Origin of the sequence: Kribbella soli (assembly GCF_004331345.1) — a bacterium.
Classification (GTDB): Bacteria; Actinomycetota; Actinomycetes; order Propionibacteriales; family Kribbellaceae; genus Kribbella; species Kribbella soli.
On the sequence record NZ_SJJZ01000002.1, the window covers coordinates 794,496 to 908,423 of the forward strand.

Below are 113,928 nucleotides of genomic sequence, written 5' to 3' on the forward strand. Positions count from 1 at the left end.
TGACCGAGGATCCAGCCGCCGCCCCCGAGGCACTGGCCGTAGTGACCCTGCCGGCAGTACTCGCACCGCCCACAGGCTGTGATGCACGAGATCAGCACGCGGTCACCGATCGCGACGCCCCGGACGCCGGTGCCGACAGCCGTGATCGTGCCGACCGCCTCATGCCCGAGGATCCGCCCCGGCTGAACCGTCGGCACATCACCTTTCAGGATGTGCAGATCGGTGCCGCAGATCGTCGCCGCGTCGACGCGCACGATCGCGTCCTCGGGATCCTGGATCACCGGGTCCGGCACCTCGTGCCAGCTCCGCTGCCCGGGACCGTTGTAGACCAATGCCTTCATCACGAACCTCCCTGAACGAGACCTTCCACTCTCGACTCTCGTCCGCTTGACCGCCCGTGACAGCGGCCGAACAGCACCTGTGCACCGGGACCTTCGGTGCTCCGCTTCGGGACCTTCCGTCCTGCCCGCACCGGCTCGGGCCGACTTGACTGGAGGTGCCGGAGGAGGTGCGATGACCAACGAACTGCCCGTACTGGTAGGAATCGACGGATCCCGCGACGGTCTGATCGCGTTGACCTGGGCAACGGCGTACGCCGAACTGCACCAGGCACCGCTCCACGCCGTGTACGTCCTCGACGACGAAGGCGAAGTAGGCGGCGGCCCGCCACCCACCGAAGCCGACGACGGCAGCGAAGTCCTCGACGACGCCCTGCAAGAGCTCGGGCGGCTGGGATTCCGCGACGCGTCGCTCGAGGTCCGCCACGGCCATCCGGCACAGACCCTCCTCGAGCTCTCCGAACGGTCCTTCGCCCTGGTCGTCGGCCGGCGCGGCATGGGCGGCTTCGCCGAACTAGTACTCGGCTCCACCTCCCAGGCCTGCACGGCGCTGGCCACGAAGGTCCCCCTGATCGTCGTCCCCGACACCTGGGACCCCGCGGGACCCCCACACCAGCGGATCGTGGTCGGCATCGACGGATCGGTGGAGAGTCAGGACGGACTCCGCTTCGCCTTCGAACTCGCGGCCGCGACCGGCGCGGAGATCCTCGGCGTCCACGCGACCGAGGTTCGGCAGACCCACCCGGACCCCAACAACTGGTTCGACCCGGCCAGGCAGCCGTGGATCGAGACCTCCGACGACCTACTGACGGAGGCCCTCGAAGGCTGGATCGCGAAGTGCCCGGATGTCGCCGTCCAGCACCGCGGCGTCGCTGACCATCCGGTTCTCGTCCTGGCCCGCGAGTCCCGGGACGCCGACCTGGTGGTGGTCGGCGGCCTCGGCCGTACGGCGTTCTCCGAACTACGGATGGGCTCGGTGGCCCGCGGCCTGCTCCACCACTCGCACTGCCCGGTCGCCGTCGTACACCACCCGGAGTCCTGACCTGGACCACGTCGGCCGCCGGACCTGCCAGTACAGGTTGTTAGTAGAAGACTCCGTCCGGAGTGCGTGCTGTGAGACGGTCAGGAAGTTGCGCATCATGACTGCTCGTGCCGGCGGACGATCGCGACAGGCGAGTCCGCGTGGTGCAGAAGGCTCTGGCTGACGGACCCCATCAGCAGGCCGGCGACGCCGCCACGGCCGCGCGAGCCGACGACGACCAGCGAGGCGGTTTTCGACAGCTTGATCAATCGCGTACTGGCTCGTCCCTCGGCAACGGAAGCGCGTACGTCGACCATCGGGTACTTGTCCCGGTACGCCGCGAGACTCTCGGCGAGCCAGGTCTTCAGCAGTGCATTGGCGCCGGCCACCGACGCCGCGTGCTCCGCCTGCGGCTGCCAGCAGTACACGACCCGCAGCGGCTGTCCGCTCCGCGATGCCTCCTCGAACCCGAACAGCACTGCGTCCTCGGAGTCAGGCGAACCGTCCGTGCCGACGACGATCGGTCCGGTACGGCGTTCGCCGCGCACTACGACCACCGGACACGGAGCCTTGGCCGCGACCGCCGTCGCCACAGAGCCGAGCACCGCAGCCGACATCCTGCTCCGCGACCGTGAGCCGACTACGACCATCTCGGCCCCGTCGGCCTCCAACAGGAGCGCGTCCGACGGATCCTCGGCAGCCAGCCACCCGGACCCACCCTCGTACCCGAGCCGGTCACGGGCGAACTGCACCGCCTCGTCGAGCTCGTGCTGCAACGCACCCAGCGGCATCGCCGCCGGCACGTAGCCGGTCATGCTCACCGCGGGCCACTGCTTGAGTTCGTCCAGGTAGGCCCGCACCACCCGTACCGGCAGATCGCGCCGCTGCGCCGCGTCGACGGCCCAGCGCAGCGCGATCTGTGCCTCAGGCGTGTTGTCGACACCGACGAGGATGTACTTCGTCATCACTCCGATTCCCTTCGTACGTCGAACCTCGCGGTCACCAGTGCCGTGCCGCCGAGGGTTCGAGGACGGATTGGCCGCGCGCGGAGATCGTCACCGCAGGCGCCGCACCCGGCCGGACTTCGACCACGCAGAGCTCGCCGGATCGTCCGTCCTTCGCCCAGTCGAGCGTCGTCGGACGACGGAAGTGTTTGTCCGCCACGACCGACCACTGGGCGAGTTCCTGAAGCTCCTCGTCGGTCAGCACGAGGGCGGCGCGTTCGGCGGGCGTCGTCGGAACAGTCCGCGTACCGCGCCGCTCGGCGTACACGGTCTTGATCACTTTGGCGCCGCGGTGCCGCACGATCATCGGCCGCGCGCCCGGGTGGACCGAGTACTGGTCGGCGTCAGCTCCTTCGCCGAGACCCCACGAGGCGCGAACCCGGACGAAGGTGTTCTCGCTGCGGGCCGTGCCCGAGCCACCGAGGTCTGCCCGCACCATCCGCTGCACGGTCACCGGCATCACGACCTTCAGGTGGTCGATCCCCTCGGCCTCGCGGTTGCCAACGGCAACAGTGCTGTAGAGCGACGCGAAGCAGCGCCGGCAGGCAGCGAGTACGTCGTCTCCTGTGGTGAGATGCAGGAAGAACTCGTCCTGTACGTCGTCCGCGGACGTCACCGGACTGCAGCGGACCGCGACCTCTGTGCCGTCACCACCGAGTTCCTGGTAGGCGCCCAGGATCTCGTCGATCACCACAGCGGGCATCGACGCGTCCCGGAAGGCCGAACGGATCTCTGCCGCAGCCACGACCGGGTCGCGACCGGCGCGGAACCTGCGGATCTCCTGCGCGATCGTCGGATCGAGACCCGCGTCGTGGACGAATTCGCGGTACGCCGCAGCGGTCACCACGAACCCCTCGGGGACGCGGATGCCTTCACGCGCAAGCTCGGCCAGCCGGGCTGCCTTCACACCGATCTGCTCCGGATCAACGTCCGCCTCGAACCGCATCGGTTCACCGTCGAGTCGTACGACGTACTCGCTGTTCATCTCATCCTCCTGAACTGCTCACAGTGAGGCGGCGACGAGCTCGGTCAGGTCGACCAGGCGGCTCGTGTAGCCCCACTCGTTGTCGTACCAACCGAAGACCTTGACCAGGTGGCCCTGGACCTGGGTGAGCTGCGCGTCGAAGATGCACGACGCCGGATCACCCACGATGTCACGCGACACGATCGGATCCGTCGTGTAGCGCAGGATTCCCTTGAGCGGACCGGCCGCGGCATCGGCGAACGCCTGGTTCACCTGCTCGGCCGTGACCGGCTCCGAGAGCTCCACCGACAGGTCGGTGAGCGAGCCGTCCTCGATCGGGACCCGGACCGCGACGCCGTCGATCTTGCCGGCCAGCTCCGGGATCACCAGCCCGACCGCACGGGCCGCGCCGGTACTCGTCGGGATCAGATTGGCGGCACCGGAGCGCCCGCGCCGCAGGTCCTTGTGCGGAGAGTCCAGCAGCACCTGGTCGTTGGTGTAGCTGTGGATGGTGGTCATCAGACCGCGTTCGATGCCGAACGCCCGGTGCAACACCGACACCATCGGTGCGACGCAGTTCGTCGTACACGAGGCGTTCGAGATGACATGGTGCGTCGCCGGGTCGTAGTCGTCCTCGTTGACACCGAGAACGACGGTCGTGTCGACGTCCTTGCCCGGCACCGACAGGATCACCTTGCGGGCACCAGCCTTCAGGTGGGCACCCGCGGCTTCCTGGGTGCGGAACTTGCCGGTCGACTCGATCACGATGTCGGCGCCGACCGCGGCCCAGTCGAGCTGGGCCGGATCACGCTCGGCTGTCGCCCTCAGGGTCCGGCCACCGACCGTGATCGTGTTGTCGGTGTGACCGACCTCCTCCTTCAAGGGGCCGTACGTCGAGTCGTAGCGGAGCAGATGAGCCAGCGTCGCCGGCGCCGCGACATCGTTGATCGCCACCACCTCGACCCCACCGGATGCGCGTTCGAGCACGCAGCGCAGGTAGTCCCGCCCGATCCGCCCGAACCCGTTGATCCCAACCCGTACGCTCATGATCGACCCTTCAGTCGGTGGTATCCGTCGTACTCATTCCACCGGTGGGAGTGGCGGTCGTTGCAGGGCCGAAGGTCCCGGCTGCTGTCGCCGGACGACCGCCAGCACCACCAGGACCAGGCCCAGTACGAGCGTCACGCCCGCACTCGCGAGCACCACGATCCACGCCCACTCGAGAGCCGGCGCGGTTGCACCGACGTCCGCTCGGACGCTGACGTTCCCGCTGCCATCGGCGGCCATCACGACGAGTGTCCAGTCACCGTTCTCGACCGGCCAGGTGATCGTCTGCTCCTCCGGTCCGGACGCCTGGACACGCCAGATGTGCAGCGCGGACGGCTCCGTCGAGGGCGCGCCGCCGGCGTGATCGTCGTACGTCGTGTTGTTCGGCCCGATCGCCTGCACTGTCGTGTACCCGACGCCGGCCAGGTAAGCGTTGACATCCGCCGACCTCGCCAGACCGACGAACACCGGTCCGCCGTCGGTCGATGCCACGCGCAGCCGGGCGTCGCCGAACCAGCTCCGCGGGACCGTCGTGGCGCCGGCGTCGATCGTGAACTTCTCACTGGTCAGCGCATACCCGGACGTGGACATGGCCACCTGGCCCGACGTGACGAAGCCTGCCGAGTCCCGGCGGGCTTGGTCGAGCCAGGCCAGCGCTCCGCCGACCGTGAGGCCGACGACCGAGGCCAGCGTCACCACAACGCCGAGGACGAGGGCGACGACCCGTCCGGCCGACATCCGGGCGCTCTGTGCTCCCGGATGCGCCGTCGGTTCCGACGACGTCCGGTCAGCGCGCGGTGGGCCCGGAGGCGGTGGCTCGTGCAACTTCGTCGTACCGGGATCGTCACCGCCCATGTCCAGCCGGAACGGCGGGTACTGGTCGACCATCAGGCCGGAGTACGCCGCCACGCGCAGCGCCCAGCGGTTCATTCCCAGCACCAGGTCGAAGACCGACCGCGGGTACTGCCCGGTGAACAGCAGCACGATCGCCGCCACCAGAACGAGGAGTCCGACCAGGCCACCGCCCCAGGCCCAGGCCCGGTCGTCCGCCTGCGTCGCGAACCAGGTTCCGCTGCCCACGAAGAACGCGACCACGATGTAGTGCGGGATCGCCAGCAGCCACCACTTGATCAGCACCAGACCACGAGACAGGTGCTCCGGATACTCCACCTCGAGATGCGCCGGGTAGTCCGGCACGTCCTGCAGCGTGAACGGAGGGTACTTGTCCGTGCCCAAGGCGCCGTACGCGTAGAACTGCACCCGCCACGTCCAGCGCATCACCCCGACGTTGAAGTCGAAGATCCCGCGCGGGTAGCGGCCGGCGAACAGGATCGCGAAGAACGCCACGAAACTCAGCAGCGCGAACGCGATCCACAAGACGGCGAGCACGAACAGGTGCGGAATCACCAGCACCCACTTCACCAACCACAACCAGCGATTCAGCCGATCGTCGAGCGCCCCATCCACCCGGACCGGGTACGTCGTCGTACTCATCACGTCCTCCCGTCAGCGCCGTCCAGTCTGGATACGGGGACCGGCTCGCCGGGCGGGTCCGTCTTGACGACGGTGGGTCTCGTGGCCCGTGGCCACATCTTCCTGGTCCGCTGCCGGCGAGCCGGTAATCTCCCTGTACCTCCAGAGTCGCGCGACGAACGATCCGCCGTCAGGGTCCAAGGTCCCGACCGCCCCGGACCACCCGGCCCTCGCTCACTCGGTCACCAGGACATCCTCGACAGTGCGCCGCGGCGTCGGCGGGACGGCCGGACCGTACCCGAACCGGATCACCGCCTGCGGACGCTGCCACGGACCCAGCGGATCATTGATCTGCACCCGGAGCTCCTCGTGCTCGATCGCCTGATTCAGCAACGACGTCGACAACCCACGCGCGGTCGCGTCCAGCAGCACATGCTCCAGCGCCTGTCCCGCCCGCAACCACTCGATCGGCCCGTCGTACCGAGTCGCCAGCAGCGCCAGCTGCGGCTCCCGCTCGAACTCAGCCACCGGACGCACCGCATCGGCAACCGTCGCCGCCAGATCGCGTACGACGGGATTCCCGCCGGCGACCCGCGAGCCCAGGGCACTGGACGGCACCCCGTCACTCCCCCGGCTCCCACCAACCCAACGCCGCCGCTCCGCAGTCCGCGCCACGTCCTCGTCGTCCGCCGCCACCGCGTCATTCGTCGCGACCTGCAACCACCAACGCCGCGACGGCTTCTCGATCCACTGCAGCACAGCACCCTCCACCCGCGCACACAGATCGAGCTCCGCCCGGACCTGTGCGGACACTGGCTCATCGGTGAACGGCTCCCGGTTGGTCCGGCGCTTCGTCAGGTACGGCGCCAGTCCGGCCAACGGCTCGCCCGGCGAATCGCCCAGCTCCACAACCGCCACCAGGTCCGGCATCCGCTGGTCGACGAGGTGGCGCACTTCCGAGCCCATCCCCCGCGCCGCGGCCGCCACCCTCAGGTTGAAGATCGCCGCCCCCAGCGACACGAACAACATCCGCCGCGACGGATCCTCGGCCGGCAACTCGCGCTCCCGGACCCGGAACACCTGCACCTTCCGCCCCACGAACCGGAACCGCCACGGCTGCGTGTTGTGGATCGACGGAGCCAGCACCGCCGCACGCAGCAGAGCCTCCTGGTCGGCCGAACGAAGTTCCGATCTCGTCATGCTCTCAGTGGAGGCTGGTCGCTCCAGCATCTGTAGAGGCGAAAGACCCGTCCGCAGCACAGTGCGGGCCCAAGGTCCCGCCACAGAGGGACCGATCGGCCGGTGCGGAGAGTGACCCCGACAGTCGATGATTCAGATGAGATCGGCTCAGGAGGTCATTGTGGGCGCACAGGTCAGAGCGGTTCCGTGGGTCCGGCAGTTGGTGATCGACACCGGCCGGGCGGCACGACGCAGACACGCCATCCATGGCCTCTTCGAGGTCGACGTCACCTCCGCGCGGTCAGCCTTGCGGGCGGACGGAGCCACGCGGCTCTTCACGGCGTTCGTGATCCACTGCGTCGCCGGCGCGGTCGCCGCTGACCCCAGCATCCAGGCGTACCGAGACCTGCGGGGCCGTGAGGTCATCTTCGACCAGGTCGATGTCGGCCTGCCGGTCGAGGTCGAGGTCGACGGGGAGCCGTTCGCCTTCACGCACGTGCTCCGCGACGCAGGCCGGCGTACGGTCGAGGAGCTGCACGACGAGATCCACGCGGTCAAGACGGATCCACACCTGAGCCCGTCGGTCCGCAAGGCGCCGTGGGCGCATGCGTACCTGTTGCTGCCCGGATTCGTCCGGGTCGCGCTGCTCGGAGCGCTGCACCGGCTGCCGCGTCGTCAACAGGCTCTGGCCGGGACGGTGGGTGTGACCGCCGTCGGCATGTTCGGCGCCGGAGCGGGCTGGGGCATCGGCTTCCAGCTCCACACCCTGAGCGTGGTGGTCGGCGGCATCGCCCGGCGCCCGATTCTCTTCCATGACGTACTCGTCGAACGCGAGTTCCTCCAGCTGACCGTCAGCGTCGACCACGACATCGTCGACGGCGCCCCCGCCGCCCGCTTCGTCAGCCGCCTCCGCGAACTACTCCTCGCCGGAGACGGCATCCACCGCTCCATCGTGTGGAAGCAGCCGGTCTGAGCCCGCGGTCGCTGGTGATTCAGCGGGTTCGGTCCCAGCCGGGGCGGGGGCGGTGGGTGCCTAGTTGGGTGTCGCGGCTGCGGTAGACGATGTAGGGGCGGGTCAGGTAGCCGAGTGGGGCGCTGAAGACGTGGACCAGGCGGGTGAAGGGCCACAGGGCGAACAACAGCATCGCGGCGAGTCCGTGCAGCTGGAAGGTGATCGGCGCTTCGGCCATCAGCTCAGGATGCAACTGGAAGCGGAAGATGCCGCGGAACCAGATGGAGACGCCTTCGCGGTAGTCGTAGTGCGCGAAGATGTTCGCGAACACGGTGTTGGCCAGCCCGAGCAGGATGACCGTCGCGAGGACGGCGTACATCGTCTTGTCCATCTTGGTGGTTGCGGAGAAGACCGGGCCGACCGTACGGCGGCGGTAGATGAGGATGGCCATGCCGACGACGGTGCCGAAGCCGGCCACTGCGCCGACCGAGACGGCGAGGAAGTGGTAGAGCCCTTCGGACACGCCAACGGCTTCCGTCCACGACTTCGGTACGCCGAGACCCATCACGTGACCGAGGAACACCGCGAGCAGACCGAAGTGGAACAGTGGGCTGCCCCAACGAAGCAGCCGGTCCTCGTACAACTGGGACGACCGCGTCGTCCAGCCGAACTTGTCGTAGCGGTAGCGCCAGAAGTGTCCGACGACGAAGACGGTCAGGCAGATGTACGGGACGATGACCCACAGGAACGTGTCCATGCTCAGCGACCTCCGCGGTACGTCGGCATCGGCAGCGGGACTGGCGACGCGGGGCCGGTGTCGAACGCGGCGCCGTACGGGGTGAGGCCGACCTCCTCGTCCGGAGGTCCTTCGGCGATGAGCTTCTGCACAGCGTGACGCTCGTTTCCCCGCAGCGGTGGAAGCGTGGCGGTGACCGCCTCGACGGCTCCGGCCCAGCGAGAACTGATATCGGTCAAGGACAGGCGAAGGACCTCGAGCCCGGCCCGGTGCTCGAGCAACAGCCGCTTCCCTTGTTCGTGATCGACGGTCGCGGCGTACTCCAGGACGACGCAGAGATGGTCGGGAAGTTCGCCGGGGTCGAGGTCGAGTCCCGACGCGAGATAGGTCTGCTTGAACCGCAGCAGCGCACCGCCGCGTTTGCGCGTGTCGCCGTACAAGAAGTAGGTCAGGAACAGGTTGTGGCGGCGACGGTTGTCGAAAGTCTCGACGTAGTCGCATTCCAACTCGGTGAGCGGCGTACCGGACAGATTCGCGACCGTTGCCCGCAGCAACTCTCCGATCTTGGACGGCAGATCGTACGAGGCTCGCCGGATCAGCTCGAGCCGGCCGAGCAGTTGGCTGTCGGGATACGCGAGCAGTAGCGACGCGGACTGCCAGGCGATCGTCAGTTGATCGGCGGGAAGCTTCATCACTCGTCCGCCTTCGGTGGGAACAGGCCCTGCGGACTCCCCTTGCCGTCCCAGTTGAGGAGGTTGACCCGCGCGGCCTTGTCGTCCGGTGACGCGAGCGTGTCCGAGGTCTGACGGTCCTGCAGCATCCGGAAGTTCTCGACCGCGATCGGCGTCGTTCCGCCGGATCCCTCGCCGAACGGACCCGAGCCGCCCATCCCCGGGCCGCCCTCGTAGTCCAGTGAACACGCCACCTCTTCGAGGTCGTGCGCCTGCTCCGCGTGGGCGGGCGGGATGACGTACCGCTCGTCGTACTTGGCCAGCGCGAGCAGCCGGTACATGTCGTACATCTCCTCCTCCCCCATCCCGACCGCGGCCGGGATCGCGCCGTCCGGATCACGGCCCAGGTTGATGTCGCGCATGTACGAGCGCATCGCGGCAAGCTTCCGCAGTACCCCGTCGACCGGAGCGACATCGCCCGCCGTGAAGAGCTCGGCGAGGTACTCGATCGGGATCCGCAACACGTCGATCGCCGCGAACAGGTTCTCCCGCTTCTCGGCGTCCTCGCCGGTTTCGCGGACCACGTCGACGACCGGCGACAGCGGTGGGATGTACCAGACCATCGGCATCGTGCGGTACTCCGGATGCAGCGGCAGCGCGACCTTGTAGGTGTTGATCAACGCGTTGACCGGTGAGCGCTGAGCCGCATCGATCCAGTCGCGCGGTACGCCGTCCCGCTCGGCGGCACGCATCACCTCGGGATCGTGCGGGTCGAGCAGGATAGAACGCTGAGCTTCATAGAGAGCGCTCTCCGGCATTACCGACGCGGCCTCGAGGACCCGGTCGGCGTCGTACAGCACGAGGCCGATGTACCGCAGCCGGCCGACGCACGTCTCGGCGCAGACCGTCGGCAGACCTACCTCCACGCGCGGGAAGCAGAACGTGCACTTCTCCGCCTTGCCGGTGCGGTGGTTGAAGTAGACCTTCTTGTACGGGCAACCGGACACGCACATCCGCCAGCCGCGGCAGCGGTCCTGATCGACCAGCACGATGCCGTCCTCGGTGCGCTTGTAGATCGCACCGCTCGGGCACGACGCCGCACAGGACGGATTCAAGCAGTGCTCGCAGATCCGCGGCAGGTAGAACATGAAGGTCTGCTCGAACTCGAACTTGACCTTGTCGCCCACCTTCTTCAGCACCGGGTCGTGCTCTGCGGTCGCGGCAGACCCGCCCAGGTCGTCGTCCCAGTTGGAAGACCACGAGATCTTCATGTCCTTGCCGGAGATCAGCGACTTCGGCCGCGCGACCGGCGTGTGTTCCTGGGCCGGAGCGTCGGTCAGGGTCGCGTAGTCGTACGTCCAGGGCTCGTAGTAGTCCTGGATCGACGGCATCTTCGGGTTGGAGAAGATGGTGGCGAGCTTCTTCAGCCGGCCGCCGGCCTTGAGTTTGAGCCGGCCGCGCTTGTTGAGTTCCCAGCCGCCCTGCCACTCCTCCTGGTCCTCGTACCGCCGCGGGTACCCCTGCCCCGGCCGGGTCTCGACGTTGTTGAACCAGACGTACTCGGTCCCCGCGCGGTTGGTCCAGGCCTGCTTACAGGTGACCGAGCAGGTGTGACAGCCGATGCACTTGTCGAGGTTCATCACCATCGCCATCTGCGCCATGACCTTCATCAGTACGTCACCTCCTGGCTGCGCTTGCGGATCACTGTGACCTCGTCCCGCTGATTACCGGTGGGCCCGAGGTAGTTGAAGGCGAACGACAGTTGCGCATAGCCCCCGATGACGTGACTCGGCTTGACCAGGATCCTGGTCAGCGAGTTGTGGATGCCGCCACGTTTGCCGGAGGTCTCCGCGATCGGTACGTCGATCAACCGGTCCTGCGCGTGATGCATGTAGACCGTGCCTTCGGGCATCCGGTGGGACACGATCGCGCGGGCAACGACGACACCGTTGCGGTTGACCGCCTCGATCCAGTCGTTGTCCTGCACCCCGACCTTGGCGGCGTCCTTGTCGCTCATCCAGATCGTCTGCCCACCGCGCGACAGCGAGAGCATGAACAGGTTGTCCTGGTACTCCGAGTGGATCGACCACTTGCTGTGCGGAGTGAGGTAGCGAACCGTCACGCCCTCGACGGCCGCACCGCCGACATCGCCTACAGGCGTCTCGGCGAACAGCGCAGCCATGTTCAGCGGCGGCCGGTAGACCGGGAGGTTCTCGCCGAGCTCGGTCATCCAGTCGTGGTCGAGATAGAAGTGCTGCCGGCCCGTCAATGTGTGCCAGGGCTTGAGCCGCTCGACGTTGATCGTGAACGGCGAGTACCGGCGCCCGCCGGCCTCTGTACCGGACCACTCCGGTGACGTGATCACTGGGACCGGCGCCGCCTGGGTGTCGGCGAACGTGATCCGCTTGCCCTCGTGCTCGGCCGCCAGATCGTGCAGTCGCGTCCCGGTCCGCTTCTCCAGGGTCTTGAACCCTTGAGTCGCAAGATGCCCGTTCGTGGTGCCGGACAACGCCAGGATGGCTTCACACGCGTGCACGTCCCGCTTGAGTGAGGGCCGCCCGTCTGCGGGCCCGCCGCGGACAGCGCCGTTCTTGGACCGGAGAAAATCGATCGAGGCGGCGACGTCGTACGTCACGCCCTTGGTCGTGGTCCCGAGCTTGTCGAGCAGCGGACCGAGAGCCTGCATCTGCGCGCCGATCGCGGTGTAGTCACGTTCGACCTCGACAATCTTCGGCATCGTGACCCCAGGAACCGGCTCGCACTCACCGTGCTTCCAGTCCCGTACGACGCCATGCGGGTTGGCCATCGCGTCCGGGGTGTCGTGCAGGAGCGGCACGGCGACGATGTCCCGGCGGGTGTCCAGGTTGCCCTCGGCAAGCTCGCTGAACTTCGTCGCGATCACCTGCCACGCGTCCCAGTCCGTACGGGTCTGCCAGGGCGGCGCGATCGCCGGGTTGAACGAGTGCACGAACGGATGCATGTCCGTGGTGTTGAGGTCGTGCTTCTCGTACCAGGTCGCGGCCGGCAGCACGACGTCGGAGAAGATCGTCGTACTCGTCTGCCGGAAGTCCAAGGTCAGCAGCAGGTCCAGCTTCCCCTCGGGCGCCTGCTCGTGCCAGTCCACCTCCCGCGGACGCTGGCCGTCCCCCGCCTCGGTGGCGCGCAGGGAGTTGTCGGTGCCCAGCAGGTGCTTGAGGAAGTACTCGTTGCCCTTGCCCGACGACCCGAGCAGATTCGCGCGCCAGATCGCCAGCACGCGCGGGAAGTTCTCCGGTGAGTCCGGATCCTCCGCGGCGAAGCGCAGATCGCCGGACTTCAACTGCTCGACCACATGCTCAGCCGCTGGTCGGCCCGCCGCCGCGGCCTCATCGGCGAGGTCGAGGGGGTTGCGGTTGAACGTCGGGTACGACGGCATCCACCCCATCCGCGCACTCTTGGCGATCACGTCGGCGGTGCTCATCCCGGCCAACAGGCCACGACCGGTGCTCGCGGCAACGGTGTCCGCGGAGAACGTGTCGTAGCGGTACTGGTTCGTGTGCAGGTACCAGTACGCGGTGTGGATCATCTGCCGCGGCGGCCGCAACCAGTCCAGCCCGAACGCCAGCTGGGCCCAACCGGTGATCGGTCGGCACTTCTCCTGACCGACGTAGTGCGCCCACCCGCCACCGTTCACCCCTTGGCATCCGGTCAACGTGGTCAGTGTGAGGAAGCCCCGGTAAATCGTGTCCGAGTGGAACCAGTGATTCGTACCGGCACCCATCAGGATCATCGACCGACCCCGCGACTCCTCGGCGTTGGCAGCGAACTCCCGCGCAATCCGGGCAGCCGCCACGGCCGGCACACCCGTGACCGTCTCTTGCCAGGCGGGCGTGTACGGCGCGTCCGCATCGTCGTACGACGCCGGCCACGCACCCGGAAGCCCCGGCCGACCCACGCCGTACTGCGCCAGCATCAGGTCGAACACCGTGGTGACCACCTGGTCACCGACGCGCCGAACCGGCACGCCACGGATCAGCGACGTTGAAGCGTCGTCGAAGCGCGGCAGCTCTACCTGCACCGACTCACCACCTGAGCCGAGCAACGTCAGCCGCGGATCGACCTCACCGAGATCGAGGTTCCACTTCCCGGCACCTGCCTCGCCGAAGCGATGGCCGAGCGACCCGTTCGGCACGACAACCTCGTCGGTTCGCGAGTCGATCAGCGCGGTCTTGAAGTGCGCGTTCTCCTCCCCCGCGTGCGCGGGCAGGTCCGCGGCCGTCAGGAACTTCCCCGGCCGGTACGCCGTACCGTCGCCGCCGGGATCCAGCACCACGAGGTACGGAAGGTCGGTGTACTTCTTGGTGTAGGCAATGAAGTACGGCGTCTCCCGGTCGACGAAGAACTCCTTCAGGATCACGTGCCCCATCGCCATCGCCAGCGCGCCGTCCGTACCGGGTGCTGCCGGCAACCATTCGTCGGCGAACTTCACGTTGTCCGCGTAGTCCGGCGAGACCACGACCACCTTCTGTCCGCGGTAGCGCGCCTCCGTCATCCAGTGCGCATCCGGCGTCCGCGTCACCGGCACGTTCGAGCCCCACATGATCAAATAGCCGGCGTCCCACCAGTCACCGGACTCCGGTACGTCGGTCTGATCCCCGAAGACCTGTGGCGACGCGACGGGCAGATCGGCGTACCAGTCGTAGAACGACAGCATCGAACCGCCGATCAGCGAGGTGAACCGGGCACCGGACGCGTGCGACACCATGGACATCGCGGGAATCGGAGAGAAGCCCGCGACCCGATCCGGACCCCACTTCTTGATCGTGTGCACATAGGCAGCGGCGACCATTTCGGTCGCCTCATCCCAGGTCGCGCGGACCAGTCCGCCCTTGCCACGCGCGGCCTTGTAGGCCTTCGCCCGCAACGGGTTGTCGACGATGTGCGCCCACGCCTTGACCGGATCCCCGCCGTACTGGCGCTTCGCCTCGCGATACATCTCCAGCAGCACGCCGCGGATGTAGGGATAACGGACGCGGGTCGGCGAGTAGGTGTACCACGAGAACGCGGCCCCGCGCGGGCAACCACGAGGCTCGTACTCCGGCCTGTCAGGTCCGACGGACGGATAATCGGTCTGCTGGGTCTCCCAGGTGATGATGCCGTCCTTGACGTAGACCTTCCACGAACACGAGCCCGTGCAGTTCACGCCATGTGTCGAGCGGACGACCTTGTCGTGACTCCAGCGATCCCGGTAGAAGTCGTCGGCGCCCCGGCCGCCGGTCTTGGTCAGGGTCCGCAGATCAGCCGACACGGTGCCCTTCGTGAAGAACCGTCTTGTACGCACCAGCGCGTCACTGAAGGCTCCATCCAGACCCACCTCGTGAGGGGCTCCTGTGCCTTCGGGCTGGACCTCAGTGCTCACCGGCAATCCTCTCCTCGACGCAGATACGGCTCAGGCGACGTTCTTGGAAACCTTCTCTTCGCCGGGTGGCGATGTCCGGTGCGCGCGCTCCGTCGCCCGTACCAGTGTCAGAGTCAGGACGAGGGTCAGAGCCGCTGTAGCCGACAGCAGCCACAGGCCGATCGCGTAGGACTCCGTCCGGCCGTACACATAACCCATCACCAGCGGCGGCACGAACCCACCGAGCCCACCGGCTGCACCGACCAAACCGGTCACTCCACCGACCCGGGACGGTTCTGTGACCTCGGCGATCAGCGCGAAGGTGGCGCCACTGCCGGAGCCGAGCGCGGCTGCCATTCCGAGGAACGCGATCGTGCCGACATGCTCGAGCAGAGGATGGGTCGCGGCGACTGCGGCACCAGCGACCACGACGGCGTACCCGACCGCCAGCACCGGAACCGGCCCCAACCGGTCCGACAGCCAGCCGCCGAGCGGGCGCATGATCACCGCGACCAAGACGAAGCCCGCCATCCGGTTCGCCGCGTCAGCCGGCGTCAGTCCGTAGTCGGTCTTGAGGTAGGCCGGGAGGTAGACCGAGAAGGCGACGTACCCGCCGAAGGCTACTGCGTACAGGACACAGGCCTGCCAGGTGATCGGAAGCTTCGCGTTGGCCACTAGGCGCCGGGCCAGCGAGGTTGTTGGCGCTGTGCGTCCAGGAGCGTCCCGCAGGAACAGCCAGGCGACGACGGCGTACACGGCGAGGACGGCAGCCGTGATCAGGAACGGGGTCTTTGGTCCCAGACCGTCGTACAGCTTCACGGTGGTCAGCGCACTGATCGCCGTACCTCCCATGCCGGCGCCGAAGATCCCCACCGCGAGCCCCCTCCGCTCCGGCGGGAACCATGCGTTCACGAACGGCACCCCGACCGCGAACGTCGTCCCCGCGACCCCGAGGAAGAACCCGCCGACCAGCAGCAGGGCGTAGGAGTCGAGCGCGACGAACGCGATGAACAGGATCGGGACGATCGTCATCGCGGAGACGATCGGGAACATCACCCGGCCGCCGAACTTGTCGGTCAGCGCACCGACCACGATGCGACCCAGCGACCCGACGATCACCGGGACCGCGACCAGCAGCGCGACATCCGACTCACTCAGCGCCCCCAGCGCCCCGTTCTGCCGGAACAACGGACCGAGCGGGCTGATCAGCGCCCACGCCCAGAAGTTGACGGCGAAACCAACCGTCGCCAAGGCCAGCATCACCCACGGCGAACCCACTACGTCCCCGGTACGCCGCTCCGCACGAGCTGTCATCCCTCGTCCCCATCCGAGATCGTCACAATTTCCACCATCGTGCACGTCGCTCGTGTTGCCAATGGGCCGAAAGTCCCGCCTCGGACCCACCGGGGACTTTGCCGGGTCTTTCGGCACTGCCGTCCCGGCGCGCCACCTGGTGTGCTGGACGTGACTCTCAAGGAGGTTCCGATGTCCAAGAAGGTTCTGGTCGCCTACGCCAGCAAGATGGGCGCGACCGCGGGCATTGCCGAGGCGATCGGTGACGAGTTGCGCGCGCACGGGCACTCCGTCGACGTTGCCGAGGTGACGAGCGTGAAAGACGTCGCGCCGTACGACGCCGTCGTCCTGGGCAGCGCGATCTACATCCGCCGCTGGCGTCGGGACGCGGTGCGATTCCTGCGTCACAATGTCGAAGCGCTCCGTCAGCGCCAGGTCTGGCTCTTCCACAGCGGGCCGGTCGGACCTGACAAGGACGACGACCAGACGATGCCGCCGGCCGTCCGCCACCTCGCCCGCGAGATCGGCGCGACACCGGCCGTCACGTTCGCGGGCCGACTGGAACCGGCCACCGCGAAGGGTTTCCTGGCCCGTCGGCTCGCGGCCGGCAACCTCGGCGGCGACGCGCGCGACTGGGACAAGATCCGCGCGTGGTCAGCCGACGTCAGCGCCGCCATCGAAGCCACTCAACGCAGCACCTGGCACCGCCCACCGGCCGAGCACTCCCCCACGGCCGGCGACTTCCTCGGCTGACGATCGCTCAGCGAGTCGGGACGGCGGACTCAGTGCGCTCCGCCGGATGTTGGGCACCTGTCAGGTGATGCGGCACGATCGCTACCGGACACGTCATCGCCGCAACCGAGCGCCGTGCAACGGCGTCAACCGGCGACGAACCGTCGTGTGAACCGACAACCACCAAACCGGCCTCACAACTCTCGCGCACCAGCGCCGCGGCCGGAGCCCGGCTGCTCAGGAACCGCGTCACCTTCACACCCGGGAACTGGCTCGACCACGGTGCCAACGTCTCGGACAGGATGTGGTCAGCTCGGCTGATCCACGAGCACTCCTCGTCCGCGGTCCCGTGTCCCGTCGGAACGCCCGAGTGGACCACGGTGAGGTCCGCCTCCCGCCCCGCCGCGATCCCGAACGCGAACTCCAGCGCCTCCGCGGACAACGCCGTACCATCGATGCCCACGGCAACCTTCCGGTCCAGCTGCGACGGCTTCCACGACAGCGGTACGACGACCACCGGGCAGCCGGCCCGCGCTGCCAGCGTCAGGTTGATCTGGGTGTGCACCAGCCGCTGCGGACCACGACTGCGGGATCGGCCGACCACCAGCATCCGCGCATCCCGCGCCGCATGTGCGAGAACCCGCACGCGCGGTCCCTCCTCGGTGACCGCTGCCAGCTCGGTCGCATACCCGTCGCGGTGCCGAACATGTGCCATCGCAGCCCGCACCGCAGCGTCCGCAAGCTCCGCAGACGGCTTCGGCGCATACCCCGGCAGCATGGGCGTGAACGGCGTGTGCGCAGAGTACGGCGCGACCAGCACCAGTTCGGCGCCGACTCGCAACGCCTCGGCAGACGCGTAGTCCACCACGCGAAGGTTCTCTGCACTCCCGTCCACTTCCACAACCACAGGCCCGGTCCGGCTCCAAGTGTCCATGTCCCTACCTCTCTGTCAGCTCAAGCCTGTCGCCGTCGGTCCCCAAGGAGCAGAGCCACCCAGCCCACGATGTCCCACCACTCGACCCGCACTCGCACCTGCCGAACGACCTACTCGACGAGTGATCCGGGCGACACGCGGGACCTAGGGTCCAAAGGTCCCGCGGCGCAGGGACCGAACGGCCGGTGCGCGCGGCCGCCGAACAGGTGATGCTGGAAGGCGAGGAGCCCTGGAGGTGGCATGAGGCACAAAGCTGTGGTCGTAGGCATCGATGGATCGCCCGCCACCGACGTCGCCGTCAAGTGGGCCGCCGCGGAAGCCGCGTCGTTGGGCAGCGACCTTCGCCTGATGCACGCCGTCGCGGCCGATGGGACGGCGTCGAGCGCCGGCGATGTCGTGTATCGCGCAGTCGGACTGGCCCGCGGACTGGTCCCGGGCATCGAGATCGACACCCGCATCGACAAGGGCACGCCGTCAACGGTTCTGGTCAAGGCCTCCAGCGACGCGGAGGTCGTGGTGATCGGGAGCCGCGGCCTCGGCGTGATGGCCGGCGCTCTCGTCGGTGCGACCGGACTCGACCTCGCAGCGAACGCCCGCTGCCCGGTGGTCGTCGTACGCCCGGACCTCGCCGAGCTCACCGGAGCCCGCGTCGTCATCGGGTACGACGGATCCTCCGCCGGCGACACCGCCCTCGACTACGGACTCGAGTACGCCCGCCGCCACAACCTCGCCGTACGCGTCGTCGCCGCCCAGCCCACCGGGACCGAGCTGCACCGGATCACCGACGACCAACTCCGGGAGGCGGTTCACAAACGCGGCGGCCATGACGCCGAGCTCATCCAGATCACCGGCCACCCCGCCGAGCACATCCTGCGCCTGTCGGCGGACGCCAGTCTCATCGTCCTCGGCGCCCGCGGCCGCGGCGGCTTCGCCGGCATGCTCATCGGCTCCGTCAGCCAAACCGTCCTCCACCACGCCGACTGCCCCGTCGCGATCATCCCCGCCGCCGCAATCGGAGGCTGACAGACCGCCCACCTCACCCTCCGGGCCCTGCTGCTCGCCGCCGCCGAACTGCCGTCTGTGTATCAACGGTGCGTGGTGTAGGGCTCTCGAAAGGAAGGTGGTGGCGACCGGAGGCGAGGGCTTGGATGTCCGAAGACATGGGTGCTGTGGAAGTCGAACTGCTGGCGATCGGTGCCGGGCCATCGAATCTCGGGCTCGCGGTCGCGCTCGAGGAGCTGGCGCCGGATCTCGCGGCGAACACCCTGCTGATCGACCGGAACCTGACGATCGAGTGGCAGCCCGGCATGCTGATGCCGTGGGCGACAAGTCAGGTGTCGTTCCTCAAGGACCTGGTCACCCAGCGGGACCCGTGCAGCCGGTTCTCGTTCCTGAACCACCTGTTCGAGACCGACCGGCTCGACGAGTTCGTCAACATGAGCACGTTCACGCCGTACCGCGTCGAGTTCGCGGAGTACCTGCGCTGGGTCGCGGACTCACTCACCCGGGTCCGGATCCGACTGGGGTGTGAATGCGTTGCGGTCCGCCCGCAACGCGACGACACCGGAGCCGTCACAGGCTGGGTCACCAGCCTTGCCGACGGTACGACGATCCTCAGCAGGTACCTGGTGTACGGCGGCAGCCGCGAACCGAACATCCCGCCGGAGCTCTCCGGCGTGTCCCCGGACCGGATCATCCACAGCACGCAGTACCGCCAAAGGGTGGCCGAGCTCGACGGCGAACTGCCGTACCGAGTCGCCCTGGTCGGCAGCTCGCAGAGCGCCGCCGAGATGTTCCGCGCACTGCGCGACGACCTGCACGACAGCGACATCACCTGGCTGATGCGGTCCATCGGGCTGAGCTCGGACCAGTCCAGCAAGTTCACCAACGAGATGTACTACCCGTCGTTCGTCGACGAGTTCTACGACGCCCGGCCGGCGGCGCGCGAGCAGATCCTCCGGGAGCTGTACCGGACCAACTACTCCGTCGTCACTCCCCCGATGCTCGAGCACCTGTACGCCGACCTGTACCTCGATCGCTTCGAGGAGCGCACCGATCGGCGGCTCGTCACGATGGTGGACATCACGTCCGCCCACGAGGCCGGGGACGAAGTGGTGCTGGAGCTCACCGACCGCCGGACCGGAGCCGTCACCGAACTGCGCCGCGACCTGGTCTTCCTCGGCACCGGTTTCGACACCCGGATGCCACGGCTGATCCGCGAGCTCGCGAGCGACCTCGAACTGGAGCACATCGAAGTGTCCCGTGAGTACCGACTAGAGCTGAGCGAGAACAGCACCGGAGCGTGTTATCTCCAGGGCGTCAACGAGGAGACGCACGGCATCTCCGACTCACTGCTCAGCGTGCTGGCCCAGCGGGCCGAGGAGATCTGCCGGGACATCGTCGCGCACCGGGGCCGGATCCCGGCGACGGCTGTATCAGCCGAAGAGCCGGCCGGGCTCTAAGGGGAGGGACCTGTGCCCATGAGAAAAGGCCAGCCCGCGAGGAGAACCGGATGACAACACTCGAACTGGATCGATCCTCGGCCGACGGTGTCGCACAGGCCCGGGAGCGGACGTTCGCCGGGCTGCGTTCGGCGATGCCGCCCGGCCTGATGGCCGAAGCGCTGCGCTGTAGCGGGCGGCTCCTGGACGAGCTGCCGCACCGGCAGGAGCTGGAGCGCAACCTCGTCCTGGTGGCCTTCGGCGGCGGCAAGGACAGCGCGTACATGCTGGCCTTCGTCCGGGCGATCCAGCTGATCCTGGACCGCGTCCACGGCCGCACGTTCCGGATGCGGGTGGCGACCAACCGGCACGCCGGAATGCCGCGCGCCGTGCTGGAAAACATCGACCGCGAGTACCAGGCGCTGGGGCTCACCGACGACCCGGACTGCGAGCTGCTGCTCGTGGACGGCGACGAGATCAGCGAGTTCGACGTCGACTCCCCGCAGCGCGAACACGTCGTACGGCGTAATCGGCTCGACATCCTGATGACCGGTCACCGGACGTTCGCCGACGGACGGCCGACGTTCTGCAACTCCTGCAACCTCAGCGTCTTCAACGCCTTCGGGCTGGCGGCGGCGTACGGCGACGGCGCCGACGTACTCATCACCGGCGACTCACCGCAGGAGCAGCGTCAGTACAGCTTCTGGGTCGGCCGGCTGGCCCAGAAACTGCGCACTGCCCCCGCGGAACGGCCGCGCGCGAACGGGAACGGATTCGGCCGGATCCTCGGCAGGCTCGACGACATCTCCCAGTCGTACTTCGCCGACATCCACGGCCCGGACGCGACCGCCGCGATCACCGAGCGCCGGGTCAGCGTGGATGTTCCGGATCGGCTGCGGTTCTTCACCGTCTACGCCGAGACCGACTACGCGGCCGGGGGCCACTTCGAGCTGCTGACCGGCTTCCTCGGCTTCCAGTTCGACGACCTCGCGTTCAGCTTCACCGAGTCCGACTGCGCGAACCCGGCGCTGATGGCGCACCTGCGCGGCCTCAAGGCCGAGCGCCTCTTCCAGCGTTCGTACGACGAGGGTCTGAGCGAGTACGTCGAGTTCGCGCTCGGGCTGATGCGGAAGAAGGACATCCCGGAGGAACTGGTCGAGATCATGCGTACCCGGTACGACGGCCCGGACGCACCGGTCCGGATGCGGCGGGCCGCCGAGGAGTACGCGCTGACGACCTTCGGGCTCACCGAGGAGCACCTGGTCTGCATGACCTACTCCCCCTTCGCCGGACAGGGTGCCGGGCTCCAGCAGTTCCTGGATCGCGAGTACCCGGCCCTGTCCGTGCGGATCAGCGACATCCACAGCCTGCTGGCCGGTCCGGCCGAAGATCCCACGCTGGAAGCCGAACTGGAGCGGATCAGCGGACTCACACCGAGCCAGTTGCGCGTGCTGTACAGCCGGTCCGTACAGAGCACCGGCGGCGGTACGCCGGTCATCGACCTGATCCTGGCGGGCGATCCGCACAAGGCAGTCATCGAGACCCGGCACTCCAAGGACGGTCCGAACACCTTCGAACAGATTTCGGGACGGTAGCCATGGTCGTACACATCTCCCGGCTGGATCGCGACAACCTGCTGCACGAATACGGCGTGGACACCCAGCGCCTGCAGCCGTGGCCGGTCCTGAACGCGCCGTTCGAGACCAGCTATGCGGTCTGCCGGGCGGGGACGGTCTCCAAGCTGCACACGCATCACGAGCAGGAGATCTTCGTCGCCGTCTCCGGGGAGTGCGTGGTCGAGTGCGGCGGTGAGCGGCAGCCCTTCCGGGCCGGCGACGTCGCGTACTTCACGCCCGGCCAGCTGCACCGGGTGCACAACCTCACCGACGAGGACTTCGTCTTCTGCAGCATCTGGTGGGACCCGGAGATGGCCCACCGGTTCCTTGCCGAGTACGCCGGATCGGACACCGAGACGTTCGCCGCCGAGGCCGCCGCGAACGCCGACGAGAACGCCCGGGCCGCCGAGGCCGTTGAGAACGCCGAGACCGCCGAGCGAGTAGGAGCCAGCCAATGACCCAACTGCTGCCGTCCGACGACAACCGTCCCGTCCTCGTCCTCGGTCCGAACCCGACCCCGAACGGCGGCATGCACCTCGGCCACATCGCCGGGCCGTACCTGGCCGGCGACGTCTACGCCCGGTACCAGCGGGCCCGCGGCCGGAACGTCATCTTCACCTCGGAAACCGACGACAGCCAGACGTATGTGGTGGCATCGGCGGGCCGGGCGGGCATCACGCCCGAGGAGTTGTGCAAGCAGTCGACCGCGAAGATCCAGTCGGCGCTGAGCGCGACCGGCATCTCGATCGACGGGTTCGGCCCGTTCGACCAGACCTACCGCGCCACCGTGCTGCAGTACTTCAGCGCCTTGCACTCCGCCGGCGTGTTCCGGCTGAAGACCGTCCGGTTGCCATACCTGGAACGGACCGGCGAGTTCATGGTCGAGGGCCTGATCGAGGGCGACTGCCCGGTCTGCCTGACCAGCAGCCGCGGCGGCCTGTGCGAAACCTGCTGCCACCCGAACAACTTCGACCAGCTGATCAACCCGCATTCGACGATCAACCCCGACGACAAGCTCACCTACCGCGAGGCCACCATCATGGTGCTGCCGCTGGAGGAGTACCGCGCGCAACTGACGGCGTACCACGACAAGCTGGCGGCGCACCGGCGGCCACACGTCCGGCAGATGATCGCCGAGCTGCTGTCCCGGCCGTTGCAGGACGTGCCGATCACGTTCCCGCTGAACTGGGGTATCGATGCCCAGTTCCCGGAGGTCCCGGGGCAGGTGCTGAACGCCTGGCTCGAACTGATCCCGGCCGGCATGTTCACCACGTCGTACGCCGCCGCGAAACTCGGCCGCGACACCGTGCCCGGCGAGCTGTGGCGCAAGGCCGAGAACCTGCGGATCGTCCACTTCCTCGGCTTCGACAACGCCTACTACTTCTGCCTTCCGCACATCGCGATGCTGATGGCGCACGGCGACAAGTACGTCTGGCCGGAGTCGATCATCAACAACGAGTTCTACGAGCTGGAGAGCTCGAAGTTCTCCACCAGCAAGGGACACGTGCTGACCCCCGAGGAGCTGCTCGAGGAGGTGCCGCGCGATATTGCCCGGCTGTACCTGGCGCTGACGGCACCGGAGTACCAGCGGTCCACCTTCAGCCGGTCGGGACTCGACACGATGGCCGAGGAGCGGCTGGTCGGCCCGTGGAACCAGCTGGCCGGCATCCTCGCCAAAGCCGTGGCGAACGCCGGCGGCGACAGCAGTCGGCTACCGGTCTCGGACGCGGGACGGCAGCGCGTGGCACTGATGCTCGAGCGGTTCGACCTCGGCTACGAGATGCCGACGTTCAACCTGAACCGTTCGGCGGACACCGTGCTGGTCCAGATCGACCGGTTGCGACGACAGGCGACGGCCCTCGACGGCTGCGGTCTCGACGAGCAGCCCGGGGCCTGGGGCGACCTGTTCTGCGAGGTCAAGGCGCTGCTCGCACTGGCCTCGCCGATCCTCATCGACCTGGCCGCCGCGGCCCGCGACGCCGGCGTTTTCGACGACTCGCCAGAGTCCGGAACCCTGGTCGCCGGAGCTTTCGACGCCACCGAGGTCACCCCGTTCGCGCCTCCGTTGCTGGCGGCCGACGTGGCCGTCGGGTGATCCCAGATGCGCATCACCGTGGTCGGTGGTGGCGTCGTCGGCCTGCTCACCGCCGTCGAGTGTGTTCGCGCGCCCGGCGTGACCCGGGTCGAGCTCGTCGACGCCGGTCCGATTCCGTCACCGATGGCCACCTCGAACGACCGGCTCCGGGTGGTCCGGGCCCTGCATCGCGGCGAACCGGCGCTGACGTCGGCGGCAGCCCGAGCGCACGCCGGCTGGTTGGAGGTCGAGAGCCTGATCGGCTCGCGGTTCTATCACCCGTCCGGTGCGCTCACTGCGATGCCGGACCAGAACGTTGCGGCGACGCTCGCCGTCCTCACCGCGGCAGGTGCGAGAGCCTGGGGACTCTCGCAGATCGACCTGGCCGGGCGGTATCCGTGGATCCGGTTCCCGCCCGGGTCCGGAGCCGTGCTGGAGGCGACAGCCGGCGTCGTCCTCGCCGACCAGGCGCTGGTCGCGGTGGCGCGTTGGCTCGGCAGCCAGCCGCAGGTTCGGCTGCACCCGCACCAGCAGGTCGTCGAGGTGACCCAGCATGACCAGGGCGGAATGATCCGGTTCGCTGACAGCACGACTCGTACCGCCGACCGGGTGGTCGTGGCCGCTGGGCCATGGTCCCGCGAGCTGGTGCCGGCCGCCGTCGCCTCCGATCTGACGTTGTACCGGCAGAGCGTGCTGTCGTACCGGCCGCAGTCGGCCGGAATGCCTGCGGTCCTCGGGCTCGGTCCGGCAGGCGACGCCTGGTTGATGTCGGCGCCGGCGCATTCGGACGCTTCGTTGCGGCTGAGCGCGGCCAGCGCCTGCCGGCCGGCCGCAGCGATGACCGACCCGGTCACCCCCGATCGCTGGCGCGAACACCTCATCAGCGTTTTCACCGGGGTGCTCCCGGGCTTCGATCCGGCGGCGGTGGTCAACTGCTTCGACGGCTTCTACCTGTCCGAGCGGACCCGTGGCGGGCCGCTACTGGCGTCGTACGGCGCGGGCGCGGTCTGGGCGTACGCCGCGTGCGGCGGAATGTCCTTCAAGTTCGCACCGCAGATCGCCCGCGCGATTGCCGATCGCGCTGTCGGCGCGACCCCGCGCCCGACCGGCCTGGACTCGGTCGACCGGCCGCGATTCCTCGCCGCGGCCGGGAAGGAGTAGAGAACCGTGAAGCTACTTGCCCTCGAAGCCGTCCAGAACGCCCGCTACTACCAGTCCCGCTACCGCCAGATCGAGGAGTTCGGCGGCACTCTGTTCGTTCTCAACGGGCTCGGTGAACCCGGTTACTGGCCGGACGCGCAGTACCGGATCGCCGGCTCCAGGCACATCGACGACATCATCGCGACCGCCCGCGCGTGGCATGCGCACGAGCGGTTCGACGGCGTGCTCACCTTCTCGGAGTCCGGCGTACTCACGGTTGCCGCGGTGGCCGACGCCCTCGGCCTGCCCGGAGTCGGCCTGGACGCCGCGCGGATCAGCCGGAACAAGCTGCTGATGCGCGAGGCCCAGTTGCGCGGTGGCGCACCGGTCCCCCGCTTCCGGCTCGCAGCCGACGTCACCGCCGCGCTCGCGGCCGCGGACGAGTTCGGCTACCCGATCATCCTCAAGCCGACTTTAGGTGCCGCGAGCAACTTCGTGTTCAGGATCGACGACCCTGACGAGCTGCGGTCCCGGTTCCCGCAGGCGCTCGAGGGGATGGCGGCGATGTCCTGGTTCCAGATGGAGGCCGACGGAATCGACCTCGGCCCGAACGGACTGCTGGTCGAGTCCTTCCTGGACGGCCGGGAACTGCAGATCGAGGCGCTCGCCTGGGACGACGAGGTGTACCTCGGCTCGATCGTGGACCGGATCACGGTCGAGGGCAGCACGTTCGACGACGACGCCCACCGGGCGCCGACGACCCTCGACGCCGGAGAGCTGGCCGCTGTCCACGAGGTCGTGGCGACGGCCGCCCACGCGCAAGGTCTGCGGCGCAGCGTGATGCACGCCGAGGTCCGTTTCCACCAAGGCCGGCCGCACCTGCTGGAGATCGCCGTCCGCCCCGGCGGCGGCGGGCTGGACTACTTCGCCCGGCTGAGCGCCGGCTACTGCCCGATCCGCGCCACGATGGCCGTCGCCGCCGGAACGAAGCCCGACGTGCACCACTACCGGCCGACCGGCGTGCATCTGGCCGGTACCTGCCTGATCGGCGGGCCCGGCCGGGTCGAACAGATCACCGTGCCGCCCGCGGTGGCCGGGTCCGACCGGGTGTTCTTCCTGAAGATCACGGCCAAGCCCGGCGACGTGATCCGCCGCCCGCCGGACGGCAACAACATCCTCGGCTTCCTCTGTACCAGCGGGTCGACGTTCGACGAGGCGATCCGGACGGCGTACGAGTTCGCCGGGCAGATCGACGTACGCCTGACGGCAGCTACCCGCGCCTGACCCAACCCGACGAGAGGTGACCCGGATGTCCACCGTGTTGTCCGAACAGCAGTCCGACCAGCCGTCCGAGGCCGGCCGGCCGATCGAGGGTGGCACCGTCACCTGGGCCTGCAACCCCGGCTTTCCGCCGGCCGCCATCTTCCCGTTCACGCCGCGGGAACGGATCGGCATCCGCAACCTGTACGAGTTCCAGGTGCTGATGTTCCGCCCGCTCTACTGGCTCGGCCGCGAGGGCAGGCCGGAGGTGAACCCCGAGCTGAGCCTGGCCTATCCGCCGGAGTGGAGCGAGGACGGGCTGAGCGTCACCGTCACGCTGAAGCCGTGGCAGTGGTCCAACGGTGAGCCGATCTGCGCCGACAACGTGATGTTCTGGGTGCACATGATGGCGGTCAAGGGCGACCGGCTCGGCTACTACGTCCCCGGGTACTTCCCGGACAACCTGGCGTCGTACGAGAAGGTTGCCGAGGACAAGGTCCGGTTCACCTTCGACCAGGTGTACTCCAGGACCTGGGTGGAGATGAACCAGCTGTCGCTGATCACCCCGATGCCGAAGGCCTGGGACCGGACGGCGAGCGGCCCGGCGCAGGCGTCGTACGACGTGGCCGACATCCCCGCCGTCTACGACTATCTGGTGTCGCAGAACGGCGAGTGGACGATGGAGGCGAATCACTTCCGTGGCGGCTGGGCCGAGAGCCCGGTGTGGAGCGTCGTCAACGGCCCGTGGCGGCTGAAGAGCTACACCGTCGACGGCGTCGTCACCTTCGTCCCGAACGACAAGTACTCCGGCCCGAACAAGCCGCACCTGGACGAGTTCCGGCAGGTGCAGAACGACACCGACGAGCTGATGTACGAGCGCCTGCAGGCCGGACCGGACGCGCCGGACGGGATCCAGATCGGGTATCTGCCGTTCGGGATGGGCCTCACCGACGACGGCGAGGATCCGCTCGCGGACTCGTACCGGCTGGTGCCGCAGGACGTGTTCGTGGTGCGCTACATGCCGTTCAACTTCGACAACGACTCCACGGCGGCACGGATCTACAAGCACACCTACGTCCGGCAGGCGCTGCAGATGTGCCTGGACCAGGACCGCGCGATCCGGGAGATCTACCACGGCAACGCGTACCGGATGGACGGGCCGGTGCCGCCGTCGCCGGCCAACCCGCACGTGTCGCCGAAGCAGCGCAAGGACCCGATGCCGTTCGACGTCGACGCCGCCCGCGACCTGCTCGAGGCGCACGGCTGGGACACCAGCACTTTGCCGGCCGGCTGCGTTCAGCCGGGTGAGGTGGCCGGCTGCGCCGGTGAGGGTGTCGACATCGGTGACCGGCTCTCGTTCACGATCCGGTACGTCGAGGGCAAGATCGCGCTGACCAGGCTGCTGGAGATGTACCGGGAGGACGCCGCCAAGGCCGGTATCGAGCTGAAGCTGGAGCCGGTGTACGGGTCGGTGATGGTGGCCGAGGATCACAGCCCCGGTGTCGCGAGCAAACGGCTGTGGGAGATCAACACCTGGAACGGTGGCTGGTCCTTCTACGGTCACCTGACCGGCGAGATGCTGTTCCGCACTGGTGGCGGCAGCAACTTCGGGGACTACAGCGACCCGAAGGCCGACGAACTGATCGATCGGACGGTGCACAGCGACGACCCGGAGGCGATGTACGAGTACCAGGACTACATCGCCGAGCAGGTGCCGACCATCTGGTCGCCGGGCTTCCCGAACCGGATGTTCGAGGTCGCGAAGAACCTGCGCGGCGTCGAGCCGGTCAACCCGTACGGCCTGATCAACCCCGAGGACTGGTACTACGTCGAGAAGTGACCTGACAAGAACACTGCCCCGGCCGATCCGGCCGGGGCAGTGTTCTGTTCGGTGAAGGTCAGGACTTCGGCGGAACGGTCGAGGCCGGCAGGTGGTGCATGCCCCGCAGCAGGGTGCTGGGCTCCCACTCCAGGAAGCTCGGGTCGGCGGTCATCCGCAGGTCCGGGAAGCGTTCGATCAGCCGGGTCAGCGCGATGTCCGTCTGCATCTTGGCCAGCGGCTGCCCGATGCAGAAGTGCGGGCCGTGGCCGAACCCGAGAACACCGTTCGGACGGCGGTCGAGGTCGAGCGTGTTCGCGTTCGGAAACTGTTCGTCGTCGCGGTGCGCGGACAGGATCGACAGCGCCAGGATGTTGTTCTTCGGTACGACGACGTCGCCGATCTCGATGTCCTCCGCCGTGAACCGGAACGTGGCCACTCCGACGCCGCCGTCGTACCGCATCAGCTCGTCGATCGCCTGCGGCATGATCGACAGGTCGGACCGCAGCCGCGCCATCGCCTCAGGGTTGGTGAGCAGGCTGAGGATGCCGTTCGACAGCGTGTGCTGGGAGGTGATGTGACCGGCCACCGTGTAGAGGAAGATCATCGCGACGAGTTCGTCGTCGGTCAGCCGGTCGCCGTTCGGGTTCCCCTCGATCATCGCGCTGACCATGTCGTCGGCCGGGTTCTTGCGCTTCATCGCGATGATCTGGTGCCCGTACGCGAGCACATTCTTCGAGGCGGTCTCGACCACCTCCGGCGGGTGCCCGGCGCCGACCAGCTCGACCGCCCACTGCTGGAACCGCTCGCGGTCCTCGAACGGGATGCCGAGCACGTCGCAGATGAGATTGATCGGCAGCGGCTGGGCGTACTCGGTGACCAGGTCGATGTCGTCGCGGCCCTCGAGCTTGGTCAGGTAATCGTCGACCAACTGCTCGATCCGCGGCCGGAACTCATCCATTCGGCGCAGGGTGAACGCCTTGCTCACCAGCGAACGCAGCCGCGTGTGCCGGGGCGGGTCGCTGTTCAGCATGTGCTGCGACAGCTCGTCATCGAAGCCGACGTCGGGCTTTTCGTCCTCGACGTAGGTACCGGTGTGGCGGGCGAACATCTCGTTCATCCGCGTGCCGTCCTTGCTCACCCGGGGGTCCTGCAGCAGTGCGCGTACGTCGGCGTACCGGGTCACCAGCCAGACGTCGGCGCCGTGCGGGAAGACCACGTGATGCACCCGGCCGGCTTTGCGGTAGGGCTCGAGGATCTCGTACGGCCTCTGCATGAAGTCGTCCGGAATCCGCGGGAGGGCCTCCGTCATTTCGGTTGTCATAGATCCGATCCTCCTGGCTGCAGGCATGTCGACAGGGGCGCACGTACGCTTCCGCTACGCGTCGCCGTCATTCATCAGAGGCGCCCGCGGGCCTGCCCTGATACGCCTTGTTTTGTTGCCTTTGAGGGCTGTCCGTACGGCGCTCCAACCGATAACGTGCAGGGTCGAACGCACAGAGGGGTGGAGGGCTGATGAGCGAAGAAGTCGACCGCGAACCGGGTTCGGCCGAGCGGCCAGGCGAAGGCCTGGGTGCCATCGCTACCTGGCGCCAGACGTCGATCACGTCGAAGGCGCTGCTGTTCGGAGTTTTCGTCAACCGGCTGGGCGCCTTCCTGCAGATCTTCCTGGTGCTGTTCATGACGCACCGCGGGTTCTCGGCCGGCCAGGCAGGTTTCGCGCTCGGCATCTACGGCGCCGGCCATGTGCTGGGGGCGTTCGTCGGCGGCTGGCTGACCGACCGGCTGAGTGCCCGGGCGGCGACGTTGATCAGCATGCTCGGCTCGGCCGCGCTGATCGTCTCCATCCTCTACATCAACGTGTACTGGGTGATCCTGCTGGCGATCATCACGGTCAGCACCGTCAGCCAGCTGAACCGGCCGGCCGCGCAGGCGATGCTGGCCGAGCTGACCAAGCCGGGTCAGCTCGTGATGACGATGGCGATGTACCGGCTGGCCATCAACCTGGGCACCGCGGTCACTCCGATCGTCGGCGTCGCGCTGGTGTCGGTCTCGTACAACCTGCTGTTCTGGGCCGAGGCGTTCGCCGCCGTGGTCTACAGCGCGATCGCCTGGAAGTTCCTGCCCGGGAAGGCCGCACCGGACGAGGCCGCGAGCGCGGCCAAGGCCGCGGAGCCGAAGCAGGGCTACCGTGCGGTGCTGGCGGACTGGCGGTACGACTTCTACCTGGCCGCCGTGTTCCTGGTGACGATCGTCTACTGCCAGTACATCGCGGTGCTGCCGCTCGCGATCGTGAACGACGGCCTCAGCCTGTGGTGGTACAGCCTGATCGTCTCGGCGAACGCCATCGTCGTCGCGGTCTGCGAGGTCCCGGCGACCAAGTACGTGCAGACCTGGCCACTACGCCTGACCGCGATCGCAGGATTCGGTCTGGTCGCGGTCGGCTACGGGGTCTACGCGATCGCACTGGTCCCGGTGCTGCTGATCATCGGCACGCTGATCTGGACGATGTCGGAGATCATCGGCGCACCCACCACGTTCGCCTACCCGGGCATGGTCGCGCCACCGCATCTGCGGGGCCGGTACTCCGGCGCCATGCTGAGCGTGTTCGGTCTCGGAAACGCGGTCGGTCCGGCGGTCGGCGTCTGGCTCTGGGAACAGATCGGCCAGACCTTCTGGCTGTGGGCGGCGGGAGTGGCCGTCCTCTCCGCCGTCTGCGCCCGGATCGGAATGCGCCGGCCAGACGAGGCGCCGGCCGATGCGGCGACTTCTGAGGCTGAGGCGGCGCCGGGCGCCAACCCCGAAGCGGCGACCTGAGGATCCGCGTTTTGAAGGGGGCCGGTGCAGTCGCACCGGCCCCCTTTCTCAGTTCTTGCGGACCGGAAGCGCGGATCCCGGCTCGACGTCCGAGTCCTCCGGCAGGGCATGCAGGCAGCAGCCGACCGACGCGCCGGCGTCCAGCCGGACCACCTCGACGTCGGACTCGACAGACATGGCCCGCGCATACACACCGCCGAACCCGTTCACGACGGTGTAGACGCCCCAGTTCACGATCCACGGCGCCGGGTCGCCGTCCTGCATCGGGAACAGCTCCGGCACCGGCCGGATCCGGCGCTGGACGACCCACGGGCCGTCGAGTGCCTCCCGGACCCGCTCCTCCCACAGCTCTCCGTCGGTGTCGGCACGCCAGCCCAGCAGCACCCCTTCCCCGCTGTGCCGCGAGGTCGGCTTGAGGACCAGTTCTGCCTGATGACCGAGCACGTAGTCGAGCAACTCGACCTGCTTGCCGTCCTCCAGCGTCACTGGCCCAGATCGCACCATCCGGGTCCAGGGCAGGATCCGGTCGAGGCTGGTCAGCGTCTGCTGATCGAAGTACTGCCGGTTGGCCTCGTCGGACAGCACCGCGAGAGCTCCTTTGCTGGCGAACATCTCGGCGTCCAGCGGAGTGAAGATCTTCACCTCGCCGCGGGCGGCGGCATCCAGGATCGGGTCCATCATCGCCGACGCGTCCGAGTGCTCGAGCAGATCCTCCAGCATGAAGAGGCGCTGGATGATGTCGACCTTCACGTCGCCGAGCCAGACGCCGCCGTCGCGGACCTCGAGCTGCCCGATGTGGCCGACGTGGGCGTCGATTCCCATGTCCTGCAGGCGCGTCGCGAAGTGCCGCATGTACGGCTCGAGGGTCTCGTAGCTGCTCGGCCAGTCGACGGTGGCCAGCACCGGCCGGGAGCCGTGCGAGAACCCGCTTTCGACGAACATGTTGTTGACCTGTTCGCGCATCGTGTCCACGTAGGCCAGGCGGTGCGTCTGCGCGAACTCCGCCAGGATCGGCTGATCCAGGAGGGCCCGGGCCATGTCGGACTGGTCGATGCCGCCGAGCGCGCTGCCCATGTTGAACTCGAGCAGCTTGAACCCGTTCTCGTCCAGGTACAGGTCGGCGCGGCTCTGCTTCGTCACCGTCGCGCCGCGGCTGCGCAGCACGGCCGAGACCTGTACGTCGGTCATTCCGACCGAACGGGCGAACGCCGCCAGGTCACCGCCGTACAACTTGTCGGGCAGGCTGGTCAGGGCAGCGTGCATGGTCAGGATGTCGTTCGCGAGCTGATCACACTCGTCGGCGCCGAGGAACAGCGGCCGCGCCAGGTACCGGCCGCCGTACACCGACTGCAATCCGATCGACTCGGGGTGGGTGCTGACGAGTTCGGCGGCGGAGATCCCGCGGCGCTTGATCTCGTCCAGGTACTGGGCAGTGAGTTCAGCTCGGCTCAGGCCGGTCAGCATATTCGGGACCTCCATGGGCAAGACGGAACAGAGCGCTCCTGCTCGGACAGAGCCCGGCACGGTCGCCCGGAAATACACCGGCCGGCGCGAGTATCTGATCGCGACTCCCGCGCGCTCTTGTCGGCATGGAACTCATCTCCGAGGTCGGTACGCCGACCAACGCCACCGCCGACGTACCGTCCGACGCCGCGATCCGGCGGAGCACTCACCGCCGGTACCTGATGTGCCCGCCCACCCACTTCGACGTCACCTACTCGATCAACCCGTGGATGAATCCCGCCAAGCCGACCGATCAGCCGATCGCGGCGGCGCAGTGGCAGCGGATCCACGACCAGCTGGTCGACCTCGGGCACACCGTGGACGTGATCCCACCGGTGCCCGGGTTGCCGGACATGGTGTTCGCCGCGAACGGCGCCACCGTCTGGGGCGACCGTGCGCTCGTCGCCCGTTTCCGCCACGTCGAGCGGGACGCGGAGTCGGCGTCGTACCTGGAATGGTTCGCCAGTCGCGGTCTGCACGTCCAGCAGGCCTCGACGGCGAACGAGGGCGAAGGCGACTACCTGACCGCCGGGTCCTGGTTGCTGGCCGGCAGCGGGTTCCGCACCGACCGCCGGGCGCACCTCGAGAGTGAGCTGTACTTCGACCGCCCGGTGATCGGCCTGACCCTCGTCGACGACCGGTACTACCACCTGGACACCGCACTGGCCGTGCTGGACGACGAGACCGTCATGTACTACCCGGGCGCCTTCACCCCGGGGAGTCAGGCGATCCTGCGCGAACTCTTCCCGTCCGCGATCATCGCAACCGCCGAAGACGCCGGTGTGTTCGCCCTGAACGCGGTCTCCGACGGCCTGCATGTCCTGATGCCGGCGGGTTCCACCAACCTGGTCGCGAAGCTGCGGGAGGCGGGCTTCGTCCCGATCGGCATGGATGTCTCCGAACTCCTGCGGGCCGGTGGCGGGGTGAAGTGCTGCACGTTGGAGCTGCACGGCCCGGCAGGTGGCCGATGATCGACTACGACGGCAGGAGGTTCTCCCCCGCCGGACACCACTCGGAAAGCCATGACGTCACCGTCGCGTCGTACCGGCAGCGCGGCGACCTGCTGTGGGCCGACTTCAGCGGTGGTCGCGTCCGGCGTGGTGCGCTCACCGGCGTATGCCGGCCGGACGACACACTGGAGTTCAGCTACAGCATGGTGCTCGCCGACGGCGCAGTGGTCGCAGGGCACTGCGAGAGCACACCTGAGTTCCTGCCAGACGGCCGGATCCGGTTGCACGAACGCTGGGAGCGGTACGGTCCGCAGGCCGCTACCGGCGTGTCCGAGCTCGATGAGATCGCCTCCGGCTGATCGGCCGGATGTATCAGACCATCGTCGATCCGCGCTCTGCTTGTCATGAATCACGCCGCGGGCAAGGAGGTCAGCGCCGACGGCTTGTCCGTGGTGCTGACCAGCGTGTCGTCGGACTCGCACACCTGGAATCTGGTCGTCCTGCAACTGGTTCTCGAGGAGCTCGGCCATCAGGTGCACAACCTCGGCGCCTGCGTTCCGGACGAGCTGATGGTCTCCGAGTGTCTGCGGCTGCGGCCGGATCTCGTCGTGGTCAGCAGTGTCAACGGTCACGGCTTCCACGACGGCCTGCGGCTGATCCGTCAGGTACGGAGCCACGCGGAACTGGCCGGCACTCCGATGGTGATCGGCGGGAAGCTCGGGATCGCCGGGCCGGGCTGCGACCGCAGCCGGGCCCAACTGACAGCGGCAGGGTACGGCGCGGTCTTCGAGGACGGCACCGGCCTCACCGCCTTCCAGTCGTACGTCGGCAGGCTCGCCATCGGCCAGGCTTCGTGAGCGTCCCGGATACCGGCTCGTTCGGTGACTTCGTCGCCCGGGCGCACCGATCGGGCAAGCTCGTGGTGCAACCGCGGATGGGTGTCAGCGATCCCGCCGCGATGCGCGCCGGGCTCCTGGCCACCCGGAAAGCGGCGGCGACCGCGGTCGGCACGATCACGCTCGACAGCTACACCCGGATGGGTGACAACGCGAACGCGCGCGCCGCGCTCGCGGCCGGAATCGAGCTCAACGGGTACCCCATCGTCGCGCACGACCCGGCCGTCACCCGATCGGTGCTGGACGGTGTCGCCGGGCCTGACTTCCCCGTGCAGATCCGGCACGGTTCGCCCTGCCCCGAGCCGATCGTGGCCGCGCTGATCCAGGCCGGACTGCACGCGACCGAGGGCGGGCCGGTCTCCTACTGCCTGCCCTACAGCCGGATGCCGCTGGAGGACTCGATCCCGAACTGGGCCCGCAGCTGTGACCTGCTGGCGGAGCTCAGATCGACCGGGGCCGAACCGCACGTCGAAAGCTTCGGCGGCTGCATGATGGGTCAGCTCTGCCCGCCCGGCCTCCTGGTCGCGTTGAGCGTGCTCGAGTGCCTGTTCTTCCGGCAGCACGGAATCCGCAGCGTCTCTTTGAGCTACGCACAGCAGACCAACTCGGATCAGGACACGGAAGCGCTGCTGGCGTTGCGCCGGCTGGCCACGCACTGGTTGCCGGACGTCGACTGGCACATCGTCGTCTACACCTACATGGGTGTGTATCCGCGGACGCCTGCCGGTGCCGCCGGGCTCCTGGAGGAAGCGGCCCGGCTGGCGGTCCGGGCCGGCGCGGCCCGGCTGATCGTGAAGACGGTTGCCGAGGGCTACCGAATTCCCACGTTCGCCGAGAACATCGCCGCCCTCGAGACCGCGGCGCTGGCCGCCGAAGGGTGCCTCACGATCGCCGGCGATGCCGTCGACACCGGCATCCACGCCGAGGCCAGCGCCTTGATCGAGGCGGTGCTCGACCTCGGTCCGGATCTCGGCGCGGCACTGGCCACCGCGTTCCGGCGCGGCTACCTCGACGTGCCGTACTGCCTGCATCCGGACAACGCCGGCCGGGCCCGCAGCTACCTCGACAGCACCGGCCGGCTGCAGTGGTTGTCGATCGGGTCGTTGCCGATCCGCGGTGTGGTCGGCCCGACCGACTCCGCGAAGCTGACGGCGGCCGGGCTGCTGGCCTCGCTGTCGTACGTGGAACGGACCTTCGACAACGCGAGCCTCGAGCAGGAGTTTCACGCCGTATCGGACCACTCATCAGGGAGCACAGATGACCGAGACCCGGATCCCGGAAACCGAAGCCCGGCTGCCCGCCAGTCCGCGTGAGCACCTCACCTCACCCGTCACCCGGTCGGTCCTCAGGATCCAGCACCGGATGCTCACCGCGGCCCGCGAGCTTCTCGGCGCCCGCGGGTTCATCGAGTTGCTGCCGCCGGTGATCGGCCCGGTCACCGACCCAGGCGCGCGCGGGGCCAAGCAGGTCGACGTGGACTACTACGGGCACCGCTACAAACTGATGACGAGCGCGATCCTCTACAAGCAGGCCGCGCTGACCTCGTTCGACAAGATCTTCTTCATCGCGCCGAACATCCGGCTGGAACCGCTCGAGACCGCGTCGACGAGCAGGCACCTGGCCGAGTTCCACCAGATCGATATCGAGATCGCGGACGCGTCCCGGGACGACGCCATGGCGATCGCGGAGGATCTCGTCCGTCACGTCGTACAGCAGGTGGTCGCGGAACTCCCCCACGAGTTCGAGGCCCTCGGCCGGGACACCTCCGGGTTCGCCGAGTTGATCGGTACGCCGTTCGGGCGCCGGACGCACGCCGACGCGGTCGCCGACCTGCGGGCGACGGGTCACGACCAGAACCCGGATGCCGAGCTCGACTGGGTGGGCGAGGCGAAGTTGTCGGCGAAGGCGAGCAGACCGTTCTTCGTCACCGACTACCCGAAGGGATCGCGCGGCTTCTACGACCGGGAGGACAAGGACCGGCCGGGCATGCTGCGGAACTTCGATCTGATCGCCGCCGAGGGGTACGGCGAGCTGTGCAGCGGCAGCGAGCGCGAGCAGGACTACGCCACGATCATCTCGCGGATGCGGGAGACGGCGGAGAACCCCGCGAAGTACGCGTGGTACCTGCAGATGCTGAAGGACGGCGTACCGCCGAGCGCCGGTTTCGGCCTCGGCCTCGAGCGGTTCACCCGGTACGTCGCCGGGCTGGACTCGGTCTGGCAGGCCAGCGCGTTCCCGAAGGTGCCCGGCATCGCTTCGCCCTGAGCGCCGGTTCCAGCGAAGATGTCGCACGTGACAGAAACCGGTCGGCTGAGTCTCGCGCAAGGTACGGCGTTGTACATCGGAGCCGTACTGGCGACGGGTGTCATCGCGCTGCCGGCACTCGCCGCCGAGGTGGCAGGCCCCGCGTCGTTGCTGGCCTGGTTGGGCCTGGCAGTGGTATCCGCTCCGCTGGCAGCCACCTTCGCCGCGCTCGGTGCGCGCTATCCGGATTCGGGTGGCATCGCGACGTACGCGCGACTGGCCTTCGGCGAGCGGGCAGCGGCGATCGTCGGCTGGTGCTTCTACCTTTCCGTCCCGGTCGGCGGTCCCGCCGCCGCACTGTGGGCAGGTGGGTACGTCGAAGCAGCGCTGGGCGGCGGACGGGGCGTCGTCTTCGCAACCATGCTGGCGCTCCTGGCGGTCGTGCCGGCTGCCAACGCCTTCGGTATCGAGGTGACCGGACGGGTCCAGATCGGCCTCGCCGGGCTGCTGACGCTCTTCCTGGGCCTCGCGGTCGCGCTCTCGCTGCCGCACGCCGACCTGTCCAACCTGCAGCCTTTCGCACCGCACGGTTGGCAGGCGATCGGCCCTGCCGCCGCGCTCCTGGTCTGGAGCTTCGTCGGCTGGGAAACGGTCACCTACCTCACCGCCGAGTTCCGCCACCCGGCCCGCGACGTACCGCGGGCAACTGCGATCGCGGTGATCGTGGTCGGCGTGATCTACCTCAGTGTCGCCTTCGCCACCATCACGGTGCTGGGCCCGCGGGCCGCCGACACCGACGCGCCACTCGGCGATCTACTAGCGATCGGCCTTGGCGGTAACGCCCGGGTGCTGGCCGCGGCGGCCGCCCTCCTCCTCACCTTCGGTGCGATGAACGCGTACTACGCGGGCGCGTCCAAGCTCGGCGCCGCCCTGGCCCGCGACGGCGCTCTGCCCGCCTGGCTGTCCCGTGGCAGCTCTGCGGGCGTGGTCCCACGCCGCAGTCTCGCCGTGCTGAGCGTGCTGTCGATGGTGACTGCCGTGATCGTGGTGGTGGCAGGACTCGAGCCGCAGTCGCTGGTCCTGCTCACCACTGGGCTGTTCGTGACCGTGTACGCCGTCGGCGTCGCCGCGGCAGTCAAGTTGCTGCCGCGACGCAGCCGCGCGCGTCTCGCCGCGCTCGTCGCGCAGGGAGCCGTCGTGGTCCTGCTCCTGATGGCCGGGGTCTACCTGCTCTGGCCGGCGCTCGTCAGCGTGGCGGCGCTGCTCTACCTGAAGCTGTCGCGCCCACGGGTTCAGCGACGTCCGTAGAGCGCCCGCAGGCCGAGTACATCGCCACGGCCCAAGGTGCGCATGTGCGCGGTGCAGCGTCGTACGCCGGGGTACATCGTCAGGTTGATGTCCTCGGCCGCACTCAGGTTGACGAGCCCGTAGACGTGGCCCATCTCGTGGGTCAGAACGGACTCCACGTCGTACCGCCACCGGTCCGGATCCGGTGGCTGCGCCGGGTCGCACGCGGCATCGCGGGACGGGTCGTAGGTCCACTTGTAGTCGCCGCTGTTCATCCGGATGTCGGCCGAGACGGCCTGTGTCACGCCGTGGCGGGTCTCGGCCCAGGTGCAGGTCCAGGCCAGCGTCGCGTCGAGGAAGCCGCCGGGCAGGTCGCCAGCGTCGATCACGTTGTGGCCGTCGGAGTTACCGCACGTCGTCTGGCCGTCGGCGTAGACGAAGTTGCCGCGTACGGCGGTGTGGCCGACCAGGCCGCCGGACGCGGCAGTATCGCCTCGCATCCCGCAGGTGTTGCGGCCCCTGGTCATATTGGCCGTGGACCTGCGGGCGGCCGCGTCGAAGTCGGCCTGACTGCCGTTGGTGAGGGCCGTTCCCTTGGTGGTTCGGAACAGCCATGGCCGGTACCACTTGTACGGGCGGAGGAGGTAGCTGTCTCGCTCGCACGCTCCCGGACCGGGCAGATCCGGGAACCGGTCCCGCACAACCTGCACGCCGGTCGTCACCACCCCTCCGGCGTCAGTGGTCAGGCTGTAGGTCCGTGCCTCGTTCGGGTACAGCATGTCCAGGGTGACGCTGCTACCCGGCTGTTGCACCTGGAGCGGTACACCGTCCCCGGCGTCGACGAATCGGCCGACGGCGCCGCACTCGATCGCGGTGCGCGACGCCAGGTCGCTCACCCTCAGCACACCTCGTGGCAAGCCGCATGGATCGGTCGCGACGGCGGCGGCCGGCTGCGGGATCGAACCGACGCCGAGCGTCAGGCTGATCAAGATCGTGACTGCACGCGTGGATTTCATGGTGGTCCCCCCTTGAACCGGCAATCGCTCCTACGCGGTAGAGGGACCGGACGACGCCGAGTGATACGGGCCGTATTTTCGCCGTACCAACGATGCCTCTTCCGGTCAGAAGCCGACCGAAGGAGCGCATCCTGTACGCCGAGGGGTTCCCCGAAGCCGCGATCCGCCGCCGCGCGCGGGCCGGCGCCGCCGACGCATTCCCGTCCCCGGACGACTACGGGCAAGTATTGTTCGGCGCCGACCCCGACTGTCCTGCTGCGGCGGACGATCTCCTTGACCGCCTGCGGCTGGTGCCGCCGGTCTTCGTGCCGCAGCGGCTGGCCCAACTCGTCGAACTGGCCCGGGAGCCGATGTACCGGGATGTGCGGCTGGAGACGACGATCGGCGGGTTCCGGTCCGCGTTGCCTTTGTACGTCTCGGCGTTCGGCTCGACGGAGGCGGCAAGCGTCGCACTCGGCCTGGCCGCCGGCCGTCAGGCCGGACGTCTCGGTATCCCGATGGTCATCGGCGAGAACGTGATGCCGGTCAACAGCTACGGGCGGCTCGAGGCCGACGCGGAACGCTCGCTGCTCGGCCGGATCCGCGCGTACCAGGCCGAGGCGCTGGACGGGTACGGCGGCATCGTCGTCCAGCAGAGCACCGAAGACGCCGACGCCGAGGTGTGGAACCTCGTGTACAGCGATCCGAACGTCCTGCCGTTGCTGGAGTCCGGGCGGCTCGCGTTCGAGCTCAAGGTCGGGCAGGGCGCCAAACCCGGGCTGGGCGGGATGACGCTGGTCGGTGCGGAGGCCGCCGAACGGCTGGCCGATGCCTACCTCCTCGACCCGGTCCTCGGCGGCGACCGGGTCCTGCGCAGCAGCAGCCCTGGCACCTTCACCGAGGAGATCCTGCGGCAACAGATCCGCCTGATGCGCAACAACTATCCACGGGCCAAGGTGTGGGTGAAACTGCCGCCCGCACGGGACGTTTCGACGGCAGCGCAGGTGGCCTGGGCGGCCGGCGCGGACGCGGTGTCCGTCGACGGCGCCGAGGCAGGTACCGGCTGGGCTCCGCGGGCCTTCCTTCGCCATGTCGGGCTTCCCTTGGGCGAGTGCCTGCTGCGGATCGGGCACGATCGAGCGCCCTCCGACCCGTCCTGCCTGCTGGCTTCCGGCCGGATGTGGGAAGGCGCGCGCGTCGCCAAGTGCCTGGCCCTCGGCGCGAACGCGGCCGGACTGGGCCGGGCCGCGCTCCTCGCGGTTGACACCGACCCCGACCACGGGCTCGTCAACCTCGTCGAGTGCCTCGCACTGGAGTTGCAGTTCCTCGTCAGCGCTCTTGGCAAGTACCACGTGCAGGCACTCGATCCGGAAGATCTCTGGAGCCCTACGCCAGCGTCGTCCTGGGCGACAGGGATCGGCTCCGGTCCAGCTTGAAGATGTCTGCCACAACCCTGCGCGGATCGGCTCCGATCTGCCGACTGCGTACCAGGTCCACCAGCTCCGCGGTGGGCTCGACACCGATTTCGCTGGCCAGGCTCCGCTGGAAGAACTCGAGCCGGCGGATCGCCTCGACCACATTGTCCTCGGCGAGATGAACCTCGATCAGGACCCGGGTCGCGCTCTCCCGCAGCGGTTCCAGTCGTACGGCGGCCATGGCTGCCTCGATCGCCTCGGCGTACCGGCCGGAACAGGTCAGCTGCTGGGCCGTCAGCTCGAGCGCGTGCAACTGCAGCTGGCGCAGGCGTTCCCGCCCCAGCAGGACCCAGTCGTCGTACCAGCCGGGGAGCAGCTCGCCCATCGCGGCGAGGGTCGGCAGGAGCCCTTGGTCGGCGCCGCACTCGCCGTCGTGGAGCACGCGGCGAATGGCGATGATGAGTGTGTTCACGTCGACGTCGACGGACTCGTCGACGCGCAGCGTCTCGTCACCGGTGATGAGGGGCCGTGGACTCAGCTGGCGGAGCCGCCACAGCGCCGTACGCAGGCAGGCCTGCGCTTTGGAGTCCGACACCTCCGGCCAGAGAGTGCCGGCCACCTCGGCACGGCTGGAACGCCCGCGCAGCGCGACGAACGCCACCACGCGGCGCGCACTGAGCGGGATCGACAAGGTCTGTTGACCGTCGACGACCCAGAAGCCGTCGAGCATGCGGAGCCGCACCGATCGGTGAACTCCGGCAGGCGGGATGTCCGGATCAGGATCGTCCGCCGCTACGGGCCGAGCGCGCATCTATCGATCTCCCCCCACTGGGTAGGAATCCTCAAGACCCGCCCAGTTCGGGAAACCTTCGACTACCTCGAGAAGTATCGGGCGGGCGGGCCCTGTCGTACAGGTATCGCGACTTCTCGTTCGGTTGCTCCCGAGCTACCTTCCCGTGAAGGTAGAGCCGTCACCTGTTTGAGTACAAGCGGTTGGCGCGACGGATATCCCGCACCTGCAAACGCGGTAGGTGTATCACCCACACCGGATCAGCCCCTCTCGTTCGTCAGTGACGGCTCCCGGGAGGTTGGCGTGAACGACAAGACCGACGGTGTCGTGCTGCAGTTGGGCAGTGGCTTCCAGCCGTACCGGGAGTACTTGATCCGAGGTGCAGCCGCGCGCAGCCCGCTCTGGCTGATCGACGACGAGCCGGCCACCTGGCAGACGCCGTACATTGCCGGCAGCTCTGTGGTCGTCCCTCTCGAGGGAGCCGGCCTGGTACTCGACCACGACGGTTTGCTCGCGGCCGCCGAGGCTGTCGCCCGTACGCACGGGGTCCGCGGCGTCTTCACGTACGACGAACCGTCGGTGATCACCACCGCCCTGGTTGCGGAGCGACTCGGGCTGCCGGGCCTGACCGCACGGGGTGCGCAGGGTTGTCGCGACAAGGTGCGGACCAGAGAGGCGCTCACCGCTGCCGGTCTGCCGCAACCGAGGTTCGCGGTGGCCGCAACGGCTGCCGAGGCCGCCACCGCGGCTGCGGACATCGGCTATCCGGTCGTGGTCAAACCGCGCGGTATGGCGGCGAGCATCGGCGTCGCCGTGGTCAGCGATTCGGCCGGCATCACCGACGCGTTCGAACGCGCTGACAGCTCCAGCCGGAACGGTCCGGCCGAGTATCACGGCGGAGCGCTGATCGAGGAGCTGGTCGACGGTCCGGAGATCAGCGTCGACGGTGCTGTGGTGGCAGGCGAGTACCTGCCGTTCTGCGTCGCCCACAAGCAGCTCGGCGAACCGCCGTACTTCGAGGAGGTCGGCCACCTCGTCGACGGGGCGGACCCGTTGCTGGACGACCCCGAGTTGCGCGAGCTGCTCCGGGCAGCGCACGAGGCGATCGGTGCGCCGTACGGCATCACCCACACCGAGATCCGGTTCAGCTCCCGCGGACCGGTGGTGATCGAGATCAACGGCCGGCTCGGCGGTGACCTGATCCCGTACCTGGGCAAGCTGGCCACCGGCATCGACCCCGGTGCGGTCCTGGTCGACGTGGCGCGGGGCACCCGTCCTCGGCTGGATCCTGATCACCGGACCTGCGTCGGGATCCGGTTCTGCTACCCACCCGAGGACTGCCGCGTCGTGGAGATCACCGTCCCCGAGCCGGGGTCGGCACCGGGCCTGGTGGAGGCCCATCCGATGGTCGGATCCGGGGTGACCGTCCGGCTGCCACCGCGAGCGCACATCGGCCGGCACGCGTACGTCGTCTGCAGCGCGGACGATCTCGCCACCTTGGCCGACCGGCTGACCGCCGCGGCCGATCTGGTCCACCTGAAGTACGACGCGCTGAACGAGCCCGAGTATTCCGGACGGCCCTGGTGAGCCACGACCCATTGGAGTTGCTATGACCAACCACGACGTCGAACTGCTGGCGATCGGCGCCGGGCCGGCCAACCTCGCACTCGCGGTCGCACTGGAAGAACTCGGCGCCGACGGCCTCGCGGAGAGCTCGCTCCTCATCGAACGCGGGCCAACGGTCGAGTGGCAACGCGGCCTGCTGCTGCCCTGGACGAAGAGCCAGGTCGCCTTCGCCAAGGACCTGGTGACACTGCGGAACCCACGCAGCAAGTTCACCTTCCTGAACTACCTGCGCAGCGTCGGCCGGCTCGACGACTTCATCAACATGGGAAGCTTCACGCCGTACCGCGTCGAGGTCTCCGGTTATCTCCAGTGGGTGTCGGAATCGCTCCGCAAGGTGCAGCTCCGGCTCGGCTGCGACTGTACGTCGGTCGAACCCGTACGGGATTCCGCCGGCAGCCTGACCGGATGGCTGACCCGGCTCGCCGACGGCAGCAAGATCTCCAGCCGCTACCTGGTCATCGGCGCCGGGCGCGACCCGTACGTTCCGCCGGAACTCAGCCACCTGCCCGCCGACCGGCTGATCCACAGCACCCGGTACCGCAGCCGGATCGCGACACTCGACAAGGACCAGCAGTACCGGATCGCAGTGGTCGGTGCGGCGCAGAGCGCGGCCGAGATGTTCCGGGCAACGCAGCACGACCTGCCGAACAGCGACGTGAGCTGGGTGATGCGGTCGATCGGGCTGCGCGCGTACGACACGAACAAGTTCACCAACGAGCTCTACTACCCGTCGTACATCGACAAGTTCTTCGAGGCCCTGCCGGACGGCAAGAAGCAGATCCTGCAGGAGATGCACCTGACGAACTACTCCGGCGTCGAGAGCGACCTCCTGCAGGAGCTCTACACCGGCCTCTACCTGGATCGGCTGGCCGGCGTCGAGCGGCGGCGGTTGGTGCCGATGACCGACATCACCGGTGCCCGCACCGACGGCGACGAGATCGTCCTCGAGCTCACCGACCGCAAGACCGGCGACGTCCACGAGCTCCGCCGGGACCTGGTCTTCCTCGGCACCGGATTCGTCCGGGAGATGCCCAGGCTGATCCGCGGGCTCGGTGCGGCGATCGGGCTCGACCGGATCGAGGTCAACCGGCAGTACCGACTGGACCTCGGCGAGAAGTCGGACGCGGCCTGCTATCTGCAAGGCGTGAACGAGGCGACGCACGGCATCGCCGACTCACTGCTCAGCGTGCTCGGCAACCGGGCCGCGGACATCGCCCAGGACATCCTCGTCCATCGTGCCGGCAAGCGAGTCAACGGCGTGCACCGGCCCGGGGCAGAGCGACGTACCGCTGTCTCTGTGCCTGCCGACGGCGCAGTGCCCGCCTGACGGGGCGTGCCCATGTCCAGGCAGGACAGTTCGTTGCTTCCAAAGCCTGGCCGGGCCTCGGTGGTCGCAGCCTTGCTGGTTGCCGGCGCGGTCGCCCTGGCTGTTATCGGGTACGCCGCCGGCTGGCTGCGGCCGGAGCACGCGGCCACGGCGACGTCCGTACCTCCGGCCGCTGGACCGAGCTCGGCGCAGTTGATGTGGCGGTTGCTGCTGGCGATCGCGGCCGTCTGCGCGCTGGCAACCTTGTGCGGCCGGCTTGCCCGGCTGATCGGGCAGCCCGCCGTGGTCGGCGAGATCATCGCCGGGCTGGTGCTCGGGCCCTCGGTGATCGGATCGGTGACGCCCTGGCTGTTCGACGCCGTACTGCCGGCCGAGGTACGACCGAACCTCGGTCTGCTGGCGCAGGCCGGGCTGACCGTCTTCATGTTCGCCGTCGGGTCCGACTTCGGCCGGATCGGCCGCGAGCGCGGTGCGATCGCCGCCGCCAGCCTCGCGATCATGGCGGTTCCGTTCGCCCTCGGGCTGCTGGCGGCGATACCGCTCTACTCGACATTGGCCGGTCCCACGGTGGACCGGTTGCCGTTCGCCGTCTTCATCGGTACGGCGCTCAGCATCACCGCGTTCCCCGTCCTCGCGCGAATCGTTCAGGATTGCGGGCTGGAGGGCACCCGGCTCGGATCGCTGGCGATGCTGTGCGCGGCCGCTGCGGACGTGCTCGCCTGGTGCGCCCTCGCGATCACGATGGCGATGATCCGCTCGAGCGGTCCCGGTGATGCTCTGCTGGCACTCGGCCTGACGGTTCTCCTGGGCGCCTTTTCCTTGCTGGTCCTTCGACCGCTGCTGCTACGTCTGTCCCTCCGGTACGCCGCCTCTGTGCCGACGCCGATCCTGGTGCTGCTGGTACTCGCGCTGATCCTCGGTCTCGCCGCGGCGACCGATCGGATCGGCGTACACGCGATCTTCGGCGGCTTCCTGGCCGGTCTCGTGCTGCCGAAGGACAGCCTGCCGGTAGCGGCCGTGGCAGAGCAGATCGGCCGGCTCAACCGCACACTGCTGGTGCCGGTCTTCTTCGCATCCATCGGCCTGCAGACCGACGTCAGCGCAGCGGTGTCCCAGCCGCAGGTGCTCGCCGCCGGCGCTCTCCTGCTGGCCGTAGCGGTCATCGGCAAGCTGGCCGGAGCCGTACCGGTGGCCTTTGCCGGCGGTCTGCCCGCGCGGTCCGCAGCGGGCCTGGGAGTCCTGATGAACGCGCGCGGCATCACGGAGATCGTCGTACTGTCCGCCGGGCTCGGTGTCGGCATCATCAACCACAGCGCCTTCACAGTGATGGTGATGATGGCGCTGGTCACCACGATGATGGCCGCTCCGTTGCTGCGTCTGCTGGGCCCGTCGCTGCTGCACCGGACCGCCACCGGCCGGCCTCCGGAAAAGGCGTATGCGAGCGGTGACGCCACAAGCACGATTTCGTGACGAATCGACTACGGCTCCGTGACGGCGTCGGTGATCGAATAGGCGCGTAGGCAGCACTGACGACGACCACGGGGAAGTGGTGAGGCACAGGGCCGTCGGCCAGATCCTCCTGTGCTACCTCGCGTCTCGTCGCCAGCTGCGCGAATCAGCGAAAGGACGTGGAGCGTGTCGACGATCTCGCTACGCAGAACCGCACGGCCGCTCGAGGAAAACCGCGACCACACCGAGTCCGGTCCCTCGATCGCGGATGTTCTCAACCGCGCACTCGGCTCCGACTGGTCGGCCTGGAAGGAGCTGGAAACGCGCTACGGTTCACTCCTTCTGCACACCGCTCGCGGTGTCGGTCTCAGCCACAGTGACGCCGCCGACGCCGCTCAGCTGACCTGGCTGCGGTTGTGGCAACACGGCCGTCAGATCCGCGACCCAGAATGCCTTCCCGCCTGGTTGGCTGCGACGGCCCGCAGGGAGGGTCTGCGGGTGGCGATCAGCCGGAAGCGGTACCTTCTGTACGCCGACCCGACAACCGAGCACAGCGACGGTCAACGCGCCGCCGTGGTCGACGTCTACCCGGCGGACGGCGAGTACGAGCCTTCCACGGAGCGTGCCCTGTCCCGGCTGCCCGCTCGCTACCAGAATCTGATCAGACTGCTGATGTCGGACAGCTGCCCGTCCTATCTGGAGATCGCCGAGAAGTTGAACCTTCCCGTCGGCAGCATCGGCCCGATGCGCATGCGGGCCCTCCGAATGCTCCGCCACTCCCCCGAATTGATCACCCGCTGAGGCCGGCAACCGGCCAGGCGATCTCGGTTCCCCGGATCACCTGGCCGGTTCGGCAACGAACAGAACGTCGCCCAAGGCCGTGCCGGTGAACCCCGGGTGCGCGGCCACGCTGACCCCGGCCATCAATGACTCGGTACGACGGTCTGCGCTCGAGTCACCGCATGCTCGGCGTTCGTCAGGTGATGCGGCACGATCGCCACCGGACACGTCATCGCCGCCACCGACCGCCGCGCGACCGGATCGATCGCCAACGGACCGCTGTGCGCGCCGACCACCACCAAGCCGACCTCACCACTCTCATGCACCAACGCCGCAGACGCCGGCCGGCTGCTCAGGAACCGCGTCACCTTCACGTCCGGGAACCGACTCGCCCATGGCGCCAGCGTCTCCGACAACATGTAGTCCGCCCGGCTGATCCACGAACACTCCGGATCCTCGTCCGCGAACGGACGCTCGGACGGCAGCCCCGCATGCACAACGATCAGATCACCCTCGCGCCCCGCCGCAGCACCGAAAGCGAACTCCAGCGCTTCCGCCGACAACGCCGTACCATCGATGCCCACGGCAACTTTCCGGTCGAGCAACGACGGCCTCCACGACAGCGGCACCACAACCATCGGGCAACCGGCCCGCGCCGCCAATCGCAGGTTCGCCTGCGTATGCACCAGCCGCTCCGGTCCACGACTCCGCGACCGCGCGACCACCAACATCCGCGCCGACCGCGCCGCATGAGCCAGCACCCGCAGTCGCGACCCCTCCTCGGCGACCGCTACCAGCTCCATCGCGTACCCGTCACGATGCCGCACATGCGCCACCGCAGACCGGAGAGCGGCATCCGCCAGCTCGGCCGACGACCTCGGCGTGGACTGCGACGCTGCGTACAACGCATGCACGGAGTACGGCGCGACCAGCACCAACTCCGCGCCCACTCGCAACGCCTCGGCGGACGCATAGTCCACCACCCGAAGGTTCTCCACTGTCCCGTCCACCTCGACCACGACAGGCCCGGTGCGGTTCCAGTCATTCATTTCGCTCACTCCAAGCTCAAGCGGGTACGACGGCCAGCGGGCAGACCGCGTGGTGCAGTACGCCACGGGTCACCGAGCCGAGGAGGACGGCCGCCAGCCGGCTGTGGTGGTGGGTGCCGACGACCAGCAGTTGGGCATCGGATTGTTCAGCGGTCGTGACGACACCATCGACGACGTGTCCGCGCCGTACGTCGACCTGGATCGCAACGTCGGGGTACTTCTGCTGCCATTCGGCCGCGACGTTCTCGAAGTACCGCTGGGCGTTCTCGGCCCACTCGGCGCTGATGCCGCCGGTGTCCATCGCGTCCCAGCTGAAGACCGCCGGCACGTCCCAGACATGGAGGATCCTGACGGGCAGCTTCCTCTCGGCCGCCGCGGCGATCGCGAACTCCATCACGGACGCACTCCCGTCCTCATCCAGGCCGACCAGCACCGGCCCGGCGTGGTCGGACGGCTTCCAGTGCTCCGGAACAACCACGACCGGGACCGTCGCCTGTGCAACGACGGCTTCCGAGGTGGAGCCGACCAGCAATCGCTTGAACGTGCCCAGCCCGCGCCGGCCGACGACCAGCATCCGACTGTCCGCAGCCTCCGCGTTCAGCGTCCGAGCCGGCTGGCCGACCATCAGCTCAGCCTCGTGCTCGAGGAGGCTGGGACCCTCGTCCAGACGCTTCTGTACTTCGTCGACGAGGTCGGTCGCAGCGTCGTCGACGGCGTCGGGCTCCCAGACGGTGACGTCGCGGAGTTTCTCGTCGATGACGTGCACCACCTGGAGGGACTCCTGCCGGAGCAACGACTCCTGCAGGGCCCACTCCAGGGCACCGGTGTCACGCCAGGAGCCGTCGACTCCCACGTGGATGACCGGCTTGACAGTCATCGGGCTCACCGCAGCCAGGGGTACTTTTGGACGAAGTCCTGGCTGCTCCACCACTTGCCCAGACCCCACACATTGCCCGCAGCAACCAGTGCGAGGGCGACGACCGTGATGGCGCCGACGATGTGGTCGTCCAGGACCGGGTTGTTCTCCGGCGGGAAGTTCGCCGACCACATCAGCACGTAGAGCAACGCGCCGCTGACGGCCGCGATCCGCATGCCGATTCCGAGGGTCAACGCGAGACCGATGCCGGCCAGGCCGATCATGAACAGCGGACTGACCCACCAGTCACCGACCAGCGACTGGTAGAAGTCCGCCATCGGGCCGCTGGTTCCCTTGGCCAGGAACCCGGCCGTCGGGTCGCCACCATCGATCCAGCCCTTACCGGACGGGGTCGCGTAGCCGAGACCGAACAGTTTGTCGACGAACGCCCACAAGAAGGAGAGCCCGAGAACGATTCGCAGTACGGCGAGCGTACGGCCGGCCGCAGTGGTGATGATCGGATGCCGATCGCTGTCCGGCTCCATCGCGGGAACCGGGAGATCGCGCCGGTGCGGCGTGGTGGTCATGATGTTGTCCTTTCGTTTGAGTGCTGACACCTCGATCCTCGGCTGCCGACGCGACCCCCGGCAGGGCCGTTGTCACCTCTCACAGCAGTCGAACGGCCCACCTATCCCGGGACCTCCGCGGCGTGACTGCTGTGATCTGGGCGGTGGATGCGGCATCGTCAGGGGATGGGTGATACGAAGCGATTGCCGAAGAAGCGGTACGAGCGGGAGCTGTTGCGGCTGCAGGCCGAGCTGGTGAAGCTGCAGGAATGGGTCCGGGTCGAGAAGGCCCGGGTCGTGGTGGTGTTCGAGGGCCGCGACGCCGCCGGCAAGGGCAGCACCATCAAACGCGTCACGGAGTACCTCAATCCCCGCGTCGCCCGGATCGCCGCACTACCCGCGCCGACCGAGCGCCAGCGGACGCAGTGGTACTTCCAGCGGTACGTCGAACACCTGCCGGCCGCCGGCGAGATCGTCCTGTTCGACCGCAGCTGGTACAACCGCGCGGGTGTCGAACGCGTGATGGGGTTCTGCACCAACCAGGAGTACGCACGGTTCCTGCACCAGTGCCCGATCTTCGAACGGCTGCTCGTCGAGGACGGCGTACTGCTGCGCAAATACTGGTTCTCGGTCAGCGACAGCGAGCAGGAGAACCGTTTCCGCAGCCGCCTCGAGGACCCGATGCGCCGCTGGAAGCTGTCGCCGATGGACCTGGAGTCGATCACCCGCTGGGAGGACTACTCCCGCGCGAAGGACGAGATGTTCGTCCACACCGACATCCCCGAGGCGCCCTGGCACGTCGTCGAGAGCGAGGACAAACGCTCAGCCCGGATCAACATGATCGCGCACCTGCTGTCGGGCATCCCGTACCACCAGGTCCAGCGACTGCCCCTCGAACTTCCGCCCCGACCGCCGTCCAAGGGCTACCAGCGCCCCCCACGCGACATGCAAACCCAAGTCCCCGACCACGCCGCCAAACTCCGCAAATGAGGTCCCAAAAGTTCGGACAGACACCTAGCAGACGCGGCTCTGTGGCGCTAGAGGCGTGTGGGCTCGGGATTGGTGGTCGCGCGCCTCTCCCCCAAGTTGATGGTCAGCCGGAAAGCTTGGATCGACGGTCAGCCGCCTCAGAGCGTCCATCAGCCCGCTCACCTACACGCAGGCGGCTGGCCGTCCCTCGCCGTCAGAAGATGTAGAAGCCGGTGACAGCGGTCGGGAGGATGCCGAGGATGAGCTGCTCTCACCGGTTGGCTCGTCGTAGTGGGTCTGAAGGAACGGAGCCCGCACGGAGGCCGTCCAGCAGCTCCGCCTGGTCCGACAACACCGACGTCAGGATGCCCCTGGCCATCGCCAGCAGCTCGGCCACCTGCGGACTGGTCAACGCGTAGTACACCTGCGAACCCTCACGGCGAGCCGTCACCAGCCCTGCCCGGCGCAACACCGCCAACTGCTGGGACAGGTTCGAGGCCTCGAGGCGGACCTCCGACAGGAGTTCGCTGACCGCCATCTCGCGTTCGCTCAACAGCTCCAGGACGCGGATACGCGCCGGATGCCCCAGCGTCTTGAAGAACTCCGCCTTCAACTGGTGCAGCGGTGTCGTCATCCTCCGCCCTCCACTCGCTCCAAGCCGTGCGAAATTGATGCGATCACGAATTGAAGAATTCTGCAACTCGTGCCTAAGGTAGGTCCACCATGGACACGTTCGCCGCGGAACTGCACCAGCGGATCACCTCCGCCCGGGAGCACCTCCGCGCTGCCCAGGACACCGGAGACCTCGACGCCGAGCGCATCTACTCCGGCGAACTCGACAGCCTCATCCACCAAGCTCTCGAGAACGGCATCACCGTTCCGTCGGAGGACACCGGCCAACACACCTGAACGACCCACACTGTCTGGGGGGACATTGGAGACCGCCGCTCTCTACGAAGTGACCTACACATCGCACGACCGCACACCTACCCGGGCCGTCACCGACGCCGCCGGTGTCACCGACCTCGTCCGTCAAGCCGCAGCCGCCGGATCCCGGGTGCACGTTCGCCCACTTCCCGAGGACCAACTACCTCGAGCAACCTGAGGCGGCGAACGGACGGCGATCAGGAGAGGTCGGCCGTGTAGGCGGTGGCCAGGGAGTCGTCCCACGGCTCGGACTCTGCGGCCAGGGAGTCGAGGACTGTTTCTGGTCGCGTTGCGCCGGAGACGACGGACAGTACGGGCGACGATGCCAGCAGGGCACGTAGTTGCAGGCGTTGCAGCGAGACGCCGCGTTCGCCGGCCAGGGCGGCGAGCTGTGGCGACGGCGTCGCGACCGACGGCCGAAGCGGCGAGTAGGCGAAGAACGCGACCTCGTTGGCCTCGCACCACGCAAGCACCTCGAGCGACTCGCGTCCGATGGCGCTGTGGTGATTCTGTACGGCGTCGATGCGCGCGACCGCAGCCGCCCGCTCGAGGTCAGCGACGCTGACGTTCGACAGACCGATCCGGGCCAGCTTGCCTTCGTCGCGCAGCTTCGCGAGAGCTGACACGGCCTGCTCCACAGGCTGTTCGGCGAGATCGACTCGATGGAGGTAGTACAGATCGAGGCGCTCACGACCGAAGACCCGAAGGCTCGTCTCGACGTCGGACCGGATCCGGTCCGGGCTGATATCGGCATCCCAGGTGGACTCGCCGGTTCGCGAATGACCGCCCTTCGTTCCGACGATCACGCTCGTACCCCGAGCGGCGTCAGCGGCCAGTTCCTCGCCGTACAACGGCGCATCGGCGTGTGCGTACGCGCGCGCGGTGTCGAGGATCGCCGTACCTGCGGCAATGCCGGCTCGGATCGTCGCGAGATCGGCAGCGCGGTCCCTGGGCGCGAACGAGAAGCTCGCAACGCCCAGCGCGACCCGACCGACAAGTTCTTTCATCGTGCCTCCCGCCGGTCACGCTACACGTCGACGGTCGGTACACGGGCTCCGAGCCGATCCGGTTCAACATCTGGTCACAGATATTCGCGACACTGCCTTCTGATGCCCTAGGCAACTACTTGAATCGAGTATGCCGTGAACCGGTTGGCTGTCGCGACCGTGTAGCCCCCAACACACCGAGCACGGCGTCTACCAAGGGCAGCCGTGACGACCAGGGAGGGACCACATCATGACCAGTGCGACCAGACGTCTCCGGCGAGGTATCAGCGCGGCAGCCGTCGCGACCGTCACCACAGGCATCGCCCTGAGCCTGGCCGGTACGGCGTCCGCGGCACCCACAGGCGGTGTCGTCATCGACGCCGGCCAACTCATCGTCACCGGCACGAACCACGCGGACAACATCGCTCTCAGCGTGCCGGCCGCGGACACGTCGGTGCTCGAGGTCGACTTCGGTGACGGTACGGCGAAGCGCACCGTGAAGCGGAGCGACTTCGGGCAGATCCGGGTCAGCAGCCGTGGCGGCAACGACGTCGTACGGATCGACTACGGCGCCGAAGTACAGCCGTTCACGATCATCGACACCGGCGCGGGCAACGACAGCGCATTCGGTGGCAGCGGCAACGAACTGTTCCGCACCGGCGCCGGCAACGACACCGTCGACGGGAACCGAGGCAGCGACACGGCGCTGCTCGGCAACGGCAACGACACCTTCACCTGGGATCCGGGCGACGGCAGTGACGTGATCGAGGGTGGTCGCAGCCAGGACACCATGGTGTTCAACGGTTCGGCCGCCGCGGAGAAGTTCGTTGCCTCCGCCAACGGTCGGCGACTGCGGTTCACCCGCGACGTGGGCAACATCGTGGTGGACACCGACAACGTCGAGCGGATCAGGCTCAACGCCCTCGGCGGCGCCGACACGGTCACCGTCGGCGATCTGCGCCGTACCGACGTACGGAAGGTCGACGTCGACCTCGGCGCGCAACTGAACGCGCGCGGCGGCGACTCGGCCGTCGACGCGATCACCGTCACCGGCACCCCCGGCAGGGATCGCATCCGAGTCTCCGGCTCCGGCGGAAACGTGCTGGTCTCGGGCCTGAGCGCCGACGTCCGGCTGTCGGACGCGGAACCGACCGACCAACTGACCGTCGACACCCTGACCGGCAAGGACCGAGTCGCAACCGGCCGACTCGCCACGAACACCATCGGTCTCAGCATCCTCTGAGCGCCCCGCCCGGCGTCCGCCCGTCGCGGACGCCGGGCGTTCGACCTCCTCCGCCGAGGGCTCGCTTGACAAATTAACTGAGTGCGCTCATTCTTGAGGCAACTCAGATTAGTTGATCTGGGCAAGTCATCGGAACGAGAAGGAAGTCGCCGTGCGCGCGTTCGTCGTCAAGCAGTACAAGGGGCCGGTACAGCAAGCGGAGGTTCCCGAGCCCGTGGTCGGAGCGAACGACGTGCTCGTGCAGGTCCGGGCGGCCGGGCTCAACGTGCTCGACGAGAAGATCCGAGCGGGTGAGTTCAAGCAGATCCTCCCGTACAAGCTGCCGCAGATCCTCGGTAACGATGTCGCCGGAACAGTGCTCGGCGTCGGCGCGAACGTGCGGGGCTTCAAGCCCGGCGACGAGGTGTACGCCCGGCCGGGCAAGGACCGCATCGGAACCTTCGCGGAGCGCATCGCGGTCGCTGCGGCCGACCTCGCACTCAAGCCCGCATCGGTCAGCCTGGAGGAAGCAGCCTCACTCCCCCTGGTGGCCTTGACTGCCTGGCAGGCGCTCGTCGAGCGGGGCAATCTGCGGCCGGGCCAACGGGTCCTGATCCACGCCGGCGCCGGGGGCGTCGGGACGATCGCGATCCAGCTCGCCAAGTACCTCGGCGCAACCGTCGCCACCACTGTCAGCTCCGGCAACGCCGACTTCGTGCGCGAGCTCGGGGCGGACGTCGTCATCGACTACCGCAGCCAGGACTTCGAACAGCTCCTCGACTCCTACGACCTGGTGCTGGACAGCCTCGGCGGGAAGAACCTGGAGAAGTCGCTCCGCGTCCTGCGCCCCGGCGGCAAGGCGATCGGGATCGCCGGGCCGCCCGACTCGGCGTTCGCCCGAGAGCTGGGCGCGAACCCGCTGCTCCGGCTGGCGACGACCGCCCTCAGCAGCGGCGTACGTCGCCGGGCCCGACGCCTCGGCGTGACGTACGAGTTCCTCTTCATGCGCGCCAGCGGAGATCAGCTTCGCCAGATCACTGCCCTCGTCGACAGCGGCGCGCTGCGCCCTGTCGTCGGACGGGTCTTCGACTTCGACCAGACCGTGCAGGCACTGCAGTCGCTCGACAAGGGCGGCATCCGCGGCAAGACCGTCATCAGCCGGCCCTGACAACCCCTACGAACCAGGAGAATCACTATGAATACCGTCATCACCGCCTACAAGGACGCGCCCGCCCGCACTGTCGACGCCGGCGGCGTCACGTACGCCTACCGCGAGCTGGGGCCGAAGGGAGGGATCCCGGTCGTCTTCTTCGTTCACCTCGCCGCGACCCTCGACAACTGGGATCCCCGCATCATCGACCCCATCGCCGCGGAGCACCACGTCATCGCCTTCGACAACCGCGGCGTCGGCGCCTCCACCGGCCGCGTTCCCGACAGCATCGAGGCGATGGCCGACGACGCCGTGGCCTTCATCAAGGCGCTCGGCTTCGAGAAGATCGACATCTTCTCCTTCTCCCTCGGCGGCATGATCGCCCAGGCTCTCGTGGTGAAGCACCCCGGCCTGGTCCGCAAGCTCGTGCTCACCGGCACCGGCCCCGCGGGTGGGAAGGACATCGACAAGGTCGCCGGCACGACGTACTTCGACATCCTCCGCGCGACCCTGACCCGGTCGGACCCGAAGGAGTTCCTGTTCTTCAACCGCAACGCCACCGGCAAGCCCGCCGCCCGCGCGTTCGTCAACCGGCTCAAGGAGCGCACCGCCGACCGCGACGCAGAGATCAAGATCAAGGCGTTCCAGACCCAGCTCAAGGCGATCAAGAAGTGGGGACGCTCCACCCCCGCCGACCTGTCGAAGATCACCCAGCCCACCCTGATCGCCAACGGCGACAACGACCGCATGGTGCCCTCGGTCCTCTCCGAGGACCTGCACCGGCGCATCAAGGGCTCGGATCTGATCATCTACCCCGACTCCGGCCACGGCGGCATCTTCCAGTACCACCAGAAGTTCGCCCCCGTCGCCGTCGACTTCCTCGCCCGCTGATGAGCACGTCAACAGCACCGGTCGAACCAAGGAAGCAGTTCGCGTCCTCCATCCCGCTGTGGGTACGAACCGATCAGCCTCGCGAAACCGGAATGGGCTACTGGAAGGGGCCGCACTCGAAGATCATCTCGGCGACCAAGGGCTTCCAGGAGTACCGGCAGATCCACCTCGCCGACGTCAACCCGGGACTGTGGCCGCCCACCCGCGGCGTCGAGACCGAAATACCCGTCGAACGCAAGATCGACGGAGTCGCGGAGATCACGTTCCAGTCGGCATTGTCGCCGCTGCGGGGCCGAAAGCAGACCCGGCTCGCGTTCAAGGACGAAGTGAACGTCTTCCGGCGGACGCTGCTCTACTTCGGGCCGCCGTACTCGTCGCGCTGGTACGACCTGGCCGAGCCCGGCGAACCGGTCGGCGCCCGCGCCTTGATCTACCTCAGGCGGAGGGACGGCGTACGTGCCTCGGATTTCCGGACGCACTTCGTCGAACTCACCGACGCTCTCGCCGCCACCGGCATGCTGAAGGAACTCAGAACCCAGACCTTCCTGCCGTGGATCGAGAAGTTCTGGGACACGCCGAACGTTGCGCACGACAACCCGGTAGACCAGCGGTTCCACGCGTCGCTGATCCTGGGCTTCGCGGATCCGGCGGCACGAGCGGCCTTCTTCAAGAGCCGTGAGCTCCAGAGCCTGTCCGACGCGCTGGCTCCGTTTACGTCGGCCGTGCACGCCTACGAAGTGTCAGAGGCGCTCACGTTCGTGAAAGACGGTGCAGCCCTTCCGCAGTACCAGCAATAGCGTCGTCACTCGGCTCCCCATGCACCGAAGGTCGTAAACTTCCGGGCAGCAGGAGCCCGCACAGCAGACAAGGACGGCAGCCATGCCACTCGCCTCCCAACCGGTAGGACGGCGCGAGCGGAACAAGCAGCAGAAACTCGACCGCATCACCGCCGCGGCCCGCGAGCTCTTCGCCGAGCGCGGGGTCGACGAGGTCACCACTCAAGAGATCGCGGACAAGGCGGACATCGGTGCGGGCACGCTGTTCCTGTACGCCAAGACCAAGGGCGAACTTCTCCTGCTCGTGCAGAACTCGACGTACGCCGACGCGCTCGCCGAAGGTACGTCGGCTGCCGAGAGCATCCCCGACGTACTCGACGCGGTGATGGCGATCGTCCGCCCGGTGGTCGAGTGCAATCGCAAACAGGTCGACAACGGGCGGACCTACCTCAGGGAGATCGTCTTCGGCGACCCCGAGGAGCCCCACCACCGCGACGCGCTCCTCCTGACCGTCCAGACCGAGAAGGCGATCGCCGAGGTGCTGCAGCGAGACGAGCGCATCAGCGCCGCCGACGCGGCGGCGCTCGCGCACATCGTCTCCGCGATCATGTTCGTCAGCATGGCCGCGACCATCAACGTCGCGAACCCGGTCGACGACGTCGTACAGGAGATCAAAGACCAGGTTCAGGTTCTGCTGCCGAGGTGATGTCGGTGCATCAGGCGGACTTGACCTCGCGGTGGAGGAGGCGGAGGAGGCCCAGGGCGAGGGGGACGAGGACCCAGATGGTTCCGGAGACTGCGATGTGGGCCCAGTCGCCGGCCTGGAAGGTCCGCTGTTCGAAGGCGGGTGCCATGGCGGAGTTGACGTCGAGCCAGGGAGCGGCCTTCTCGAGGGTGCCGACCATCGAGAAGAGTACGGTCCACGCGATCGGGATCACGTAGTAGAGCACGATGGCGGCGGCGGTGTTCATCAGCAGCATGCCGAAGGCGAAGCCCTGGACGATGCCGATCAGCTGTACGGCGAAGAAGTCGCGGACGTTGGCGACGCCAACGTTCCAGTCGCCGGCGCCGTCCATGAACGCCATCCCGGCCAGGTTGCTCAAGGCCGCGACGCCGAGCGCCACGACCACCGCGAGCAGGCCGACCAGGACCACCGCGACGAGCTTGGCGACGGCGATGCGGAGCCGGCTCGGTTCGAGGGTGAAGGTGACCAGACCGGTGCGCTGGCTCCACTCGGCAGTGACCGCGAGGATGCCGAGCACCGGGAGCAGGATGCTCTGCGGGGTCGCCGTCGCACCGACGAAGTTGACGAACGTCAACTGATCCGGATCGGCGACGAACAGGAACACGACGATGACGGCGACCGTGATGAGACCGATCGCGGTGAGCAGCCAGAAGCCGGCCCGGGTGTCGACAAGCTTGCGCAGTTCGGCCCGCAGCAGGCGGCTGAAGGGTACGGACGCCACACTCGGATCCGGTGCCAGCTCGGTTCGGTGAGTCTCGGTTCGGTGGGTCTCAGTTCGGTGGGTCGCGGTACTCATGCGATGACCTTCTCTCGTGCGTCAGCGGCGGTGAGCTGCAAGAACATTTCCTCGAGTCCGGAGCCGTCGGCGCCGCGCAACTCGGTGACGACCACGCCATGCCGTGCGGTGGCCGTGGCGATCTGCTCGCGGGTGGCATCCACGACGTACCCGCCGTCGGGCTCGAGCTGGTACACGTAGCCCGCGACGTCGAGGCAGCGTGCCAGCGCGTCGGGGTCCAGGCCACGGACGAAGGTGCCGGCGGCGTTCAACATGTCGGCCTTGCTGCCGTCGGCGACGATCACGCCGCGACCGATGACGACCAGATGGTCGGCGATGACCTCGATCTCGTGCAGAAGATGTGAGGACAGCAGGACGGTTCCGCCGCGATCGGCGAACCCCTTGAGCAGCCCGCGCATCCAGTGGATGCCGGCGGGATCGAGTCCGTTCGCGGGCTCGTCCAGGATCAGCACCTGCGGGTCGCCGAGCAGGGCGTGCGCGATGCCGAGACGTTGCCGCATTCCGAGGGAGTAGTTGCCGACCCGGCGGTCGCCCTCGTCGCCGGACAGCCCGACCATCTCGAGCATCTCGTCGACCCGCTGGAGGCGAAGGCCCATGACGATGGCGCCGAGGCGAAGGATCTCGCGCCCGGTCCGCCCGGTGTGCTGCGCGGACGCGTCCAGGAGGACCCCGACGTGCCGGCCCGGGTTGCGGAGTTCGGCGTACGGAACGCCGAGGATGGTGCTGCGACCTGCCGACGGTGGCGTCAGCCCGGTCATCATGCGCATCGTGGTCGACTTGCCGGCCCCGTTGGGACCGAGGAAGCCGGTGACGGATCCAGGCTGCGCCTGGAAGGACACGCGGTCTACGGATTGGTGTGCGCCGTACCGCTTACTGAGTTCTTCGACTGTGATCATGAGGTCGAGCCTGGGCCCACCGGCTGCCCCGGCACATCAGCCGCAGCGCCATGACCGCGAGCCACGGGATAGAGCTACATAGCCCACGGTAGGGGTCTGGCCGGACCGTGGTCTCTGCCCGGAACCACAGACCTCCCGTACCGTGAGCAAGGTGGACGCCATCCAAGCCGCGCCACCACCTCCGCTGAGCCACTGGCAGTCGACGTGGCGCTACCTCTTCGCCATCGTCACTGGCCTCGGCTTCTGGGTTACGAGCTACTACAACACGTACGCCGGACAGATCGGTGCGCTCTGGGCCATCGACCTGCTACTCGGAGCGGTCAGCGTGGTCCTGATGCGCCGGCGGCGCCGCAACCCGTTCGTCGTTGCCCTGATCGTCAACATCTTCGGATCCTTCTCCACGGCCGCGTCGGGAGCGGTGGTCGTCACCACCATGTCCCTGGCCACGCGCCGGCGCTGGCGCGAGATCGTACCGGTCGCGGTGGTGGGCTTCGTCGCCTCGATCGTCTTCTTCGAGACCCATCCCGGCGCCGAGGACTCGTTGCTCTTCTCGCTGTTGTTCACGATCGTCTTCGTGAGCGCCGTGATCGCTCCCGGCATGTACGTCGGCGCTCGCCGCGACCTGCTGGCAACGCTGCGGGAGCGAGCGGATCGCGCCGAACGCGAGCAGGGTCTGCGCGTCGAGCAGGCGCAGGTCACCGAGCGGGCCCGGATCGCTCGCGAAATGCACGACGCGCTGGCGCATCGGCTGTCGCTGGTCGCCTTGCACGCGGGTGCGCTGGAGTACTGCCGGAGTCTGAGCGACGCGGAGGTGGCCCAGGCAGCCGCCATCACCCGCGAGAGCGCCCACCTCGCGCTGCAGGACCTGCACGCGATCCTCGGCGTACTGCGAACCCTCGACACCGACGCGCCACCGGAGCGTCCACAACCGACGCTGGCCGACCTTCCGGCACTGGTCCAGGAGGCCATCGGATCGGGCACGAGAGTCCGGTTGCACAACCAGGTCGACAACCTGACGGAACCGCCCGACGCGATCGGGCGCGGGGCCTACCGGATGATCCAGGAGAGCCTGACGAACGCTCGCAAACACGCACCGGACACCGCCGTCGACGTCACCCTCAGCGGCCGCCCGGGCGGGCAACTGGTCCTCGAGGTACGGAACCCGCTGCGGCTGGGCTCCGCCGTGAGTGCGACGCCCGGCTCGGGGCTCGGCTTGCTCGGACTGACCGAACGCGCCGAGCTGATCGGTGGCCGCCTCGAGCACCTGAGGCTGGACGGGCACTTCGTGGTCCGGGCCTGGCTGCCGTGGCCGGCATGAGCGACGCGGCCGACGGCCCGGTGCGGGTCGTGATCATCGACGACGACGCGCTGGTACGCACGGCACTCGCCATGATCCTGCGCGACGACGCGACGATCGAACTGGCCGGCGAAGCGAACGACGGCCAGACCGGGCTCGACCTCATCGCCCGGACAGCACCCGACGTCGTACTGATGGACATCCGGATGCCACGACTCGACGGGCTCGAGGCTCTCGCTCAGCTCATGGGTCACCCCTCACCGCCCAAGGTGATCGTGCTGACGACCTTCGACGCCGACGACTACGTGCTGCGGGCTCTGCGCGGCGGAGCCAGCGGCTTCCTCCTCAAACACACCCCGCCGGTGGCGATCGTCCAGGCGGTACACAAGGTCGCGGCCGGCGAACACATGCTCTCCCCCACCGTGACCGCCCAGCTGATCGCCCGCCTCGGTGCTGATGAGCCAGAAGCCCAACACGTCCTCGATGCGCGATCGCTGGCCGACACTCTCACCTCCCGCGAACGCGAAGTCGCCATCGCGGTCGGCCAAGGCAAGGTCAACGCACAGATCGCCGAAGAGCTCTACCTGAGCATGGCCACCGTCAAAGCGCACGTCTCGCGCATCATGGTCAAACTCCAAGCCACCAACCGCGTCCAGATCGCCAACCGCATCCACGACGCAGGCCTCACCTGACCGGAAGCTCAGTGCTCCGGGAAGCAGGCGGCGACGGCGAGGGCGTCTACGAAGTCGTTCATTTCGTGGCCGGAGTGGCCTTTGACCCACTGGAAGGCGACGTCACCGCGCTTGGTCACCAACTCGACCAAAGGCTCCCAGAGGTCCCGGTTGGCGACCGGCTTCTTTGCCGAGGTGAGCCAGCCGCGCTCGAGCCAACCTGTGTACCACCCGTCGCGGAAACAGTTGACGACGTACGTCGAATCCGACACCACCAGCAACGGACCGTCGATCGCCCGCACGGCCTCCAATGCGGCCCGGATCTCCATCCGCTGATTCGTGGAACTAGCCTCGTGACCGGACGCATACACGGTCTTCGACAACGCCCAGGCCCAACCTCCAGGTCCAGGATTGCGTGAGCACGCACCGTCCGTGAACACGGTGCGCGCCCCAACGGGGACGGTCATATCAGCCGGACGAGGACGACGAGCACGAGTCGGAGACATCAGAGCGAAACCCTATCCCGCCGACGCATCCCCGGACGCACAGCCCCGGCTGCCGCTACGGGTTGTTGGCTACGCCCTCGTCGATCTTGGGGCCGCGGGCGGCGGTGATGGCGGCGTAGCTGATGCTGGCGATTGCGGCGCCGACGATCGGGGCCACGATGAACAGCCAGACCTGGCCGAGCGCCGAGCCGCCGGCGAACCAGGCGACGCCGAGCGACCGCGCCGGGTTGACCGACGTGTTGGTGACCGGAATGCCGACGAGGTGGATCAATGTGAGGGCGAGACCGATCGCGATCGGCGCGAAGCCCTTGGGCGCCCGGTCGTCGGTGGCGCCGAGGATCACGTACAGGAAGAAGGCTGTCAGCACGATCTCGACGATCGCGCAGGCCAGCAGCGAGTAGCCGCCCGGCGACCGGTCACCGTAACCGTTGCTGGCGAAACCACTGTCGACGGCGCTGAAACCGTCCTTGCCGCTGGCAACGGCCAGCAGGATCGCTCCGGCAGCCGTACCGGCGACGATCTGGGTGACGATGTACGTCGGCACCCATTTCCACTCGATGCGCTTGGCAACCGCGAGGCCGATCGTCACGGCCGGGTTGAAGTGACCACCGGAGACGTGACCGACGGCGTACGCCATGGTCAGCACGGTCAGGCCGAAGGCCAGTGCCACACCGAGGTAGCCGATGCCGACAGAGACCTTGTCCGGGTCGAGCACGACACCGGCCAGGACGGCCGCACCGCAGCCACCGAACACGAGCCAAAAGGTTCCCAGAAACTCCGCACCGATCCGAGCCGCAGGACTTGGTGATTCCACGACTGCCTCCTTGTTGACCCCCAGTGAGTTGAAACCCTCCTGTCACGGTAAGGCATCAACTCGTGACAATCGGTGAAATCCGCGAAGGAGACTTTCCGACCCTGGCAGATAGTTCAGATCTATTTGTCCAGATTTCGGCGATTAGAGCAGATGCATAGGGTTGACGCAGTACACCGGCCTCGACATACTCGACCCACCCCGAAGGCCCCCAGCGGTAGCGCTGCAGCGTGAGAACGGCCCGCGCACACGGGATTTTCGCCCAGCAATCGACTCCCCCACTACAGCCCGTGCGCGGCCGAAAAGCATCGGATGCATCGTGCCGGCAGACGGTCGCCGACTGCCGCTGCCAGAGCAAGGAGCTCAACAGTGAGACGTACAAGAACCGCAGCGTTGGTGGCCATGGCGGCGATGCTCGCCGCCGCGGTCCTCTTCGGACCACCCAGGACGTCGGCGTACGCGCAGCAGGTGGCGGGCAGCGCCCCGTTCATCAACTCCTGGCTGGTGTCCGGTCCGTTCGACTCGCCGGTGGCAGACAAGGCCTACGAGTGTGAGGCCGCGGAACCCGTGAACTCGGCCCCGCGGGCCTCGGCGATCACCGCCTCGTCCGCGACCCTCACAACGAATCCCCCGGCGTACCTGGTCGACGGGAGTACGACGCGCCAGTGGGTGACGGAGAACGACGCCGGCCCGTGGGTGCAGTTCGCCTGGAGCACTCCGATCTCGCTGAACGAGGTACGCATCGCCCAGTGGGGCGACTCGCGCCACGTCAACAACTGGTACCACCTCACCTTCACGCTCGCGGACGGACGCTCCGTCGAGTCGGGCAAGGTGGACAGCGCGTCCGCCAGTCCCTCGACGCCGACGGTCTACTCCGCGGACCCCGGGCTGCGGGACGTGGTCGGGATGAAGATCGAGATCGACAAGGGGCGTACGCCGTACCCGACGATCACCGGCCTGTCCGAGGTCGAGGTGTACGACCGGGCGGGGCCGGTCGACGGGAAGATCGAGATCACGCCGAAGCTCGGCGGTTCCCTCGGGTTCGGCGGCGAGAACCACGCCTGGGAGTACTTCGACGACCGCATCTACAACCGCAACTACGACGACTACCAGGACCTGTACGGGTACTACACGGTCAAGAAGGGCGTCGACACGCGGAACAAGTACGTCTACGCGAGCAGCTACGTCTACAGCCCGGAGGCCAAGGACGCGTACTTCGACGTCGGCGCGAGCGGGTCGTACCGGATCTACGTGAACGACCGCTGCCTGACGCCGCCGAGTACCCCGGTCGAGGTGCAGAAGGATCTGACGAAACAGGCCGTACACCTGCGGCAGGGCTGGAACAAGCTGATGATCCAGATCAAGCACACCTACACCGAGGACCTGAACTCGAACGGTGTGCCGATCGGCAAGGATCAGAACGTTGCCTACCTCGGGTTCTACGGCCGGGTGGCAGATCAGAACGGCAACACGGTGAGTGGGCTCGCGAACTCCGTGGCCGGACCGTCCACGTCACTGCAGGTCGTTTCCCAGGGGCTGTCCACCGGCGATCCGGTCAAAACTCCGCTGCCGAAGAACGTCATGCCGACCGGGTACAAAGAGTGGCCGTACGTCTGGAACAGGTCGACCGGTGCGGCGAACCATGGCGTGGCAGCCTCGGCGTTCCAGTTCATGGCCGGCGGAGGCCAACCGGGCTATACCTGGAAGCTCGTCGGCGGCCGGCTGCCCAACGGCCTGGAGCTGAACGCAGACGGCACGATCGCGGACGGCCTCGTCAACGGGAAGCCCGACCTCGGTAGCGCCAAGGGCATCATCAGTCGCACCGCCGCAACCGGTGACTACCAGTTCACCGTGCAGGTGACCGACAGCGCCGGCGCCACTGCGACGAAGACCTTCACGACGACGGTGAAGGAACGCCCGAACAAGTGGTTCGAGGAGGGCCGGGTCGGCGCCTTGACGCATGCCACGCCGACGTACAACTACTTCGTCGACCCCCACTACTCGGTCGACCTCTGGGCGGCGCGGGCCAAGCGCCAAGGGCACTCACTCGTGTCGGTCGAGGCTCTGCAGCAGAACTACTTCTGGCCGTCCAAGTTCGCCGACCCGAAGCACATCAGGCAGCTCTACCTCCCCAAGGACAGCAACGGCCAGGTGGTCGACGGCCTGAAGCAGTACGAGCAGGCGGTGAAGCGCTACGGCATGAAGTTCGGGCTGTACTACGCGACCGAGGGAGGCGGCCTGCAGCACTACTCCACCGACGTTTTCGTGCAGAACGTCGAGGATCTCCTCGGTCGTTACGACCCGGCCTACCTGTACTTCGACGGCCCGCAGGCGATGCCCAACGCGAACTACGACGTGATGTACAGCGCCGTGCGGGATCACAGCGAGGACATCATCATCGACTCGAACGCCTGGGGCGAGGAGTTCGGCGACCCGGACCTGAGGACCGGCGAAGCATCGGGCATCTATTCCAACGCCGGCGCGAACCACCTGGTGAAGCGCACACCGATGGAACCGTGGAAGATGATCCGCACCAAGAACCAGCTGTCGCCGTACTACGGCCAGCGCGACGACTTCCGGCAGGTCACGCAGGAGATGATCATGAACGCCGGTCGCGGGTACGTCGACAACAACGACCAGTCGGTGATCGACAGCCGCGGGCCCAACTGGAACTCCCCCACCGAGATCGCCACCCGGTATCCCAAGGGCGTCCAGGAATTCATCGACGTACGGGAGCGGCTTGCCGATTGGTTCGCACCGGCCGGGCTGCCGGAGCGGCACGAGGCCACGACCGGTACGACGCCGTACTTCCTGGCCGGCTACGGGTATGGCGACGACGGGCGCGGCAACTACGAGAAGTTCGCCTTCCCGAACAGTACGACCGGTCCGCAGTGGGGGTACGCAACCGCGCGGGACAACGACATCTATCTTCACGTCCTCAAGGGACCGGACGGCAAGAAGGGCTTCGACGCGATCGCCGGACGGTCGCTGACCATCCGCCCGGTGAAGGATCGCGTGACGTCGGTGCGCTGGCTGAATCAGAATGTCCCGGTCACCTCGTTCAGCCAGACCGGCGACAGTCTGACCATCAACCTCGGCAACGTCGAGGAAGACCCGATCGACACGATCGTCAAGATCGAGACCGACAACCCGACGCGGACGTACCGGCTGACCGATGTCGTTGCCACCGGCGAGCAACTGGCATCGAAAGCCCTGCGGATCAAGGCCGAGGGGTACATGACGTTCCCAGCCCTCAAGGCGAGCCTTTCGTCGATCCGTTACCGCAGCGCGAACCCCGCGGTCGCGGTGGTCCAGCCTTCCGGAATCGTCACGCCGGTCTCGGACGGTACGACGACGATCACAGTCACGGCTACTCATGAAGGCGTCACCAAGTCGGACGCGCTGAAGGTCAGCGTCAAGCGCGGCGTCGTCTTTGTCGGCGAGGACCTGCTCGGCGCCTCGTTGCTGGTCGACGGGAAGGAGACGTACGGCGAGTTCGGCCTGAACGACGGGCTCCGGTACGAGCTTCAAGGCAGATCGGCCACAGGTGGTGCGATCGGGGTCGACGCGGCTCAAGTCACGTGGCACGGCGGCATCGTCGACCTGGCCGGCGGCGACAACTACACGCCCGTCGCCATCAAGGAGGTCGGCACCTTCACGTTCGAGCAGAACAAGATCGTCACACCTCAGGTCGATCGGTTGACCAGAGGAGTCGTCTGGGCCGACGTCACGCTGAACGGCAAGACCGTCACGACGAACCGGGTGTTCCTGGACCTCCAGCCGTACCGCAACCTCGCGAAGTCGGCGACCGTCACCGCAGGCAACAACCAAGAAGCGGTGCGGTATCTCTCCGACGGGAAGATCATCGACGCAACGCACTTCGACAATGCGAAATGGTCCGTTGCCGCGGGCACGCCGACCTGGGTCCAGTTCAAGCTGCCGGCAGTCTCCGAGCTGTCGAACCTGGAACTGACCTACAACACGCTCAACCAGAAGTACCTGAACACACCCAAGACGTTCACCATCCAAACCAGCGTCGACGGCGTGAGCTGGAACGAGATCAGTACGGTCAACGGACCGACCGGCCAGGCCTATTTCGGTACCTACAACCAGTACCCGTTGAACGGGCAGGCTCAGTACGTCAGGTTGGCGTTCGACGGCGGGGCGAACGGCCCGGCGATCGACCTGCTGGAGGTCGCCGTCAACGGTAGATAGTGCGGTCAGGCGGTGCCGTCGATGGGAAAGAGACGGCCATGGATCTCCTGCTTGAACTGCTCGAGCGTCGTGTCGACGTGCTCGATCATCAGCGACACCGCCTGCTGCTCGTCGCCCGCGGCGATCGCCATCGCGATCGCCGCGTGCTGCTGCGCGGCCACAACAGTTGAACCACCCGCGACGCCCGCCAGCCCGATCACACTGATCTGCCGCTGGAGCCGCTGCACGGATTCGACGCTCGCGGACAGGAACATGTTGGACGACGCGTCGCCGATCGCGCCGTGGAACTTCGCATCGGCACGGTTGAACGCCTCGAGATCCCCCGCCTGCGCGGCGTCCACGGTGAGCTGCGCAGCTTCACGCAGCGCCTTCACCTGCGCCGGAGTCGCTCGCTGCGCGGCCAACTGCGTCGTCGTGATCTCCACGAAGCGACGGAACTCGAAGATCTCCTCCACCTGGCGAAGATCGGTCGGCAGGAAGTGCGACAACGACTCCCGCCACAACGCCGCCTCCGGCTCGGCGACGTAGATCCCACGGCCCATCTGCACCGAGATCCGCCCGAGCGCGGACAGGATCTTGACCGCTTCCCGGACGATGGTCCGGGACATGCCGACCGCCTCCGCGAGATCCTTCTCGGTCGGCAACCGGTCACCGGGTTCGAGACGGGCCCGGACGATGTACTCGAGGATCCGCTCCGCCGCGATCTCGTATCCGGGACGGTATCCGCCCTCCGCACTCGTCTGCGCGGGCGACAACCGCTCGGACCGATCCGGCATTTCGTCCCCAATCTCCAGTGACACGCGAGATCCAAGATACTTCACACTCATCTGGGCGCTCGCGCGCGCTCGCCAGCAAATCAACCAGACCGATCTGCGCCCAGTTACTGCGCGGCCTCGAGGGCGGCGGTGGCGGTTACTACGTCGCACCAGGCTTCGCCGACGCTCTTGAACAGGCGGGGTGCGCCGGCGGTGATGTCGCCCTGGCCGGTGGCGAGTTCGTGGAGGTCGGCCGTGATCGCGTCGCCGTCGGGTACGCCGTCCGCGATGGCGAGGATGATGTCGCCGGCCTGGCCCAGCGCGGACACACGTGACTCGACCACGACGGTGGCGCGGCGGACGAGGTTCGTATCGATCTCCCGGACCGCTGGTTCGTGCGACCCGACGGCGACCACGGTCGCTTCCGGCCGGAGCAGATCGGAGTCGAACAGTGGCACGGTCGCCGTCGTACAGCATGCGACCAGGTCGACAGCGGCAACGTCGTCGGGGACCCCTGGCCGAGCTGGGAGGCCCTGTGCTTCCAGCGAACCCACGAGCGCCGCGATTGCCTCGGCCCGGCGGCCCACGACGACGACCTGGTCCAGCGGACGCACCGCGTTGATCGCCAGGGCATGGCTCAACGCCTGCGGCCCCGTCCCGAACACCAGCAACGAGTTCGAGTCCGTGGTCGACAGCCGGCGTACGGCGAGCGCCGAGAGACTCGCCGTACGCCGCAACGTGAGCGACTCGGCGTCGATGACGGCGACCGGTCGCAGAGTCGGTCCGTCGAAAGCGATGTGGACGCCCTGGATCCGGGGCAGGCCGCGGGCCGCGTTGCCGGGACTGACCGAGACGACCTTCACGCCGGCCTGCGGCCCGACCTCGCCCGGCATCAGGATGAGCTGGCCACCCGACACCTCCACGAACGTCCGCGGCGGCGTGTTCCCCGGCGCGGCGCCGGAGATCAGCGCGTCATCGAGCGCGTCGATCGCCTGCGTCCAGCCGAGCGTGCGCTCGAGGGTCGCTCTGTCGATGAACCTGATGCTGTCCGGCATGGATCTCCTAAACGACGCGTCCGCCCTGGATGACGATCCGTTGTGCGGCCGGATCCCAGAGGCATTCGGGCTGCTCCAACGGGTTGCCCGAGACTACGAGAAGGTCCGCGATCGCCCCGGGCCGGACCACGCCGAGGTCCTCGAGCCCGAGCAGGCGGGCGTTCACGGACGTCGCGCAGCGCAGTGTGCCGAGCATGCCGAGCACCTCGCTCTGCAGCCGCAACCCGTTGAGCTGCTCCTCCTCCAGCTCACCCATCAGGTCGGTGCCGAACCCAACCGGAACACCCGCGGCAACTGCCAGCTCGATCGCCTGCCGGCCGGCGTCGAGCACCTCCCGGTTCTTGGCCCGCGACACCGCAGCCATCCCGAGTTCCACTCCGCGCCGGTCCATCGCGTCGTACGCCGCCAACGTCGGAATCAGGAACGCGCCGTACTCAGCCATCGCCGCAGCCGACGCACTGTCGAGGAGGTTGCCATGCTCGATCGACCGGACGCCGTTCCGCACGGAGTGCACGATCGCTTCCGGCGAGTACGAATGCGCCGCGACGTAACTCCCCCGCCGGGCCGCCTCGGCCGTGACGGCCCGGATCTCGTCCTCGGAGTACTGCGGGATCCGGATCGGGTCCGTCAGTGAGACGACACCGCCCGACGTCATGATCTTGATCGCGTGCGCGCCCTGCCGGAAACGCTCGCGGACGGCGCGGCGCAGCGGGTCCACCCCGTCGACGACCTCGGTCGTGTGACTGTGGCAAGGACAGGTGTCCCAGTGCGCCGGCCGCGCGTCGCCGTGCCCACCGGTCTGGCTCAGCGCAGGACCGGTGAACAGGTACCGCGGCGCCTCCAGCCGGCCCTCGGCGATCGCTTTCGCCAGCCCGGCCTCACCACCGGCGACGTCGCGGATCGTCGTGAAGCCGCGCCGCAACGCGTTGCGCAACCGGCCGGCCGCGACGATCGCGATGTAGCTCAGCGGGCTCGCTTCGATGTCGACCATGTCCAGGCTGATGCCGTACGGATGACAATGCGCGTCGATCAGCCCAGGCAGAACGGTGCCGCCCTCAGCGTCGACCACAACGGCGCCGTCGCCAAGGTCCGCGCTGTCCCCGACGGCGACGATCCGCCCGTCCCGGACAGCAACCGGCCCGTCTACGAGCTCCTCGCCGTCGAACACAGTCGCATTGGTCACGATGAGCGTGCCTTGCACGGACCTGCCGTCATTCACCAGCACGTCGTCCTCCTTGAGATGGTTGTCCGGTCGGCAGGAGCAAGGGTGCCATCGTCAGCGCCAGGTGGAGGACGAGGCGGTCTTCGCCGCGGTGCAGGTCGAAGCCGGTGATGGTCTCAATTCGGCGGAGCCGGTAGTACGCCGTCTGGCGGTGGATGGCGAGCTCCGTTGCCAACTCCTGGATGTTGCCGGCCCGGTCCAGGAAGACCTGTGCCGTCCGGACCAGCTCACCGCCCTCATCGAGCAGCCGCTGCGCCCGCGGGTCTAGTACGGCGTCCACCAGGGCCGACCGCGGACCGCAGGAGATCAACCGGTGCACGCCGAGTTGCGACCAATGAGCGACCGCACCGAGACGCGGCACGGCGGCCAGGATCTTGGTGGCGCGACGGGCCTGTTCGTGGCTGGTCCGCGCGTGGGTCACACCCCGCTGCGGATCGCCGACTCCGACGAGCAGGCGGGCCGCGGCCTGGTCGCCGAGGCGCTGGGCATGCAACTGCCGGAGCCGGTCGATCGCCTGGTCGATCAGGGACATCCGCTCGTTCCCGAGGTCGACCAGCAACGTCGTGAATCCCTCGCCCGAAGTGGCGAGCACATGGCGTGGCAGCGACCAGAGATTGAGCGGCACGACCTCACGCGACGGCTGTTCGGCATGGACGACCACGACGTACGCCGTCCGCTGGACCAGCCCGCGGCTGTCGAGCTCTTCGACCGCCCGCGCCGAGACTGCGTCGTCAGGCGCAAGCAGGTTGGTGAGCAGCAGCGAGGCGTCGCGACTACCGCGGGCCCGTTGAGCGAGCAGGGCACCCGCGTCCCGCGCGATCGCGGCGGTCGCCTCAAGTTGCGCAGGCGTACCCAATCCGCCTTCGGGGTCGAGCAGCCAGAAGTAGCCGTAGGTCACGCCGTTCCACCGGACGGGCAGGCACAGCCGCGGCAGGATTCCGAGGCTCGGCTCGGCCGGCGTTCGGACGGCTCCGGCCGCGGTCGCGATGCCGAACTGCTCGAACCAGCTCCGGACGTCGGACGTCGAACGCCGCCGCAGGATCGACCCGGCCCGGACCGCGTCGATCTCGTCCGGCTGCGTGTTGAAGGCGACCAGGTTGAAGTCGCGGTCCTCGAGCACGGCCGGCGTACCGAACGCGTCCGAGATCGCGCCAACCAGGTCATCGAGGTCCATAGGACCAGCTTAGACATTTGTATGACGATCTGCTCGACGGATCTGTCAGCTGGATAACGCCCACGAGGCGTACCGGTCCTTACAGTGCACTCACATCCTGACCAGGAGGAGTCCGCCGTGCTTGGAACCGCTCTGCTCGCCGCATCCCGCAGCCGTCGTGTCCGGGCCGTCGTCACCAAGTCCCCGGTGACGCGCAAGGTCGTCACGCGCTTCATCGCCGGCGACGACGTGTACGCCGCCGTCGATACCACCCGCCGACTGGCCTCCGGCGGCTTCGCTGTGACCCTCGACCACCTGGGCGAGGACACGCTCGACCGCGCGCAGGCCGAGGCCACCCGGGACGCGTACCTCACGCTGATCGAACTGCTGGCCGACCAGGGGCTCGCGACCAGGTCCGAGGCATCGCTCAAGCTCTCCGCGATGGGTCAGGCGCTGCCCGGCGACGGCGAGGCGCTCGCCGCCGAGAACGCGCACGCGATCTGCGCCGCGGCCGCGGAAGCCGGCATGACCGTCACCCTCGACATGGAGGACCACACCACGGTCGACTCCACGCTCAGCATCCTGGCCGAGCTACGCAAGGACCACCCATGGGTCGGCGTCGCGCTGCAGGCGATGCTGTACCGCACCGAGGCCGACTGCCGCGACCTCGCCACCACCGGGTCCCGGGTCCGCCTGGTCAAGGGCGCGTACGCCGAGCCGAAGTCGGTCGCCCACCCCGCGAAGAGCGACGTCGACCGCGCGTATGCCCGCTGCCTCGGCATTCTGATGGGCGGACTCGGCTACCCGATGATCGCCAGTCACGACCCGCGCATGATCGCCATCGCCCAGGCGCTCGCAACCCAGCACGGGAAGGGCCAGGACGACTTCGAGTTCCAGATGCTCTACGGCATCCGGCCGAGCGCCCAGGAGCAGTTGCGCTCGCAGGGTTCCCGGGTGCGCATCTACGTTCCGTACGGCGACGACTGGTACGGGTATTTCATGCGCCGCCTGGCCGAACGCCCCGCCAACGTCGGCTTCCTGCTCCGCTCGCTCGTCACGAAGTAGCGCTGGCGACCTGTCGCATTTCGTGCTGCGCTGATCGTCATACATCTGAAGGCGGACAGCCGAGTCCGCCGAGGAGGTGACGGCACGTGCTGGAAGACGACGCGAAACGAGCAGCGCACCGCGCGCTGGTGGATCGGATCCTGACCGGCGACGGCAGAGCATCTGCCGAGCAGCGCTCGCGGGCGTTCAACAACGAGGGCCTCGCCCCACCGTTGAGCACGCTGATAGGCAAGGTCACTCGTACGCCGGTACGCATCGGCGAGGCGGACCTGGCGGTAGCGGGTTGCACCGAGGACGAGGTGTTCGAGTTGGTGATCTGCGCCGCGGTCGGTCAATCGACCCGGTTGTATGAAGCCGGACTGGCGGCGCTGGCCGAAGCGATCTCCGAGGAGGCGCCAGGCCATGCATCTTGACATCCTCAACCACGGCTACCGGCCTGGAACGAAGCTGATGTTCGCGCTCATCCGGCTGTTCTCCGGGCAGCCGCTCCCTGACGCCGCCAAACTGACCTTCTACAGGTCTGACTTCTACGGCAACCCGGCCAAGGAGTTCACCCACGAGGCACTGCGCGGGCCGTCCGACTGGTCCGTCGGCGACCGCGAACTCATGGCGGCCTACGTGTCCAAGCTGAACCAGTCTGCGTTCTGTGTCGGCGCCCATACCGCGACCGCAAGCCTCGCCTACCAGGACGGTCCGCGGGTGGCGGCGGTCCTGGACGACCTGGAATCGGCGTCGATCGATGAGCCGCTCCGGGCAACGCTGCGCATGCTCGGCAAGCTGATCCGCGACGGACACGTCGACGCCGACGACCTGCGCGAGGTCCTGGCCGCCGGCGTCTCACCCCAGCAGGTCAAGGACGCGCTCGCGGTGTGCACCGCGTTCAACACGACCAGCCGCCTCGCGGACGCCTTCGGCTTCGAGCTCCTCACCCCGAAAGGCTATGAAGCAGGAGCGAAGTACCTCCTCAAACGCGGCTACCGCTAGCTGACGCAGGTAGCGGCTTCTTCAGCAGGAAGGCGGCAACGAACGCGACGGTCGCCACCGAGAACGTCACGAGCGGCGGACCGGGCACCCACAGCACGGCGAGGCCGAGCGCGAGGACAGTCGCGACCAGGGCGATGATCCCGAACGGACGCAGCCGGTCCGGGTCGTTCCGCAGTACGTCGGCGATCATCCAGAGCAGCGCTCCGACGACGATCATCGCCAGCCCCATCGCCACACTCACACCTCGGCTCAGCGACTCCGCGTTGAGCTGCAACGGTCCGACGTCGATGGTCGAGGCGCGCATCGTCGCGGCCAGCTCCGGGTCGCCAGGTAGGACGAACTCCAGGATGTCGTGGCCGAGTCCGGTGAACCCCCAGGCCACCGCTCCCACTCGAAACGCTGTCAGGTTCATCGCGTCCTCAGCTCGGTTGATGTTTCCTGTTCTTCGTTCATGTTCAGGAAATTACGCCTGCGCGAATCGTCCCGGCAACGCGAGCTCGGTCACACATACATACATGCCTGTATGTATGATGGGCGTGGACCGTCGAGAGGAAGAGATGCCGAAACCAGTACGCCGTACGCAGGCCGAGCGGATCGAGGTCACGCGGAACAAGCTGCTCGAGTCGGCGGCTCGCGGGTTCTCGACGTACGGGTACGGGAACGTTCGTCTCGACGACATCGCCCGGGACGCCGGCTACACCCGGGGAGCGCTCTATCACCTGTTCGCCGGTAAGGAGGAGCTCGCGCTGGCCGTGATCGACTGGGTCAGCCGCACCTGGCGCGCCGAGGTCGGCGAGCCCGCGGAGGCGATCGCGGATCCGGCCGAGCGGTTGGTGTGGACCGCGCAGGCGCACGCCAGGTACTGCCGGAAGGATGTCGCTGCCGTGCTGATGAGCTTGCGGGTGGAGTTCGCCGGCCGGGACCATGCCGTGGCGCACGCCCTGACCGAACTCATGGAACCGTTGAAGGCCACCGTGGCGAAGGTCATCACGAGGGGCCGACGGGTCGGCAGCATCCCGCCCGGACCACCGCCCCGGGCCCTCGCGTCGGCGTACCTGGGCGCCCTCGAAGGCGTCACGGCCGCGGTCGGCGGTCCACCACACGACGTGGCCCTCACCGCCCGCGCCGTACGCGGCGTACTCGGCCTGCCGAACCCGTCTTGATCAGCCCTTCGGTGCCTGCGGCAACTCGACGTGCCGGACTCCCCCGGACCTCTAGCCCGCAGGAGGTGTCAGTGCGTTGGTGATGCGTTGGCGGGATTGGTAGTAGTGGTTCGGGTCGAGTACCGGGTGGTTGAAGCGGAGGGTTCGGTCGGGGTCGATGAGGTCCAGGGCTGCGGCGTGGCCGTGGGTCGCGCGTACTGCCTGGAGGGCGCGGTGGTCCCACATTGCCTGCGCGAAGACGCGGTGGCGGAGGGACGGCCAGGGCGTGCCGTCCGGGCCGGGGTAAACGGCGAAGGGGTCACCGGACGGGAACGCGCCGCCGGCCGAGGTGTCCGCGAACGGATCCACCCGCCGGATCGAGTACTGCGTGTACCAGAAGTTGAATCCCCAGTGCAGGAACCCGTTCACACCGGACGCGAACAGCTGGTGCCCGATCGCACGGTTCCGCGCCGACGGCATCCCGATGAACCGGTTGGCGACATCGCGATCCTGGCTGACGCAGTAGTACACCCACAGATGTTCCGGCCGCTCGGCCAGGAACGGCTCCACATGATCGGTCGCGACCACGGGAACCTCGACAGCACCCGACGTGTAGAAGGAGTGCTCACTCAGGGCGTCGACGACCGTCCAGCCCTTCAGGAGATCGGCGACGACAGCCTTCGCGGCGAGGTAGCTCGCGAGCCCGTCCTCCCCGGACGGCTCGTCCGAGATGTGGAAGACGACGTGCTCGCGGTCCCATTCCTCGTCGAGTACCGCCTGCAGCGCCGGCAGCAGCGCTTCCATCAACTCCCGGTACCGTACGTCGGTCGCGGGCACGTCCCACCCGAAGGCGCGCTCCTCGCCGACCACGATGCCGGGCGTGGCCTTCGCGCCCCACTGGGTGAACAGATGCGCGACCTCGACCCCGGTGATCCCGGTACGTCGGCATACGTCGAGCCAGCGCCGCAGCCGATCGAACCCGAACTCGTACCCCTCGTCGGTCGCCGTGATGTCGACCAGCTGCACCACGGTGCGGTACGTACCGACCGCGGTGTCGAGCGGCGGCGTCCAAACCGGCGCGAGCAACGACGTCGCACCCATCTCCACCGCGGACGCCATGAAGCGCTCCACGATGGTCCAGTGCTCTTCGCTGAACACCTCGACGCCGTAGTGGTCCGCGAGCGAGTCGAGATGCATCCAGTGGCTCGACACGATGTCGAGCGGCGGCAACTCGATCCCGGTGATCTCGACCGCGACCGGCGCCCGATGCAGCTCGGAACCGTCGGGCGCGCTCACCACGATCGTGAGTTCGTGTACGCCGGCGCGGGCCGGATCGGTCGTGGTGACGTCGAACCACAGCGCACCCCAACTACCGAACCGCACCGGCGCTTCGCCGTTCGGCACGGGGCGCAGCACATCCGGATACAGGCCGGGCTCGTCGAACTCGTAGCCGTCGTCATGCCCCGGAAGAGCGACGAAGGTGCAAGGCACGAGGTCGACACTCGAGGCGGCGACCAAGTCGGCCGCTGCACCCTCGACCCGCACCTGCAGCGGGCGCGCGTCGCGGAACTTCGACTCGAGCGGAGGGCGATACGCGAGCTGGAACGACGCCGGTTCACCGAGGAAGGCCTGGAACCGGGTTTCGGCGGACACGGGGCGCGGGTCCCGCACCGGGTGCACCTTCACGAGTGCATCGCAGAGCACGAACTCCCACTTGGCGGTCACTTCGGACCACTCCTTCCGACAGGTTCGAAGGCCGCCGCAACGGCAGCTGGGCCATCCCACACGTCTGCGTGATAGTGGAATCTATGATGCAGATTCGCGCATCAATGCACAACCGTCATCCCACGGCCGGGCTCACGACGGGGCCGGGGTCAAGGCGCGTGCCGAGTAGTCGTGCAGGACGAGAGCGGTGGTCACCGGGCCGAAGCGGGCGAGGCTGTCGATGATGGTCTCGAGGCGGCGCGCGTCGGAGCAATGAACGTCGCAGAGCAGGCAGTCCTCACCCGTGACCCGACGGATCGAGGTGATGTCAGGGGTCCGCGAGGCCAGCGCGAGGGCCTGTTCGAGTTGCGCGTGCGAGGTCCGCAGGCGGATGTGGGCGGTGATGCCGAGCCCGAGCTTGGCCGGGTCGACGATCGCTCGGTACCCCGTGATGACGCCGGTCTTCTCGAGCCGCTGCACCCGCGCGCTCGCGGCCGGCTGGGACAGCCCGACCCGGCGGCCGAGCTCGGCGCCGGTCAGCCGGCCCTCGGTCTGGAGCAGGGCGAGGATCCGCCGGTCGATCTCGTCGAGTGATTCCATGGTTGTCGCCGCCAATGTCCTTGTGATCACTTGCCACGCCGTCGCGGGTCTGTTGATTCGATCAGACTCAGAGCCTCAAGCCTCCCACGGTCGTGGGTTGCGCAAGTGAAAGCGAGGTCTGCAGTGACAGCGTTCGTCATCCTTCCGGGCATCGACGGCTCCGATGGTGCGCACTGGCAAAGCCGATGGGAACAGGCCTGGGGCGACCGCGCCGTTCGGATCGTTCCGGCCTCGTGGAGCGAGCCCGAACTGGACGACTGGGTCACCGCGGTCCAGCGTGCGTACGACGACGCTCGCGGCCGCGACGATGACGTGGTGCTGGTGGCTCACAGCCTGGGTTGCTGGGCCGCAGCCGCGTGGCTCGCCGCGGGAGGGTCCGCCACAGCTGCGCTGCTCGTAGCGCCTCCGGACACTCAACTCCCCACATTCCCGTCTGAACGCGCCGGAACCTTCCAGGCCGTCCCGACGCAACCACTCCCCTGCCCCTCGCTGCTGGTGGCCAGCACGGACGACCCGTACTGCACCGCGGCGCGGGCAACCACCTTCGCCGCTGCCTGGAAGGCAGATTGTCACCTGGTGGACGGCGCCGGCCACCTCAACTCCGCCAGCAATCTCGCCGACTGGCCGACCGGCCGAGACCTGCTCGACGAGCTCCTGGCCCTCTCCGGTCCGATGCACGGTGATGGCGCCCACACCCCGTGACCCGAGCCAACCCCTGAAGGCCCAAGCCCCGACATCCCCAGCCCAGCCCCCACCACGTCCTATCCCACCCACCACGCCCTGTCCCCACCCACCGCGCCGTATCCCCACCCGCCATCGCCCGTGCCCACCCACGAGCCCGCCACCCTTCGCCCGCCGGGGCATCGCCGGACGAAAGCCCAAGGGCGGTTGCCGACAGGCAGCCGCCCACGCACCTGGCAGAAGAGCGGTTATCCCCTCGTGTTGGGGGTTCTCTGCTGGTACTAGAGGGGAGAACCCCCAACACGAGGGGATATCCAGTCCCGTGCGCCGAGGGCCGGCCATCCGGTGACTCCCGGCTCAGTCCACCCATACGTGCGCCGTAAGAGCCGCTGAGGTAGCCGGGGCTGGAGTCGCACGTCCACGTCGTAGCCCGGCCCGGAGACCCCGGTCATCGTCCGCCGAGTGGGCCAGCGGCCTGCGGGTTCGACATGCCGCGGGGGTCGCGTGGGGCCGGTGGGGTCTCGTAGCGTCGGCTCAGGTCGTGCGGGAGGTGGTGCGGGAGGTGGTGGGTGTGTGGGATCGCCGTACGCTCGTGTGTGTTGGCGACCTCGTCGAGGACGTGGTGGTCTGGGCGGCGGGTGCGACGCGGTCCGGGACCGACAACCCGGCGTGGATCTGCCGGACCCGCGGCGGCGCGGCGGCCAACGTCGCCGCCTTCGCCGGCCGCCTCGGAACCTCGGTGCGGTTCGTCGGGCGGGTCGGGGACGACGCCGTCGGCGCGGCTCTGGTGCGAGACCTGGCCGCGGCCGGGGTTGACGCGAGGGTCCAGCGGCAAGGGCGGACCGGCACCATCGTCATCATCGTGGACGCGTCCGGGGAACGCACGATGTACCCAGATCGGGCCGCCGCGGCCGAGTTGGCCGACGTACCGGACCTCTGGTTGTCCGGCGCGGGGGTCGTTCACCTGTCGGCGTACTCCCTCGTCGGGCCGTCGTTGTCCGTCCTCCGCCGCGCCTCGGACATCGCCCGGGCCGAAGGTGCGATCCTCACCATCGACGCGTCCTCGATCGCACTCATCGACTCGATCGGTCCCGCGCCGTTCCGCGACCTGATCCGAACGCTGCAACCGACGTACGTCTTCGCAAACGGTATCGAGGCCGACGTCGGCGCCCTGCGCGACCTCGCCGGTTCCGGTACGACGGTTGTGGTCAAGAACGGCGTCGAGCCCACCGAGATCCATGCCGGCGACAACGGGTCAGCGACTGTCCCGGTGCCGCCGGTCGACGAGGTACGTGACACGACCGGTGCGGGCGATGCGTTCGCGGCGGGCTTCCTGTCCGCCGTACTCGAGGACGCCGACGCCGTCGAAGCGGTCAACGCCGGCCATACCCTTGCCAGACGGGTTCTCGGCGAGCCCGGTGCCACGCTGTCCATGACCGCCGACGAGAACGGAACCGCGTGTGATTGAGCCCATCCTGTCCGACGACGTGGCCCAAGCTCTGGCCGAGCACCGCGCGGTCGTCGCTCTCGAGTCGACGATCTTCTCCAACCTCGGACTGCCCGCCCCGGCGAACGCCGATGCGCTCGAACTCTGCAAACAGGCAGTACGAGACCACGGTGCGGTGCCGGCCGTGGCTGCGATCCTCGACGGCAGGGCCCAACTCGGTCTCTCGCCGGACGAAGAGAAGCGGGTGCTGCTGGGCACCCGCAAGGTCGCCGAACGCGATCTCGCAGTAGCGCAGGCACAGGGATGGGACGTCGGCGTCACCACCGTCTCGGCGACGGTGTCGTTGGCACACGCCGCCGGCATCTCCGTGTTCGCGACCGGCGGCATCGGCGGTGTCCACCGCGGATCAGAACTCGACGTCTCCGCCGATCTCGACGCGATCGCCAACCACCCGGTCATCACCGTCTGCGCCGGCGCCAAGGCGTTCCTCGACCTGCCGCGAACACTCGAGTATCTCGAGACCGCCGGCGTACCGGTCCTGGGCTGGCAGCACGACTGGTTCCCGGCCTTCTACACGCGATCGAGTGGCTTGCCGGTCCCGCACCGCGTCGACGACGAGCGAGTGGTCTGCGACGTTCTCCGTTTCCGGGCGAGGCCGGCGACCGGCGTCCTGCTGACGGTACCGATTCCCGTCGACGACGAGATCCCGGCGGCGCGCATCGACGCCGTACTCACGGCTGCCTTGGAGGCGAGCGCACAGGAAGGGGTCGTGGGTCCCGCCGTCACGCCGTACGTGCTCGCGAGGATCGAGAAGGAGACGGACGGGCAGAGCATCCCGGCCAACCTCGCACTGGCCCGGAACAACGCCGGCGTCGCGGCCCGGATCGCCGTCGCACTTGCTCAAGAGGTCCTGTAGTAGATCAGCTCACCGATTCGCCGGACGCCCGGGGAATACGCCGGGCGACCAGGGCTGTTTTCCGTTTGTGCCCCAATCTGACCTTCGTGACCGGCCCACGACCGCCCGATTCGACCTGAGCGAACTGACCCATCGGCTCCTCGTCGGTACGGCGTCACTGAACGCGCCAGGACCGCTGTGGTTCCTGGTGCTCAGCGGTACGGCGAACCTCGGGACAGCCGCCGGCACTACGCAGCTTGTGCCTGGCGACGCGGCCTGGCTCGATTCACGCACCGGCTTCGCAGTGACCACAGATGCTCGCGCGGAGCTTGCGGTCGCGGACCTCCGGGTCGCTGTCGCGGCGTACCCGGTCCCGAGCCCGATGGTGATTCGCGGATTCGCGGCACGGCACGCGGGCGTCGCCGAGCTGGTCCGGGGCTGCCCGCTCGACGGCGCCTGCCGTGCCTCCGTGTTTGCGGACGGGTACGGCAATCTCGTCGGTGCTGCGATGACGGACTCCTGGCTGGCGGACCAGGGTTCCGACACGCAGACGTTCGACCCGCTGGTGACTCGCGTGCTCGAAGCGGTGATCGCAGACCCGGCGAACAAGTGGAGCGTCGAGTCGCTGGCGAGCCTGGTGCACCTGTCCCGGTCCGCGCTCAGCGCCCGTTTCCAGAAGGCTGTCGGTCGGAGCCCGGTCCGGATGCTGCGGGAGGTCCGCATGGGCGCGGCCCGGAAACTGCTGTCCGACCTCAGCCTCCCGGTCGAGGCCGTCGCGTCCCGCTGCGGCTACGGCTCGATCGCGGCCTTCAGCCGGGCGTTCGCGGCCGACCATGGACTGTCACCGCAGTCGTGGAGGGCCAACACCCTTCAGGAGCCGGGATTGCGCAGCACCGCGAATCCGATCCCGCTGACGACCGCGCAGACCGCGCCGAGCACGAGCGTCGCGGCGACGCCGTGACCGTCCACGAACGCGCCACCGACGGCTGATCCGACGGTGATCGCCGCTTGGAAAGCTGTCACCTGCAGGCCCATGGCCGACTCGGTGTGGTCGCGTTCGGCACCAGCGACCCACAGCTGCGTCACGACCGGCATCATGCTGAACGCGAGTCCCCAGACGATCACGCCGGCAACGAGCATCGGGACGCCGACGGCATAACCGGTCACGGCAAGCCCCGCAGATAGCAACAGCGGCGCCGCGGCGGCAGCGACGCGCAACCGTGACGCCAAGGCGCCGGCCGCGACATTGCCCACCAGTCCGCCCAGTCCCCAGACGAGCAGCATCCAGGCGGAGCCGTCCGGTGCCACGCGCATGATCGCCAGCCGGATGTACGGGTAGGCGACGAAGTTTCCCAGTGCGGCGAACACGATCATGACCAGGCCCGCGATCAGCAGCGGATTGCGCAGCGCGCTCCGCATCATGGCGAGTCCCGCCGCCGGGTGCGCCGGAGCCGGCGGGAACACCAGGAGCAGGAACAGCAGGCTCAGCACGGTCAAAGCGGCCGCCGCCCCGAAGACCACGCGCCACCCGGCGGTGTCGGCGCCGATGGACGCGAGCGGCACGGCGACGATCGTCGCGACACTCACCCCGACCGACAGGCTCGTCGACACCAACCGCTCGCGCCCCGGAAGGGCGTGCACACCAGCGCCGAACGCGAACGACCAGTAACCCGCGATCGCGACGCCGAGGATCAGGCGACTCAGCAGCACGACCGCGAACCCGGGCGACAGCGCCACCGCCAGATCGGACACCGCGGCCACCGCGAGCAGTCCGATCAGTACGAGCCGCCGATCCGCGCGCGGCAGGACCACCGCGATCGACGGCGCCGTCACAGCACCGGCGATCGCAGTGGCGGCGACAGCCAACCCGGCGGTCCCTTCGGAGACGCCGAGGTCGGCGGCCATCCGCGGCAGCACGCTGGCCGGCAGGAACTCGCTCGCCACCAGCAGGCAGATCCCCAGATCGAGGGCGAGCAACGACACCAGCCCGGACCGCGCCCCGGGCCGTGCTGGGCTGGTGTCGAGGCTGGAAGATTCACGCGTAGAAGTCACATCCCAAGCCTCCCGTCCGCCGCTTCCCCGCGGTTGATCTCCCGTCGCGAACGCTTGATCAGAACACCCGATGGGTACCCGGAGGACGACGTACGACGGAAGGCTGGCTGATGAGCTCCGACCAGGGGGCGTACGAGCGTGATGACGAGAGCTCCGGGGAACGCCTCGATCGGCACTGGAACGAGCTGCTGCAAGAGCTGCGGCTCGTGCAGACCGGGACGCAGATCCTCTTCGCCTTCTTGCTCGGAATCGCGTTTCAGAACCAGTTCCACAACGCGGACGGTTTCACGCATGCGGTGTACGCCTGCACGCTGGTCGCGGCGGCGTTAGCGGTCGGGCTGTTCCTGGCGCCGGTCGCGGTGCACCGGCTGCTGTACCGCCACGGTTTGCGTGACCGCCTGGTCACCACTACGGACCGCCTGGCGCGGGGCGGTATGGCGCTCCTGATCGTGTCGATGTGCGGCGGCGTACTGATCGCACTCGACGTCGTCCTCCCCCGCCCCGCCGCTATCGCGACAGTCGCCGGCGTACTGATCTGGTTCGTGACGCTATGGCTCGCACTCCCGGCGTACATCAGGCACAAGGGTTGATTCGGTAGAAGTCGCGGGCGGTGGTCGAGTAGATGTGTTCGCGGTCGCTGTCCGAGAGGTGGGAGAGCGCATCGGACAGGCCGGTGAAGACTCGGTCGTATCCACCCGCTGCGGTGGAGATCGGCCAGTCGCCGCCGTACATGAGTCGCTCCGGACCGAAGACCTCCAAGGCCCGGTCGAGGAAGGGCTGCAACGAGTCCCGGGTCCAGGTTTCGGGATAGAGGCCGGAGAGCTTCGCGTACACGCGCGGGTTCTCGGCTGCGGCCGCGATGAGGCTCCACCACGGCTCGCGCTCGGCCTCGCCGATCGGTGGCTTGGCGAGGTGGTCGATCACGATCCGCAGTCCGGGGTGCCGTTCCGACAGCGTCGGGACGTGTTCGAGATGCCGCGGGAGTACGGCGACGTAGTCGAACGTCACGTCCGCCTGCTCGAGTACGCCGAGCCCTTCGTCGACGTCCGGCCGCAGGATCCAGTCCGGGTCCGGGAGATCGTGGATCAGGTTGCGAATGCCGACCACGCGCGGATCCTTACGCAACTGCGCGAGACGCTCCGCAGCGACGCCGGGGCGGTCGAGCGGGACATACGCCACGATCGCCGCCACCTCAGGATGGCGATCGGCCACCTCGAGCATCAGGTCGGTATCGCCGTCGTGATCGTCGGACTGCACCAGCACGGTCGCATCGACGCCATTACGCACCAGGTGCGGCTTGAGTTCCTCGAAGGTGAAGGTGCGGTTCCACTGCGGTACGTGCGGGCCGAGCCACCGGTACGGCGAGCGGTCCAGATCCCACACGTGCTGATGGGCGTCGATGATCATTGCGGACCTCGCTTATCGACCAGGTAGAGATGGGTGAGGACGAGGACGGTCTCCGCGCGCTGGTTGGTCACGCTGACCTGCTCGTGAACATAACCGTGGGTGTCCGGCGTCCGCTTGTGGTCCGACTTCTCGGAGATGGCCGCGGTGACCGTGATCGTGTCGCCGATGAACACCGGCTTGATGAAACGGATCTTGTCGTACCCGTACGACATCGACCGCGGATTGATGTCGCCCGCGGTCATCCCGACGGCGACCGAGAGGATCAGCGTGCCGTGGGCGATCCGCTGCCCGGCCGGCTGCGTCGCCATCCACTCGGCGTCCAGGTGGTGCGGGAAGAAGTCACCGGTCTGACCGGCGTGCAGCACGATGTCGGCCTCGGTGATCGTCCGCCCGACGGTCGTGCGGCTCTCGCCGATCTCGTACTCCTCGAACCACCGCTCCGCGACCTTCATCGCTGTCCCAACAGTCGCTCGGCCAGCGCGTTCGCGCGCCGTACCAGCTCGGCATCCGTCAGCTCACCGCGCAGGGCCGCGGTGACCCACGGCGAGACGACGTCCTGGAACTCCATGTAGCCCGCCGTCCGCGGCCGCACCCACGCGCCTTCCAGCGTCTGCCGGGTCCCGCGGAAGAAGTCCCACGAGTCCTCGTTCAGACGGTCGTCATCCCACGAGGAGGCGTACCCGGGCTGGCCGCCCGCGTCGTAGTACACCCCCGTTTGGACCTCTGGCGAGGCCAGCCAGATGGCGTACGCGCGGGCCGCGTCGAGCTCCTGCGTGTACGCCGAGACCGCGATGCCGGCTCCCCCGAGCTGCGACCCCGCGACACCACGTGGCCCGGCCGGGATGTCGACGTACTTGAGCCGATGGGAACGGAAGCCGAGCCGCGAGTAGTTCGTGTACCCGTACGCCAGTGGGACGTAGGCCCATTGCTCGTCCCCCGACAGTGCTTCGGCGACCTCGATCGGATTGGCCGCGAGGCACCACGCGGGCACCCGTTCCGCGAGCCGATGCATCAGGTCGAGTACGACGCCCGCGTCGTCATCGGCGAGGAAGCGGCCCGGCGCGGCCGCCACCGGCGTACCGCGGTTGGCGGCGAGAGTGCACAGGGTCGAGTACGCGTCGATCGGCTTCGCGGGCCAGAGCACCCTGCCGTCGCGGGCCAGCTCGAGTACGCCGTCCCAGTCCGTCGGCGGCGTGGGGAGCAGATCCGGCCGATGTACGGCGACCTGCGCGGCGGAGTCGGTGGCGAGTCCGTACTGGTGACCGTCGTGGGCGTACGAAGCGTGGCTGTTGCCCACGGCGTCGGATGTTAGCGCTGCTAGCGCTTCGTCATGACCGGCTCCGTCCAGCGGTGCTAGCAGTCCGTCGGCCGCCGCCAGCGGGACGTGCGGATGGTCGATGACGAGCAGGTCGTACCGGGCCGCGAGCCCCGCGATCGGCTCGTCGGCGAAGGCCTGGAGCGAGCGGTACTCCCACTGCACGTCGACACCGGTACGACGGGCGTACTCCTTCGCCGCCGCGACCTGGCAGTCGTACCCGCGCGGATGCTCCCAGGTCATGCCACGCAACGTCGTCATGCGATCTCCTCCACCGAGTGCGGTTCGACCGGATCGTGCTCGCCCAGCTGGGGCGCCGGCCGCGAGTTGGTCAGCCGCTCACCGTCGATCCTGATCGGGCTCCGCGTCGTGGTCAGCTCGAGCCCGTCCCGATGGAGCTGCTGCGTCATCGCGATCGCCCGGAAGCCGTCGTGCGCGACCAGTTCGTCCAGGGTGAGAACGGGCGCGCACCACACGTCCTCGGCGTCGAGAACGGCCAGCCATTCATCGCGGGTCCGGGTGCTGAGCCGTTCCGACAGCAGGTCCTCGATCTCCTCCTGCCGATCCCACCACGACTGCGGATCGGTCATCGCCGCGAGCTCGGGCAGGTCGAGCAACCGGCCGATGGTCGGGACCGGATTCATCGCGATCGCGAGGTAGCCGTCGCTGGTCGGATAGATGCCGTACGGCGCCGGCAGGAACGCGTGCGCCGAGCGGCTGCCCTTCCGTCGTACGGCGATCGACGGGTCGTTCAACCGCGTCGTCAGCAGCTCGAACTCGAGGTCGAGCAGCGCTTCCAGCAGACTGGTCTGCGCGTGTCCGCCTCGGCCGGTGCGGAACCGTCGTACCAGCAGCGCCGTGATGCCCTGGGCCAGATGACAGCTGGCGAGATGATCGGCCACGGCCAGTCCGACCGGCACCGGAGGATCGTCGCGGGAACCGTTCAGCCAGGGCAGGCCGGCGATCGACTGGGCGAGCAGATCCTGTCCGGGCCGGTCCTTGAACGGGCCCGAGTCGCCGTACCCGCTGACGCTGCCGTAGACGATGCCGGGGTTGATCCGGCGGACCGTCTCGTAGTCGAGGCCGAGCCGTTCCATCACGCCGGGACGGAAGTTCGTGACCACCACGTCGGCCGCCGCGACCAGCGCCCGCACCTTGCTGAGGTCGGCCGGGTCCTTCAGGTCGGCGACGATGCTCTCCTTGTTCCGGTTCATCGCGTGGAACGACATGCTGTCGCCCGAGACCATCCGGCCCGCGAACGCCAGTTGTCGCCCGGCGTCACCGCTGCCGGGGCGCTCGATCTTGATCACCCGCGCGCCCAGATCGGCCAGCCGCAACGCCGCCACCGGCCCGGCCAGGAACTGGCTGAAGTCGAGGACGGTGACCCCGGACAGGGGAAGTTCCGTCACCACTCGGTTCCCATCGTTGTTCCTCTCAGATCGTGCATCGGTGATTCAGGCGGCTCAGCCGGTTCAGGCGCCGTACGGCGGCGGCTCGCCACCGCTCGCGGCGGACGTGTAGGCCGCCTCGACCACCGCCATCGTGCGGAAGACGTCCTCCACCGACGTGGGCAGCGAAGGGATCGAGCCCCCCAGGTAGCGCTGGACGACGCTCATCGAGCCGATGAACGCGTCGGGGAACCACGAGCCTTCGAACGGCACCGGACGCCAGCCCTCCTCCAGGCGATCGTCAGTAACGAGTTCGAGCCGGTCCTCCCCACCGCGCGGGTAGTCGAGCAACAGCCCGAGCTGCACCCGTACGGCGCCCTTCGTGCCCTCCCACTTGATGTAGCTCTCCTCGTACCGTTCACCGAACCGGTGATCGTGATTCGTCGACACCACGACCCGCACCGGTCGGTCGCCGTACGTCAGAGCGATGTCGGAGCGGCTGTTCGCGTGGGTCTTCTCCGGGTGCCGGACGGTGACCGCGGACACGCCCGTCGGATCGCCCAGGAACGAGCGGACCAGGTCGAGGTAGTGCACGCTGTGCATGTTGATCTCGAGCCGGTCGAGCTCGAGGACATACGGGAACATCTCCCACGGCGTACGGACCGAGACGCGGATCTCGAAGTCGTAGAGCTCGCCAATGATGCCGTCGGCAATCAGCTGCCGCGCGACGGCGACGTACGGCGCGAACCGCAGCTGGGTGTTGACCGCGGCGACGAGGCCCTTGCGGCGACAGACCTCGCGGGTGCGGATGCCTTCGGCGAGATGGTTGCCCAAGGGTTTCTGGAGCAGTACGGCGGCTCCGTCCGGCAGCTGTTCGAGGACGTCGACGTGCGCCTCAGGCGGGAGGGCGACGTCGTACACCGCGTTGTCCGGTGCGGCTGCGACGGCGGCAGCGACATCGTCGTACGCCGTCGGTATGCCGTACTTGTCTTTGAGGGCCTCTGCCCGGTCGAACTGGAGGTCGGTGATGCTCGCGACGGGGAAGCCGGCCTTGCTGTACGCGGGCAGGTGGGCGTCGCGGACGATGCCGCCGGCGCCGACAATCACGATCGGGCACGGGTTCGCCGGCCGGGCGAGGGTGTAGCCGGGGTGCGGCGCGAACTCCGGCGGTGCGAACTGAGGAAGGCCGGTCATCAGCCCTTCACCGCCCCGACCGTCTCGCCGCGGATGAGGAACCGCTGGGCGCCGAGGAAGACCGCCAGCAGCGGCAGCATCGAGATGAACGTCGCCAGCGCCAGCTGCGGCATGTAGAGCTTGACGTCCAGGCCTGCCGCGACGGTCGGGTTGAAGAGCGGGCTCGCGCCGATCAGCTGCTGCAGACCGATCGACACGGTCTGGTTCCTCTGGTTCGACGACAGCAACGCCAGCGGCAGGAAGAAGTTCGTCCAGTTCGCGACGAAGGCGAAGAACGCGACGAGTACGACGACCTGCTTGGAGATCCGTAGCCCGATCCACCAGAACACCGACACCTCCCCGAGCCCGTCCAGGCGGGCCGCCTCGACGAGTTCCTTCGGCATCGTGATGAGGTAGTGGATGTAGGACAGGTACACGCCGAAGGGGAAGAACCCCATGATCAGCGCGACCGGCCACAGCTGGCCGACCGCACCGACCGCGTTCACCTCGAGGAACAGCGGGATCACCAGCACGGTGTTCGGCATCACCATGGTGACCAGGGTGATCAGGAGCACCGCCCGGCGGGCCCGGAACCGCAGCCGTGCCATCGCGTACCCGGCCGGCAGCGCCGCGACGACGGCGAGGATCGCGCCGCCCGCGGCGACGATGAGCGAGTTCGTCATCCAGCGGGTGAACAGGCCGCCGTCCGGGCCGAACCCGTTGACCTGGGACCAGCTGTACCGGACGTTGCTCCAGGCAATGTCTCCGAGGCCGAGGAACCCGCCGCTGCCGTTCTCCACGCCGTCGTTGGAGCGGAACGCCATCGCGACGAAACCGGCGATCGGCACCAGGAAGATCGCGGCGACGAACAGCATCGACACCACCCTGGCCAGCCGGCCGGGGCTCCAGCTCTCAATACCTCTGGTGTGCGCTGCCATCAGTTGTCCTCCTCGCCGAAGAGCCCGCTGCGGAACACGATCAGCAGTCCGATGCCGAGGGTGATCACGAGCAGGATCAGCGACATCGCCGCCGCGGCCGGGAAGTTGTAGTTGCTGAAGGCAAACGCGTACCCGAGTTGCGTCGGCGTCCACTGGTCGGGCAGCGCGTTGCTTGCCACCTGGTCGAGGAGCTGCGGCTCGAGGAACAGCTGGAACCCGTAGGCGAGATTCATCAGGGCCGCGTACCCGATCCACGGCCGGATGATCGGGAGTTTGACGTGCCAGGCCAGCTGCCACGCGTTCGCGCCGTCCAGGGCGGCCGCCTCGAAGATGTCGTCGGGGATGCCGTTCAGCCCGCCGTTGACGACGACGATCCAGGATCCGACGCCCTGGAAGAACATCATCGCGGTGAGGATGAACGGCAGCTGACCCGGTGCGGCGACCGCCTGTTTGATCGTGTCGACACCGATCGCGTGCCAGAACCCCTCGATCGGCGACTGCCCCGGGTTGAGCAAGTACACCCACAGGACGAAGTTGGCGATGCCAGCCAGTGCGCCGGGGATGTAGTAGACGAACCGCATCGCCGAACCGAACCGGCCGGGGCTGGCGTGGATCAGCAGCGCGAGGCCGACGATGCCGACCATCATGATCGGCAGCCAGATCACCAGCGTCGCGAGCACGTTCTGGAACGTGTCGACGAACCGGTAGTCGGTGAACACCGTCTTGAAGCTCGCGACGCCGCCGAACCCGGTGCTCGGGTCCAGCGGTGTCGGCGGCTTCTCCAGCGCGGTCTTGATCGCGTAGCCCACCGGCACGATGCCGCCGATGAGCAGCAGGACGACATACGGCGACAACAAGAGCCAGGCGCCGCGCGTCTCACTCGACCGGGACGCCTTCGCCCGGGATCGCTGGGGCTTCGGCACCGGCACACTCGTACTGCGCTTGTCGACCGTCGCGGTCGTCATGCGGAACTCCTGCTCTACTTGACGGTGTAGCCCATGGCCTTGGCCTGTTTGAGAAGTTCGTCGTTGAACCCGGTCCAGGCCTGGTCGACGCTCTTGCCCGACGCCAGGCCGGCCGCCATCGTCTCGGTCCACACGCTGCCCGTGTTGTAGAGCAGGTACGAGTGATCCGGCTGGACGTACGCGTTCGCGCCCTTCATCGCGGCGAAGGTCACCGCGTTGTCGGCGAAGTACTGCTGCTTGGCCTGCTTCGCGATCCACGCGTCCTGGACCGGTCCGTACGCCGGAAGACCGGTCGACAGCTCGACCTGCCACTTCGGGTCGGTGGCAACGAACTTCGCGAAGGTGAGCGTGTTCTCGAGCTGCTTACCGGTGATGTGCCGCGAGAAGCCCCACAGTCCCCCGCCCTCATTGCCGGTGGCCGGCTTGTCCTCGCCCTTCCAGGTCAACGGCGCGACGGCGGTCATCTGACCGGCGGGGATTTTCCAGGACTGACGGAACAGGTAGTCGCCCCACCAGGCGGCACCAGGACTCATGACGAGGTCCTTGCCGATCTTGGCGGCATCCGCGTCGAAGATCCCGACGGTCGAAGCCGCCTTCGCCTGAACGAGTTTCGCGAGCAACTCCTTGGCTCGCACGCATTTCTGGTCGGTCAGGTCGAGGTGAACCTCGGTCTCGGATTTGCGCGCGTTGGTCGGGCAGCCGGCGGCCCACAGGTACCGGTCGGGTGCGTAGGCGTCACCGGTGAAGCCGCTGAGCTTGCCCGGGTGCTCCTTCGCGATGCGCACCGCGAGCTCGCCGTACTCCTCCCAGGTCTTGGGGACCTGGTACCCGTTCTGGGTGAAGAACGCCTTGTTGTACCAGAAGATGTCCGGCGCGGCGTCGTTGCGCAGGCAGCGGATCTTGCCGTCGATCTTGCACGGCGCGATCACGGCGTCCTCGTACCCCTTGATCACGTCCGGCACCAGGTCGGTGAGATCAGCGGTGTAGTTGACCTGCGCACCCGCCGCCCAGGCGATGTCGTCGTTGGACGGGAAGAAGATCGCGTCCGGCCAGCCCTTGCCGGCCTGGTTGAACTGCGCGAACTGCTGCTGCAACGACTTGCCGCCGACAGTCCCGTCGATCTGGTTCAGCGTCACCTTGATCTCGGGATGCGCCTTCTGGAACGCCTTGGCGGCAGGCACCCGCGGCGGATCGACCCAGACGGTGATCGCACCACCGGAGTCGGTCTGCTTGACATCGGCACCCGCCCCACCGCCCGACGAACCACAAGCAGCCAGCAGACTCACCGCACACACCGCCGCCGCAACAGCCACAGTGCGCACTGTCCCGGGACGTACTCCGGGTGACTTCATGAACGAACTCCTTCGCTTCGTGTCCCGAGCGGGGCGGCGATCCAAGCCGAAGCACGCGGCGCAGAAAGGCGCCGTACCGAACAACTGCTCAAACGTTAGAGCAGAAACGCTAAACCGCTGACCCCAGATTGGTCAATCGTTTGCGCACGGACTTTTGCACACCCCTGCGGCAGCCGCCGGACGTCCTAGCGGGGTGGGGCGGTGGACTCGCGGACTACAAGTTCCGGGGGCGGGTCGGTGATGACCTCGTCGGAGGTTTCGCCGGTTTCGATGCGGCGGATGACGCTGCGGACGGCGGTCCGGCCGACGGTGTAGAACTGCATCTTCACCGCGGTGAGCGGCGGCCAGGTGTTCTCGGCGGTCCAGGAGTCGTGGACGGTGACGACGGACAGGTCGTCCGGGACGCGGATCCCGGCCTTGCGCGCCTCCCCCAGCAGGCCGACGGCGGCGTTCACGTTGGCCACAACGATGCCGGTCGGTCTCGGGTCGAGCGCCATCAGCCGGTGCAGCGCCGTACGTCCGTTGTCCACGGTGTAACCGATCCGGGTCTCATACGCCTTCGGCACGCGTACGCCGGCCGCGGCGAGCGCGAGCTTGTAGCCAGTCCGTCGGCGTTTCGCGGTGAACGACCGCGGCAGTCCGTTGGCGAACGCGATCCGCTGGTGCCCGAGCTCGAGCAGATGCCGCGTCGCGATCAACGCGCCCTGATGATCGTCGAGAGTCACCGATCCGACATGACCCGGATTGGAGGAGTTGACCAGCACGATCGGCGCCTGCGTGGTGAGCAGGTCGCGCAGACCCGCGGGTTGCACCGCGTCGCCGACCTGGAGCGCCATACCGTCGACCCGGCCTTCGCCGATCAGGCGCGCGATGACCTCGCCGCCCGGTCGTACGTCGTCCGAGCGGCCGAGCAGGACCGTGTACCCGCGCTCGGTGGCCTCGTCCTCGGCGCCGTGCATGAGTTCGGTGAAGAGCGCGTTGGTGATGTCCGGGACGACCAGGCCGACGACCTGCGTACGCGCGGACTTGAGCGCCCGGCCCGCGAAGTTCGGGCGATAGTTCAACTCCCGCGCCGCCTCGACGATCCGCTCGCGAGTCGCAGCACTCACCCGTGAGTCCGGCGCGTCACTGAGCACCCGGGACACGGCGGAGATCGAGACGCCGGCACGGGCGGCGACGTCACCCAGGGTGGCCATACCGCCCACCCTACTGACGCCTCCACTTCGCACGCTGGCACTCCCCCCAGACACGCCGCCTCCACCTACCTCACTCATCAACGGGATCGGGCTCGGCGAGTGGGTCGGCGCCGTCACGTAGGCGGCCTTGGGCTCCCAGGCGTGGTGCAGCTCGGTGGTTGCGGAGCACCTCGCCGTCGATGCGGATCGGGCTGCGGGTGGTCGTCAACAGGAGCGACTCTCCACCCGGCTCGGCCGGCGGCCGCTCCACGGTCTGGGTCATCTCGATCGCAGCGAACTCCTCTGAAGCAATCACCTCGTCGAGCGTCCGCAACTGCGCACACTCGATCCCGAACCCACCGAGAACCTCCAGCCAGTACGCCGTACCACCCGCCAAGAGCCGCTCCGCAACCCAACTCTCGTCCAGTCCATGCCCATCCGGCGAAGGGGGGTTGTTGGTTAGGGCTTGGATGAGGTTGTTGAGTGAGGTTGGGGCGACGGCTAGGTGGCCGTCAGCTGTTGGGTAGAGGCGGTGGGCCGTGGGGGTGTCGGTCGGTGGGTTGTTGAGGTGGGTGGTGAGTCGGTCGGACTGGAGGTCCAGCATGCCTTCGAGGAGGCTTGTCTCGATCAGACCGCCGCGACCAGTGCGTAGTTTGCGGACCAGCAAGGCCGTCACGCCCTCGGCCAGGTGACAGCTCAGCAGGTGGTCGGCCAGCGAGAGGCCAACTGTGACAGGGCGATCGCCGCCGTTGACCCACGTAAGACCCGACACGGACTGCGCGAGCAGATCCTGTCCCGGGCGGCTCGCCCACGGTCCGTCGGCGCCGTACCCGGACGCGGCCGCGTACACGAGCCCCGGGTTCAGCGCCCGTGCGGACTCGTAGTCGAGGCCGATCCGCTCCATCACGCCCGGCCGGAAGTTGTGGATCAGTACGTCGGCGCGCGCGACGAGGCTCTTGACCTGCTCGAGTTCGCCGGGATCCTTGAGGTCGGCCACGACCGCCTCCTTGTTCCGGTTCATGGCGTGGAACGAGACCGTGTCCTCGTCCGCCCACCGACCCGCGAACGCGAGGGTGCGGCCGATCTCGCCGGTCACCGGCCGCTCGACCTTGATCACACGCGCACCGAGATCGGCCAGCCGCAGAGCGGCGACCGGACCCGCCAGGAACTGGCTGAAGTCCAGGACCACCACTCCCGCCAACGGAAGCTCCGCCGCCTGCATCCCATCCCCCGCTCGCACGTCACCAACTGCTCAATCGTTTGCGCAACGATAAGCCACCCGCTCCCCAGGAGCAACCGATGTCAGGTGCGGAGTGGGAGGAGGGCCGTGGCTTGGGATTTGAGGAGATGGAAGCCGTGTGTGTCAGCAATCGAGGCTGCTTGAGCGGCGGTGGCGGCGGCCGCTGGGTTGCCGCCTCGGCTTTGTGCGGTTGAGAGGGTGAGTAGGGCGTGGGTCTCGAGGAACGGGTACGTTGCGCGGGCGATTGTCAGGCAGTCCTCGATCCAGTCGATGGCTGCGGTGGCGTCACCCAAAGCCAGATGCGCCTCGGCGACCGCCGACGCGGTCTGCGCCTGGGCCTTGCGATCGCGTACGACGATCGCGAGCTGATGCGCTCGCAGCGCCGTATACAAAGCCGTCGCGCCTTCGCCGCGCTGGCTGTACAACCGCGCGAGCTCGTCCAGCGTCGACAACTCGCCGCGCACGTGCAAGCGCCGTCGGTACGACGTGAGCACGTCGTCGAGCAGCAGGGCCGCACGGTCGACCTCGCCCAGCTGCCGCAACGCGCTCGCCAGATTGCCGCGGTTGGCGAGCGCCGACGTCTCTCGACCGGTCTCGTTGATCTTCAGCGCGGCCGCGAACAGGTCCGCCGCTTCGGCGAGTTCACCCTGGTGGAGCCGGATCATCCCGAGTCCGTTGACCACGATGGCGCGGATGTGGCCGTGCTGATCGTCTGCGGTGAGCTCCGTCGCGCGGCGCATCCAGAGCTCGGCGTCGACGAGCATGCCGCGCTCGAGTTGCAGCCACCCGATCTGATGGGCCAGATAGGCCGCGGCCTCGTTCCACCCGGCACCGACGGCAAGGGCCGATGCCGCCAGGCAGTCGGACAGCGCGTCCGCGTCACGTCCGACCGCTCCGAAAGCCTGCGCCCGGTTGATCAACATGGCAACGCAGACCCGGTCGTCGCCCGCAGCAGTCGCGGCGTCCAACCCGGCATGAGCGACAGGAAGCCACCCGTCGGCGTCCCGGCGCAGCAGGAAGTACCCGCGGAGCTGGTCCACGATGCGCCAGGCCAGCGCTGCCTCACCGGACTGCGCCGCACCTTGCACAACCGCCAGCAGCGCGGGCAGTTCGTGATCCAGCCAGGCGAGCGCCTCGTCCTCGGAACCGAAGTACCAGTCCGCTTCACCATGGACCTCGAGGCGCAGGAGTTGCGGATAGGCCCAGTCGATCGCGGCGGTGACGGCCTCGGCGTACCAGGTGTGCAGCCGGGTCCTCGCGGTCTCGTGTTCGGGGTCCTCGGCGAGGAGTCGCCGCGAGTACAGGCCGAGCAGGTCGTGGAACCGGTAGCGGTCCTTCGAGTGCTGGAGGAGCATGTTCGCTTCGAGCAGCGACTCCAGGACGCGGTCGGCCTCGGCCGTCGACGTACGGAGAAGGATCGCGGTGCTGTCGGCGCTGAAGTCGTCACCGGGGTGCAGGCTGCACATCCGGAACGCTCGTTGGGCGTCCGCACTCAGATCCGCGTAGCTGAGCTGGAAGCTGTTCAGCACGCTGGACTCGCCAAGGCTGAGTTCGGTGAGCCGGCGGTTGCCGTCGTCGAGGCGGTCAGCCAGATCGGCGACGGTCCACTCCTGCCGGGTAGCGAGCCGCGCGCCCGCGATCCGCAGCGCCAGCGGAAGCCGGGCACAGGCCTCGACGAGCGCACGCACGCCGCCGGGGTCGGCGTCGAGCCGAGGCGTCCGCGCTGTGGAGGCGATCAGCCGTACAGCGTCCTCGTGAGGCAGCGGCTCCAGACTGACAACGCCGGCGGCCACCAGGTCGGGCATCTTCCGCCGACTGGTGACGATCACATCGCTTCGGCCCGCTCCTGGCAGCAGTGGTCGTACCTGTGCCGCGTCCTGCGCGTTGTCGAGGAGGACCAGCATCCGGCGGTCGGCGAGCTCGCTGCGCAGCAAAGCGGCCGCTTCGGCTTCGTCCGTGCCAATACGCCGACCAGGTACGCCGAGGGCGCGCAGAAAGCGGCCAAGCACCTGGACCGGCGCAGGCGTGGTCGCATCGCTCCCGCGCAGGTCGGCGTACAACTGCCCGTCCGGGTACTGCTCGCGGAGCTGGTGCGCGGCGGTCAGGGCCAGCGCGGTCTTGCCGACACCTGCGATGCCGTTGATCAGCACGGCTCGCGACGACACCCCGCTGGACCCGCCGAGCGCCGTACGGATCGTCTCCAGCTCCCTGGTACGACCGACGAAGTCCGGTGGCGCGGACGGTGCCTGCTGGACGACCACGCGCATCGACGGCTCCGCTGGAGACCCGGTCTGCTGCCGCAGTACCTCCAGATGAACAGCGCGAAGCCGCTCCCCCGGGTCGATGCCGAGGTGCTCCACGAGCGCGGTCCGAATCCGGTCGTACGCCGCCAGCGCCTCGACCTGCCGTCCTGCCGCAGCCAGTGTCTGGATCAGCTCGACATGCAACGGCTCGTCGAACTCATGCCGCACAGCCAGTCCGCGCAACGGCTCGAGGGCCTGCTCCGGCTCGCCGAGGTCGCGTGCCAGCGCAGCGAAGGCTCGGACGGCGGCCGTGTACTCGTTGACGACAGCCGCATAGAGAGGGCTGTGAGCGATCGCGTCCACGTCGGTGTCGCCACGCCACAACTCCACGGCGCTCGCGAGCTTGGCCAGCGCGACCTCCGGCTCGGCGCGTGCGGCCTCGGTTGAGAGCTCGCGGAACTGCAGGAGGTCGAGGTCATCGAGCGCCAGTCGATAGCCGGTGCGGCCGCCGACAATCACGGAGTCCGCCGGCCGACCTGTTTCGAGCAGTCGTCGCAGCCTGGCGACGCGGGTCTGGAGCAGGTTGACGGCGTTGCTGGGTGCGCCGCGTGGCCAGAGCAGATCGACCAGTTCGTCCTGGGCGACCGTCGTACCGGCGGTGAGGGCGAGCCGCGCCAGCAGAGTCCGTTGCGGACCCGAGTTGACCGGCACCGCGAGGTCGCCGGTGCGGACTTCGAGTGGGCCGAGTACGCCGACGTACACCGGTCCGGCTGCGCTGGGGAGGGCGACGGGCCGGTGCGTCTTGGCGGCGGAGTGGAGGCTTTCGGTGTCCGATGCAGTCAGCTCCAGCGCCTTCGCCAGGGCCTCGATCGAGCTGTCTTTCGGGCTCCGGGTCCTGCCCTGTTCCAGGTCGCGGATCGCCGCGATGCTGACACCGGCGCGCTCGGCGAGGTCCCGCTGGGTGACTCCCGCGTCCTGGCGCAATCGCCGCAACAGCGCGCCGAACCCGATCGTCGGCTCCTCCTGTCGCCTGCGGGGCACGAGGACGATCCTACGGAAGCGGACAGGTCAGCCCGATTACGAGCCCTCGGCAACAGTAGATCGAAACGGGTGGAGTACGGGCGGAGTACGGGCAGCGTCGCGTCGCCGGCCGCCCGTACGCTCGGCGCTTCCCGGACTGACCTGGAGGATCTCCCCCGATGCGTAAACCCATCCTGGCCGGCGCGACCGCACTGACCGTTGCCGCAGCTGGACTCGTCGCCGTCGCTCTCCCGACGACGGCAGCCGTCAGCGACGTACCCGCGGACTGCGGTGTCTCAACCGCGGCGTACCGCTCGGACGGCCAGCGCGTGGCCTACGTCTACTCCGAGCAGAAGACCAGCATCTTGGCCACTGTGAACGACAAGCTCGGCTGGATCCCGACCGCGCTGCAGCAGCGCGGCGGCGGCGGTGACGACACGCATTTCGAAAGCACCGACTACGCCACGCACCCGACCGATGGATACATCTACCTGGTGAGACGTGAGGGCGAGCTGGTGAACGGCACCTGGACCATCACGTCGAGCACCGCGACCCGGCTGCAGGCGGGGTTCGCCGGGACCCGCATCCTCGCGTACGGCTACCCGTACCTCTACCGCGTCGCCGGCACCGCCCTCTACCGCTACACGCAGTCACCCACCACGGGCGCCCTGGGGTCGCCTGTGAAGATCGCGTCGACCAATTGGGACACCGTCAACACCCTGGTCTACGAGCGCAGCGGCGGAACCGGCGACGCCGCGGTGGACGTGCTGCTCGGGACCAAGGCCAACGGCGAGCTCAAGGAGTGGCGGATCAATCGGGCCACGCCGACGAACATCACCTCGAAGGTCCTGAAGGCGAGCGGCTGGAGCGGGATCACCAGCCTCAGCACCGGGTCCTGCAACGCGCACCCCGACGGCCGTCCGTTGCTCGCGATCGCCACCTCCTCCGGCAAGGCGTCGGTGCACTTCGACGCGAAGAGGACCGACGGGATCGGCACAGACATCAAGGGCGGTTCACTCGGCGCCCTCGGCTGGACCGCCAAGGCCTACGGCCAATAGCCCGGTCAGCGCAGTTCGAAGCCGCGGGTGCGGAGGGCTTCGCGGAGGTGTTCGCGGCCCTTCAGACCCGCGACCGTGCCGAAGCGGGTGGCGACGCGCTCGATCCACCCGGCCGGGAGTCCGGCGTCGGCGTAGAACGCGTTCAGCACCTCTTCGTAGGTCTCGACGTACGCCGCCTGCGGCGCGAGCGCGTACTGCTCGTGGTGCAGGACGGCCTCCTGCGGGAGGCGTGGCTTGACCGCGGTGTCCTCGAATCCATCGGGGCGGCCGACGGTCAGGCCGAAGACCGGGAAGACGTTCGGTGGCAGGCCGAGTTCGTCCGCGACATCGAGGGGGCGGTTGCGGATCGCGCCGACGAAGACCGTGCCCAGGCCCAGCGACTCCGCGGCCAACGCGGCGTTCTGGGCAGCCAGGGCGACGTCGACGAACGCCAGCACCGCTGCTTCGACGAAGTCCGCGGCCTCGGCGGTCGCGGACCCGAGCTCGGTGGTGATCTGCCGCGCCCTGGCGAGGTCGGCCAGCCACACGAGGAACAGCGGAGCCTGCGCGATGAAGTCCTGCTCCCCGGCCAGCTTCGCCAATCGGGTACGGCGTTCCTCGTCACGCACCGCGACCACACTCCACAGCTGGAGGTTGCCGGACGTCGGCGCCGACTGCGCCGCCGCGATCAGCGCCGCCAAAGTTGCGTCGGGCACCGGATCCGAGCGGTACGCCCGTACCGACCGGTGACTGAGCTGCTGAGCCAGTACGTCGTTCCACGCCGCCGGCGGCGCGGACGCCGTACCCGATCCGTAGCGCAGCCGATAGGCGTCATCGGCAGTCATGGCATCTCCCTCGAGCTCCTCGTCGCCCGGACCGCGCCCCGGCGCCTGCGGTCCCGCCTGGTGAACGGGGCCGATGGCAACGAACCCCACCGGGACGCGATCCGACACCCTAAAGTCTACCGTTCCACTAGACATAACCTCCCCGATCTCAGCGACCGAGACGCCCCTGAACGTAAGGTCCGGGTCGAGCTCGGGGGCGGCGTAGGTGGATACGGTGCGTTGTTTGGTCGCGACGCGCGGTGTATTGAGGGGTCAAAGGGCTAGCTTTTGGGTGGGGCGGCGGGCGTAGGGTCTGCACAGGATGTTTCGTGCCGAGGGGGGACAGACTGTGAGCGAGCCCGCTACCCGATCCGAGTATCCCGACCACATCGACGCCGCGGTGCTGAAGATCGCCGGTGTCGTGGTGCTGGGCGCGATCATGTCGATTCTCGACATCACCGTGGTCAACGTCGCGTTGCCGACCTTCCAGGACGAGTTCGGCTCGCCCGAAAGTCCGGTCGCGTACTCGCACGTCGCCTGGACGGTCACGGCGTACACGCTCGCGCTGGCGACCGTGATCCCGCTGACCGGCTGGGCCGCCGACCGGTTCGGCACCAAGCGGCTGTACATGATGGCGATCTTCCTGTTCACCGCCGGGTCCGCGCTGTGCGCGACCGCGTCGAGCATCGACATGCTGATCGGCTTCCGGGTCCTGCAGGGGCTCGGCGGCGGCATGCTGATGCCGCTCGGCATGACGATCATGACCCGGGCGGCGGGGCCGCACCGGATGGGCCGGCTGATGGCCATCCTCGGCGTACCGATGCTGCTCGGCCCGATCCTCGGCCCGATCCTGGGCGGCTGGCTGATCCAGGTGGCGAGCTGGCACTGGATCTTCCTGATCAACGTGCCGCTCGGCGCGATCGCGCTGGTCTACGCCTGGTTCGCGCTGGCCAAGGACACGGCGGCACGCAACGAGTCGCTCGATCTCGTCGGCGTCGTGCTGATGTCGCCGGGACTCGCGTTGTTCCTGTTCGGCGTCTCGTCGCTGCCGGCCGAGGGCGGTGATTTCGGAGCGCCGCGGGTCTGGGTCTCGATCCTGATCGGCGTCCTCCTGATGGGGGCGTTCGTGTGGCACTCGTTCCGGCCGGAGCATCCGCTGCTCGACCTCCGGCTGTTCCGCGACCGCAACCTCACGATCTCGGTCATCACGATGTTCCTGTTCGCGGCCGCCTTCTTCGGTGGGCTGCTGCTGGTGCCGACGTACTTCCAGCAGATCCGCGGCGAGTCCACGCTGCACGCCGGCCTCCTGGTCGCGCCGCAGGGGCTCGGCGCGATGGTGACCATGCCGATCGCGGGCAGGCTGGTCGACAAGGTGCCGGTCGGCCGGATCGTGCCGTTCGGGCTCGTGGGGATCGTGATCGGTATGTTCGGTCTGACCCAGATCACCGCGACGACGCCGTACATCTCGATCATCGCGATGCTGGTGGTGATGGGCTTCGGGATGGGCGGCACGATGATGCCGCTGTTCACGACGGCGCTGCGGACGCTCTCCGGACCTCAGGTCGCGCGTGGCTCGACACTGCTCAACATCAGCCAGCAGATCGCGTCGTCGGTCGGTGTCGCGACGATGTCGGTCATCCTCACCAACCAGCTCAACAACTCGCCGATCATTCCCGGCACCGAGGACATCCCCGGGCTGGGCGACGGGATCCGCGAGACAGAGGCGGCGATCCTGTCCAACACCCGCCCGGAGAGCGTTGCCGCGCTCCACCTCGACCCGGCCGCGATCGCGCGTGGGCTGGTCGACGCCGCCGCGTCGTTCGCGCACACGTACTGGGTGGCGTGGGTGCTGGTGGTCCTCACGTTGGTGCCGGCCTTGATGCTCCCCCGCAAGCGCGAGGTCACTCATCTCGCCGGCAAGGACGCCGTGATCGAGTGAAACGCCCGTCAGAGCGGCTCGACGGACCGCGTCACGACCCACCGATGCGGTGAAACCGCGCGCGTGGTTTGTCGGAGGGCTTCGGTAGTGTCCTGGGGTGGACATTGGGGAGCGTATCCAGGAACTTGCCGAGCGCATCGTCGTACTGCGTGACGCCTACTACCGCGGTACGCCGACGGTCGCCGACGCGGAGTACGACGCGATCGAGGACGAGCTGCGGACGCTCGTCGAGGCCAACCCGGAGCTCGCGCCCGACCCGAACCCGCTGGAGCAGGTCGGCGCGCCGGCGGTGCTGCACGCGCCGATCCGGCACTCGCGACCGATGCTGTCGCTGGAGAAGGCGACCCGCCCGGAGCAGGTCGAGGCCTTCTTCGGCCGCTTCCCCGGCCAGCCGGTGGTCGTCATGCCGAAACTGGACGGCCTGTCCTTGGCCCTCGTCTACGAGAACGGTCGGCTGGCCCGGGCGATCACCCGTGGTGACGGGACGACCGGCGACGACGTGACACCGCTCGTGCGCGCGCTCGCGGACGGCGTCCCCGACCGGCTCGACGTACCGGACCGGGTCGAGGTCCGCGGTGAGGCCGTCATGTTGCGGTCCACGTTCGCCGCCTACAACGCCGCGCACCCGGACAAGCCGTTGATCAACCCGCGCAACGCCGCAGCCGGGACGCTGCGCGCCAAGGATGCGGCCACCGTGTCCGAGCGACGGTTGCAGTTCCTGGCGTTCGATCTGCTCAGCGACCAGGCCGACGCCGATCTCGAGCGCGCGTTGCAGACGATGGGGTTCACGGTCGCCGACATGCGGCACTGCGACGACGCCACCGCGGCGCAGGCGGTGATCTCCACGATCGAGCAGCAACGCAACGCCCTGGACTACGACCTCGACGGCGCCGTACTGCGGCTCGCCGATCGCGACGCCTTCGCTGCCGCCGGCACCCGGTCGAGCTCTCCGCGTGGCGCGCTGGCGTTCAAGTTCGCCGCCGAGGAGAAGACCACGGTGCTCGCCGACGTGGTCTGGGACGTCGGCAAGACCGGCAAGATCGCCCCGGTCGCCTGGCTCGAGCCCGTGTTCGTCGGCGGTACGACGGTCACTCGCGCGACGCTGGCGAACCAGGAGGTGATCAAGGCCCGCGGCATCAAGATCGGCGACACGGTCCTGGTCCGCCGGGCCGGTGACGTGATCCCGTTCGTGGCCGGCGTGCTCGACGCGTCGAAGCGCACCGGAGAAGAGCGCGACATCGTGCCGCCCAGCACCTGCCCGTCGTGCGAGCAGCCGCTGACCGAGCAGGGCAACAGCCGCGAACTGTTCTGCACCAACGTCTCGTGCCCGGCCCAGACCGTACGGCGGCTGATCCACTGGGCGTCCCGGGCGGCGGCCGACATCGACGCGATCGGCGGGGTCTGGATCGAGCGCCTGGCCGAGGCGGGGATCCTGGAGAACCCGTCGGACTTCTACAAGCTGACGGCCGAGGGGCTGCTGGAGTTCGACCGCATCGGCGAGGTCTCGGCCGCCCGGATGATCGACTCGATCGACACGAGCCGGCAGGTCGGGCTGCGCCGCGCACTGATCGGCCTCGCGATCCCGATGGCGTCCGAGGGCACCGCGGCCAGGTTGTGCCGGGCCGGGTTCGCCTCCTTGGAAGCGGTCGCCGACGCGGGCGAGGACGGCCTCGTCGCCGTGGAGGACATCGGCCCGAAGGTGGCGACCTCACTCATCGAGCACCTCACTCGCCTCCGGCCTGAGCTCGAGCGACTCCGCGCAGCCGGCGTCTCACTCGACGTACGCGAGGAAGACCTGCCGCCGGTCGTGGCTGCCGGCGCACCGCTGGCCGGCAAGACAGTCGTCGTCACCGGTTCCATCAGCGATCCCCGCTCCGGCGAGAAGGTGGCGAGGCCTGCCTTCCAGCGACTCTGCGAGAAGGCCGGCGCGACCATCGCCTCGTCGGTCTCGGCCAGCACCGACCTGCTCATCACCGGCGCCGACGTCGGCGCCTCCAAACTCACCAAGGCCGAGAAGTTCGGCGTCACCGTCGTCGACCAGTCCGAGATCTGGCAGCAACTCCGAGCCGCCGATCTTCTCAGCTGACCCCGGTTTGTCGAGGTCCGCCCGTCGGCTCCGATGTCTCGTGCGACCAGAGGTAGCCAAGGAAGGCGAACTGAGATGATCGAACGTGACCTGCACCTGGCCGACGGCCGCATTCTGCACAGCTACGACACCGGCGGCGACGGCTTCCCGGTGATGTGGAACCACGGCACGCCGAACGTCGGCGCGCCGCCGGAGCCGCTGTTCGCCGCGGCCGACCGGTTGGGGTTGCGCTGGGTGTCGTTCGATCGGCCGGGGTACGGCGGTTCCACGGTCCGGCGGGGGCGAACGGTCGCCTCCGTCGCCGGCGATGCGGCTGCGGTCGCAGACTCGCTCGAGATCGACCAGTTCGCAGTCGCGGGGTACTCAGGTGGCGGGACTTTCGCGCTCGGTACGGCGGCTGCGTTGGGCGCCCGCGTCCGCGCGGTGGTCACGCTGGCAGCGATCGCGCCGTACGGCGTCGACGGTCTGGGCTGGTTCGACGGGATGCTGCCGTCCTCGATCGCGGCGCTGAGCAGCGCGGCCGCCGGGGCCGACGTGCGCGAGGCGCTCCACAACTCGGGGTTCGACTACGACGCGGGATTCACGGCCGACGATCTGGCGATGTTCGACGGTCCGTGGGGATGGCTGGGGAAGGTCGCCGGTCCGGGGCTCGACGCCGGTCCGTACGGGCAGATCGACGACGACGCGTCGTACACCCGTCCGTGGGATTGCGGGGTCGAGGCGATCACAGCGCCTGTCCTGCTGTTGCACGGTACGGCGGACCGCATCATCCCGGCGGACCACGGCCGCTGGCTGGCCGCGCACTGCCCGACCGCGACGCTGCGGGTGTGCGAGGGCGCGAGTCACTTCACGATCGTCGAGCACGCCGAGCCGGGGCTCGACTGGCTCGCGGAGGTCGTCGGATGAGGCCGTTCACGATCGCCGTGCCGGAGGCAGAACTCGCCGACCTGCGTCACCGGTTGGCCACCACCCGGTGGGCTCCGGAACCGGAAGGTGACTTGACCGGGTACGGCGTACCTCGCGGGTGGATCGAGGAGCTCGTCGGCTACTGGCGGGACGGCTACGACTGGCGCGCGTGGGAGGAGCGGCTGAACCGGTACCAGCAGTACACGACCACGATCGACGGCACGAACGTCCACTTCCTGCACGTCCGCTCGCCCCGGCCGGGTGCGCTGCCGTTGATCCTCACCCACGGGTGGCCCGGGTCGGTCGTCGAGTTCCTCGACGTGATCGAACCGCTGACCGACCCGGCCGAAGGTCTCGCCTTCGAGCTGGTGATCCCGTCGCTGCCCGGGTTCACCTGGTCAGGGCCGACGCCGGACCTCGGCTGGGGACCGCAGCGCATCGCCCGGGCCTGGGCGGTCCTGATGGAGCGGCTGGGCTACGACCGTTACGGTGCGGTAGGCAACGATTGGGGTTCGCACGTCGCTCCGGAGCTCGGCCGCATCGCACCCGACGCGGTCGTCGGCGTCCACGTGACACAGCTGTTCTCCTTCCCGGACGGCGAGTGGCTCTCCTATCCGCCGAGCACCGAGCCGGGCGGCCGCGCAGTGTCGGCCGAGGACAAGGCGGCCCTTGAGGAACTGCGCGACTTCCAACGCGAGTCCGGGTCCTACGCGCATGTCCACGCTCAGAAGCCACACACCCTCGGGTTCGGTCTGACCGACTCCCCCGTTGGCCTGCTCGCCTGGAACGGTCAGGTACTGCGCGGTCTCGACCGCGACACGCTCCTGACCCACGTCACGGCGTACTGGCTGACCCGGACGGCGACCTCAGCCACCCGCATCTACGCCGAGCACCAGCGGCAGATCACGCCGGACAAACCGACCACCACACCGCTCGCTCTGGCCCAGTTCCCGGACGACCTCACCTCGATCCGCGCCTGCGCCGAACGCGACCACGCGAACATCGTCTCCTGGACCACGCACGACCGAGGCGGTCACTACGCCGCCCACCAGGCCACCGACCTCCTGGTGCAGGACATCCGCACGTTCTACGAACTTCGGCTGTCCGATTCCTGACGCCATGGTGGCGCCCGGCGTGCCGGACCGTAGAGGGTGGACGTATGGCGAACAGCACCGGCAAGGACGGCGAGCTGACGGGCTTTCAGGAGCAGGCGCCGTACGACGAATCCATCGACCTCCGCACCGACTTCGTGATGGTCTACGGGCTCAACGACACGACACCGCAGCGGATCGCGCGCTGGCGCGAGGCCGGGTATCGCGTGCACCTGATGACCGGGATCTCCTGGGGTACCTATCAGGACTACCTCGACGGGCGGTGGGACGGCTCCGGCCATTGGGACGACGCGCAGACCGCGGGTGACGGGTCACCGATCCTGCACGGCGAGAGCACCGACATCCCGTATATGGTCCCGACCTTCAACTTCACCGAGTATCTGGTGCAGAAACTCCGCCCCATCATCGAGCTCGGTGTCGAAGGCATCCACCTCGAGGAGCCGGAGTTCTGGGCGCGGGCCGGCTACTCGGAGTCCTTCAAGCGCGAGTGGAAGGCCTTCTTCGACGAGCCGTGGCAACCTCCGCACAGCACTCCCGAAGCGCACTTCCGTTCCGGGCAACTCAAGCAGCACCTGCTCTCGCGCAGCCTGGACCGTGTCACCTCGGTGCTACGCGACGAGGCCCTCCAGCAGGGCCGGCAGGTGCGCTTCTACGTGCCGACGCACAGCCTCCTGAACTACACACAGTGGCAGATCATCAGCCCCGAATCACGCCTGCGGACACTGCCCTCGATCGACGGCGCGATCGCGCAGGTGTGGACCGGGACGTCCCGGACGCCGAACGTGTACGCCGGGAAGGTCGCCGAGCGCACGTTCGAGACGGCGTACCTGGAGTACGGCATCGCGCAGGACCTCACCCGCGGCACCGACCGGCGGATGTGGTTCCTGCACGACCCGATCGAGGACCACCCGGACCGCACCTGGGAGGACTACCTGGCCAACTGGCAGCGCACCCTCATCGCGTCGCTGCTGCACCCGGGCGTCTCGCGGTACGAGGTGGCGCCGTGGCCCAACCGGATCTTCAACCGCCCGTACCTGCGCGAAGGATCCACCGAGCGGCAGCTCGTTCCGCCGGACACCGCCACCAGCTACCTGATCGCGATGAACAGCCTGCGCGACCTCGACCAGCCGGATGTGCGCTGGGCTCAGGAAGGCGCACGGATCGGGATCGCGCTCTCTGACACCGCCATGTTCCAGCGCTGGGCACCCGGTGGTGAGAGCGGGCATTACGACGGCCTGCAGGACGCGCTGGCGCTGGAGGGCCGCGAGCAGCTGCACTTCTCCGACTTCTACGGTCTGGCGCTGCCGCCGCTGTACGACGGGCAGCGGGTCTGTCCGGTTCAGCTGGAGAACGTGATCGACACCCCCGATGCGTTGGACGATGTCGACGTACTCGTCCTGAGTTACGAGTTCCAGAAGCCGCTTGCCCCGGGCATCCATTACGCGCTGGCCGGGTGGGTCAGTCGCGGCGGGAGCCTGCTGTACGTCGGCGACGGCGCGGACCCGTACCACGAGATCCGCTCCTGGTGGACCGGCCGGTACGACACCTGCGCGGACCATCTGGCCGAAGCACTCGGGGCGGACCGCAAGGGCGACGGCGTACAGCCGATCGGTCAGGGTCGGGTGCGGTTCCTTCCGTCTCGTCCGGCGGATTTCACCGAATCGCCTGAAAGCGCATCCGCCTTGGTCGCGGCGATCCGGGAGCTGGCGGAAGCGGGCGGTCAGACCTGGACGCCGACCAACTGGCTGTCGGTGCAGCGCGGTCCGTATCTCGTCGGCGCCGTACTGGAGGAGACCGGCGGATCACATGTTGTCGATGGCACCTATCTCGACCTGCTCGATCCGCAGCTGGGCATCGTCCGGCACCGCGAGCTGAACCCGGGCCAACTGACGTGGCTCCGCGACCTCACCTACGACGAGGAGCCGCTGCTGGCATCCGCCGGCCGGGTCGTGAACTGGCAGCAGGATCCGACCGGGATCCGCTTCTCCTGCGAGGCACCGCGCGGAGTCCAAGTCACAACAGCTCTGCGCGTGCCGACGGAGCCGTCGGCCGTCGCCGGTGCCGAGGTCCGGTACGACGCGGAGGCCGGCGTCGTGTGGCTGCGCCATCCTGGCGTCCCCACCGGGACACCCATCGAGCTCACCTTCTGATCGTCCCGGGACGGGCAGAACTTTTAACGCTGATGCGACCCCTAGGAGCCCTAGGCTGATGCGCTCAATGCGGAGAACGGGGAGAGGTCATGCTGGTCGAACTGTTCCCCGCGACAACGCCCGGCGGCACTCCGCAGGCATGAGGCGACGTTCCCTCGGACTCGTGCTCGGCGGCGTACTGGCGTTGAGCGTCGGCGCGCTTGCCTACTGGTACCGCTGGTCTCGCCGCCAACACTGGCTGGAAACCGTCCTGGCCCAGGACTGCCGCCACGTCCCACCACTCCCCCGGGTCGGCGCCGTGACGCTCATCGGCATCGCGATGTGCTTGGTGGCAGCCGGCTGTTCCGGCGCCGCCCTCCTGCGATCCAGCCGTGGCCTGACCGCTCTCGCCTGCATAGTCCTGACCACCGCGCTGCTCGGCGGCCTCGGCGGCACCGTCGTCCTCACCGACACACCGTCCAAACCCTCCGACGGCCTGGACGGCTCAGGCCTCCCCTGCCCGAGCGGCTGAGGCGCGCGCGGTCTGTTACTCCTTTGCGGGCTTACTGTCGTGGCATGAGTGAGCTAGTGGTGGATGCGCCGGTTGTTGCTGTGACTGTTTATCCGGATCGGGCGCGGGTTACCCGGCGGGGGCGGATCACGGTGCCGGGTGGGGATCAGGTCGTGTACGTCGAGCCGCTGCCGCTGTTGCTGGAGGAGGACTCGGTGCGGGTGTCGGGGCGGGGCCCGGCGACGGTGCTCGGGGTGGACGTGGCGACGCGGCATCATCCGCAGGCACCGGACGAAACGGTCGCCGAGCTCGAGCGGGCACAGCGTGCGGCGCAGGACGAGGTCGCGGCCCTCTCCGACGCGGACGACGTACAGGTGCAGCTCGAGACCTTCCTGGCGCAGTTGGCCAAGCGGGCCGGTGGAAGCTTTGCGCGCACGTTGGCGTCGGGTGATCCGGGGGCGGAGCTCGGCGGGTTCACCGAGTCGCTTGCGGGCCGGTTGTCCGCCGTACGGGCGACACGCCGGGAGCTGACTGCGCAGCGACGCGAGGTCGAGGAGCGTCTCGCTGCCGTGGGCCGTCGGCTCGCTGCGCTCACGGAGAAGCGGGCGCCGGACCGGCGTACCGCGGCTGTCGCGTTGGCGCTGGAGTCCGAGGCGGAGGTCGAGATCGAGCTCTCGTACGTCGTGCCTGCAGCCGGGTGGACCAGCTCGTACGACGTACGTCTCAAGGGCGACCGGCTGACGTTGAGCTGGTACGGCCTGATCACGCAGCGCACGGGCGAGGACTGGCCGGAGTGCGACCTCACGTTGTCGACGGCCCGGCCGACCGTGACCGCGAAGGTGCCGGAGCTCGACGCCTGGTACCTCGACCGCGCGCGCCCGCCGATGCCGCACGCACCGGCCGCCGTCGCACTGTCCCGCGGCGCAGCCCGGCCGGCCGCGTTCACCGAGAGCCTCCAATCAGCCGAGTTCGTCGCCCAGGACGCAACCGTCGAACAGGGCGTGACCGCGGCGACGTACACCCCGCCCCGACCAGTCGCCGTACCCGCCGACGGCGCGACGCACCGCGCGACGATCGCGGCGGTCGAGCTCGACGCCGACCTCGACTACATCACGGCGCCGGTGCGATCCACCGACGTACATCTGCGGGCCACGGTCGTGAACTCGTCCGTCCACACGCTGCCGGCCGGGAAGGCCGCGGTCTTCCACGAGGCGGACTTCGTCGGCTCGGCCGCGTTGCCGTTGTGGGCACCCGGGGAGGACGTCGAGCTCGCCCTCGGCCTGGACGACCGCATCCGGGTCGAGCGGAAGCTGGTACGGCGGGACGCGACGAAGGCGACGCTCGGGTCGACGCGCCGCCGGCAGGTCGAGTACGAGACGAAGATCGAGAACCATACGCCGCACTCCGCGCGGATCACGGTGCTCGACCAGTTCCCGGTCGCCCGCGACCACGAGATCACCGTGAAGCGACTGACCGCCGACCCCGAACCCACGGAAACCACCGACCTGGGCGTCATCACCTGGAAACTCGACCTAGCCCCCGACGCCGAAACCACCGTCAAACTCGCGTTCCGCGTAGACACCGCCAAGTCCGTCGACCTCACCGGCTGGCGCGAATAACCCCCACACCTCCGCGCCGGTTCTGCAACGCCGTGGGATATCCCCTGGCGTTGTGGGTTCTCCACTCGTATGCCAGGGGAGAACCCACCATTCCAGGGGATATCCCTTGGCGTGCTCAGGTGATTTCGAGGTTGGCCATCATGCCCATGTCCTCGTGTTCGGCGTTGTGGCAGTGGAAGAGGTAGCGCCCGCGGTAGCCGTCGAAGCGGGTGATGATCTCGGCGGACTCCCCCGGCCGTAGCGACACGGTGTCCTTCAGACCCGCGTCGTGCGGCAAGGGAGCATGCCCGCCGCGTGAGAGCACCCGAAACCCGACGAGGTGCAGGTGTACGGGATGGTGGACGTCGGCAACCAGCCGCCAGATCTCCACATCACCCAGCCGTGTGGTGACGTCCGTGCGGTCCGGCGCGAACGGCTGCCCGCCGATCAACCAACCGTGCCCGTCCCCCATCTGCCCGGCGCGGAACGAGAAGTCCCGCACCCGCACGGCCTCCGACCGCTGCCACTCCGGCAGATCGTCGGACAGCACGTCAGGGACCCGGCTGCTGTCAGCCGCCTTCCGTACGACGCTGAACGCCATCACGTCACGCGTGCGCCCGGACCCCAACCGGTTCACGATCCGCACCCGACTCCCGATCGACACCTGGGCAAGGTCCAGAATCACGTCGTACCGCTCAGCCGGAGCAATCGGCAGATTGCGATGGACAACCGGTGCGCGGAGCAGCCCCTGGTCCGCCCCGATCTGCACGAGATCAAGGCGGCGGCCGTCGTCGAGGACCGCTTCGAGGTCGTAGTGCCGCGCATTCGACGCGTTCAGGATCCGCAGCCGGTACCGCGCGGCGTCGACCTCAGACACCGGCCAAGGCGCGCCGTTCACCAGGATCACATCCCCCAGAACCCCCGCAATATAAGGCTCCTGAACGCCTGGCTGCATCTGTAACGTCGGGTCGATCGATGGATAGGCCAACGACCCGTCAGAAGCGAACGCCCGGTCCGCGATCATCAGCGGCAACTCGCGCGCCCCGGACGGCAACCCGAGCGACTCCTCCGAGGAGTCCCGGACGATATGCATCCCGGCCAGCCCGCGCCAAACCGCCGGCGCGGTGAAGTCCATCCGGTGATCGTGGTACCAGAGCATCGTCGCCCGCTGATCCAGCGGAAACCTGTACTCCCGCGTGACCTCACTCGTCACCGCCCGCGGATCATGCATCCCGTGCCCCACGTGCCCCACGTGCCCCCACCCGGCAGGCAGCACGAGATCGGTCGGATACCCGTCCGACTCCGCCGGCGTCCGCCCGCCATGCAGGTGTACGACGGTAGGCACCGGCAACTCGTTGCGATGGGCAACCGTGACCGCATGCCCTCGCCGCGACTCGATCGTCGGCCCGGGGAACGTCCCGCCGTATGTCCACAACCGGGTCGGCACACCGGGCAGGATCTCCGCCGTGACCTCGCGCTGCACGATCTCGATATCAGCGCCGGACAACACCGACGGAATCGGCAACGGCACCACGAACGCCGGCGGCAACGGCACGGCGCTACGCAACACTGCACCCGTCGACGCCGGCCGCCGCGACAGTGCAGCCGCACTCGACAGCCCACCAAGTCCCACCAGTCCAAGCGCTCCCCCGATGCCCAGCACCTGACGCCGGCTCATTCGCTCACGCATGCTCGACCTCCCGCCGTACGACGGGCTGCCGCCAGACCCCGATGAACAACACGACAACAGCCGCAACCGTCATCACCCCCAACGGAAGGTGCAACCACAGCGCCCCGTCCTGCCCCGCGAAGTACTGCACCGTCTCCGCCACCACTACGCCCAGCGACGCGACAAACGGCCAGAGCTGCCGCAGCCGCACCCACACCACCGCCGCCGCGATCACCTGCAGGTACCCGAGAGACGTGACGATGTCCGCGCCCACCGCATGCATACGCAGCCCGTCGAAGTCACCACTCAGATAGACACCGGCGAACACCGGCTGACCGAAAACCGCTACCAGGTGCGCACTGACGACGCCCCGCAGAACCCAACCACTGACCATGCGAGCAACACTATGATTCACAAGTTATGAGCGTCCAAGACCAATATCGCTATATCGTTATGACGGAAGGGTCATGATGGACCTGACCATGCTCCGCCAGTTCGTCGTCGTCGCCCGCCTCGAACACCTCAGCCGCGCCGCCGACGAACTCCACGTCGCGCAACCGTCGCTGAGCCGCACGATCGCCCGCCTGGAGAGCGAACTCGGTACGCCGCTGTTCGACCGCGCCGCCCGCCTCCGGCTGAATCCGGCCGGCGTCCTGTTCCGCGGGTACGTCGAACGCGCACTCGGGGAGCTCGACGCCGGGCGACGGGCCGTCACCGATGCGGCCGTGCAGGGTTCGGGCAGCGTGCGACTCGCGGCCGAGACGTTCCTCGCCCTCACCGAATCGGTCGCCGGCTTCAAACGCGACCACCCGGCCATCGAGATCGAGCTGCAGCAGATGTCGGCCGACGAGATGCCGCGACGGCTGCGCGCGCAGGACATCGACCTCTGCGTCGCATCCCAGCCGGTGCCGAGCGCCGGCCTGGAATCAGCTGTCCTGCTCGACGAAGCCGTGCGGGTGGTGACGCCACTCGACCATCCACTGGCAAGCCGTACGTCGGTCGCGGTCGAGGATCTCGTCGACGAGCCGTTCGTCATCGCCCGCAAAGGCCACTGGCAACGCCGGCTGCTCGACCGGTTGTTCGCCGACACCGGAGTGACGCCGCGGATCGTCTGCGAGAGCGACGAGGCCGCGGCCATCCAGGAACTGATCCGCGCGGGCCTCGGCATCGGCTTCAACCCCGACTTCGCCCGCCGCTCGATCCCCAGCTACCCGGTCGCCGCGATCCCGGTCGACCACCCCGAGTGCCGCCGTACCCTGTCGCTGCTCTGGAGCGCCGACGCCAGCCTGACCACCGCCGCCCAACTGATGCGCACGGCAATCACCACCTGGAACTGGTCAGGTCTCGATTCAGAGTGATCCGGACAGCCAGGACCACGCGACCTCGAACTTCTTCTCGAGCCGAACCCGCACCGCCTCCGCCACCAGGATCTCGAGGCGGGCGCCGACGACCGGAACCGACGCCGTCACGTGCAGATCGAACGCCTGCGTCGTCCCGCGTCCGTCCGGAACGATCCGCGTCGTACCCGTCAGCTTCACCGGCACGCCGGCGAGTGCACCGCCGACCTCGGCCAGCCGCGCGCCGTCGATGTCGGGGCGATGCCAGACTTTCGACTGCTCCAGTTCCAGCGTGTTCCCGACGAACCTGCGGGCCACCACCGGTACGTCGGAAACCTGCGTCTGCCAGTGGAGCTGAACCGCCAGGTCGTCACCGTCATCGCCCACCACGACGTCGTACGTCTGCGCCTGCAACCGCTGGAACACCTGCTCCTGGAACGTGACGTCGGTGATCATCGCGAACACTTCCTCCGGAGAGGCGTCGTACGACGTGGCGAGAGACAGATCCATGCGCCCCATCTTGCACCGCCCGCCAACCCACAGCCACGCCCACTGCAGCTTCCTGCCTCACAGAACCAAGCGCATCCGCACCTTGGGAGGCTCCACTTCGACCACCCGAAAGCCGAGGCGTTCGTACAAGTCACGCGCACGATTCAGTTGCAGCACGTGCAACTCGACGGCGTTCGCACCCGACGCGCGGGCGCGATCGACGAGCCCGCGCAACAACGTCGCACCGACGCCGCCGCCCTGTACCTCGGGCGCGATCTCGATCCGGGAGATGTAGAACACGCCGGCCTCGATCATTGCTGCTTGCACCATCCCGGCCGACCGTCCTCCGACCAGGATGATCTCGACGGTCGCCGGCGCGAACCACTTCCGGTGGAACTCCCGTTGTACGTCGTCGTCCCACGGGCCCCAGGTCGCCTCGATGACATCGCCCAGTGCGCGCCGGTGCAGGTCGTACAGGAACTCGTCGTCGGCGGCGGTGGCCGGCCGGAGGTGGACGTCTTCCATAGCTCCTACACCGTTGCTTGCAGCAACTACTTAGGTGAACAGTTCAACCGGCCCGGCGCCGCGCGTCGTTCGGCGGACCAGGATCCGCTTTCCTTGGCGGACGCGTTCGATCAGGCCGGCCGACTCCAGCGTATTGCAGTGGTGCGTCACCGACAGCATCAAGAGGACCGGCACCAGCACGGACCGCGGTTCGACGGCCATCGAGCTCGATCGAGGTGTTTTCGGCCGCCGGACCGTCGATCACTGAGTTTTCAGACACTGAGCGGATAGGTGATGACACGGTGGGCGACTTTCGGTAACCTTTTCGTGATGTTCACCGCGTAGCTGACTGAGAACGGGGCTTAGGAAGCGCATGGCCATCAATAACTTCGCACCGGGCGGTGCGTAACCGACACATGTCCATACACACCGCCGCAACTGTCGCAGTTTCCGACGATCTCGACGACGAGGACGAACTGATCCGGCTCGCGCAAGCGGGTGACGGAGCGGCCTTCGGCCGGCTCTACGATCGGTACCTGCCGTCGATCTACCGCTACACCTACAGCAAGACCTCGTCCCGCAGCGCGGCCGAGGATCTGACCAGCGAGACGTTCCTGCGGGCGTTCCGCGCGATCGCCCGCCGGCCGCGGGCGCACCTGAACTTCGCGGCCTGGCTGGTCACCATCGCCCGGAACGTGGTGATCGACCATCACCGCTCCGGCTGGAGCCGGCTGGCGATCGTCACCGACGAGGTCGACCCGCAGGTCGACGATTCCATCGGACCCGAGCAGGCCGCACTGGCGTCGGTGAGCGAGGCCGCGCTGCGCGGCGCTCTCTCCCTGCTGCCGGACGACCAGCGCGAGTGCCTGCTGCTGCGGTTCTTCGCGGGTCTGTCGATCAGCGAGACCGCTGCCGCGATGGACCGCACCGACGGAGCCGTCAAACAACTCCAGTTCCGGGCGACGAACCGGCTGCGCCGAATCATCGAGTGACCGGTTCGTGAAGGCACGCGAGACACGCGACGGAGTCCTTGCGCCGCATCCTACGTTCCGGTAGGAAAGGGCGGGTGCCATCCGGCTCACGACCGCCCCGTCGTACGGCTTGGTTCTGCACTGGGCGGTCGACAACTCATATCTCACGGGGAGATATCGCATGAGCAATCCTTACGACGAGCAGAACAACGAGAGCCAGTACGGCGAGCAGGGCGGTCGGGAGGATTCCGGCAACAGCTACGGCTCGGGTAACGACTCCAACAGCGGCGGCAACGACTTCGGGCAGGATTCCAGCGGAGGGGAATCCGGCAACGAGTCGGGCAGCAGCTACGGTTCGGGCGACGACTCCAACAGCGGCGGCGGCGACTACGGCCAGCGCGAAGAGTCCGGCAACAGCTACGGATCGGGCGAAGAGTCCGGCAACAACGACGGCTCCGGCGACGACTCCAACGACGGTGGCAGCAGCTACGGTTCGGGGGACGACTCCGGTGACGGCAACGAGCGTTCGTCGGAGGGCGGCTACGGCTCCTCGAACGACGGCGACAGCAACGACAACAGCAACTACGGAAACTGATCGGGGATCACGCACATGGGCGTATTCGACAACATCAAGGACGCTGCCGAGGGCCTGAAGGACAAGGCGGCCGACCTGGTCGACGGCCACGGTGACAAGGTCGCCGACGGCCTGGACAAGGCCGGCGACTTCGTCGACGAGAAGACCGGCGGCCAGTACGGCGACAAGATCGACCAGGGCGTCGGCGTGGCGAAGGACCAGCTCGACGGGCTGGACGGCCAGAACGACGACATCCCTGACAACCAGGGCTGATCGAACGCCTGCGCACTGAGGCGGCCGTGGGAATTCCCCACGGCCGCCTCAGGCATTTTCAAGCACGGAAGGCTTGAACGGTCAGCGCGGCGAACCTCCGCGAGGCAGCCAACCGCCGAGCCGGCGTCGACGCCTGCAGACCCCGGTGCGCGGTGAGCATGATGACGAGATCACTCAACTCGAAGTCCCGCCGGAGCTGACCTCGCGCCTTCGCCCGCCGGGCCAAAGTGGCCACCGACTTCAGCGTCAGCTCGCGACTCGCCGAACTGTCGACCGCATCGGGGTACGTCGCCAGGAACGCATCGGTGAACCCTCGATTGCGGACGTGCAGCTCGCAGATCCGCTCGATCACCAGACAGAACCCCTGCCAGGGATCCGTTGCCGCAAGCCCCTCTTCGACGATTGCCTGACAGGCACGGACCTGTTCGGCGAAGGCCGCGGTCGCCAGCGCCTGCTTGGTCGGGTAACGGCGGTACAGCGTCGCGGGACCGACACCGGCGTGCCGGGCGATCTCGCGCATCGGCACGGCCAGCCCTTCGCTCGCGAACAGCGCCCGGGCCGAGGCCAGGATCCGCTCGCGGTTGTCCTCCGCGTCGGCGCGCAGTTTCTGAGGCAATCGATCCTTCACTCCTCTCACTCTAGCCAACCGGACGGGTGCGTCCACTTAGTCTCGGAAACAGTCGAGAGGAGACGAGAAGTGAAGGCAGTGGTGATCAAGGCGTTCGGCGGTCCTGAAGGGCTGAGCGTCGTCGACGTGCCGGCGCCGGAGCCCGGTGAAGGTGAGGTGGTGGTCGCGGTCGAGGCGATCGGGGTCGGCGGTGTCGACGCGCTGATTCGCAGCGGTTCCCTTGCCACGTGGGGATTTCGCGAAGGTCTCGTGCCGGGATCGGAGGTCGCCGGGACCGTGGTTGCTGTCGGCCCCGACACGGAGAGCTCCTGGATCGGCCAACGGGTCTGGGCGTTCACGGGCCTCGGTGGCGGGTACGCCGAGCAAGCGATCGCTGCGGTCGAGGACGTCGTACCGCTGCCGGCCGGCCTGTCCGCGGCGGGCTCGGTGACGCTCGGCAGCTCCGGCATCGTCGCGCACTTCGGTTTGAAGCACGCGCACTTCAGCCCCGGCGAGTCCGTTCTGGTGCGTGGCGCTGCCGGGAGCATCGGCATCCTCGCTGTCCGCCTCGCCGCGCGGGGCGGTGCATCGGCGGTCGCTGTCACCACCTCGTCGGCGGCACGCGGTGAACTGTTGCGCGAGGTCGGCGCGACGCACGTTCTGGATCGGTCCGGGTCGGGCGATGCCACTGCTCCCCCGGCGTACGACCTGATCATCGACGTCGTCGCCGGCCCGGAGCTGCCGGCGTTCCTCGACAAGCTACGACCGAACGGCCGGCTCGTCGCCGTCGGAGCGATCGCGGGCCCACCACCGGCTGACCTGGGCATCACGTTGATGGCCAACTTCCGTAAGTCGTTGTCCTTCGCAACCTTCAGTGCGGACACGGTCTCGCCCGCAGATCGCCGTACGGTC

At 68.2% G+C, this 113,928-nt stretch carries 106 protein-coding genes (2 of these 106 running past the window's edge); 55 read left to right on the forward strand and 51 right to left on the reverse strand.

The features are described from left to right. On the reverse strand, window positions 1-341 hold the beginning of the coding sequence (locus E0H45_RS18025; RefSeq protein WP_131338706.1) for a zinc-dependent alcohol dehydrogenase family protein. The gene continues 709 nt to the left of window position 1, outside the view; the window shows 341 of its 1,050 coding nt (coding positions 1-341); the start codon lies at window positions 339-341; its stop codon lies off the left edge, out of view. A gap of 172 nt (window positions 342-513) precedes the next feature. Here E0H45_RS18025 and E0H45_RS18030 point away from each other — a divergent pair, with 172 nt between their 5' ends. Continuing rightward, window positions 514-1,380, forward strand: a complete 867-nt coding sequence (locus tag E0H45_RS18030; RefSeq protein WP_131338708.1) for a universal stress protein — start codon at window positions 514-516, stop codon at window positions 1,378-1,380. A gap of 95 nt (window positions 1,381-1,475) precedes the next feature. On the opposite strand, the gene E0H45_RS18035 is transcribed toward E0H45_RS18030, so the two are convergent. From E0H45_RS18035 to E0H45_RS18055, 5 genes are all read right to left on the reverse strand, one after another. Beyond that, on the reverse strand, window positions 1,476-2,324 hold the full coding sequence (locus E0H45_RS18035; protein ID WP_131338710.1) for a universal stress protein: 849 nt from the start codon (window positions 2,322-2,324) through the stop codon (window positions 1,476-1,478). A gap of 34 nt (window positions 2,325-2,358) precedes the next feature. Beyond that, window positions 2,359-3,348, reverse strand: coding sequence for a PEP/pyruvate-binding domain-containing protein (locus tag E0H45_RS18040; protein ID WP_131338711.1), 990 nt, complete (start codon window positions 3,346-3,348; stop codon window positions 2,359-2,361). 18 nt (window positions 3,349-3,366) lie between these two features. Continuing rightward, complete coding sequence (gap, locus tag E0H45_RS18045; protein WP_131338713.1) at window positions 3,367-4,374, reverse strand: type I glyceraldehyde-3-phosphate dehydrogenase; 1,008 nt, start codon at window positions 4,372-4,374, stop codon at window positions 3,367-3,369. A gap of 33 nt (window positions 4,375-4,407) precedes the next feature. Continuing rightward, window positions 4,408-5,868, reverse strand: coding sequence for a DUF4389 domain-containing protein (locus E0H45_RS18050; RefSeq protein ID WP_131338715.1), 1,461 nt, complete (start codon window positions 5,866-5,868; stop codon window positions 4,408-4,410). 213 nt (window positions 5,869-6,081) lie between these two features. After that, window positions 6,082-7,047, reverse strand: a complete 966-nt coding sequence (locus E0H45_RS18055; protein ID WP_131338717.1) for an Acg family FMN-binding oxidoreductase — start codon at window positions 7,045-7,047, stop codon at window positions 6,082-6,084. A gap of 160 nt (window positions 7,048-7,207) precedes the next feature. On the opposite strand from E0H45_RS18055, the gene E0H45_RS18060 reads away from it, so the two are divergent. Beyond that, window positions 7,208-7,999 carry a 2-oxo acid dehydrogenase subunit E2 gene (locus tag E0H45_RS18060; RefSeq protein ID WP_202872380.1) on the forward strand — a complete coding sequence of 264 codons (792 nt, stop codon included), beginning with the start codon at window positions 7,208-7,210 and terminating at the stop codon, window positions 7,997-7,999. 19 nt (window positions 8,000-8,018) lie between these two features. On the opposite strand, the gene narI is transcribed toward E0H45_RS18060, so the two are convergent. The 5 genes from narI to E0H45_RS18085 form a co-directional block, all read right to left on the reverse strand. Then, window positions 8,019-8,735, reverse strand: coding sequence for a respiratory nitrate reductase subunit gamma (narI, locus tag E0H45_RS18065; protein WP_131338721.1), 717 nt, complete (start codon window positions 8,733-8,735; stop codon window positions 8,019-8,021). 2 nt (window positions 8,736-8,737) lie between these two features. Beyond that, window positions 8,738-9,406 (reverse strand): nitrate reductase molybdenum cofactor assembly chaperone, encoded by a 669-nt coding sequence (gene narJ / locus E0H45_RS18070; RefSeq protein ID WP_131338723.1) that lies wholly within the window; start codon window positions 9,404-9,406, stop codon window positions 8,738-8,740. Then, entirely contained in the window at window positions 9,406-11,055 is a 1,650-nt protein-coding gene (narH, locus tag E0H45_RS18075; RefSeq protein ID WP_131338725.1) for a nitrate reductase subunit beta, read from the reverse strand. Before narH ends, narJ begins: the two co-directional genes overlap by 1 nt. Then, a complete protein-coding gene (locus E0H45_RS18080) occupies window positions 11,055-14,738 on the reverse strand; it encodes a nitrate reductase subunit alpha (RefSeq protein WP_202872465.1) in 3,684 nt (1,227 codons plus the stop codon). Before E0H45_RS18080 ends, narH begins: the two co-directional genes overlap by 1 nt. 75 nt (window positions 14,739-14,813) lie before the next feature. Continuing rightward, window positions 14,814-16,076 carry a nitrate/nitrite transporter gene (locus E0H45_RS18085; protein WP_165546502.1) on the reverse strand — a complete coding sequence of 421 codons (1,263 nt, stop codon included), beginning with the start codon at window positions 16,074-16,076 and terminating at the stop codon, window positions 14,814-14,816. Window positions 16,077-16,247: 171 nt separating this feature from the next. Between E0H45_RS18085 and E0H45_RS18090 the strand changes: the two genes are divergently transcribed. Then, window positions 16,248-16,808 (forward strand): flavodoxin domain-containing protein, encoded by a 561-nt coding sequence (locus E0H45_RS18090; RefSeq protein ID WP_131338727.1) that lies wholly within the window; start codon window positions 16,248-16,250, stop codon window positions 16,806-16,808. Between the two features lie 7 nt (window positions 16,809-16,815). On the opposite strand, the gene E0H45_RS18095 is transcribed toward E0H45_RS18090, so the two are convergent. Next, the gene (locus tag E0H45_RS18095) at window positions 16,816-17,721 is read right to left on the reverse strand and encodes a universal stress protein (RefSeq protein WP_131338729.1); all 906 of its coding nucleotides are present in this window, start codon (window positions 17,719-17,721) and stop codon (window positions 16,816-16,818) included. A gap of 240 nt (window positions 17,722-17,961) precedes the next feature. Between E0H45_RS18095 and E0H45_RS18100 the strand changes: the two genes are divergently transcribed. The 8 genes from E0H45_RS18100 (at window position 17,962) to E0H45_RS18135 (ending at window position 28,092) form a co-directional block, all read left to right on the forward strand. After that, window positions 17,962-18,744: a universal stress protein gene (locus E0H45_RS18100; protein ID WP_131338731.1), complete on the forward strand. Its 783-nt coding sequence runs from the start codon at window positions 17,962-17,964 to the stop codon at window positions 18,742-18,744. Window positions 18,745-18,881: 137 nt separating this feature from the next. After that, a complete protein-coding gene (locus E0H45_RS18105) occupies window positions 18,882-20,183 on the forward strand; it encodes a SidA/IucD/PvdA family monooxygenase (RefSeq protein WP_131338733.1) in 1,302 nt (433 codons plus the stop codon). A 50-nt stretch (window positions 20,184-20,233) separates the two neighbouring features. Continuing rightward, window positions 20,234-21,757 (forward strand): PqqD family protein, encoded by a 1,524-nt coding sequence (locus E0H45_RS18110; protein ID WP_131338735.1) that lies wholly within the window; start codon window positions 20,234-20,236, stop codon window positions 21,755-21,757. A gap of 2 nt (window positions 21,758-21,759) precedes the next feature. Further along, window positions 21,760-22,236: a cupin domain-containing protein gene (locus tag E0H45_RS18115; RefSeq protein ID WP_131338736.1), complete on the forward strand. Its 477-nt coding sequence runs from the start codon at window positions 21,760-21,762 to the stop codon at window positions 22,234-22,236. After that, entirely contained in the window at window positions 22,233-23,873 is a 1,641-nt protein-coding gene (locus E0H45_RS18120; protein ID WP_131338738.1) for a class I tRNA ligase family protein, read from the forward strand. The genes E0H45_RS18115 and E0H45_RS18120 overlap by 4 nt, the downstream gene beginning before the upstream one ends. A 6-nt stretch (window positions 23,874-23,879) precedes the next feature. Continuing rightward, the gene (locus E0H45_RS18125) at window positions 23,880-25,013 is read left to right on the forward strand and encodes an FAD-dependent oxidoreductase (protein WP_131338740.1); all 1,134 of its coding nucleotides are present in this window, start codon (window positions 23,880-23,882) and stop codon (window positions 25,011-25,013) included. A gap of 6 nt (window positions 25,014-25,019) precedes the next feature. Further along, window positions 25,020-26,276, forward strand: a complete 1,257-nt coding sequence (locus tag E0H45_RS18130) for an ATP-grasp domain-containing protein (RefSeq protein ID WP_131338742.1) — start codon at window positions 25,020-25,022, stop codon at window positions 26,274-26,276. Window positions 26,277-26,301: 25 nt separating this feature from the next. After that, on the forward strand, window positions 26,302-28,092 hold the full coding sequence (locus E0H45_RS18135; RefSeq protein ID WP_131338744.1) for an ABC transporter substrate-binding protein: 1,791 nt from the start codon (window positions 26,302-26,304) through the stop codon (window positions 28,090-28,092). Window positions 28,093-28,150: 58 nt separating this feature from the next. Here E0H45_RS18135 and E0H45_RS18140 read toward each other — a convergent pair whose 3' ends face one another. Next, window positions 28,151-29,395 carry a cytochrome P450 family protein gene (locus tag E0H45_RS18140; protein WP_165546503.1) on the reverse strand — a complete coding sequence of 415 codons (1,245 nt, stop codon included), beginning with the start codon at window positions 29,393-29,395 and terminating at the stop codon, window positions 28,151-28,153. A 191-nt stretch (window positions 29,396-29,586) separates the two neighbouring features. On the opposite strand from E0H45_RS18140, the gene E0H45_RS18145 reads away from it, so the two are divergent. Beyond that, on the forward strand, window positions 29,587-30,888 hold the full coding sequence (locus tag E0H45_RS18145; RefSeq protein ID WP_238155073.1) for an MFS transporter: 1,302 nt from the start codon (window positions 29,587-29,589) through the stop codon (window positions 30,886-30,888). A gap of 48 nt (window positions 30,889-30,936) precedes the next feature. Here E0H45_RS18145 and E0H45_RS18150 read toward each other — a convergent pair whose 3' ends face one another. Beyond that, window positions 30,937-32,367 carry a hypothetical protein gene (locus E0H45_RS18150; protein WP_238155074.1) on the reverse strand — a complete coding sequence of 477 codons (1,431 nt, stop codon included), beginning with the start codon at window positions 32,365-32,367 and terminating at the stop codon, window positions 30,937-30,939. A 110-nt stretch (window positions 32,368-32,477) separates the two neighbouring features. On the opposite strand from E0H45_RS18150, the gene ddaH reads away from it, so the two are divergent. From ddaH to E0H45_RS18180, 6 genes are read left to right on the forward strand one after another with little or no spacing between them, the layout of a single operon-like run. Further along, a complete protein-coding gene (gene ddaH / locus E0H45_RS18155) occupies window positions 32,478-33,362 on the forward strand; it encodes a dimethylargininase (protein ID WP_131338748.1) in 885 nt (294 codons plus the stop codon). Next, a complete protein-coding gene (locus E0H45_RS18160) occupies window positions 33,359-33,700 on the forward strand; it encodes an avidin-fold protein (RefSeq protein ID WP_131338750.1) in 342 nt (113 codons plus the stop codon). The genes ddaH and E0H45_RS18160 overlap by 4 nt, the downstream gene beginning before the upstream one ends. A gap of 45 nt (window positions 33,701-33,745) precedes the next feature. Next, the gene (locus E0H45_RS18165) at window positions 33,746-34,198 is read left to right on the forward strand and encodes a cobalamin B12-binding domain-containing protein (RefSeq protein ID WP_131338752.1); all 453 of its coding nucleotides are present in this window, start codon (window positions 33,746-33,748) and stop codon (window positions 34,196-34,198) included. Further along, window positions 34,195-35,550: a methylaspartate mutase gene (locus tag E0H45_RS18170; protein WP_131338754.1), complete on the forward strand. Its 1,356-nt coding sequence runs from the start codon at window positions 34,195-34,197 to the stop codon at window positions 35,548-35,550. Before E0H45_RS18165 ends, E0H45_RS18170 begins: the two co-directional genes overlap by 4 nt. Continuing rightward, window positions 35,495-36,502 carry an asparagine synthetase A gene (locus tag E0H45_RS18175; protein WP_131338756.1) on the forward strand — a complete coding sequence of 336 codons (1,008 nt, stop codon included), beginning with the start codon at window positions 35,495-35,497 and terminating at the stop codon, window positions 36,500-36,502. The genes E0H45_RS18170 and E0H45_RS18175 overlap by 56 nt, the downstream gene beginning before the upstream one ends. 18 nt (window positions 36,503-36,520) lie before the next feature. Further along, window positions 36,521-37,789, forward strand: a complete 1,269-nt coding sequence (locus E0H45_RS18180) for an amino acid permease (RefSeq protein WP_131338758.1) — start codon at window positions 36,521-36,523, stop codon at window positions 37,787-37,789. Here the strand turns inward: E0H45_RS18180 and E0H45_RS18185 are convergent. Then, window positions 37,774-38,784 (reverse strand): matrixin family metalloprotease, encoded by a 1,011-nt coding sequence (locus tag E0H45_RS18185; protein WP_131338760.1) that lies wholly within the window; start codon window positions 38,782-38,784, stop codon window positions 37,774-37,776. The genes E0H45_RS18180 and E0H45_RS18185 overlap by 16 nt on opposite strands. Window positions 38,785-38,876: 92 nt before the next feature. Between E0H45_RS18185 and E0H45_RS18190 the strand changes: the two genes are divergently transcribed. Next, window positions 38,877-40,199, forward strand: coding sequence for a glutamate synthase-related protein (locus tag E0H45_RS18190; RefSeq protein WP_131338762.1), 1,323 nt, complete (start codon window positions 38,877-38,879; stop codon window positions 40,197-40,199). Here E0H45_RS18190 and E0H45_RS18195 read toward each other — a convergent pair. After that, entirely contained in the window at window positions 40,150-40,989 is an 840-nt protein-coding gene (locus tag E0H45_RS18195; protein ID WP_131338764.1) for an AfsR/SARP family transcriptional regulator, read from the reverse strand. The two genes, E0H45_RS18190 and E0H45_RS18195, sit on opposite strands and share 50 nt — an antisense overlap. Window positions 40,990-41,271: 282 nt before the next feature. Between E0H45_RS18195 and E0H45_RS18200 the strand changes: the two genes are divergently transcribed. From E0H45_RS18200 to E0H45_RS18215, 4 genes are all read left to right on the forward strand, one after another. Next, a complete protein-coding gene (locus tag E0H45_RS18200) occupies window positions 41,272-42,555 on the forward strand; it encodes an ATP-grasp domain-containing protein (protein WP_131338766.1) in 1,284 nt (427 codons plus the stop codon). 22 nt (window positions 42,556-42,577) lie between these two features. Then, window positions 42,578-43,921, forward strand: a complete 1,344-nt coding sequence (locus E0H45_RS18205) for a SidA/IucD/PvdA family monooxygenase (protein ID WP_131338768.1) — start codon at window positions 42,578-42,580, stop codon at window positions 43,919-43,921. 33 nt (window positions 43,922-43,954) lie between these two features. Continuing rightward, on the forward strand, window positions 43,955-45,391 hold the full coding sequence (locus E0H45_RS18210) for a cation:proton antiporter (protein ID WP_165546504.1): 1,437 nt from the start codon (window positions 43,955-43,957) through the stop codon (window positions 45,389-45,391). 165 nt (window positions 45,392-45,556) lie between these two features. Further along, window positions 45,557-46,171 carry an RNA polymerase sigma factor gene (locus E0H45_RS18215; protein WP_165546505.1) on the forward strand — a complete coding sequence of 205 codons (615 nt, stop codon included), beginning with the start codon at window positions 45,557-45,559 and terminating at the stop codon, window positions 46,169-46,171. 122 nt (window positions 46,172-46,293) lie between these two features. Here E0H45_RS18215 and E0H45_RS18220 read toward each other — a convergent pair whose 3' ends face one another. The 3 genes from E0H45_RS18220 to E0H45_RS18230 are packed head-to-tail and all read right to left on the reverse strand — an operon-like array spanning window position 46,294 to window position 48,642. Further along, window positions 46,294-47,199: a universal stress protein gene (locus E0H45_RS18220; protein ID WP_131338774.1), complete on the reverse strand. Its 906-nt coding sequence runs from the start codon at window positions 47,197-47,199 to the stop codon at window positions 46,294-46,296. A gap of 16 nt (window positions 47,200-47,215) precedes the next feature. After that, window positions 47,216-48,076: a universal stress protein gene (locus E0H45_RS18225; RefSeq protein ID WP_131338776.1), complete on the reverse strand. Its 861-nt coding sequence runs from the start codon at window positions 48,074-48,076 to the stop codon at window positions 47,216-47,218. A gap of 5 nt (window positions 48,077-48,081) precedes the next feature. Beyond that, window positions 48,082-48,642, reverse strand: a complete 561-nt coding sequence (locus tag E0H45_RS18230) for a hypothetical protein (protein WP_131338778.1) — start codon at window positions 48,640-48,642, stop codon at window positions 48,082-48,084. 165 nt (window positions 48,643-48,807) lie between these two features. On the opposite strand from E0H45_RS18230, the gene ppk2 reads away from it, so the two are divergent. Next, the gene (gene ppk2, locus E0H45_RS18235; RefSeq protein WP_131338780.1) at window positions 48,808-49,611 is read left to right on the forward strand and encodes a polyphosphate kinase 2; all 804 of its coding nucleotides are present in this window, start codon (window positions 48,808-48,810) and stop codon (window positions 49,609-49,611) included. A 250-nt stretch (window positions 49,612-49,861) separates the two neighbouring features. Here the strand turns inward: ppk2 and E0H45_RS18240 are convergent, their stop codons facing one another. Continuing rightward, complete coding sequence (locus E0H45_RS18240) at window positions 49,862-50,224, reverse strand: ArsR/SmtB family transcription factor (RefSeq protein WP_131338782.1); 363 nt, start codon at window positions 50,222-50,224, stop codon at window positions 49,862-49,864. A gap of 89 nt (window positions 50,225-50,313) precedes the next feature. On the opposite strand from E0H45_RS18240, the gene E0H45_RS18245 reads away from it, so the two are divergent. Beyond that, entirely contained in the window at window positions 50,314-50,499 is a 186-nt protein-coding gene (locus E0H45_RS18245; RefSeq protein ID WP_131338784.1) for a hypothetical protein, read from the forward strand. Window positions 50,500-50,714: 215 nt separating this feature from the next. Here the strand turns inward: E0H45_RS18245 and E0H45_RS18250 are convergent, their stop codons facing one another. Then, entirely contained in the window at window positions 50,715-51,524 is an 810-nt protein-coding gene (locus E0H45_RS18250; protein WP_131338786.1) for an aldo/keto reductase, read from the reverse strand. 229 nt (window positions 51,525-51,753) lie between these two features. On the opposite strand from E0H45_RS18250, the gene E0H45_RS18255 reads away from it, so the two are divergent. The 5 genes from E0H45_RS18255 (at window position 51,754) to E0H45_RS18275 (ending at window position 56,248) form a co-directional block, all read left to right on the forward strand. Continuing rightward, complete coding sequence (locus tag E0H45_RS18255; RefSeq protein WP_131338788.1) at window positions 51,754-52,746, forward strand: calcium-binding protein; 993 nt, start codon at window positions 51,754-51,756, stop codon at window positions 52,744-52,746. Between the two features lie 151 nt (window positions 52,747-52,897). Continuing rightward, a complete protein-coding gene (locus E0H45_RS18260) occupies window positions 52,898-53,893 on the forward strand; it encodes an NADP-dependent oxidoreductase (protein WP_131338790.1) in 996 nt (331 codons plus the stop codon). A gap of 27 nt (window positions 53,894-53,920) precedes the next feature. Further along, complete coding sequence (locus E0H45_RS18265; RefSeq protein ID WP_131338792.1) at window positions 53,921-54,766, forward strand: alpha/beta fold hydrolase; 846 nt, start codon at window positions 53,921-53,923, stop codon at window positions 54,764-54,766. A 92-nt stretch (window positions 54,767-54,858) separates the two neighbouring features. Beyond that, entirely contained in the window at window positions 54,859-55,563 is a 705-nt protein-coding gene (locus E0H45_RS18270; protein WP_202872381.1) for a hypothetical protein, read from the forward strand. Between the two features lie 82 nt (window positions 55,564-55,645). Beyond that, window positions 55,646-56,248, forward strand: a complete 603-nt coding sequence (locus E0H45_RS18275; protein WP_131338795.1) for a TetR/AcrR family transcriptional regulator — start codon at window positions 55,646-55,648, stop codon at window positions 56,246-56,248. Between the two features lie 10 nt (window positions 56,249-56,258). Here the strand turns inward: E0H45_RS18275 and E0H45_RS18280 are convergent, their stop codons facing one another. Next, on the reverse strand, window positions 56,259-57,008 hold the full coding sequence (locus tag E0H45_RS18280) for an ABC transporter permease (RefSeq protein ID WP_131338797.1): 750 nt from the start codon (window positions 57,006-57,008) through the stop codon (window positions 56,259-56,261). Window positions 57,009-57,079: 71 nt separating this feature from the next. Beyond that, complete coding sequence (locus E0H45_RS18285) at window positions 57,080-57,979, reverse strand: ATP-binding cassette domain-containing protein (RefSeq protein WP_131338799.1); 900 nt, start codon at window positions 57,977-57,979, stop codon at window positions 57,080-57,082. 151 nt (window positions 57,980-58,130) lie between these two features. Here E0H45_RS18285 and E0H45_RS18290 point away from each other — a divergent pair, with 151 nt between their 5' ends. Beyond that, window positions 58,131-59,297, forward strand: coding sequence for a sensor histidine kinase (locus E0H45_RS18290; RefSeq protein WP_131338801.1), 1,167 nt, complete (start codon window positions 58,131-58,133; stop codon window positions 59,295-59,297). Continuing rightward, the gene (locus E0H45_RS18295) at window positions 59,294-59,968 is read left to right on the forward strand and encodes a response regulator (RefSeq protein WP_131338803.1); all 675 of its coding nucleotides are present in this window, start codon (window positions 59,294-59,296) and stop codon (window positions 59,966-59,968) included. Before E0H45_RS18290 ends, E0H45_RS18295 begins: the two co-directional genes overlap by 4 nt. Window positions 59,969-59,976: 8 nt before the next feature. On the opposite strand, the gene E0H45_RS18300 is transcribed toward E0H45_RS18295, so the two are convergent. Beyond that, complete coding sequence (locus E0H45_RS18300) at window positions 59,977-60,453, reverse strand: ribonuclease H family protein (RefSeq protein ID WP_337590414.1); 477 nt, start codon at window positions 60,451-60,453, stop codon at window positions 59,977-59,979. A gap of 55 nt (window positions 60,454-60,508) precedes the next feature. Then, complete coding sequence (gene aqpZ, locus E0H45_RS18305) at window positions 60,509-61,267, reverse strand: aquaporin Z (protein WP_131338808.1); 759 nt, start codon at window positions 61,265-61,267, stop codon at window positions 60,509-60,511. A gap of 366 nt (window positions 61,268-61,633) precedes the next feature. Here aqpZ and E0H45_RS18310 point away from each other — a divergent pair, with 366 nt between their 5' ends. Beyond that, window positions 61,634-65,479 carry a discoidin domain-containing protein gene (locus tag E0H45_RS18310; protein ID WP_131338810.1) on the forward strand — a complete coding sequence of 1,282 codons (3,846 nt, stop codon included), beginning with the start codon at window positions 61,634-61,636 and terminating at the stop codon, window positions 65,477-65,479. A 5-nt stretch (window positions 65,480-65,484) separates the two neighbouring features. On the opposite strand, the gene E0H45_RS18315 is transcribed toward E0H45_RS18310, so the two are convergent. The 4 genes from E0H45_RS18315 to E0H45_RS18330 all read right to left on the reverse strand — a co-directional run bounded on the left by E0H45_RS18315 (window position 65,485) and on the right by E0H45_RS18330 (window position 69,685). Further along, window positions 65,485-66,279, reverse strand: a complete 795-nt coding sequence (locus E0H45_RS18315) for a FadR/GntR family transcriptional regulator (protein ID WP_202872382.1) — start codon at window positions 66,277-66,279, stop codon at window positions 65,485-65,487. An 80-nt stretch (window positions 66,280-66,359) separates the two neighbouring features. Next, complete coding sequence (locus E0H45_RS18320) at window positions 66,360-67,289, reverse strand: ornithine cyclodeaminase family protein (RefSeq protein ID WP_131338812.1); 930 nt, start codon at window positions 67,287-67,289, stop codon at window positions 66,360-66,362. A gap of 7 nt (window positions 67,290-67,296) precedes the next feature. Further along, window positions 67,297-68,514 (reverse strand): metal-dependent hydrolase family protein, encoded by a 1,218-nt coding sequence (locus E0H45_RS18325; protein WP_238155076.1) that lies wholly within the window; start codon window positions 68,512-68,514, stop codon window positions 67,297-67,299. Beyond that, window positions 68,501-69,685 carry a PucR family transcriptional regulator gene (locus E0H45_RS18330; RefSeq protein WP_131338813.1) on the reverse strand — a complete coding sequence of 395 codons (1,185 nt, stop codon included), beginning with the start codon at window positions 69,683-69,685 and terminating at the stop codon, window positions 68,501-68,503. Before E0H45_RS18330 ends, E0H45_RS18325 begins: the two co-directional genes overlap by 14 nt. A 117-nt stretch (window positions 69,686-69,802) precedes the next feature. On the opposite strand from E0H45_RS18330, the gene E0H45_RS18335 reads away from it, so the two are divergent. The 3 genes from E0H45_RS18335 to E0H45_RS18345 all read left to right on the forward strand — a co-directional run bounded on the left by E0H45_RS18335 (window position 69,803) and on the right by E0H45_RS18345 (window position 71,713). Further along, complete coding sequence (locus E0H45_RS18335) at window positions 69,803-70,729, forward strand: proline dehydrogenase family protein (protein ID WP_131338815.1); 927 nt, start codon at window positions 69,803-69,805, stop codon at window positions 70,727-70,729. Window positions 70,730-70,815: 86 nt separating this feature from the next. After that, complete coding sequence (locus E0H45_RS18340) at window positions 70,816-71,142, forward strand: hypothetical protein (protein ID WP_131338817.1); 327 nt, start codon at window positions 70,816-70,818, stop codon at window positions 71,140-71,142. Continuing rightward, window positions 71,132-71,713 carry a carboxymuconolactone decarboxylase family protein gene (locus tag E0H45_RS18345; protein WP_131338818.1) on the forward strand — a complete coding sequence of 194 codons (582 nt, stop codon included), beginning with the start codon at window positions 71,132-71,134 and terminating at the stop codon, window positions 71,711-71,713. Before E0H45_RS18340 ends, E0H45_RS18345 begins: the two co-directional genes overlap by 11 nt. Here E0H45_RS18345 and E0H45_RS18350 read toward each other — a convergent pair. Next, on the reverse strand, window positions 71,694-72,125 hold the full coding sequence (locus E0H45_RS18350; RefSeq protein WP_131338820.1) for an LIC_13387 family protein: 432 nt from the start codon (window positions 72,123-72,125) through the stop codon (window positions 71,694-71,696). The two genes, E0H45_RS18345 and E0H45_RS18350, sit on opposite strands and share 20 nt — an antisense overlap. Window positions 72,126-72,270: 145 nt before the next feature. Between E0H45_RS18350 and E0H45_RS18355 the strand changes: the two genes are divergently transcribed. Next, complete coding sequence (locus E0H45_RS18355) at window positions 72,271-72,876, forward strand: TetR/AcrR family transcriptional regulator (protein WP_131338822.1); 606 nt, start codon at window positions 72,271-72,273, stop codon at window positions 72,874-72,876. 51 nt (window positions 72,877-72,927) lie between these two features. Here the strand turns inward: E0H45_RS18355 and E0H45_RS18360 are convergent, their stop codons facing one another. Both E0H45_RS18360 and E0H45_RS18365 read right to left on the reverse strand, forming a co-directional pair. Continuing rightward, window positions 72,928-74,580 carry a DUF4091 domain-containing protein gene (locus tag E0H45_RS18360; RefSeq protein WP_131338824.1) on the reverse strand — a complete coding sequence of 551 codons (1,653 nt, stop codon included), beginning with the start codon at window positions 74,578-74,580 and terminating at the stop codon, window positions 72,928-72,930. Between the two features lie 132 nt (window positions 74,581-74,712). Continuing rightward, entirely contained in the window at window positions 74,713-75,159 is a 447-nt protein-coding gene (locus E0H45_RS18365) for an Lrp/AsnC family transcriptional regulator (protein WP_131338826.1), read from the reverse strand. Between the two features lie 123 nt (window positions 75,160-75,282). Between E0H45_RS18365 and E0H45_RS18370 the strand changes: the two genes are divergently transcribed. The 4 genes from E0H45_RS18370 (at window position 75,283) to E0H45_RS18385 (ending at window position 79,143) form a co-directional block, all read left to right on the forward strand. After that, window positions 75,283-75,861, forward strand: coding sequence for an RBBP9/YdeN family alpha/beta hydrolase (locus tag E0H45_RS18370; protein ID WP_131338828.1), 579 nt, complete (start codon window positions 75,283-75,285; stop codon window positions 75,859-75,861). 550 nt (window positions 75,862-76,411) lie between these two features. Continuing rightward, window positions 76,412-77,308, forward strand: coding sequence for a carbohydrate kinase family protein (locus E0H45_RS18375; protein ID WP_165546506.1), 897 nt, complete (start codon window positions 76,412-76,414; stop codon window positions 77,306-77,308). After that, the gene (locus tag E0H45_RS18380; RefSeq protein ID WP_202872383.1) at window positions 77,301-78,203 is read left to right on the forward strand and encodes a pseudouridine-5'-phosphate glycosidase; all 903 of its coding nucleotides are present in this window, start codon (window positions 77,301-77,303) and stop codon (window positions 78,201-78,203) included. The genes E0H45_RS18375 and E0H45_RS18380 overlap by 8 nt, the downstream gene beginning before the upstream one ends. Window positions 78,204-78,270: 67 nt before the next feature. Beyond that, window positions 78,271-79,143, forward strand: a complete 873-nt coding sequence (locus E0H45_RS18385; RefSeq protein WP_131338832.1) for a helix-turn-helix domain-containing protein — start codon at window positions 78,271-78,273, stop codon at window positions 79,141-79,143. Here E0H45_RS18385 and E0H45_RS18390 read toward each other — a convergent pair. Beyond that, window positions 79,053-80,234: an MFS transporter gene (locus E0H45_RS18390; RefSeq protein WP_202872384.1), complete on the reverse strand. Its 1,182-nt coding sequence runs from the start codon at window positions 80,232-80,234 to the stop codon at window positions 79,053-79,055. The genes E0H45_RS18385 and E0H45_RS18390 overlap by 91 nt on opposite strands. Before the next feature lie 110 nt (window positions 80,235-80,344). On the opposite strand from E0H45_RS18390, the gene E0H45_RS18395 reads away from it, so the two are divergent. After that, entirely contained in the window at window positions 80,345-80,824 is a 480-nt protein-coding gene (locus E0H45_RS18395; protein ID WP_131338834.1) for a DUF6328 family protein, read from the forward strand. Here E0H45_RS18395 and E0H45_RS18400 read toward each other — a convergent pair. From E0H45_RS18400 to E0H45_RS18450, 11 genes are all read right to left on the reverse strand, one after another. After that, the gene (locus E0H45_RS18400) at window positions 80,808-81,641 is read right to left on the reverse strand and encodes an amidohydrolase family protein (protein WP_131338836.1); all 834 of its coding nucleotides are present in this window, start codon (window positions 81,639-81,641) and stop codon (window positions 80,808-80,810) included. The genes E0H45_RS18395 and E0H45_RS18400 overlap by 17 nt on opposite strands. Further along, entirely contained in the window at window positions 81,638-82,093 is a 456-nt protein-coding gene (locus E0H45_RS18405) for a MaoC family dehydratase (protein ID WP_131338837.1), read from the reverse strand. Before E0H45_RS18405 ends, E0H45_RS18400 begins: the two co-directional genes overlap by 4 nt. Continuing rightward, window positions 82,090-83,217, reverse strand: a complete 1,128-nt coding sequence (locus E0H45_RS18410) for an extracellular solute-binding protein (RefSeq protein WP_131338839.1) — start codon at window positions 83,215-83,217, stop codon at window positions 82,090-82,092. The genes E0H45_RS18405 and E0H45_RS18410 overlap by 4 nt, the downstream gene beginning before the upstream one ends. Next, window positions 83,214-84,365: a CaiB/BaiF CoA transferase family protein gene (locus E0H45_RS18415; protein WP_238155077.1), complete on the reverse strand. Its 1,152-nt coding sequence runs from the start codon at window positions 84,363-84,365 to the stop codon at window positions 83,214-83,216. Before E0H45_RS18415 ends, E0H45_RS18410 begins: the two co-directional genes overlap by 4 nt. Before the next feature lie 63 nt (window positions 84,366-84,428). Further along, the gene (locus tag E0H45_RS18420) at window positions 84,429-85,538 is read right to left on the reverse strand and encodes a Gfo/Idh/MocA family protein (protein WP_131338843.1); all 1,110 of its coding nucleotides are present in this window, start codon (window positions 85,536-85,538) and stop codon (window positions 84,429-84,431) included. After that, window positions 85,538-86,455 carry a carbohydrate ABC transporter permease gene (locus E0H45_RS18425; RefSeq protein WP_131338844.1) on the reverse strand — a complete coding sequence of 306 codons (918 nt, stop codon included), beginning with the start codon at window positions 86,453-86,455 and terminating at the stop codon, window positions 85,538-85,540. The genes E0H45_RS18420 and E0H45_RS18425 overlap by 1 nt, the downstream gene beginning before the upstream one ends. Further along, window positions 86,455-87,420: a carbohydrate ABC transporter permease gene (locus tag E0H45_RS18430; RefSeq protein ID WP_131338846.1), complete on the reverse strand. Its 966-nt coding sequence runs from the start codon at window positions 87,418-87,420 to the stop codon at window positions 86,455-86,457. Before E0H45_RS18430 ends, E0H45_RS18425 begins: the two co-directional genes overlap by 1 nt. A 14-nt stretch (window positions 87,421-87,434) precedes the next feature. Next, window positions 87,435-88,772, reverse strand: a complete 1,338-nt coding sequence (locus E0H45_RS18435; RefSeq protein WP_131338848.1) for an ABC transporter substrate-binding protein — start codon at window positions 88,770-88,772, stop codon at window positions 87,435-87,437. Between the two features lie 185 nt (window positions 88,773-88,957). Next, the gene (locus E0H45_RS18440) at window positions 88,958-89,968 is read right to left on the reverse strand and encodes a LacI family DNA-binding transcriptional regulator (RefSeq protein WP_131338850.1); all 1,011 of its coding nucleotides are present in this window, start codon (window positions 89,966-89,968) and stop codon (window positions 88,958-88,960) included. 70 nt (window positions 89,969-90,038) lie between these two features. After that, on the reverse strand, window positions 90,039-91,187 hold the full coding sequence (locus E0H45_RS18445) for a CaiB/BaiF CoA transferase family protein (RefSeq protein WP_238155078.1): 1,149 nt from the start codon (window positions 91,185-91,187) through the stop codon (window positions 90,039-90,041). A 62-nt stretch (window positions 91,188-91,249) separates the two neighbouring features. After that, a complete protein-coding gene (locus E0H45_RS18450; RefSeq protein ID WP_131338852.1) occupies window positions 91,250-94,471 on the reverse strand; it encodes a BTAD domain-containing putative transcriptional regulator in 3,222 nt (1,073 codons plus the stop codon). 158 nt (window positions 94,472-94,629) lie between these two features. Between E0H45_RS18450 and E0H45_RS18455 the strand changes: the two genes are divergently transcribed. Continuing rightward, complete coding sequence (locus E0H45_RS18455) at window positions 94,630-95,508, forward strand: hypothetical protein (RefSeq protein WP_131338854.1); 879 nt, start codon at window positions 94,630-94,632, stop codon at window positions 95,506-95,508. 5 nt (window positions 95,509-95,513) lie between these two features. Here E0H45_RS18455 and E0H45_RS18460 read toward each other — a convergent pair whose 3' ends face one another. Next, window positions 95,514-96,332, reverse strand: a complete 819-nt coding sequence (locus tag E0H45_RS18460; RefSeq protein WP_131338856.1) for a nitroreductase family protein — start codon at window positions 96,330-96,332, stop codon at window positions 95,514-95,516. A 328-nt stretch (window positions 96,333-96,660) separates the two neighbouring features. Between E0H45_RS18460 and E0H45_RS18465 the strand changes: the two genes are divergently transcribed. The 7 genes from E0H45_RS18465 (at window position 96,661) to E0H45_RS18495 (ending at window position 106,613) form a co-directional block, all read left to right on the forward strand. Further along, window positions 96,661-98,250, forward strand: a complete 1,590-nt coding sequence (locus tag E0H45_RS18465) for a DHA2 family efflux MFS transporter permease subunit (RefSeq protein ID WP_238155079.1) — start codon at window positions 96,661-96,663, stop codon at window positions 98,248-98,250. 97 nt (window positions 98,251-98,347) lie between these two features. Continuing rightward, window positions 98,348-100,336: an NAD-dependent DNA ligase LigA gene (gene ligA / locus E0H45_RS18470; protein WP_131338860.1), complete on the forward strand. Its 1,989-nt coding sequence runs from the start codon at window positions 98,348-98,350 to the stop codon at window positions 100,334-100,336. A gap of 75 nt (window positions 100,337-100,411) precedes the next feature. Continuing rightward, window positions 100,412-101,242, forward strand: coding sequence for an alpha/beta fold hydrolase (locus E0H45_RS18475; RefSeq protein WP_131338862.1), 831 nt, complete (start codon window positions 100,412-100,414; stop codon window positions 101,240-101,242). Beyond that, window positions 101,239-102,357, forward strand: coding sequence for an epoxide hydrolase family protein (locus tag E0H45_RS18480; protein ID WP_131338864.1), 1,119 nt, complete (start codon window positions 101,239-101,241; stop codon window positions 102,355-102,357). Before E0H45_RS18475 ends, E0H45_RS18480 begins: the two co-directional genes overlap by 4 nt. A 44-nt stretch (window positions 102,358-102,401) precedes the next feature. After that, complete coding sequence (locus tag E0H45_RS18485) at window positions 102,402-104,504, forward strand: hypothetical protein (RefSeq protein ID WP_131338866.1); 2,103 nt, start codon at window positions 102,402-102,404, stop codon at window positions 104,502-104,504. 139 nt (window positions 104,505-104,643) lie between these two features. Further along, the gene (locus E0H45_RS18490; protein WP_131338868.1) at window positions 104,644-105,015 is read left to right on the forward strand and encodes a hypothetical protein; all 372 of its coding nucleotides are present in this window, start codon (window positions 104,644-104,646) and stop codon (window positions 105,013-105,015) included. A 44-nt stretch (window positions 105,016-105,059) separates the two neighbouring features. Beyond that, on the forward strand, window positions 105,060-106,613 hold the full coding sequence (locus tag E0H45_RS18495; RefSeq protein ID WP_131338870.1) for a mucoidy inhibitor MuiA family protein: 1,554 nt from the start codon (window positions 105,060-105,062) through the stop codon (window positions 106,611-106,613). 115 nt (window positions 106,614-106,728) lie between these two features. On the opposite strand, the gene E0H45_RS18500 is transcribed toward E0H45_RS18495, so the two are convergent. Together E0H45_RS18500 and E0H45_RS18505 are read right to left on the reverse strand one after the other, a co-directional pair. Then, window positions 106,729-108,282 (reverse strand): multicopper oxidase family protein, encoded by a 1,554-nt coding sequence (locus E0H45_RS18500; RefSeq protein WP_131338872.1) that lies wholly within the window; start codon window positions 108,280-108,282, stop codon window positions 106,729-106,731. After that, window positions 108,275-108,655 (reverse strand): hypothetical protein, encoded by a 381-nt coding sequence (locus tag E0H45_RS18505; RefSeq protein WP_131338874.1) that lies wholly within the window; start codon window positions 108,653-108,655, stop codon window positions 108,275-108,277. Before E0H45_RS18505 ends, E0H45_RS18500 begins: the two co-directional genes overlap by 8 nt. Before the next feature lie 73 nt (window positions 108,656-108,728). On the opposite strand from E0H45_RS18505, the gene E0H45_RS18510 reads away from it, so the two are divergent. After that, window positions 108,729-109,619 carry a LysR family transcriptional regulator gene (locus E0H45_RS18510; protein WP_202872385.1) on the forward strand — a complete coding sequence of 297 codons (891 nt, stop codon included), beginning with the start codon at window positions 108,729-108,731 and terminating at the stop codon, window positions 109,617-109,619. Here the strand turns inward: E0H45_RS18510 and E0H45_RS18515 are convergent. Genes E0H45_RS18515 through E0H45_RS42495 form a run of 3 tightly spaced genes read right to left on the reverse strand, consistent with a single transcriptional unit; the run spans window position 109,611 to window position 110,813 of the window. Beyond that, window positions 109,611-110,108 carry a DUF2505 domain-containing protein gene (locus tag E0H45_RS18515; RefSeq protein ID WP_165546507.1) on the reverse strand — a complete coding sequence of 166 codons (498 nt, stop codon included), beginning with the start codon at window positions 110,106-110,108 and terminating at the stop codon, window positions 109,611-109,613. The genes E0H45_RS18510 and E0H45_RS18515 overlap by 9 nt on opposite strands. Before the next feature lie 57 nt (window positions 110,109-110,165). Further along, window positions 110,166-110,612, reverse strand: coding sequence for a GNAT family N-acetyltransferase (locus tag E0H45_RS18520; RefSeq protein ID WP_131338877.1), 447 nt, complete (start codon window positions 110,610-110,612; stop codon window positions 110,166-110,168). Between the two features lie 30 nt (window positions 110,613-110,642). Further along, window positions 110,643-110,813 carry a helix-turn-helix domain-containing protein gene (locus tag E0H45_RS42495; protein ID WP_165546508.1) on the reverse strand — a complete coding sequence of 57 codons (171 nt, stop codon included), beginning with the start codon at window positions 110,811-110,813 and terminating at the stop codon, window positions 110,643-110,645. Window positions 110,814-111,007: 194 nt separating this feature from the next. On the opposite strand from E0H45_RS42495, the gene E0H45_RS18525 reads away from it, so the two are divergent. From E0H45_RS18525 to E0H45_RS18540, 3 genes are all read left to right on the forward strand, one after another. Beyond that, window positions 111,008-111,583, forward strand: coding sequence for a sigma-70 family RNA polymerase sigma factor (locus E0H45_RS18525; RefSeq protein ID WP_131338879.1), 576 nt, complete (start codon window positions 111,008-111,010; stop codon window positions 111,581-111,583). Between the two features lie 160 nt (window positions 111,584-111,743). Continuing rightward, the gene (locus tag E0H45_RS42500; protein ID WP_165546509.1) at window positions 111,744-112,157 is read left to right on the forward strand and encodes a hypothetical protein; all 414 of its coding nucleotides are present in this window, start codon (window positions 111,744-111,746) and stop codon (window positions 112,155-112,157) included. Window positions 112,158-112,172: 15 nt separating this feature from the next. Beyond that, entirely contained in the window at window positions 112,173-112,409 is a 237-nt protein-coding gene (locus E0H45_RS18540) for an antitoxin (protein ID WP_131338883.1), read from the forward strand. 58 nt (window positions 112,410-112,467) lie between these two features. Here E0H45_RS18540 and E0H45_RS18545 read toward each other — a convergent pair whose 3' ends face one another. Further along, window positions 112,468-113,037: a TetR/AcrR family transcriptional regulator gene (locus tag E0H45_RS18545; RefSeq protein WP_131338885.1), complete on the reverse strand. Its 570-nt coding sequence runs from the start codon at window positions 113,035-113,037 to the stop codon at window positions 112,468-112,470. A 69-nt stretch (window positions 113,038-113,106) separates the two neighbouring features. Between E0H45_RS18545 and E0H45_RS18550 the strand changes: the two genes are divergently transcribed. Then, window positions 113,107-113,928: the 5' portion of a zinc-binding dehydrogenase gene (locus E0H45_RS18550; RefSeq protein ID WP_131338887.1), read on the forward strand. The gene runs 144 nt beyond the window's last position; the window shows 822 of its 966 coding nt (coding positions 1-822); it begins with the start codon at window positions 113,107-113,109; its stop codon lies off the right edge, out of view.

Coding starts and splice junctions, on each gene's coding strand:
- E0H45_RS18100 (WP_131338731.1), top strand. CDS start 17,962: ATGAGGCACAAAGCTGTGGTCGTAGGCATCGATGGATCGCCCGCCACC.
- E0H45_RS18420 (WP_131338843.1), bottom strand. CDS start 85,538: ATGACCGGCCTTCCTCAGTTCGCACCGCCGGAGTTCGCGCCGCACCCC.
- E0H45_RS18510 (WP_202872385.1), top strand. CDS start 108,729: ATGATGGACCTGACCATGCTCCGCCAGTTCGTCGTCGTCGCCCGCCTC.
- E0H45_RS18220 (WP_131338774.1), bottom strand. CDS start 47,199: ATGAATGACTGGAACCGCACCGGGCCTGTCGTGGTCGAGGTGGACGGG.
- E0H45_RS18190 (WP_131338762.1), top strand. CDS start 38,877: ATGCCTCTTCCGGTCAGAAGCCGACCGAAGGAGCGCATCCTGTACGCC.
- E0H45_RS18115 (WP_131338736.1), top strand. CDS start 21,760: ATGGTCGTACACATCTCCCGGCTGGATCGCGACAACCTGCTGCACGAA.
- E0H45_RS18520 (WP_131338877.1), bottom strand. CDS start 110,612: ATGGAAGACGTCCACCTCCGGCCGGCCACCGCCGCCGACGACGAGTTC.
- E0H45_RS18275 (WP_131338795.1), top strand. CDS start 55,646: ATGCCACTCGCCTCCCAACCGGTAGGACGGCGCGAGCGGAACAAGCAG.
- E0H45_RS18245 (WP_131338784.1), top strand. CDS start 50,314: ATGGACACGTTCGCCGCGGAACTGCACCAGCGGATCACCTCCGCCCGG.
- E0H45_RS18285 (WP_131338799.1), bottom strand. CDS start 57,979: ATGATCACAGTCGAAGAACTCAGTAAGCGGTACGGCGCACACCAATCC.
- E0H45_RS18135 (WP_131338744.1), top strand. CDS start 26,302: ATGTCCACCGTGTTGTCCGAACAGCAGTCCGACCAGCCGTCCGAGGCC.
- E0H45_RS18490 (WP_131338868.1), top strand. CDS start 104,644: ATGAGGCGACGTTCCCTCGGACTCGTGCTCGGCGGCGTACTGGCGTTG.
- E0H45_RS18365 (WP_131338826.1), bottom strand. CDS start 75,159: ATGGAATCACTCGACGAGATCGACCGGCGGATCCTCGCCCTGCTCCAG.
- E0H45_RS18515 (WP_165546507.1), bottom strand. CDS start 110,108: ATGGATCTGTCTCTCGCCACGTCGTACGACGCCTCTCCGGAGGAAGTG.
- E0H45_RS18225 (WP_131338776.1), bottom strand. CDS start 48,076: ATGACTGTCAAGCCGGTCATCCACGTGGGAGTCGACGGCTCCTGGCGT.
- E0H45_RS18455 (WP_131338854.1), top strand. CDS start 94,630: ATGCGTAAACCCATCCTGGCCGGCGCGACCGCACTGACCGTTGCCGCA.
- E0H45_RS18525 (WP_131338879.1), top strand. CDS start 111,008: ATGTCCATACACACCGCCGCAACTGTCGCAGTTTCCGACGATCTCGAC.
- E0H45_RS18165 (WP_131338752.1), top strand. CDS start 33,746: ATGAATCACGCCGCGGGCAAGGAGGTCAGCGCCGACGGCTTGTCCGTG.
- E0H45_RS18405 (WP_131338837.1), bottom strand. CDS start 82,093: ATGAAGGTCGCGGAGCGGTGGTTCGAGGAGTACGAGATCGGCGAGAGC.
- E0H45_RS18090 (WP_131338727.1), top strand. CDS start 16,248: ATGTCCAAGAAGGTTCTGGTCGCCTACGCCAGCAAGATGGGCGCGACC.
- E0H45_RS18180 (WP_131338758.1), top strand. CDS start 36,521: ATGTCGCACGTGACAGAAACCGGTCGGCTGAGTCTCGCGCAAGGTACG.
- E0H45_RS18320 (WP_131338812.1), bottom strand. CDS start 67,289: ATGCCGGACAGCATCAGGTTCATCGACAGAGCGACCCTCGAGCGCACG.
- E0H45_RS18460 (WP_131338856.1), bottom strand. CDS start 96,332: ATGACTGCCGATGACGCCTATCGGCTGCGCTACGGATCGGGTACGGCG.
- E0H45_RS42500 (WP_165546509.1), top strand. CDS start 111,744: ATGAGCAATCCTTACGACGAGCAGAACAACGAGAGCCAGTACGGCGAG.
- E0H45_RS18430 (WP_131338846.1), bottom strand. CDS start 87,420: ATGACGACCGCGACGGTCGACAAGCGCAGTACGAGTGTGCCGGTGCCG.
- E0H45_RS18160 (WP_131338750.1), top strand. CDS start 33,359: ATGATCGACTACGACGGCAGGAGGTTCTCCCCCGCCGGACACCACTCG.
- E0H45_RS18330 (WP_131338813.1), bottom strand. CDS start 69,685: ATGGACCTCGATGACCTGGTTGGCGCGATCTCGGACGCGTTCGGTACG.
- E0H45_RS18095 (WP_131338729.1), bottom strand. CDS start 17,721: ATGGACACTTGGAGCCGGACCGGGCCTGTGGTTGTGGAAGTGGACGGG.
- E0H45_RS18240 (WP_131338782.1), bottom strand. CDS start 50,224: ATGACGACACCGCTGCACCAGTTGAAGGCGGAGTTCTTCAAGACGCTG.
- E0H45_RS18040 (WP_131338711.1), bottom strand. CDS start 3,348: ATGAACAGCGAGTACGTCGTACGACTCGACGGTGAACCGATGCGGTTC.
- E0H45_RS18035 (WP_131338710.1), bottom strand. CDS start 2,324: ATGACGAAGTACATCCTCGTCGGTGTCGACAACACGCCTGAGGCACAG.
- E0H45_RS18435 (WP_131338848.1), bottom strand. CDS start 88,772: ATGAAGTCACCCGGAGTACGTCCCGGGACAGTGCGCACTGTGGCTGTT.
- narI (WP_131338721.1), bottom strand. CDS start 8,735: ATGGACACGTTCCTGTGGGTCATCGTCCCGTACATCTGCCTGACCGTC.
- E0H45_RS18050 (WP_131338715.1), bottom strand. CDS start 5,868: ATGAGTACGACGACGTACCCGGTCCGGGTGGATGGGGCGCTCGACGAT.
- E0H45_RS18400 (WP_131338836.1), bottom strand. CDS start 81,641: ATGATCATCGACGCCCATCAGCACGTGTGGGATCTGGACCGCTCGCCG.
- E0H45_RS18540 (WP_131338883.1), top strand. CDS start 112,173: ATGGGCGTATTCGACAACATCAAGGACGCTGCCGAGGGCCTGAAGGAC.
- E0H45_RS18185 (WP_131338760.1), bottom strand. CDS start 38,784: ATGAAATCCACGCGTGCAGTCACGATCTTGATCAGCCTGACGCTCGGC.
- E0H45_RS18500 (WP_131338872.1), bottom strand. CDS start 108,282: ATGCGTGAGCGAATGAGCCGGCGTCAGGTGCTGGGCATCGGGGGAGCG.
- E0H45_RS18480 (WP_131338864.1), top strand. CDS start 101,239: ATGAGGCCGTTCACGATCGCCGTGCCGGAGGCAGAACTCGCCGACCTG.
- E0H45_RS18250 (WP_131338786.1), bottom strand. CDS start 51,524: ATGAAAGAACTTGTCGGTCGGGTCGCGCTGGGCGTTGCGAGCTTCTCG.
- E0H45_RS18230 (WP_131338778.1), bottom strand. CDS start 48,642: ATGACCACCACGCCGCACCGGCGCGATCTCCCGGTTCCCGCGATGGAG.
- E0H45_RS18475 (WP_131338862.1), top strand. CDS start 100,412: ATGATCGAACGTGACCTGCACCTGGCCGACGGCCGCATTCTGCACAGC.
- E0H45_RS18150 (WP_238155074.1), bottom strand. CDS start 32,367: ATGGAGGTCCCGAATATGCTGACCGGCCTGAGCCGAGCTGAACTCACT.
- E0H45_RS18055 (WP_131338717.1), bottom strand. CDS start 7,047: ATGACGAGATCGGAACTTCGTTCGGCCGACCAGGAGGCTCTGCTGCGT.
- ddaH (WP_131338748.1), top strand. CDS start 32,478: ATGGAACTCATCTCCGAGGTCGGTACGCCGACCAACGCCACCGCCGAC.
- E0H45_RS18205 (WP_131338768.1), top strand. CDS start 42,578: ATGACCAACCACGACGTCGAACTGCTGGCGATCGGCGCCGGGCCGGCC.
- E0H45_RS18495 (WP_131338870.1), top strand. CDS start 105,060: ATGAGTGAGCTAGTGGTGGATGCGCCGGTTGTTGCTGTGACTGTTTAT.
- E0H45_RS42495 (WP_165546508.1), bottom strand. CDS start 110,813: ATGGCCGTCGAACCGCGGTCCGTGCTGGTGCCGGTCCTCTTGATGCTG.
- E0H45_RS18295 (WP_131338803.1), top strand. CDS start 59,294: ATGAGCGACGCGGCCGACGGCCCGGTGCGGGTCGTGATCATCGACGAC.
- E0H45_RS18270 (WP_202872381.1), top strand. CDS start 54,859: ATGGGCTACTGGAAGGGGCCGCACTCGAAGATCATCTCGGCGACCAAG.
- E0H45_RS18195 (WP_131338764.1), bottom strand. CDS start 40,989: ATGCGCGCTCGGCCCGTAGCGGCGGACGATCCTGATCCGGACATCCCG.
- E0H45_RS18440 (WP_131338850.1), bottom strand. CDS start 89,968: ATGGCCACCCTGGGTGACGTCGCCGCCCGTGCCGGCGTCTCGATCTCC.
- E0H45_RS18300 (WP_337590414.1), bottom strand. CDS start 60,453: ATGTCTCCGACTCGTGCTCGTCGTCCTCGTCCGGCTGATATGACCGTC.
- E0H45_RS18395 (WP_131338834.1), top strand. CDS start 80,345: ATGAGCTCCGACCAGGGGGCGTACGAGCGTGATGACGAGAGCTCCGGG.
- E0H45_RS18265 (WP_131338792.1), top strand. CDS start 53,921: ATGAATACCGTCATCACCGCCTACAAGGACGCGCCCGCCCGCACTGTC.
- E0H45_RS18110 (WP_131338735.1), top strand. CDS start 20,234: ATGACAACACTCGAACTGGATCGATCCTCGGCCGACGGTGTCGCACAG.
- ppk2 (WP_131338780.1), top strand. CDS start 48,808: ATGGGTGATACGAAGCGATTGCCGAAGAAGCGGTACGAGCGGGAGCTG.
- E0H45_RS18120 (WP_131338738.1), top strand. CDS start 22,233: ATGACCCAACTGCTGCCGTCCGACGACAACCGTCCCGTCCTCGTCCTC.
- E0H45_RS18175 (WP_131338756.1), top strand. CDS start 35,495: ATGACCGAGACCCGGATCCCGGAAACCGAAGCCCGGCTGCCCGCCAGT.
- E0H45_RS18145 (WP_238155073.1), top strand. CDS start 29,587: ATGAGCGAAGAAGTCGACCGCGAACCGGGTTCGGCCGAGCGGCCAGGC.
- E0H45_RS18355 (WP_131338822.1), top strand. CDS start 72,271: ATGCCGAAACCAGTACGCCGTACGCAGGCCGAGCGGATCGAGGTCACG.
- E0H45_RS18030 (WP_131338708.1), top strand. CDS start 514: ATGACCAACGAACTGCCCGTACTGGTAGGAATCGACGGATCCCGCGAC.
- E0H45_RS18425 (WP_131338844.1), bottom strand. CDS start 86,455: ATGGCAGCGCACACCAGAGGTATTGAGAGCTGGAGCCCCGGCCGGCTG.
- E0H45_RS18345 (WP_131338818.1), top strand. CDS start 71,132: ATGCATCTTGACATCCTCAACCACGGCTACCGGCCTGGAACGAAGCTG.
- narJ (WP_131338723.1), bottom strand. CDS start 9,406: ATGAAGCTTCCCGCCGATCAACTGACGATCGCCTGGCAGTCCGCGTCG.
- E0H45_RS18125 (WP_131338740.1), top strand. CDS start 23,880: ATGCGCATCACCGTGGTCGGTGGTGGCGTCGTCGGCCTGCTCACCGCC.
- E0H45_RS18410 (WP_131338839.1), bottom strand. CDS start 83,217: ATGACGACGTTGCGTGGCATGACCTGGGAGCATCCGCGCGGGTACGAC.
- E0H45_RS18105 (WP_131338733.1), top strand. CDS start 18,882: ATGGGTGCTGTGGAAGTCGAACTGCTGGCGATCGGTGCCGGGCCATCG.
- E0H45_RS18505 (WP_131338874.1), bottom strand. CDS start 108,655: ATGGTCAGTGGTTGGGTTCTGCGGGGCGTCGTCAGTGCGCACCTGGTA.
- E0H45_RS18485 (WP_131338866.1), top strand. CDS start 102,402: ATGGCGAACAGCACCGGCAAGGACGGCGAGCTGACGGGCTTTCAGGAG.
- gap (WP_131338713.1), bottom strand. CDS start 4,374: ATGAGCGTACGGGTTGGGATCAACGGGTTCGGGCGGATCGGGCGGGAC.
- E0H45_RS18350 (WP_131338820.1), bottom strand. CDS start 72,125: ATGAACCTGACAGCGTTTCGAGTGGGAGCGGTGGCCTGGGGGTTCACC.
- E0H45_RS18255 (WP_131338788.1), top strand. CDS start 51,754: ATGACCAGTGCGACCAGACGTCTCCGGCGAGGTATCAGCGCGGCAGCC.
- E0H45_RS18140 (WP_165546503.1), bottom strand. CDS start 29,395: ATGACAACCGAAATGACGGAGGCCCTCCCGCGGATTCCGGACGACTTC.
- E0H45_RS18085 (WP_165546502.1), bottom strand. CDS start 16,076: ATGACAGCTCGTGCGGAGCGGCGTACCGGGGACGTAGTGGGTTCGCCG.
- narH (WP_131338725.1), bottom strand. CDS start 11,055: ATGAAGGTCATGGCGCAGATGGCGATGGTGATGAACCTCGACAAGTGC.